At 59.8% G+C, this 114,703-nt stretch carries 104 protein-coding genes, 1 other RNA gene and 4 pseudogenes (2 of these 109 cut by a window edge); 48 read left to right on the top strand and 61 right to left on the bottom strand.

Translation table 11 applies throughout. The features are described from left to right. The 6 genes from KQ659_RS12810 to KQ659_RS12785 all read right to left on the bottom strand — a co-directional run. Positions 1-281 carry the 5' portion of a hypothetical protein gene (locus KQ659_RS12810; RefSeq protein WP_216688456.1) on the bottom strand. The gene continues 103 nt to the left of window position 1, outside the view, so only the first 281 of its 384 coding nucleotides appear in the window; it begins with the start codon at positions 279-281; its stop codon lies off the left edge, out of view. Between the two features lie 83 nt (positions 282-364). Next, positions 365-1,723 (bottom strand): M20/M25/M40 family metallo-hydrolase, encoded by a 1,359-nt coding sequence (locus KQ659_RS12805; RefSeq protein ID WP_216688457.1) that lies wholly within the window; start codon positions 1,721-1,723, stop codon positions 365-367. A 164-nt stretch (positions 1,724-1,887) separates the two neighbouring features. Beyond that, positions 1,888-2,820, bottom strand: coding sequence for an enhanced serine sensitivity protein SseB C-terminal domain-containing protein (locus KQ659_RS12800; protein WP_216688458.1), 933 nt, complete (start codon positions 2,818-2,820; stop codon positions 1,888-1,890). A gap of 233 nt (positions 2,821-3,053) precedes the next feature. Then, complete coding sequence (locus KQ659_RS12795; RefSeq protein WP_216688459.1) at positions 3,054-3,449, bottom strand: c-type cytochrome; 396 nt, start codon at positions 3,447-3,449, stop codon at positions 3,054-3,056. Positions 3,450-3,589: 140 nt separating this feature from the next. After that, positions 3,590-4,285 carry an SCO family protein gene (locus tag KQ659_RS12790; protein ID WP_216688460.1) on the bottom strand — a complete coding sequence of 232 codons (696 nt, stop codon included), beginning with the start codon at positions 4,283-4,285 and terminating at the stop codon, positions 3,590-3,592. A gap of 6 nt (positions 4,286-4,291) precedes the next feature. Beyond that, entirely contained in the window at positions 4,292-4,747 is a 456-nt protein-coding gene (locus tag KQ659_RS12785; RefSeq protein ID WP_216688461.1) for a hypothetical protein, read from the bottom strand. A gap of 236 nt (positions 4,748-4,983) precedes the next feature. Here KQ659_RS12785 and KQ659_RS12780 point away from each other — a divergent pair, with 236 nt between their 5' ends. After that, a complete protein-coding gene (locus tag KQ659_RS12780; protein WP_226915529.1) occupies positions 4,984-5,976 on the top strand; it encodes an aldo/keto reductase in 993 nt (330 codons plus the stop codon). A gap of 358 nt (positions 5,977-6,334) precedes the next feature. On the opposite strand, the gene KQ659_RS12775 is transcribed toward KQ659_RS12780, so the two are convergent. Next, positions 6,335-7,336 (bottom strand): IS701 family transposase, encoded by a 1,002-nt coding sequence (locus KQ659_RS12775; protein ID WP_226915530.1) that lies wholly within the window; start codon positions 7,334-7,336, stop codon positions 6,335-6,337. Positions 7,337-7,466: 130 nt separating this feature from the next. Continuing rightward, entirely contained in the window at positions 7,467-8,915 is a 1,449-nt protein-coding gene (locus KQ659_RS12770; RefSeq protein ID WP_216688462.1) for a diadenylate cyclase, read from the bottom strand. A 194-nt stretch (positions 8,916-9,109) separates the two neighbouring features. Here KQ659_RS12770 and KQ659_RS12765 point away from each other — a divergent pair, with 194 nt between their 5' ends. Next, positions 9,110-9,367, top strand: coding sequence for a hypothetical protein (locus tag KQ659_RS12765; RefSeq protein WP_216688463.1), 258 nt, complete (start codon positions 9,110-9,112; stop codon positions 9,365-9,367). Here KQ659_RS12765 and KQ659_RS12760 read toward each other — a convergent pair whose 3' ends face one another. From KQ659_RS12760 to KQ659_RS12750, 3 genes are all read right to left on the bottom strand, one after another. Further along, on the bottom strand, positions 9,368-10,669 hold the full coding sequence (locus KQ659_RS12760) for a BaiN/RdsA family NAD(P)/FAD-dependent oxidoreductase (RefSeq protein WP_216688464.1): 1,302 nt from the start codon (positions 10,667-10,669) through the stop codon (positions 9,368-9,370). A 127-nt stretch (positions 10,670-10,796) separates the two neighbouring features. Then, positions 10,797-12,584, bottom strand: coding sequence for a chloride channel protein (locus KQ659_RS12755; protein ID WP_216688465.1), 1,788 nt, complete (start codon positions 12,582-12,584; stop codon positions 10,797-10,799). Positions 12,585-12,771: 187 nt separating this feature from the next. Next, the gene (locus KQ659_RS12750) at positions 12,772-13,314 is read right to left on the bottom strand and encodes a TetR/AcrR family transcriptional regulator (protein WP_168673288.1); all 543 of its coding nucleotides are present in this window, start codon (positions 13,312-13,314) and stop codon (positions 12,772-12,774) included. Between the two features lie 689 nt (positions 13,315-14,003). Between KQ659_RS12750 and KQ659_RS12745 the strand changes: the two genes are divergently transcribed. The 11 genes from KQ659_RS12745 (at position 14,004) to KQ659_RS12695 (ending at position 24,760) form a co-directional block, all read left to right on the top strand. Beyond that, positions 14,004-14,582: a TetR/AcrR family transcriptional regulator gene (locus tag KQ659_RS12745; protein WP_168673287.1), complete on the top strand. Its 579-nt coding sequence runs from the start codon at positions 14,004-14,006 to the stop codon at positions 14,580-14,582. A gap of 2 nt (positions 14,583-14,584) precedes the next feature. Then, positions 14,585-15,664, top strand: a complete 1,080-nt coding sequence (locus KQ659_RS12740; protein WP_216688466.1) for a 2Fe-2S iron-sulfur cluster-binding protein — start codon at positions 14,585-14,587, stop codon at positions 15,662-15,664. Between the two features lie 54 nt (positions 15,665-15,718). Next, positions 15,719-16,759 (top strand): AI-2E family transporter, encoded by a 1,041-nt coding sequence (locus tag KQ659_RS12735; RefSeq protein ID WP_226929966.1) that lies wholly within the window; start codon positions 15,719-15,721, stop codon positions 16,757-16,759. Positions 16,760-16,828: 69 nt separating this feature from the next. After that, positions 16,829-17,785 (top strand): 1,2-phenylacetyl-CoA epoxidase subunit PaaA, encoded by a 957-nt coding sequence (paaA, locus tag KQ659_RS12730; RefSeq protein WP_216688468.1) that lies wholly within the window; start codon positions 16,829-16,831, stop codon positions 17,783-17,785. A gap of 146 nt (positions 17,786-17,931) precedes the next feature. After that, positions 17,932-18,219, top strand: a complete 288-nt coding sequence (gene paaB, locus KQ659_RS12725; RefSeq protein WP_168675518.1) for a 1,2-phenylacetyl-CoA epoxidase subunit PaaB — start codon at positions 17,932-17,934, stop codon at positions 18,217-18,219. An 11-nt stretch (positions 18,220-18,230) separates the two neighbouring features. Next, positions 18,231-19,034, top strand: coding sequence for a 1,2-phenylacetyl-CoA epoxidase subunit PaaC (paaC, locus tag KQ659_RS12720; protein ID WP_216688469.1), 804 nt, complete (start codon positions 18,231-18,233; stop codon positions 19,032-19,034). Continuing rightward, positions 19,028-19,537: a 1,2-phenylacetyl-CoA epoxidase subunit PaaD gene (paaD, locus tag KQ659_RS12715; protein ID WP_216688470.1), complete on the top strand. Its 510-nt coding sequence runs from the start codon at positions 19,028-19,030 to the stop codon at positions 19,535-19,537. Before paaC ends, paaD begins: the two co-directional genes overlap by 7 nt. Before the next feature lie 147 nt (positions 19,538-19,684). Then, positions 19,685-20,470 carry an enoyl-CoA hydratase-related protein gene (locus KQ659_RS12710; RefSeq protein WP_216688471.1) on the top strand — a complete coding sequence of 262 codons (786 nt, stop codon included), beginning with the start codon at positions 19,685-19,687 and terminating at the stop codon, positions 20,468-20,470. Then, on the top strand, positions 20,467-21,624 hold the full coding sequence (locus KQ659_RS12705) for a 3-hydroxyacyl-CoA dehydrogenase NAD-binding domain-containing protein (protein WP_216688472.1): 1,158 nt from the start codon (positions 20,467-20,469) through the stop codon (positions 21,622-21,624). Before KQ659_RS12710 ends, KQ659_RS12705 begins: the two co-directional genes overlap by 4 nt. A 74-nt stretch (positions 21,625-21,698) precedes the next feature. Then, positions 21,699-23,762 carry a phenylacetic acid degradation bifunctional protein PaaZ gene (gene paaZ / locus KQ659_RS12700; protein ID WP_216688473.1) on the top strand — a complete coding sequence of 688 codons (2,064 nt, stop codon included), beginning with the start codon at positions 21,699-21,701 and terminating at the stop codon, positions 23,760-23,762. 236 nt (positions 23,763-23,998) lie between these two features. Further along, positions 23,999-24,760, top strand: a complete 762-nt coding sequence (locus KQ659_RS12695) for an enoyl-CoA hydratase/isomerase family protein (protein ID WP_216688474.1) — start codon at positions 23,999-24,001, stop codon at positions 24,758-24,760. 74 nt (positions 24,761-24,834) lie between these two features. On the opposite strand, the gene KQ659_RS12690 is transcribed toward KQ659_RS12695, so the two are convergent. From KQ659_RS12690 to KQ659_RS22125, 5 genes and pseudogenes are all read right to left on the bottom strand, one after another. Further along, positions 24,835-25,296: a nucleoside deaminase gene (locus KQ659_RS12690; RefSeq protein WP_216688475.1), complete on the bottom strand. Its 462-nt coding sequence runs from the start codon at positions 25,294-25,296 to the stop codon at positions 24,835-24,837. A gap of 181 nt (positions 25,297-25,477) precedes the next feature. Then, on the bottom strand, positions 25,478-26,239 hold the full coding sequence (locus KQ659_RS12685) for a hypothetical protein (protein ID WP_216688476.1): 762 nt from the start codon (positions 26,237-26,239) through the stop codon (positions 25,478-25,480). Positions 26,240-26,601: 362 nt separating this feature from the next. Beyond that, positions 26,602-29,688, bottom strand: a complete 3,087-nt coding sequence (locus tag KQ659_RS12680) for a PD-(D/E)XK nuclease family protein (RefSeq protein ID WP_216688477.1) — start codon at positions 29,686-29,688, stop codon at positions 26,602-26,604. 57 nt (positions 29,689-29,745) lie between these two features. Continuing rightward, positions 29,746-29,964: a hypothetical protein gene (locus tag KQ659_RS12675; RefSeq protein ID WP_216690828.1), complete on the bottom strand. Its 219-nt coding sequence runs from the start codon at positions 29,962-29,964 to the stop codon at positions 29,746-29,748. Between the two features lie 43 nt (positions 29,965-30,007). Continuing rightward, a pseudogene (locus KQ659_RS22125) lies at positions 30,008-30,205 on the bottom strand (BLUF domain-containing protein); the annotation flags it as partial. A gap of 180 nt (positions 30,206-30,385) precedes the next feature. Between KQ659_RS22125 and KQ659_RS12665 the strand changes: the two are divergent. Further along, positions 30,386-31,330: a DUF3078 domain-containing protein gene (locus KQ659_RS12665; RefSeq protein ID WP_216688478.1), complete on the top strand. Its 945-nt coding sequence runs from the start codon at positions 30,386-30,388 to the stop codon at positions 31,328-31,330. Positions 31,331-31,452: 122 nt separating this feature from the next. Then, on the top strand, positions 31,453-31,650 hold the full coding sequence (locus KQ659_RS12660) for an AAA family ATPase (protein ID WP_216688479.1): 198 nt from the start codon (positions 31,453-31,455) through the stop codon (positions 31,648-31,650). A 133-nt stretch (positions 31,651-31,783) separates the two neighbouring features. Here the strand turns inward: KQ659_RS12660 and KQ659_RS12655 are convergent, their stop codons facing one another. After that, positions 31,784-32,812, bottom strand: coding sequence for a Gfo/Idh/MocA family protein (locus tag KQ659_RS12655; protein WP_216688480.1), 1,029 nt, complete (start codon positions 32,810-32,812; stop codon positions 31,784-31,786). Positions 32,813-32,926: 114 nt separating this feature from the next. Continuing rightward, the gene (locus tag KQ659_RS12650; RefSeq protein WP_226915532.1) at positions 32,927-34,078 is read right to left on the bottom strand and encodes a DegT/DnrJ/EryC1/StrS family aminotransferase; all 1,152 of its coding nucleotides are present in this window, start codon (positions 34,076-34,078) and stop codon (positions 32,927-32,929) included. Between the two features lie 364 nt (positions 34,079-34,442). Here KQ659_RS12650 and KQ659_RS12645 point away from each other — a divergent pair, with 364 nt between their 5' ends. Then, entirely contained in the window at positions 34,443-35,339 is an 897-nt protein-coding gene (locus KQ659_RS12645; RefSeq protein WP_216688481.1) for a DUF6565 domain-containing protein, read from the top strand. Positions 35,340-35,427: 88 nt separating this feature from the next. On the opposite strand, the gene KQ659_RS12640 is transcribed toward KQ659_RS12645, so the two are convergent. From KQ659_RS12640 to ffs, 5 genes are all read right to left on the bottom strand, one after another. Then, a complete protein-coding gene (locus KQ659_RS12640) occupies positions 35,428-36,324 on the bottom strand; it encodes a glycosyltransferase family 2 protein (RefSeq protein WP_216688482.1) in 897 nt (298 codons plus the stop codon). Between the two features lie 34 nt (positions 36,325-36,358). Beyond that, positions 36,359-37,042 (bottom strand): cell division ATP-binding protein FtsE, encoded by a 684-nt coding sequence (locus KQ659_RS12635; protein WP_216688483.1) that lies wholly within the window; start codon positions 37,040-37,042, stop codon positions 36,359-36,361. A 4-nt stretch (positions 37,043-37,046) separates the two neighbouring features. After that, positions 37,047-37,250, bottom strand: coding sequence for a fructose-6-phosphate aldolase (locus KQ659_RS12630; protein WP_168675501.1), 204 nt, complete (start codon positions 37,248-37,250; stop codon positions 37,047-37,049). A 112-nt stretch (positions 37,251-37,362) separates the two neighbouring features. Beyond that, positions 37,363-38,019: a fructose-6-phosphate aldolase gene (gene fsa / locus KQ659_RS12625; protein ID WP_168675500.1), complete on the bottom strand. Its 657-nt coding sequence runs from the start codon at positions 38,017-38,019 to the stop codon at positions 37,363-37,365. Positions 38,020-38,192: 173 nt separating this feature from the next. Continuing rightward, positions 38,193-38,290: signal recognition particle sRNA small type (gene ffs, locus KQ659_RS12620), an RNA gene on the bottom strand. Positions 38,291-38,504: 214 nt separating this feature from the next. Here ffs and guaA point away from each other — a divergent pair. The 3 genes from guaA (at position 38,505) to KQ659_RS12605 (ending at position 42,546) form a co-directional block, all read left to right on the top strand. Beyond that, a complete protein-coding gene (gene guaA / locus KQ659_RS12615; protein WP_168675496.1) occupies positions 38,505-40,040 on the top strand; it encodes a glutamine-hydrolyzing GMP synthase in 1,536 nt (511 codons plus the stop codon). 159 nt (positions 40,041-40,199) lie between these two features. Next, complete coding sequence (locus KQ659_RS12610; RefSeq protein WP_216688484.1) at positions 40,200-40,940, top strand: type 1 glutamine amidotransferase; 741 nt, start codon at positions 40,200-40,202, stop codon at positions 40,938-40,940. 493 nt (positions 40,941-41,433) lie between these two features. Continuing rightward, positions 41,434-42,546, top strand: a complete 1,113-nt coding sequence (locus KQ659_RS12605) for an IS4 family transposase (RefSeq protein WP_216688485.1) — start codon at positions 41,434-41,436, stop codon at positions 42,544-42,546. Here KQ659_RS12605 and KQ659_RS12600 read toward each other — a convergent pair. Continuing rightward, positions 42,515-43,750: a hypothetical protein gene (locus KQ659_RS12600; protein ID WP_216688486.1), complete on the bottom strand. Its 1,236-nt coding sequence runs from the start codon at positions 43,748-43,750 to the stop codon at positions 42,515-42,517. The two genes, KQ659_RS12605 and KQ659_RS12600, sit on opposite strands and share 32 nt — an antisense overlap. Before the next feature lie 35 nt (positions 43,751-43,785). Continuing rightward, complete coding sequence (locus KQ659_RS12595) at positions 43,786-46,800, bottom strand: M1 family metallopeptidase (RefSeq protein ID WP_216688487.1); 3,015 nt, start codon at positions 46,798-46,800, stop codon at positions 43,786-43,788. Between the two features lie 221 nt (positions 46,801-47,021). Here KQ659_RS12595 and KQ659_RS12590 point away from each other — a divergent pair, with 221 nt between their 5' ends. Further along, on the top strand, positions 47,022-47,471 hold the full coding sequence (locus KQ659_RS12590; protein WP_216688488.1) for a hypothetical protein: 450 nt from the start codon (positions 47,022-47,024) through the stop codon (positions 47,469-47,471). Positions 47,472-47,510: 39 nt separating this feature from the next. Then, complete coding sequence (locus tag KQ659_RS12585) at positions 47,511-47,933, top strand: DUF1810 domain-containing protein (protein ID WP_216688489.1); 423 nt, start codon at positions 47,511-47,513, stop codon at positions 47,931-47,933. A gap of 128 nt (positions 47,934-48,061) precedes the next feature. On the opposite strand, the gene KQ659_RS12580 is transcribed toward KQ659_RS12585, so the two are convergent. Then, positions 48,062-48,742, bottom strand: coding sequence for a DUF1361 domain-containing protein (locus tag KQ659_RS12580; RefSeq protein WP_216688490.1), 681 nt, complete (start codon positions 48,740-48,742; stop codon positions 48,062-48,064). A 162-nt stretch (positions 48,743-48,904) separates the two neighbouring features. Here KQ659_RS12580 and KQ659_RS12575 point away from each other — a divergent pair, with 162 nt between their 5' ends. The 5 genes from KQ659_RS12575 (at position 48,905) to KQ659_RS12555 (ending at position 54,469) form a co-directional block, all read left to right on the top strand. Further along, positions 48,905-50,722: an ABC transporter substrate-binding protein gene (locus KQ659_RS12575; RefSeq protein ID WP_216688491.1), complete on the top strand. Its 1,818-nt coding sequence runs from the start codon at positions 48,905-48,907 to the stop codon at positions 50,720-50,722. 147 nt (positions 50,723-50,869) lie between these two features. Then, positions 50,870-52,168: a glutamate-1-semialdehyde 2,1-aminomutase gene (hemL, locus tag KQ659_RS12570; protein WP_216688492.1), complete on the top strand. Its 1,299-nt coding sequence runs from the start codon at positions 50,870-50,872 to the stop codon at positions 52,166-52,168. A 28-nt stretch (positions 52,169-52,196) separates the two neighbouring features. Then, positions 52,197-53,099: a hypothetical protein gene (locus KQ659_RS12565; protein ID WP_216688493.1), complete on the top strand. Its 903-nt coding sequence runs from the start codon at positions 52,197-52,199 to the stop codon at positions 53,097-53,099. A gap of 152 nt (positions 53,100-53,251) precedes the next feature. Next, positions 53,252-53,791: a dCTP deaminase gene (gene dcd, locus KQ659_RS12560; protein WP_216688494.1), complete on the top strand. Its 540-nt coding sequence runs from the start codon at positions 53,252-53,254 to the stop codon at positions 53,789-53,791. A gap of 138 nt (positions 53,792-53,929) precedes the next feature. Next, complete coding sequence (locus KQ659_RS12555) at positions 53,930-54,469, top strand: hypothetical protein (protein ID WP_216688495.1); 540 nt, start codon at positions 53,930-53,932, stop codon at positions 54,467-54,469. 288 nt (positions 54,470-54,757) lie between these two features. On the opposite strand, the gene gldC is transcribed toward KQ659_RS12555, so the two are convergent. Together gldC and dnaN are read right to left on the bottom strand one after the other, a co-directional pair. Further along, on the bottom strand, positions 54,758-55,102 hold the full coding sequence (gene gldC / locus KQ659_RS12550) for a gliding motility protein GldC (RefSeq protein WP_168674320.1): 345 nt from the start codon (positions 55,100-55,102) through the stop codon (positions 54,758-54,760). Between the two features lie 137 nt (positions 55,103-55,239). Then, on the bottom strand, positions 55,240-56,364 hold the full coding sequence (gene dnaN / locus KQ659_RS12545) for a DNA polymerase III subunit beta (protein ID WP_216688496.1): 1,125 nt from the start codon (positions 56,362-56,364) through the stop codon (positions 55,240-55,242). A gap of 151 nt (positions 56,365-56,515) precedes the next feature. Here dnaN and KQ659_RS12540 point away from each other — a divergent pair, with 151 nt between their 5' ends. Together KQ659_RS12540 and KQ659_RS22120 are read left to right on the top strand one after the other, a co-directional pair. Further along, the gene (locus KQ659_RS12540) at positions 56,516-56,695 is read left to right on the top strand and encodes a hypothetical protein (RefSeq protein ID WP_201986949.1); all 180 of its coding nucleotides are present in this window, start codon (positions 56,516-56,518) and stop codon (positions 56,693-56,695) included. A 43-nt stretch (positions 56,696-56,738) separates the two neighbouring features. Then, entirely contained in the window at positions 56,739-56,972 is a 234-nt protein-coding gene (locus KQ659_RS22120) for a type II toxin-antitoxin system RelE/ParE family toxin (protein ID WP_408610794.1), read from the top strand. A gap of 94 nt (positions 56,973-57,066) precedes the next feature. Here the strand turns inward: KQ659_RS22120 and KQ659_RS12530 are convergent, their stop codons facing one another. The 11 genes and pseudogenes from KQ659_RS12530 to KQ659_RS12485 form a co-directional block, all read right to left on the bottom strand. Further along, positions 57,067-58,179: an IS4 family transposase gene (locus tag KQ659_RS12530; protein WP_216688119.1), complete on the bottom strand. Its 1,113-nt coding sequence runs from the start codon at positions 58,177-58,179 to the stop codon at positions 57,067-57,069. Between the two features lie 103 nt (positions 58,180-58,282). Beyond that, positions 58,283-59,395, bottom strand: a complete 1,113-nt coding sequence (locus tag KQ659_RS12525) for an IS4 family transposase (RefSeq protein ID WP_216688119.1) — start codon at positions 59,393-59,395, stop codon at positions 58,283-58,285. After that, positions 59,373-59,651 carry a hypothetical protein gene (locus tag KQ659_RS12520; RefSeq protein WP_216688498.1) on the bottom strand — a complete coding sequence of 93 codons (279 nt, stop codon included), beginning with the start codon at positions 59,649-59,651 and terminating at the stop codon, positions 59,373-59,375. The genes KQ659_RS12525 and KQ659_RS12520 overlap by 23 nt, the downstream gene beginning before the upstream one ends. A gap of 45 nt (positions 59,652-59,696) precedes the next feature. Further along, complete coding sequence (locus KQ659_RS12515) at positions 59,697-59,993, bottom strand: hypothetical protein (RefSeq protein WP_216688499.1); 297 nt, start codon at positions 59,991-59,993, stop codon at positions 59,697-59,699. A 147-nt stretch (positions 59,994-60,140) separates the two neighbouring features. Continuing rightward, on the bottom strand, positions 60,141-61,298 hold the full coding sequence (locus tag KQ659_RS12510; protein WP_216688500.1) for a glutathione-independent formaldehyde dehydrogenase: 1,158 nt from the start codon (positions 61,296-61,298) through the stop codon (positions 60,141-60,143). 88 nt (positions 61,299-61,386) lie between these two features. After that, positions 61,387-62,129: pseudogene (locus tag KQ659_RS22225) on the bottom strand (IS701 family transposase); the annotation flags it as partial. A 10-nt stretch (positions 62,130-62,139) separates the two neighbouring features. Next, positions 62,140-62,388: a hypothetical protein gene (locus KQ659_RS12505; RefSeq protein WP_216688501.1), complete on the bottom strand. Its 249-nt coding sequence runs from the start codon at positions 62,386-62,388 to the stop codon at positions 62,140-62,142. Between the two features lie 6 nt (positions 62,389-62,394). Beyond that, complete coding sequence (gene gldG, locus KQ659_RS12500; RefSeq protein ID WP_216688502.1) at positions 62,395-64,128, bottom strand: gliding motility-associated ABC transporter substrate-binding protein GldG; 1,734 nt, start codon at positions 64,126-64,128, stop codon at positions 62,395-62,397. Continuing rightward, positions 64,128-64,853, bottom strand: coding sequence for a gliding motility-associated ABC transporter permease subunit GldF (gene gldF, locus KQ659_RS12495; protein ID WP_216688503.1), 726 nt, complete (start codon positions 64,851-64,853; stop codon positions 64,128-64,130). The genes gldG and gldF overlap by 1 nt, the downstream gene beginning before the upstream one ends. Positions 64,854-64,984: 131 nt before the next feature. Next, entirely contained in the window at positions 64,985-65,926 is a 942-nt protein-coding gene (gldA, locus tag KQ659_RS12490) for a gliding motility-associated ABC transporter ATP-binding subunit GldA (RefSeq protein WP_226915533.1), read from the bottom strand. A 155-nt stretch (positions 65,927-66,081) separates the two neighbouring features. Beyond that, complete coding sequence (locus KQ659_RS12485) at positions 66,082-66,774, bottom strand: SDR family oxidoreductase (RefSeq protein WP_216688504.1); 693 nt, start codon at positions 66,772-66,774, stop codon at positions 66,082-66,084. Positions 66,775-66,893: 119 nt separating this feature from the next. On the opposite strand from KQ659_RS12485, the gene KQ659_RS12480 reads away from it, so the two are divergent. Beyond that, entirely contained in the window at positions 66,894-67,598 is a 705-nt protein-coding gene (locus KQ659_RS12480) for a GIN domain-containing protein (protein WP_226929965.1), read from the top strand. A gap of 75 nt (positions 67,599-67,673) precedes the next feature. Here the strand turns inward: KQ659_RS12480 and KQ659_RS12475 are convergent, their stop codons facing one another. Continuing rightward, positions 67,674-68,408, bottom strand: a complete 735-nt coding sequence (locus KQ659_RS12475) for an SDR family oxidoreductase (RefSeq protein WP_216688506.1) — start codon at positions 68,406-68,408, stop codon at positions 67,674-67,676. A 91-nt stretch (positions 68,409-68,499) separates the two neighbouring features. Here KQ659_RS12475 and KQ659_RS12470 point away from each other — a divergent pair, with 91 nt between their 5' ends. Together KQ659_RS12470 and KQ659_RS12465 are read left to right on the top strand one after the other, a co-directional pair. Then, on the top strand, positions 68,500-69,231 hold the full coding sequence (locus tag KQ659_RS12470) for an MlaE family ABC transporter permease (protein WP_168674183.1): 732 nt from the start codon (positions 68,500-68,502) through the stop codon (positions 69,229-69,231). 135 nt (positions 69,232-69,366) lie between these two features. Beyond that, on the top strand, positions 69,367-70,182 hold the full coding sequence (locus KQ659_RS12465; RefSeq protein WP_216688507.1) for an ABC transporter ATP-binding protein: 816 nt from the start codon (positions 69,367-69,369) through the stop codon (positions 70,180-70,182). 144 nt (positions 70,183-70,326) lie between these two features. Here the strand turns inward: KQ659_RS12465 and KQ659_RS12455 are convergent. From KQ659_RS12455 to KQ659_RS12440, 4 genes and pseudogenes are all read right to left on the bottom strand, one after another. Continuing rightward, positions 70,327-70,866 (bottom strand): annotated as a pseudogene (locus tag KQ659_RS12455) (YfiT family bacillithiol transferase). Positions 70,867-70,978: 112 nt separating this feature from the next. Continuing rightward, positions 70,979-71,611, bottom strand: coding sequence for a bifunctional nuclease family protein (locus KQ659_RS12450; protein WP_216688508.1), 633 nt, complete (start codon positions 71,609-71,611; stop codon positions 70,979-70,981). A gap of 214 nt (positions 71,612-71,825) precedes the next feature. Then, the gene (locus KQ659_RS12445; RefSeq protein ID WP_216688509.1) at positions 71,826-72,803 is read right to left on the bottom strand and encodes an electron transfer flavoprotein subunit alpha/FixB family protein; all 978 of its coding nucleotides are present in this window, start codon (positions 72,801-72,803) and stop codon (positions 71,826-71,828) included. Positions 72,804-72,908: 105 nt separating this feature from the next. Continuing rightward, entirely contained in the window at positions 72,909-73,649 is a 741-nt protein-coding gene (locus tag KQ659_RS12440; RefSeq protein ID WP_168674188.1) for an electron transfer flavoprotein subunit beta/FixA family protein, read from the bottom strand. Between the two features lie 154 nt (positions 73,650-73,803). Here KQ659_RS12440 and KQ659_RS12435 point away from each other — a divergent pair, with 154 nt between their 5' ends. The 7 genes and pseudogenes from KQ659_RS12435 (at position 73,804) to KQ659_RS12405 (ending at position 85,666) form a co-directional block, all read left to right on the top strand. Next, on the top strand, positions 73,804-74,142 hold the full coding sequence (locus KQ659_RS12435) for a tetratricopeptide repeat protein (protein WP_216688510.1): 339 nt from the start codon (positions 73,804-73,806) through the stop codon (positions 74,140-74,142). Between the two features lie 385 nt (positions 74,143-74,527). After that, positions 74,528-74,728, top strand: a complete 201-nt coding sequence (locus tag KQ659_RS12430; protein WP_216688511.1) for a hypothetical protein — start codon at positions 74,528-74,530, stop codon at positions 74,726-74,728. Positions 74,729-75,265: 537 nt separating this feature from the next. Next, complete coding sequence (locus tag KQ659_RS12425; protein ID WP_216688512.1) at positions 75,266-76,573, top strand: TolC family protein; 1,308 nt, start codon at positions 75,266-75,268, stop codon at positions 76,571-76,573. Positions 76,574-76,679: 106 nt separating this feature from the next. Beyond that, positions 76,680-77,759 (top strand): efflux RND transporter periplasmic adaptor subunit, encoded by a 1,080-nt coding sequence (locus KQ659_RS12420; RefSeq protein ID WP_216688513.1) that lies wholly within the window; start codon positions 76,680-76,682, stop codon positions 77,757-77,759. Positions 77,760-77,915: 156 nt separating this feature from the next. Continuing rightward, positions 77,916-81,074 (top strand): efflux RND transporter permease subunit, encoded by a 3,159-nt coding sequence (locus tag KQ659_RS12415; RefSeq protein ID WP_216688514.1) that lies wholly within the window; start codon positions 77,916-77,918, stop codon positions 81,072-81,074. A gap of 339 nt (positions 81,075-81,413) precedes the next feature. After that, positions 81,414-84,525, top strand: a pseudogene (locus tag KQ659_RS12410) (efflux RND transporter permease subunit). Positions 84,526-84,616: 91 nt separating this feature from the next. Further along, complete coding sequence (locus tag KQ659_RS12405; protein WP_216688515.1) at positions 84,617-85,666, top strand: methyltransferase domain-containing protein; 1,050 nt, start codon at positions 84,617-84,619, stop codon at positions 85,664-85,666. A 67-nt stretch (positions 85,667-85,733) separates the two neighbouring features. On the opposite strand, the gene KQ659_RS12400 is transcribed toward KQ659_RS12405, so the two are convergent. From KQ659_RS12400 to pseC, 12 genes are all read right to left on the bottom strand, one after another. Further along, positions 85,734-87,221: a lipopolysaccharide biosynthesis protein gene (locus KQ659_RS12400; protein ID WP_216688516.1), complete on the bottom strand. Its 1,488-nt coding sequence runs from the start codon at positions 87,219-87,221 to the stop codon at positions 85,734-85,736. A gap of 58 nt (positions 87,222-87,279) precedes the next feature. After that, positions 87,280-88,626, bottom strand: coding sequence for a DUF7033 domain-containing protein (locus KQ659_RS12395; protein WP_216688517.1), 1,347 nt, complete (start codon positions 88,624-88,626; stop codon positions 87,280-87,282). A 48-nt stretch (positions 88,627-88,674) separates the two neighbouring features. Next, positions 88,675-89,991 carry a glycosyltransferase family protein gene (locus KQ659_RS12390; protein WP_226929961.1) on the bottom strand — a complete coding sequence of 439 codons (1,317 nt, stop codon included), beginning with the start codon at positions 89,989-89,991 and terminating at the stop codon, positions 88,675-88,677. A 61-nt stretch (positions 89,992-90,052) separates the two neighbouring features. Next, positions 90,053-91,096, bottom strand: coding sequence for a pseudaminic acid synthase (gene pseI, locus KQ659_RS12385; RefSeq protein ID WP_216690671.1), 1,044 nt, complete (start codon positions 91,094-91,096; stop codon positions 90,053-90,055). 118 nt (positions 91,097-91,214) lie between these two features. Further along, a complete protein-coding gene (locus KQ659_RS12380) occupies positions 91,215-91,859 on the bottom strand; it encodes an HAD family hydrolase (protein ID WP_216688518.1) in 645 nt (214 codons plus the stop codon). 122 nt (positions 91,860-91,981) lie between these two features. Beyond that, positions 91,982-93,940 (bottom strand): NAD-dependent epimerase/dehydratase family protein, encoded by a 1,959-nt coding sequence (locus KQ659_RS12375; protein WP_216688519.1) that lies wholly within the window; start codon positions 93,938-93,940, stop codon positions 91,982-91,984. Continuing rightward, positions 93,924-94,517, bottom strand: coding sequence for a GNAT family N-acetyltransferase (locus KQ659_RS12370; RefSeq protein WP_216688520.1), 594 nt, complete (start codon positions 94,515-94,517; stop codon positions 93,924-93,926). The genes KQ659_RS12375 and KQ659_RS12370 overlap by 17 nt, the downstream gene beginning before the upstream one ends. Before the next feature lie 123 nt (positions 94,518-94,640). Continuing rightward, the gene (locus tag KQ659_RS12365) at positions 94,641-95,387 is read right to left on the bottom strand and encodes a class I SAM-dependent methyltransferase (RefSeq protein WP_216688521.1); all 747 of its coding nucleotides are present in this window, start codon (positions 95,385-95,387) and stop codon (positions 94,641-94,643) included. A gap of 153 nt (positions 95,388-95,540) precedes the next feature. Continuing rightward, the gene (locus tag KQ659_RS12360; RefSeq protein WP_216688522.1) at positions 95,541-96,434 is read right to left on the bottom strand and encodes a class I SAM-dependent methyltransferase; all 894 of its coding nucleotides are present in this window, start codon (positions 96,432-96,434) and stop codon (positions 95,541-95,543) included. Continuing rightward, positions 96,431-97,165, bottom strand: coding sequence for a cytidylyltransferase domain-containing protein (locus KQ659_RS12355; protein ID WP_216688523.1), 735 nt, complete (start codon positions 97,163-97,165; stop codon positions 96,431-96,433). Before KQ659_RS12355 ends, KQ659_RS12360 begins: the two co-directional genes overlap by 4 nt. Then, complete coding sequence (locus KQ659_RS12350) at positions 97,165-97,815, bottom strand: pseudaminic acid biosynthesis-associated methylase (RefSeq protein ID WP_216688524.1); 651 nt, start codon at positions 97,813-97,815, stop codon at positions 97,165-97,167. Before KQ659_RS12350 ends, KQ659_RS12355 begins: the two co-directional genes overlap by 1 nt. A 97-nt stretch (positions 97,816-97,912) precedes the next feature. Next, positions 97,913-99,097 (bottom strand): UDP-4-amino-4,6-dideoxy-N-acetyl-beta-L-altrosamine transaminase, encoded by a 1,185-nt coding sequence (gene pseC, locus KQ659_RS12345; protein ID WP_216688525.1) that lies wholly within the window; start codon positions 99,095-99,097, stop codon positions 97,913-97,915. A 229-nt stretch (positions 99,098-99,326) separates the two neighbouring features. On the opposite strand from pseC, the gene KQ659_RS12340 reads away from it, so the two are divergent. After that, positions 99,327-101,060, top strand: coding sequence for a T9SS type B sorting domain-containing protein (locus KQ659_RS12340; protein WP_216688526.1), 1,734 nt, complete (start codon positions 99,327-99,329; stop codon positions 101,058-101,060). Positions 101,061-101,063: 3 nt separating this feature from the next. Here the strand turns inward: KQ659_RS12340 and pseB are convergent, their stop codons facing one another. After that, positions 101,064-102,083, bottom strand: a complete 1,020-nt coding sequence (gene pseB, locus KQ659_RS12335; RefSeq protein WP_216688527.1) for a UDP-N-acetylglucosamine 4,6-dehydratase (inverting) — start codon at positions 102,081-102,083, stop codon at positions 101,064-101,066. A gap of 212 nt (positions 102,084-102,295) precedes the next feature. Here pseB and KQ659_RS12330 point away from each other — a divergent pair, with 212 nt between their 5' ends. Together KQ659_RS12330 and KQ659_RS12325 are read left to right on the top strand one after the other, a co-directional pair. Beyond that, positions 102,296-103,768: an MBOAT family O-acyltransferase gene (locus KQ659_RS12330; protein ID WP_216688528.1), complete on the top strand. Its 1,473-nt coding sequence runs from the start codon at positions 102,296-102,298 to the stop codon at positions 103,766-103,768. Between the two features lie 2 nt (positions 103,769-103,770). After that, the gene (locus tag KQ659_RS12325) at positions 103,771-104,685 is read left to right on the top strand and encodes a hypothetical protein (protein ID WP_216688529.1); all 915 of its coding nucleotides are present in this window, start codon (positions 103,771-103,773) and stop codon (positions 104,683-104,685) included. Here the strand turns inward: KQ659_RS12325 and KQ659_RS12320 are convergent. Then, positions 104,675-105,985 carry a glycosyltransferase family 4 protein gene (locus tag KQ659_RS12320; RefSeq protein WP_226929959.1) on the bottom strand — a complete coding sequence of 437 codons (1,311 nt, stop codon included), beginning with the start codon at positions 105,983-105,985 and terminating at the stop codon, positions 104,675-104,677. The genes KQ659_RS12325 and KQ659_RS12320 overlap by 11 nt on opposite strands. 157 nt (positions 105,986-106,142) lie before the next feature. Here KQ659_RS12320 and ffh point away from each other — a divergent pair, with 157 nt between their 5' ends. The 4 genes from ffh (at position 106,143) to KQ659_RS12300 (ending at position 111,634) form a co-directional block, all read left to right on the top strand. Continuing rightward, positions 106,143-107,507, top strand: coding sequence for a signal recognition particle protein (gene ffh / locus KQ659_RS12315; RefSeq protein WP_216688530.1), 1,365 nt, complete (start codon positions 106,143-106,145; stop codon positions 107,505-107,507). Between the two features lie 329 nt (positions 107,508-107,836). Next, positions 107,837-109,747, top strand: a complete 1,911-nt coding sequence (locus KQ659_RS12310) for a CHRD domain-containing protein (RefSeq protein WP_216688531.1) — start codon at positions 107,837-107,839, stop codon at positions 109,745-109,747. Positions 109,748-110,059: 312 nt separating this feature from the next. Continuing rightward, on the top strand, positions 110,060-110,785 hold the full coding sequence (locus tag KQ659_RS12305) for a cytochrome b/b6 domain-containing protein (RefSeq protein ID WP_216688532.1): 726 nt from the start codon (positions 110,060-110,062) through the stop codon (positions 110,783-110,785). A gap of 15 nt (positions 110,786-110,800) precedes the next feature. Continuing rightward, the gene (locus KQ659_RS12300; protein WP_216688533.1) at positions 110,801-111,634 is read left to right on the top strand and encodes a molybdopterin-dependent oxidoreductase; all 834 of its coding nucleotides are present in this window, start codon (positions 110,801-110,803) and stop codon (positions 111,632-111,634) included. Positions 111,635-111,707: 73 nt separating this feature from the next. On the opposite strand, the gene KQ659_RS12295 is transcribed toward KQ659_RS12300, so the two are convergent. Beyond that, a complete protein-coding gene (locus KQ659_RS12295; RefSeq protein ID WP_216688534.1) occupies positions 111,708-112,001 on the bottom strand; it encodes a hypothetical protein in 294 nt (97 codons plus the stop codon). 91 nt (positions 112,002-112,092) lie between these two features. Continuing rightward, positions 112,093-112,269, bottom strand: a complete 177-nt coding sequence (locus KQ659_RS12290; protein ID WP_216688535.1) for a DUF2256 domain-containing protein — start codon at positions 112,267-112,269, stop codon at positions 112,093-112,095. Between the two features lie 154 nt (positions 112,270-112,423). Here KQ659_RS12290 and KQ659_RS12285 point away from each other — a divergent pair, with 154 nt between their 5' ends. Continuing rightward, positions 112,424-113,161 carry a class I SAM-dependent methyltransferase gene (locus KQ659_RS12285; RefSeq protein ID WP_216688536.1) on the top strand — a complete coding sequence of 246 codons (738 nt, stop codon included), beginning with the start codon at positions 112,424-112,426 and terminating at the stop codon, positions 113,159-113,161. A gap of 218 nt (positions 113,162-113,379) precedes the next feature. Continuing rightward, on the top strand, positions 113,380-113,814 hold the full coding sequence (locus KQ659_RS12280; RefSeq protein ID WP_226929958.1) for an acyl-CoA thioesterase: 435 nt from the start codon (positions 113,380-113,382) through the stop codon (positions 113,812-113,814). 65 nt (positions 113,815-113,879) lie between these two features. Here KQ659_RS12280 and KQ659_RS12275 read toward each other — a convergent pair whose 3' ends face one another. After that, positions 113,880-114,452 carry a DinB family protein gene (locus tag KQ659_RS12275; protein ID WP_216688537.1) on the bottom strand — a complete coding sequence of 191 codons (573 nt, stop codon included), beginning with the start codon at positions 114,450-114,452 and terminating at the stop codon, positions 113,880-113,882. A 157-nt stretch (positions 114,453-114,609) separates the two neighbouring features. Here KQ659_RS12275 and KQ659_RS12270 point away from each other — a divergent pair, with 157 nt between their 5' ends. Next, on the top strand, positions 114,610-114,703 hold the 5' portion of the coding sequence (locus tag KQ659_RS12270) for a hypothetical protein (protein WP_216688538.1). Its footprint extends 1,307 nt past the window's final position; 94 of the gene's 1,401 nt are visible here — the first part of the coding sequence; the start codon lies at positions 114,610-114,612; its stop codon lies beyond the right edge, outside the window.

Raw genomic sequence — 114,703 nt, 5'->3', positions numbered from 1 at the left:
TCAGTAGTCCAGGCGCAAGCGTTGGCGAATGATATTTTATTTCCCGCACTAATTGTGTAAGTCCCCCTGCACAGTGCTGGGTATTTGGGATACTGACTGGAGCCGCTCCAATTATTGCCCGAAAAAGTAAGACTTACCTGTGAAATTAGTCCACCACTCCCTTGCTGGCGCTGAAAGGTGCCTGTATAGGTTCCGTCCAAGGTGGTGATTGTTGGATTCGTTTTTTTGCATGCAGTCGCAAGTAATACGAAACAAAGAATGGATGAGAATAAGTAACGCATGATGTTGACTTATTGTTTCTCACCTGACCTGTAGGCTCTAACTATCGTTGCATGTTAGGCGGCCTTTAATAAATACGTGTACCCTACCGCCCCACCACCGGCAGCACGGCCACACTCTCGTGACCGGCGGCATCCACGCTCACCACGCCGAAGATAAAATTGTCCTTGCTGATGGGGAAATCAGCCGTTAGGCCCGCAACGGAGAAACGCTGCTGCCACTGCGGGGCGCTGGTTTCGCGCACCAGCACCACGTAGCTGCTGGGCTTGGGGCCCGTGGCGGGCGCTTCCCAGCGCAGCTCGGTGCGGTTGGTGAGGTTGGCAGTGAGGACTTCAACCTTGGCCGGGGCGGCGGGGGCCAGTGCCAGCGATGCCATGGTGGCGAGGTTGATGCCGGCATTGCGGCGCAGGTAGGCGAAGTCCACGCCCTCGGTTACATCGCCGTAGGCGCGGCCTTTTTCGGTGCGCAGGTCCTGGTGCTGGTGGGTGTAGTCCTCATTCATCTCGGTGAAGCGGACGGCGGCGAAGCCCTGCTGGTTGAAGGGCGTGTGGTCGCCGCCGCGCAGGAAGCGGTCGGGGCGGTACTCCAGGGCCACTTTGTGGCCCCGGCCGTAGAGCTGGGCCGTGCGCTGAATGTAGCGGGCTACCTGGCGGCTGGGCGCATCGTTCTCGCTGCTGAGCTGGCGGCGCACTTTGGCTTGGTCGTTCGTCTCGTTGGCCGGCACGCCTTCGCTGAATACGCGCACCTGGGTACCATCGTTGATGATGGGGTCGAAGCCGTGCGAGTTGCCCACGATGTCGTTGTTGAGCATCGCAACCAGGTTCCAGCCTTCTTTTTTGGCCCGCTCGGCCAGGTGGCTGGAGCCGTAGAGGCCCTGCTCTTCGCCCTGCACGGCTACGAATTTGAGGGTGCAGGGGAATTTTTGACCGGCCAGCACGCGGGCCAGCTCCATCACCAGCACGGTGCCCGAGCCGTCGTCGTTGGCCCCGGGGGCATCGGCGGTGGCGTTCATCACGTCCGAAACGCGGGAGTCGATGTGGCCGCTCACCAGGATGATGCGGGTGTCGGTGGGGTCGGTGCCGGGCAGGGTGGCCAGCACGTTGGCCATCAGCACGGGCTTGTTGATGCGGCGGCCGTCGGGCTTGATGGTAAAGGTGTCCATCTCGACGGTCATTCTTCCGCCGCCGGCTTTGCTGTATTTTAAGAACTCATCGCGCACGTAGTTGCGGGCCGCGCCGATGCCGCGCGTGGGGCTCTGCGTGTCGCTCAGCGTATGCCGCGTGCCGAAGGAAACGAGCTTGCGGATATCGGCCTCGAGGTTTTTGGCCGAGATTTCATCCACCAGCTTTTGAATGGCCGGGTCGGCGGGGGGCAGGAGCGGGGCGGGCTTTTGGGCGAGAGCGGCGAAGGGCACGAGGGCCAGGAGGAGTGCGGCGAGTTTCATAAGGGAAAGGTAGGCCAGGAGTTGGGAAGAGAACGCAAAAAAAGAGCGTCATGCTGAGCTTGCCGAAGCATTTCGACCGCGAAGCGTAACTAATTACTGCTGCGGTCGAGATGCTTCGGCAAGCTCAGCATGACGCTCTGAGCATTCGGTGACCAGGTAACTGCTTAACCCGCTTTGTAAAACGGCTCAATGGTGCGGAAGTACGGGTTCACGCCCTCTTCCGAATTCATATCCAGCAGCATCAAATCCACAAACTGGAAGGCATCGGTCTGGCCCTGAAGCACGGGGCCGAGGTCCTGCATAAAGCTGGGGTCGGCGGCGGTGCTGGTAAAGGCGAGGAGCAGGCGGGGCACCTCGGGGTTGTTGGCCAGCTGCATCTGGGCCAGGAAGGCGGCTTCGATGTGGGGCTGGGTAACGGCCCAGGCGGCAATGGCGTCGGCCACGGCCTGTGGGTAGTCGGCGGGCTGGCTCAACATCACCTCGGCATCGCCGCCGGCCGGCGAGAGCGGGCCGGTGAGCTGGCCGTTGAGCAGGGCCGCCAATTCGTCCTTGGGCAGGAGCTTGCCGGCGGGCGAGAAGGGGTTCAGCACGCAGTCTTGGCCCTGCACCATGTTAAAGAACGCATGGCCGGGAATGCGGACGTAGCTCACCAGGCCATTATCCACGCCGCCATCGGTGAGGCGGGGGGGTGAGGAGAAGATGGGTAGCTTACCATCGTTGAGAATCTGCAGCTGGATTTCCTGGCCTTCGGCGAGCACGACCTCGCCGGTCCCGATGCCTTCCATGGGCGCCAGAATCATCAGGATTTCTTCCTGCAACAGCGCCTGATAAAAGGCGGGGCGGGCGTTTTCGTCCGTTGCGGCCAGCAGCAGCAGCTGCTCCAGCACGTTCTGGGGTTCGAAGGGGAAAGGCTCCGGCTCGGGCATCTGGAAGGTGGGCACGGCCGGCACGCCCTCTACCGGGGCCGTGAACTTGGCACCCTGGTAGCGGGGACCGCCGGCGGGCTTTTCGGCCGGGGCCGAAGATGTGGAGGGAGCAGCAGGAGTAGCTGGCGTTTCGTCGCCGGGTTTGTTTTTGAGGAAGTCGAAGAGGCCCATGGGGAATTCAGAGTTGCTGGTGGATTGGGGTGCAATCTACGGCGAAAAACGGGTTCGGGGAGGGGGAAATGAGGGTTGGGCGTGTGTTCGGATAAGGAAAACGGAACCAGTCGTTTGTCGTCCTGAGCGCGGCGAAGGACCTTATCCCGTTTGGATTATCGCAGCTGTCCAGATTTGATAAGGTCCTTCGCCGCGCTCAGATTGACAAATAACGATAAACGCCTGAATGCCCCTCAGTGGCACTTATCAATCTGAGCCTGCACGTCACTAATAGTGCGCGGAGCTCCTTCGTTGCCCCAGTGGCTCTCAATGTAGTTGAGCAAATTGGTGAGCTGGGCGGGGCTCAGGCCCTTGTTGCCGGGCATGATGTTGTGGTAGCCAACGCCGTTCACCACAATTACCTCGTTCTGCCCATTGCGGAGCAGGCAGGCCAGCTCGTCGCGGTGGTCCACCAGGTAGTCGGCCCCGGCCAGCGGCGGGATTAGGCGGGCCAGGCCCTGGCCCTGGTCGCCGTGGCAGCTGGCGCAGTGCTGGACATAGAGCTTTTCGCCCTGGTGGCGGTTGTTGCTGAAGCAGCCGGAGAGCAGCAGGAGCAAGGCTGGGAGCAGAAATTGGGGGCGAAAGGGCATTGAGTAGTAAAAAACTCGGGTTGGTGCGTAGTTACCGATGTAGGGGCGGGGCTTGTTCCCGCCCGGACGGTCGCATCGTTACAACGGTGCCGTTCAATGGCGGGCGGGGGCAAGCCCCGCCCCTACATCGTGCTTCGTGCTTACTTCCCGGTCACGCCCTTTTTGCGCCCGTCAATCTCGGTCAGCAGCACCGGGATTTCGGCCAGCAGGCGGGTCACTTCCTTGGGATTGAGGCTGTCGTAGAGGCCGCGAATACGGCCCTGGTCGTCCACGAGGGCGAAGGTACCGTTGTGGGCGAAGCCGCCGGGGGCCTGCTGGTCGGGCTGGGCGGCGGTGAAGTAGGCTTTAGCCAGCTGAAATACCGTGTCCTTGGCCGTGGGTTCGCCGTGGGCCCCGGTGGTGGCAAAGTGCCAGCGGCTGGCATCCGTGATGCCGAGGCGCTGGGCGTAGTCCTTGAGCACGGGGATAGTGTCGTGGGCCGGGTCGATGGTGTGCGACAGGATAGACAGGCGCGGGTCCTGGCCGAACTTGGCGTACACTTTCAGCAGCTCAGCCTGCATTTTGGGACAAATGCCCGGGCAGGTGGCGAAGAAGAAATCGGCCACGTAGGCCCGGCCGGCGAAGGTTTGGTTGGTAATGGTCTGGCCGGCCTGGTCCACGAGGCGGAACCGGGGCACGGTGGCAAACACGGTATCGGCGGGGCCGCCGTCGGCGCGGGGGCGCACGTCGCGCTCGCCCATAATGGGCAGTGTGGCGGCTTCTTTAGGCGGCTCGGTGCAGGCGGTGGTGAGCAGGGTGGCGGCCAGCGGGGCCAGCAGCAGGAGGCGTTTGAACATCGGGAGTTACTTGGAAGAAGGCCGGACATCGCCGGCGGCGGGGTGCTCGGTGGTGAAGCGGGTGGCCGAGTCGAGGGTCGATTTATACTGGCGCTGCACGGCATCGAGCACCTGCCGCTGCTGCTCGAAATAAGCCAGGCGGATGGCGGGTGCGGCCGTGGTATCGGGCGCTTTGTACTGGTGCATCCAGCCCATCATGGCGGCATCGGCAGCCAGCAGGCCGTGAATGTAGGGCGATACAGCCTCGGTGTGATAGCCGGAGAGCTTGGCTTTGAACTCGTAGAGCTTGCTGGTTTGGGCCATCAGGGAGTCGTGCTGGTCCATGAGGGCCATTTCGGCGGCGCTGGCGGGCGAGGCCGCCCCGTTTTCGCTGATGGGCTTATTGGGGGAGGAGCAGGCGGCCAAGACGGGCACGGAGGCCACGACGGCGGCGCGGAGCGCATTTTTAAGGAAGCTTTTCACGGGGCAAAGGTACGGCCGGTAGCCATGAGGGAAGGGTGAGGCGCGTGGGAGGCAAGGGATTGGAATAGGTGCGAAATCAAAAGTGGAAGTAACCAGTTTGTCATCCTGAGCGTAGCGAAGGACTTTATCACGGCTGAGGCCTTTTGTTATTAATGCAAACAGCTCAGCGGTGATAAGGTCCTTCGCTCTGCTCAGGATAACAGATTTAAATTCACCAATCCACCAAATCACCATTTATGAAAACCCGCCAACTGGGCCGCTCCGGCCTTACTGTATCGGCCCTAGGCCTGGGCTGCATGGGCATGTCCGACTTCTACGCCGGTCAGGACGATGCCGAAAGCACCCGCACCCTGCACCGCGCTCTGGAACTGGGCGTCACGTTCTTCGATACCGCCGATATGTACGGCCCCTTCAAAAACGAGGAGCTGGTGGGCCGCGCTTTCAAAGGCAAGCGTGACGGCATCATCCTGGCCACCAAATTCGGCATTCAGCGCGACCTCAATGACCCCACCCGGCGCGGCATCAACGGCCGGCCCGAATACGTGAAAGCAGCCTGCGAGGCCAGTCTCAAGCGCCTCGGCACCGACCACATCGACCTGTACTACCAGCATCGCGTGGATCCCAACACGCCCATCGAGGAAACTGTGGGGGCTATGAGCCGCTTGGTGGAGGAGGGCAAAGTGCGCTTTCTGGGCCTGAGTGAGGCCGCGCCGGCCACCGTGCGCCGGGCCGTAGCCGTGCACCCCATCGCGGCCCTACAAACTGAATATTCGCTTTGGAGCCGCGAGCCGGAAGATGAGATTCTGCCCACCATGCGCGAGCTGGGTGTGGGCTTCGTGCCGTATTCGCCGCTGGGCCGGGGCTTCCTCACGGGCCAGATTAAGCGCTTCGAAGACCTGGCCGAGGACGACTATCGCCGCCACACACCCCGCTTCCAGGGCGAAAACTTCCAGAAAAACCTCGATTTAGTGGCCCGAATCAATGACCTGGCCAAGCAGAAACATTGCACCGCTAGCCAGCTGGCCCTGGCCTGGGTGCTGGCCCAAGGCGAGGAAATTGTGCCCATCCCCGGCACCAAGCGCGTGAAATATTTGGAAGAGAACCTGGGCGCACTGGAAGTGGAACTGACCAAGGACGAGCTGGCCCAACTGGATGAAATCGCGCCGAAGGGCAAAGCCGCCGCCGGCCAGCGATACCCCGAGGCCATGATGGGCTCGGTGAACGGGTAATGCCTCACATTGCGAGGCCGCAGGTCGTGGCAACCGAAGGAAAGCGTAGCTAATCCGTTCTCTGAATGCGACCAACCCTGAGATGTGACAAAATCCCGGTACTGTGCAGTACCGGGGTTTTTGTTGCTGACAGAAGTTTAGCAAGGACTTTATAAGTAGTGTGAAATGCTGCGGCAAGTTCAGTTTTTGGCCTATCATTGCGAGCGCACAGGCCATGGTAACGAAGGAAAGTATAGCTAACCCGTTCTCTTAATGCAACCAATTCCGAGATGTGACAAAGCTTTTTTCAATAACAGAACGCCCCGGTACTGAGTAGTGCCGGGGCGTTCTGTTATTGAAATAGGACTTACGCACTCGACTATACAAGTGCTTGAATGATTGGCTTTTGGAGCAGCTGCCGCAGGTAGGGTGCCCATTGCTGTTGGTGCGCCTGATAAATAGTTTGCCCCATGCGGCGGGCGTGTTGACGCAGCGATACCCAGGCCAAGTAACAACAGGCCAAGTGGTTGCGTTGCGCCATCTCCTTTCGGCACTGGCACTTCTCTGACCCCGTCAACTGTTTGAAGCTGCGGTGAAACTCCTCGACCTGCCAACGCACCTGCACGGCTTCAATCACCATTTCGCGGGTCAGATGAGCAGCCAAGTGGTTGGTAATAACCCATTCAATGTCGCCGTTCGTGGCCACTAGCTTGAAGAGTTTTACGCCAAAGGGCACTTCTTTCAGGCGCACTTCCACGCCCTGACTCCAACCGCCGGGCGGCGGCTCCAGCGTAGTCAGGCCTTGGTAGCCGCTTTCTTTGGCCAGGCTCACCAACCGGTTGCTTTTCAGGGTCGTGAAAAACGTCCAACCGGCACGATGAATGCGTTTCAAATTCGTGCTGCCCGCATACCAGGAATCAAATAAAATGGTGCGTGCCAGTAGTTTGCCCTCCGCCACAACCTGGTCAAACATGGCCAGAAAATGGTCGTTTTTCGTCTGTTCGTCTTGGTCGGGCGCGTAGATGCGGTAATCCAGGGGGAGGAAATCCCCGGCTTCGCCGCTGCTATGCACCAAATTGACCAGCCCAATGCCGGTGACCATGCCGTGCACGTTGCCCGAATACTGCCGCTTGGCCAGGGCGATAAAGCGGCTGTAGCGTTTGTCTTGTACGCTGTCGTCGACGAGCAGAAAAGCCTCCGGCGAATCGTGGAGCAAGGGCTGAACTAATTCGCGCAACTGATTGACTGGCAGTGTGCTCATGCGCAAAAATCGATTCACCTGGTCGTGGCTTACATCGGGCAGATGGGCGGCCAAATGCGTGCAGGTGTAGTTCGTGGGCGTACTGAGCAGGTACTCGCTGTAAGCGGTTTGGGTCAGCATGAGCGGGCGGTTTTGCTTAAAGTACCCCCAAATGCGTAAGTCCTATGAAAAAAGCATCTGGTTTTGACAGGACGGATTGACGCCGCTTAATTCGCGGAATATCGTGCCCCCTCGCAATGACAGGCGATTCCTAGCTCGGTAGCAAATCAATCCAGCCATCCTCGCTCACCACCACGGCCAGCACGGGGTATTTGCTGCTGCTCACGTAGCGCAGGGCCCCGTTGTAGCGCGAGCCCCGGGAGGAGTCGCCTCTTTCGGTGGCCAGGCCGTCGAGGATGACGCCGATGGCGTGGCACATAGCGTTGGGCTCGATGAGCACGGCCCCGTCGATATTGGTGACGAGGCGCAGCACGGAGGGCGTCATGATGCGCGGCACCACGCGGAAGCTTTGGCGGGTGAGGCGTTTGGCCTCGTTGACCGCTCCGGTGGTGATAACCAGGATGGTACCGTTGGGCTGCTTGGTGGCCTGCTGGGCCAAATCCCAGAGGTAGCCAATGCTGTCGTGGTCGAGGCTGGGAAATACGATTCGCACGATGCGGGCGAAGTTTTCGGCCGCCACCTGGCCCTGGGGCAGGCGGGGCGTGTTGCTCACCACGCGCATGAGCACGTGGCCGGCGTGGCTCACCTCCCAGCTGTAGTGGTTGGTGAAATGCACCGTCACGAGCGGCTCAAACTGCGAGTCGGACTCGGGCACGAGCTGGCCCAGGCCAAAGACGTGCGAGGCATCCGAAATCAGGGCCGTATAGCCTTCGCTCAGTTCCAGCAGCTTGCGAATGGAGCGGTGGTCGCGCATGGGCACGGGCGTTTCCAGCGTGAGCACGGGCACCACGGCCGGGTGCTGGCGGCGGCTCACCAGCATGGTCCCGATGCCTTCGTCGCCCTCGTGGCGCAGGGCGGCCACGCCGTTGCAGGCGTCGTACAGGCCATGGGTGCCGGCGGGGGCCACGCGCAGCATCAGCCGGCGGCCGGCCGAGCGCAGCACTTCGTTGTAATCGCGGTCGAGGACGGGCTGGTCGTTGTCGGCGGTGTCGGCTTCGCGCAGGGCGCGGGTGCAGTCGTGCAGAAATTCCAGCACGGCCGCGTGGGGCAGGTTGGCGGGACGGCCCGCGCCGGGCTTGGGCAGCGCGTAGTAATTATCGTAGCAATCGGCCGACATCTGCAGCACCACCGTCACGAGGTAGCCCTGCAGGCTCACCGGCGTAGAGCAAAACGAGCGGCGGCTTTCGTGGCGGCTGGTATTAATGTTTTGCAGGATGCTTTCGGTGGCCTGGCACATCAGCTCGTACCAGTGCTGCTTCTCAAACCGGTCGTGGTCGTTGGGGTGCAGGTGGTACACCGAGCCCTGCGGGCCTTTATTGGCTTCGAGGGCCGTGGCATTGGATTTCACGTCCCGAAAATCGGCCGGCGAATAGCGCACGGAAACCGGCTCCAGCACTACGGAATCGGGCTCGTCGCCTTCCTTGGCCGAGGCAAATCCCAGCAAGAAAACCTCGGGCCGCAAATTGCGGTCGAGGAGATTAAAAACCCCCTCGGCAAAGAGTTGGGCAGAAACGCGAAACAGACTTTGGTGTTCCCACATGGGCAAATACAGAACGGCCGAACCCCGCTGCGGGCCCGACTTCAGCCCGAACTACGCAAAAAATGGCCGGATAGTGGTCTGCCGAAACAAATTTCCTGCCTGACTGCTTAAATCATTTATCCAAAAGCCGTATCTTCGGTACCACGCCGGCTATGGTAGCCGTCTCGCCCTCACCTCTCCAACTCCGCAAGCCTATGCCTTTCATCGACATGCTTTTTGTGGTGGTGGTGGCCATATCTTTTATTCCGATTTTGACCGGGTACTGCGCCGATAGCCGGGGCCGGTCGTTCTGGCTATGGTTTGCGCTGGGCTGGCTGCTGCCGCTGGTTTCTTTCTTTCTGCTGTTTGCCCTCATCGCCCGCGACGAACTAAATCCCGGCCGCCGCCTGCTTGGCGAAGCCCGCGAAATCCTCCGCGAAGCCGATAAAAAAGCTAAAAAGCTCCGTGTTTAATCAGGAATAAGGAAGGTTATCATCCTCATTCTTCATTAAGCGCAACGCCACTCCACGCGCCACCCACGCCCCGGTACTGAAGCAGCCCTGCAGCAGGTAGCCGCCAGTCGGTGCCTCCCAGTCCAGCATTTCGCCGGCCACGAAGGTGCCGGGCCGCAGCCGCAGCATCAGGTGCTCGTCTACGGCCGCGAAGGCGACGCCGCCTGCCGTAGAAATAGCCTCATCTAGGGGCCGCAGACCGGCAACGTGTAGCGGCACCGCCGTGAGCAAGGCCGCCAACGCTTCCGGATGCAAAGCCGCCGCCTCGGGGGCTACCTCGCGCAGCAGCGTGGGCACGGGTGGCCCCAGGTGCAGCGTTTTCTTCAAAAACTCCGGGAAGGAGGCTTTGCCGCGCGGCTGCCGCAGCTTTTGCAGGAGCGTGGCAGCGGGGAGGTCGGGTTTGAGGTTGAGGTGCAGCACGGCCGGCCCGCCCGCCGCCCGGGCGGCCCGCACCCCGGGAGTGAGGGCGTACACCGGCGTGCCTTCCAAGCCGTAGTCGGTGAGCATGAGCTCGCCGCGCACGGCCGGGCCGTCGTTCACACGCAGGGCAATGTTTTTGAGCGGTGCCCGGCCTACTTTTTCCTGGAAGAAGGACGACCAGCCTACTTCCGCGCCGCAGTTGGCCGGCGCGAAGGGCACTACCGGCACCCCAATTTCCTCCAGCAGCGGTACCCACGCGCCGTCGGAGCCAGTTTTGGCCCAGCTTGCGCCGCCCAGCGCCAATACCGTAGCCGTGGGCTCGATGATGAATTCGCGGCCGGCCCCGGCTCGGGTACTTTCATCGCGCAGGCGCAGGCCGGTAGCGCCCGCAAAGCCTAGCCAGCGGTGGCGGGTATTGATTTCAACGCCCAGCTCGCGCAGCTGCCCCAGCCAGGCCCGCAGCAAATCGGCGGGCTTGTGCGCCGCTACCGGAAAGATGCGCCCGCTGGTACCCACAAAGGTTTCAATGCCCAAGTCAGCGGCCCAGGCCCGCAAATCAGCCGCCGAGAAGTGCTCCAGCAGCGCCCCGAAGCGGGTGCTTGCGGCCCCGTAGCGCCCAGCAAAATGCGCGGCATCTTCCGAATTGCTTAGGTTGAAGCCGCCGTGCCCCGCCACCAGAAACTTGCGCCCCACGGTGCCCTGCGCTTCAAAAAGCTGCACTTTCCAGCCGCGCCCGGCCAGCCACTGAGCAGCCAGCAAGCCCGCCGGGCCGCCACCGATTATCGCGATGCTTGGTGAAGAATTAAGAATGAGGAGTTGAGAGTGAAAGGTGAAAATAAACAACCTCACAAAAGTAAATCCCTCATTCTTCATTCCTCATTAAGAACCTATCCAAATAGGGCGTCATGCAGAGCGGAGCGAAGCATAACGTGCTTTTCAGCGCCTATTTAGACAGACTTCAAGTGTAGCATCAAGCCTCACTTTCCTGAATCAGCTGCTTGCGGTAGCGCGCCAGAATAGCCGATTTCAGAATGAAGCCCAGGTAGCGGCCGTCCTCCTCACAAACCGGCAGGGCCCACGCCCCGTGGCGGTCGAGCAGGCTGAGGGTGTGTTCCAGGTCATCATTGGGGCCTACTACGGCCGGGGCGGGCTTCATCAGCTCGCGCACACTGGTGGTGCCGTAGTGGGCATCATCAAAGAGCGCATCGCGCACCGAATCGAGGCTGACCACGCCCAGCAGCCGCCCCCCGGCTGCCACCACCGGAAACAAATTGCGCGACGAATGGCGGAAAATATCCACCAGCTCGCCCAGCGTCGTTTTGGGCCGCACGGGCACAAAATCGGTTTCGAGCAGCTTGCGCGGGTCCAGCTGGGCCAGCAGGCCGCGGTCGCGGTTGGCATATACGTCCACGCCCTTCAGCGTGAGCTTGCGCGTATACACCGAATACGGCTCGAAGTATTTGGTAATCAGGTAGGAGCTGCTGGTAACCACCATCAGGGGCACAAACAGCGCGTAGCCGCCGGTAATCTCGGCAATGAGAAAAATGGCCGTGAGCGGCGCATGAATCACGCCCGCCAGCGTACCCGCCATGCCCAACACCACAAAATGCACCTCCGGAATGTGTACCAGCCCGCTCAAATTGATGAGCCGGGCAAAGAAAAACCCCGCCAGTGCCCCCGCAAACAGCGACGAGCCGAACATGCCGCCGTTGCCGCCGCCGCCCACCGTAATGCTCGTGGCTACCACCTTCAGCATCATGCTGAACAGCACCAGTACTAGCAGCAGCCAGGGGTTATTATCCTGATAAACAGAGAATATACTGCCATCCGTGATTTGGTCGGCGTGGCCGCGCAGCAGCAGCTCCACCGTGTTGTAACCCTCGCCATACAGCGTTGGAAACAGGAAAATAAGCCCGCCCAGCGCACTGCCCGCCACGAGTACCTTGCGCCAGTTCAGGCCCGGCCAACGCTCAAAAAAGCGGTCGAACCAGTGGTAGGTCCGAATCATATACACTGAAAAGAAGGCCGTGAACAGCCCCAGCAGCACGTAAAACGGCACCGCATCGACCGGCCAGCTGGTGGTGATGAGCACGAATGGCTGGCCTTCGTACAGGGCTTTCGAAATCACCGTGGCCGTGGCCGACGAAATCAGCAGCGGAATGAAATACTGCGCCGGCAGCTCCAGCAAAATGGTTTCGACCGCAAACAGCACCCCCGCGATGGGCGAGTTGAAGATGGCCGCCACGCCCGCCGCCGCCCCGCAGCCCGTGAGCAGCCGCCGCCGCCGCCGGTCCAGGTGCAGTATCCGCCCCGCGTTGGAGCCAATGGCCGCGCCCGTAACCGAAATTGGGGCCTCGGTGCCGGCCGAGCCCCCAAACGTGACCGTAAAAAAGGCCGTCACCAGCTGCGAATACAGCTTGGAGCGCGGGACCACGCTGCCTTCCCGGGCGGTGTTGTAGATGATGGGGGCAATGCCGCGCCCCAGCTGCCCGCCCAGAAACAGCTTGGTGAAAAGAACCGTGAGCGCAATGCCGATAACCGGGTACACCGAAAGCGCAAATACCCGGTTGGGCTCCGAAATACCCATGCGCAGCATCTCCTGGGCCCAGTGAACCGAGTTTTTCAGTACCACTGCCGCGAGGCCCGCCGCCGCACCCACCAACATGCTCAGAATGAGCATATACATCCGCTCACTGATGTGGCGTGCCCGCCAAAGCAATAGCGGGCGCAGCAAGCGGTGAACGGCGTGATGGGGCATGGGCAAGAAAAGTGAACGGCACTTTTACCAACGCAAAATTGGGAACCGTAGATGTAAACGTTGAGAAGCCGGCCTTTCACTACCCGGGTAGCAGCTTATTCAGTAAGGGGTTTTTATTATTTAATTATTTGACAATCAATTGGTTGTTTGCTGATAAAAGCACGCTGAATTTTTATCAAACCTTGCTTTATTTGGGTAGCGGCAGTCCCTGCACATACGTGTTTTTGAGGTGTTCACCCACGCGCAGCAGGCTTTCATCGTGCTCATACAGCAGGTTGCGCCACAGGCTCTGGATAAGCAGCAGCAGCCGCAGCGTCATCATTTCCGGGTCATCAGTACCCAGCTGTACAAAGGCCTGTTTCAGGAGGCTATCAATGGGGCTCATGAATCGCTGAAAGTACTTCTGTACCAGTGGCTTGCTAAACTCCTTGTCCTGCACTTTCCAGAAATCGGGCTCGTCGTGCACCAACTTGTAGGGCAGGTCGATGGTCTTCTCAATCAGCGCCCGGGGGTCTTTCTCGGCGAGAATGCCCCGGTTGGCTTCCACAATGCGCTGGAAGCCCTGTTTAATCAGGTACTCAAAAAGCTTCTCTTTGCTCAGGAAATACTTGAACAACAAGGCTTCGGAAACCCCGGCCGTCTTTGCGATGAGCAGGGTAGAGGTATTGTCGTACCCGCGCTCACCGAAGAGCTGCAGGGCCGTTTGTTCGATTTTAGAATGACTGGTCATTGGCCAGACCGGATGAAGAAGATGAATGCCCAAAATAACGGCTTCGGGCTGGGAAAATGCGAGTTTTAGGTAAGGTACTCTAAGCCATCCGGATTAAAAACCCCAATGGCTCAGATTACCCCCAAAAGGTACAGCCGGCTAAATCGAACGTATTCGATTTAGCCGGCTGTAATAGGCTGATAAACTGGTTGTTGGAACCCTCTAGCGCGAAGGCAACGTCATTTTCAGCAAATGTTTCCAGACGGGGTGGGAGTTCATCTGGTTAAACAGAACGTGGGAATTTGGCTGCCTGGCAAATGGGTGAGATGTTGCTCGGCAGCGAGACAAAGGTAGGGAAGCTTTTGTTTTCTAAAATGAGTGTTAGCTCACTATCTGTAAGTGAACACTCACTAGACTGATAATTAAGACGATAAAATTATTGAAAATATGATGTTACTTGCAAAGTAGTGGGAAACTGTGGTTGCATTGCCAAAATATGCCGAGATGATTGGCGCTTACCCAACCCTGCGGGTGGCCGGAATGAGCGCCAGGCAATAACAAACATTTGTTAGTTTAATAGGCGGCTGTACCTTTGAGCTACCCAATTCCCACCCTTCGCTTTCTCATTGTATGGTCCTCAATTCTGATATTGAGCAATTTGCGCTGTATTGCAGCCGGACTGCCACGCCCTGTCCTTGCCCGCTTAGCGCATGAGCAAGAAACTGAACAAGCGCCAGATTATTCTGGACGAGGCCGCTAAGCTATTCAAGCTGAAAGGCTTCGGCGGTACGTCGATGCGTGACCTAGCGGGCGAAGTGGGCATGGAGGCAGCCAGCATGTACAACCACATCAAGTCGAAGGATGAGATTCTGGAGCACCTCTGCTTTCACGTTTCCGATACCTACATCGCGCAGCTGGCTGATGTGGAGCAGATGTCCGGCTCGAACGGCGACAAGCTGAAGCAGCTGTTGCGCCTGCACATCAACCTGATGCTGGAGGACGGCGCGGCCGTGTCGGTGGCCAACAACGACTGGAAATACCTGACCAGCGGCAAGCTGGAGCAATTTAAAGACGCCCGCAAGCAGTACGAGAAGGGCTTCGCGGCGCTGATTGAAAGCGGTATCGCCGCCGGCGAGTTTCGGCCCGTGAACGCCTCGGTGGCGTTGTTCACCATTTTGTCGGCGGTGCGGTGGGTGGAGCTATGGTACCGGCCGGGCCGGGGCGTCACGGCGCAGGAGCTGGAAGATGATATCATGACCATTCTGTTGAATGGCCTGGCAAAAAATTAATAATGAGCCGCTTCCATAAAGTAAAAATCAAGCGCATTCAGCGGGAAACCCCGGACAGCGTAGTGGTATCGTTGGACATGCCGGCGGAACTGCGCGAGACGTTTGCGTTCACGCAGGGGCAGTACCTCACGTTTCGGCGCGAGCACAATGGCGAGGAGCTGCGGCGCTCGTATTCCATTTGCAGCAGCCCGCTGGAAGGCGAGTGGCAGGTGGCCATCAAGAAGGTGCCGCAGGGGCGGTTTTCGTCGTTGGCCGTGGATGTCTTGCGCGTGGGCGAGGAGCTGGACGTGATGCCGCCCGCCGGCCACTTTCACACTTCTTTACATCCGGAGCAGGTCAAAAACTACCTGTTTTTTGCGGCCGGCAGCGGCATTACGCCGGTGTTCAGCATCATCAAAACCGTGTTGCTCACTGAGTCGGGCAGCCAGGTTACGCTGGTGTACGGCAACCGGGGCCGCAATTCCATCATTTTTAAGGAAGGCATCGAAGGGCTGAAAAACCGGTTCCTGAACCGGCTCAGCGTGTACCATGTGCTGAGCCGTGAGCAGGGCGAATCGGACCTGTTGTTCGGCCGCATCGACCAGGCCAAGGCCGCGCAGTTTCTGGACAAGATTGTGCCCGCCAGCCAGGTTGACGAGTGCTTCATCTGCGGGCCGGAGGATATGATAAACGGCGTGCGTGCCGCCCTCACCGAGGCCGGCGTGACGCTGGATAAGATTCACTTCGAGATGTTTGGCTCGGCCAATGCCGGGGCCGCCGGGGCGCCCAAGCCCAAGCTGCCGCCCGTGGGCGAAGACGACAAGCATAGCCGCGTAACGGTGCAGCTCGACGGCAATACCCGCGTGCTGGAGATGTCGTACTACGGCAATACCATCCTCGATGCGCTGCTGGAAACCGGCGTGGATGCGCCGTATTCCTGCAAAAACGGCATGTGCAGCACCTGCCGCGCCCGCGTGACGGCCGGCAAGGTAGAAATGGACGTAAACTACTCCCTGTCGGATACAGAAATAGCCAAAGGCTACGTGCTGACCTGCCAGGCCCGCCCCACCACCGAAACGGTAGCGGTGGACTTCGACCAGTAGTTGCCAACGCTTTAACGCCGCCGGATGGACCAGTTTACGCCCGTTGCTAGCCGATTGTCGCAGCATGTTTTTGTGCGCCGCGTGGGCATTACGGTCGGCATTGCCCTGGCGGTGCTGCTGATAACGGGATTGCTGGGCACGGCCTTCGCCGTATTGCTGCGGGTGCTGGCGGCGCTGCTCATTGCGCTGCCGCTGCGGGCCGGCGCCGAGTGGCTGCACCGCCGCACCAAGCTACCAAATGGCCTGGCGCTGGCGGTGGTAGCATTGCTGGTGCTGGGCCTGCTGGGCACCATGGGCTGGCTGTTCTCAGCCCGGATTGGCGAGCAGGCCAGCCAGATGCGCGAGCAGCTGCCGGAGGCTTATCGCAGCTTTCAGGAGCGCATTGCGGGCACCCGCTGGGGCGAATGGCTGTCGCAGGAAAACCTGAGCTACAAGAAGATTCTGGGGGGTGGCTCGGAGTGGCTGGGCCGGGCCACGGGCATCTTTTCGACTACTATCGGTGTGCTGGCTGATGTGTATGTGGTGGTATTTCTGGCGCTGTTCATTGCCATTCAGCCCAAGCTGTACCGGGCCGGCATCGTGATGCTGGTGCCCAAAGCCGGCCGCGACCGGGCCAACGAAGTGCTGGATAAAGTGAGCTCAACGCTCATTAAATGGTTTCTGGGGCAGCTTTTTTCGATGACGATGGTGGGCGTGCTCACCGCCCTGGGGCTGTGGGCGCTGGGCATGCCGCTGGTGGGCGCGCTGGCGCTGTTTGCCGGCCTCGTCACCTTCATTCCCAACTTGGGGCCACTGGTGGCTATGGTTCCGGCTATTTTGCTGGCTTTCTTTAATGGCGGCCCGCAGGAAGCTCTTTATATTGTGCTGCTCTACCTGGGCGTGCAGGCTGTAGAGAGCAATATTCTCACGCCGCTGGCTCAGAAAAGCTTAATTTCGATGCCGCCCGCCCTCATCTTTATTGCGCAGTTGGTTATCGGCTCCTATGCGGGCATTTTTGGGCTGATTTTGGCCACGCCCATCATGGCCATCCTCATTGTACTCACTAAAATGATGTATGTGCAGGACATATTGGGTGATAACTCGGTTAAAGTATGAGCCGCGCATATTAACGGTTTCTTCGCTACTTTTGAGAAACTAACGCTTGTTAGTATTTGTTGACTTCCTATGGAAAATCCCACCCAGCACCTTACCCCCGAAGAACAGTTCCAGGCCCGCATTGATGCCGACGTGCGCATCGAGCCCAAGGACTGGATGCCCGATGCCTACCGCAAGACGCTGATTCGGCAGATTTCGCAACATGCTCATTCGGAGTTGGTTGGGATGCTGCCCGAGGGCAACTGGATTACGCGGGCCCCTTCGCTCAAGCGCAAGTCCATTCTGCTATCCAAGGTGCAGGATGAGGCGGGCCACGGCCTGTACCTCTACAGCGCGGCCGAAACGCTGGGCACCACCCGCGACCAGATGCTGGCCGACCTGCATTCGGGTAAAGCCAAGTATTCCAGCATTTTCAACTACCCAACGCTGAGCTGGGCCGACATGGGCTGCGTGGGCTGGCTGGTAGACGGTGCCGCCATTTTGAACCAGGTACCGCTGTGCCGCACATCCTACGGCCCCTATGCCCGGGCCATGGTGCGCGTGTGCAAGGAGGAAAGCTTCCACCAGCGCCAGGGCTTCGAGATAATGCAGACGCTGTGCGAAGGCGCACCCGAGCAGAAAGCCATGGCCCAGGAAGCCCTGAACCGTTGGTGGTGGCCCACGCTGATGATGTTCGGCCCCAAAGACGAGGACTCGCCCAACACGGCCCAGAGCATGAACTGGCGCATCAAGCGCTTCACCAACGACGAGCTGCGCCAGAAATTCGTGGATATGATGGTGCCCCAGGCCGAATTCCTGGGCCTGACTGTGCCCGACGAAAAAGTGCAGTGGAACGAAGTCCGCCAGGCCTATGACTACGGCGAGGTGAACTGGGACGAGTTCTGGGCGGTGGTGAAAGGCAACGGCCTGTGCAACCGCGACCGCCTCGGGGCCCGCGTGAAGGCCCACGAGGAAGGTGCCTGGGTGCGCGAGGCCGCCATGGCGCACGCGGCCAAGCGCGCTGAGCGAGAGTTGGTAGCGGCGTAGCATTACAAGCAATAATTTTCAGAGCGTCATGCAGAGCGCAGCGAAGCATCGTTACTGCACAACGCAATTAAACCGCTTGGATTAGTTGTGACGGGCAAGATGCTTCGCTGCGCTCTGCATGACGTTCTACTTCCTAAGTAATAAAGATGAATCAATCCGAATGGCCTCTGTGGGAGGTCTTTATCCGCAGCAAGCAGGGGCTTGACCACAAGCACGTTGGCAGCCTGCACGCGGCCGACGCCGCGATGGCCATCCAGAATGCCCGCGACGTGTACACGCGTCGGCAGGAAGGCATCAGTATTTGGGTGGTGGAGTCGAAGCACGTCCACGCCTCCAACCCGGATGATGCGGAAGCCTTCTTCGACCCGGCCAATGATAAAGTGTATCGACACCCCACTTTCTACCAGGTGCCGGATTCCATTAAACACATGTAATGCAGTACGATATGCAATTTGCTTCGACGGAAAACCCGGCCCTGGCTACGTACACGCCGGCGGTGCGGCAGCAGCTGTTTCAGTTCGTGTTGCAGCTCGCCGATACCAGCCTGATTCTGGGCCACCGGCTGAGCGAATGGTGCGGGCACGGGCCCATTCTGGAGCAGGATTTGGCCATGGCCAACATCGCGCTCGATTTGCTGGGCGAAACCCGCAGCCTCTACCAATACGCCGCCGAGCTGGAAGGGCAGGGGCGCACCGAAGACGACCTCGCCTACCTGCGCAGCGCCACTGAATACCGCAACCCGCTGCTGGTGGAGCAGCCCAACGGCGACTTTGCCGACACCGTGGTGCGGCAGTTTCTGTTCGATAACTTCCACTACCACTTTCTCAAGCAGCTGCTCACTAATGCCGATGAGCGGCTAGCTGCCATCGCCGAAAAGTCCTTGAAGGAAGCCACTTACCACCTCAAGTGGAGCTCAGAGTGGATAATCCGGCTGGGCGACGGCACGGCGGAAAGCCGCCGCCGCGTGGAGAAATCCATTACGGAGCTGTGGCGCTTCTCGGGCGAGCTGACGACGCCCACGGCGCTGGAAAAATCGCTGCAAGCCATGGGCCTGATTCCGGAATACGAGGATATTCAGGCCAGCATGACGGCCCACGCCGAGCGCGTGCTGACGGAAGCCACGCTTGCCATTCCGCAGCAGATTTTCATGCTGACTGGCGGCAAGGACGGCCGCCACACCGAGCATCTGGGCTATATTCTGACCGAGCTGCAATACATGCAGCGCACGTTTCCCGGTCTGACATGGTAGCGCCCGCGCCTCCCGCCGAAGCCCACATCTGGCAGCTGCTGGAAGAAGTGACCGACCCTGAAGTTCCCGTGCTCAGCATTCTGGACCTGGGCATTGTGCGGGCCGTGCGCGTGGAGGGCGAGCAGATTACGGTGAGCATTACGCCCACGTATTCGGGCTGCCCGGCCATGAATACCATTGCCACCGATATCCGGCTGCGGCTGATGGCGGAAGGTTATACCAAGCTGACTATCAACAATCAGCTAAGCCCGGCCTGGACTACTGATTGGATGACTAAAGCCGGCCGCGAGAAGCTGGAAGCCTACGGCATCGCCCCGCCGATTGACGGGACAGCCAGTGGCCACGTCCTCAATTTATTTGGGAAAGAAACGGCCGTACGCTGCCCGCTCTGCAAGTCGGAGCACACGCATCTGGTCAGCCAGTTTGGCTCCACGGCCTGCAAAGCGCTGTACCAGTGCGACGACTGCCGCGAGCCATTCGATTACTTCAAATGTCATAGTTGATTCAATGTTCAAATCTGTCATCCTGAGCTTGCGAAGGACCTTATTGCGGAAGAACAGTTTGCCGCAATCCCACTGATGCGAACGTGATAAGGCCTTTCGCAAGCTCGGGATGACAGGCATTTATTCCTGCTTTCCACTTCCTTAATTATGCCTGAAAACGACCCCCTGATTTTTTCGCTGGACAACGGCATCGCCACCATTCGCCTCAACCGGCCCGAGGTTTTTAATAGCGTGAATAAGCCGCTGGCGCTGGCGTTTCAGCAGCATTTGCGCGACTGCCAGGCCGATGCCTCGGTGCGGGCCGTGCTCATTACCGGTACCGGGCGGGCTTTTTGCGCGGGCCAGGATTTGGCCGAAATCACTGGGCCGGACAGTCCGGAAGTGGCCGACATTGTGGAGCAGCACTACAACCCCATCATCATGTTGATTCGGGAGCTCGACAAGCCCGTGATAGCGGCCGTGAACGGCGTGGCCGCCGGGGCGGGGGCCAACATTGCCCTGGCCTGCGATATCGTAGTGGCCAAGGAGTCAGCCTCTTTTATTCAGGCGTTCAGCAAGATTGGGCTGATTCCGGACAGCGGCGGGACATACTTTCTGCCGCGCCTTATCGGCATGCAGCGGGCCAGCGCCCTGATGATGACCGGCGACAAAGTGAGCGCCGCCGAAGCCGTGCAGATGGGCATGATTTACAAGGCATTTGCCGATGAAACCTTCGAGCAGGATGTGGCTGCGTTGGTGCGCAAGCTGGCCGCCATGCCCACCAAAGGCCTGGCCTACACCAAGCAGCTGCTGAACAGCACCTTCGCCAACGACGTGGCCCAGCAGCTGCGCGCCGAGGGCGACTACCAGCTTCGCGCCGGTAACACCACCGACTACCGCGAGGGCGTTGCCGCTTTCATCGAAAAACGCCAACCAACTTTCACCGGCCAATGAGAACCATCGGAATCATCGGTTGCGGGGCCATGGGCGCGGGCATTGCGCAGGTAGTGGCCACGGCCGGGCACACGGTGCGGCTGCTCGACCAGCACGCCGGTGCGCTGGAACGGGCCGTTTCCGGCATTCAGAATAGCCTGCGGAAGCTGGCCGCGAAAGGCAAGCTGACGAGCGAAGTGGCCGAAGCAGCGGGCAGCCGTCTGCACGCCACTGCCGACATGCAGGATTTTGCGGACTGCGAACTGGTCATTGAAGCCATTGTGGAGGACTTGGGGGTGAAGCAGCAGCTTTTTCGCAAGCTCGAAGGTGTGGTTTCGGCCGATTGCGTGCTGGCCAGCAATACGTCGTCGCTGTCGCTCACGTCGATTGCAGCGGCCTGTGAGCGGCCGGAGCGGTTTGTGGGCATCCACTTCTTCAATCCGGCCCCGATAATGCAGCTGGTGGAAGTGATACCGGCCCTGCAGACGCGGGCGGGCCTGGCCGAGGAAATGAAGGCCCTGGTGGCCAGCTGGAACAAGCTGCCGGTGCTCACGCAGGACACACCGGGCTTCATCGTGAACCGCGTGGCGCGGCCGTTCTACGGTGAGGCCATTCGCATCATGGAAGAAGGCATTGCCGACCTCGCGACCATCGACTGGGCCATGACCGAGCTGGGCGGTTTCCGCATGGGCCCGTTTGCCCTGATGGATTTTATCGGCCACGATGTGAACTACCGGGTGACGGAATCCGTCTTCGCTGCCTTTTTCTACGACCCACGCTTCAAGCCTTCTTTCTCGCAAAAGCGGTTGTTTGAGGCCGGCTACTACGGCCGGAAATCGGGTCGGGGCTTTTACAATTATGCCGCCGATGTGGTAGCTCCCGAGCCCACCCGCGACGAAATCCTGGGCCGCCGGATTGTAAGTCGTATCGTGGCCATGCTCATCAACGAAGCCGTGGATGCGCTGGCCCTGAACGTGGCCTCGGTCGCCGACCTGGAGCTGGCCATGACCCGTGGCGTGAACTACCCCAAAGGCCTGCTGGCCTGGGCCGACGAGCTGGGCCCCGCCACCGTGCTGGCCACGCTCGACGACCTCTACGCCGAGTACCACGAAGACCGGTATCGCGCCAGCCCACTGCTGCGCCGCAAGGTGCGCGAGGGCAAGTTATTCCTGTAGAACACGCTTTAGCTTGTTCATCTCAACCTCCCTTACCGGCGCAAGCTAAAGCATGCGCTACAAGTCAACCTGCTATGACTCCCACCCTCGAAAACTACACCCTCGGCCGCTGGACCACTGGCGGCAGCTCGCCCCAGGAGTTGCTCGATGCCAGCACCGGCGAAGTCATCGCCCTGGCTAATACCGAAGGCTTCGACTTTGCCCAGATTCTCGACTACGGCCGCCGCGTGGGCAACCCCAAGCTACGCAAAATGACCTTCCACGAGCGGGGCCGGATGCTGAAGGCGCTGGCCTTCCACCTGGATAGCAAGAAGGAGCAGTTCTACGAATTGAGCTACCGGAGCGGGGCCACGCGGGCCGATTCGTGGATTGACATTGAGGGCGGCATCGGTAACCTATTTGCCAATGCCTCGCTGCGCCGTAAGTTTCCGGACAAGCCGTTTTATGTGGAGGGCGAGCCGGTGAGCCTGAGCAAGGGCGGCACCTTCATGGCCCAGCACCTGATGGTGCCGCGTGAGGGCGTGGCCGTGCATATCAACGCCTACAACTTTCCCATCTGGGGCATGCTGGAGAAAATTGCGGTGAACCTGCTGGCCGGCATGCCCGCCGTGGTGAAGCCCGCCGTGCCCGCCGCCTACCTCACGGAGGCCGTGGTACGCGAAATCATTGCTTCCGGCATTTTGCCCGAGGGTGTGCTGCAGCTGGTGGTGGGCTCGGGCCAGGGCCTGCTCGACCACGTTACGTATCAGGATGTGGTGACCTTCACCGGCTCGGCCGCCACCGGCCGCAAGCTGCGTGCTCACCCGCGCATCATCGAAGAAGCTGTGCCGTTTACGATGGAGGCCGACTCGCTGAACGCCGCCGTGCTGGGGCCGGATGCGCGGCCCGGCACGCCGGAATTCGACCTGTTCGTGAAGGAAATCCGCAAGGAAATGACGGCCAAGTGCGGGCAGAAATGCACCGCTATCCGCCGTGCCATTGTGCCCGCAAATATGCTGGAAGACGTGCAGATTGCCCTCGGCAAGCTGCTGGCCCAAACCACGGTGGGCCACCCGCAGGCCGATGGCGTGCGCATGGGCGCGCTGGCTGGCCGCGAACAGGCTGAAACGTTTCGCGAGCGGGTGCGGCACCTGGCTCGGAACACGCCCATCGTGTACGGCAGCCTCGATGAGCTGGTATTGCTGGGCAAGGACCGGGGCGCCGACTTCGCCAAGGGCGCCTTCACCTCGCCCATCGTGCTGCTGAATGAGCAGCCCTTCAAGCACCTCGACAGCCACGAAATTGAAGCCTTCGGTCCGGTGGTGACGCTGATGCCTTACCACGACGTGGAGGAGGCCGTGACGCTGGCCAACATGGGCAAAGGCTCGCTGGTGTGCTCGCTGGCTACCAACGACCCGCAAGTGGCCCAGGATTTCGTGCTCGGCGCGGCCACGCACCACGGCCGTATTCTGGTCATCAACGGCGAGATGGCGAAGGAAAGCACGGGCCACGGCTCGCCGCTGCCGCAGCTCATCCACGGCGGGCCCGGCCGGGCCGGCGGCGGGCAGGAGATGGGCGGCATCCGGGGCGTGGAGCACTTCATGCAGCGCGTGGCTCTGCAAGGTTCGCCCAGCATGATTACGGCCATCACGCAGGTGTATCAGACCGGTGCGAAGCAGGTGGAGTACGACAAGCACCCGTTTCAGAAGTACTTCGAGGAGCTGGAAATCGGCGAAACCTACACCACCCACAACCATACCGTGACGGAGGCTGACATCAGCGCCTTTGCGGGAATTTCAGGCGATAATTTTTACGCCCACGTCGATGCTACTTCGCTGGAGGGCACGCTCTTCACCGGCCGCGTGGCCCACGGCTACTATGTGCTTTCGAAAGCGGCCGGTATGTTCGTGGACCCGCGCAAAGGCCCAGTGCTGCTGAACTACGGCCTGGACGAATGCCGCTTCACCAAGCCGGTGTACCCCGGCACCACCATCGGCGTGAAGTTGACGGTGAAGGAGAAAGTGGGCCAGGAAAAGCGCGACGAAGCCGACATCGCCAAAGGCATTGTGCGCTGGCTGGTGACGGTGACGGATGAAACCAGCGAAACCGTGGCCGTGGCTACCATTCTGACGATGGTGAAGAAAAAGAATCAGGAATAATTTGAACGTCAACAGTAAACGGTCATGCTGGAGTTGTTTAGAAAGTCACAAAAGGTACTCAACCGGTCATGCAGCGCGCAGCGAAGCATCTTGCTTGCATCGTTGAACGGGCCTGAGGATGCGACGGTCATGCTTCGCTGCGCGCTGCATGACCGTTCGGGGACTTTCTAAACAGCTTCGCTGAGCGCCGCCGAAGCATGACCGTTCTATTTTTCTAAAATAAGCCCCACCCACCCATGAGCAACACCCTCACTGCTGGCCACGTCGCGGCCGCAACCGATGCCGCCGGCATCACCACCATCACGTTTTTCCATCCTTCGCACAACTCCCTGCCCAGCCGCGTGCTCAATAATTTGGCCCAGGCCATCACCCACGCCGGGCAGGATGAAGCCACAAAGGTCATTGTCTTAAAAAGCGAAGGCGAGCGCACTTTCTGCGCCGGGGCCAGCTTTGATGAGCTGCTGACCATCGAAACCAAGGAGCAGGGCCTGGAATTTTTCTCCGGCTTTGCCCGGGTAATTAATGCTTGCCGCACTGCGCCTAAAATCATCATCGGCCGGGTGCAGGGCAAGGCCGTGGGTGGTGGTGTGGGCGTGGCCGCCGCTACCGATTATTGCTTCGCTACCCAGCACGCCGCCGTGAAGCTGAGTGAGTTGGCCGTGGGCATCGGCCCCTTCGTGGTGGGCCCGGCCGTGGAGCGCAAGATTGGCACCGCCGCCTTCCAGCAGCTGGCGCTGGATGCGGGCGAATTCCGTCCCGCCGCCTGGGCGAAGGAAAAGGGCCTATATGCCGAAGTGGTGGAAGATATCGCCGCGCTGGATGCTGCGGTAACTGCTTTTGCTGGTAAACTGGCGGCTTATGCGCCGGACGCTTTGCGGGCAATGAAGCAGGTATTCTGGCAGGGTACCGAGCATTGGGAAACCCTGCTCACGGAGCGGGCCGGCATCAGCGGCACGCTGGTACTGTCGGATTTTACGCGGCGGGTGCTGCGGAAGTAGGGGCATAGCAGATAAAAAAGCACGTCATGCCGAGCGTAGCCGAGGCATGACGTACCGGGTTAATGCATAGAGGTTTATTCTTCCATAATATCCTCGTTCCAGAGGGCGGGTTCGGCTTCGATGAACTCATTCATCATGTCCACGCACTCTTGCATGTCCATATCGACCACCTCCACGCCGTGGCTTTCGAGGAAGGCGCGGGACTCGCCGAAGGTGCGCGACTCGCCCACCATCACCTTGGGGATTTTGAACTGCACGATGGTGCCGGCGCACATATAGCAGGGCATCAGCGTGGTGTAGATAACGGTGTCGCGGTAGCTGCGCTGGCGGCCGGCGTTCGTCAGGCAATCCATCTCGCCGTGCTTGATGGCGGAGTCTTCCTGCACGCGCTTGTTGTGGCCCTGGCCGATGATTTTGCCATCACGCACGAGTACCGAGCCGATGGGAATACCGCCCTGCGAGCGGCCCAGGCGGGCTTCGTCGATGGCGGCTTGCATGAATTCGTCTTTGGCGGGGGGAATGTTGGTGGTTGACATTGGATGAGTAGTTGTCTGGTACGGGTGGGAAAAACTGCGCTGATGGGGAATTACGGCCCTTTTGGATAGCGCGTCGCGCAAGATACCCATTCTGCTGAGAGGATGGATTGACGGGGTTGCCCAGCGGAAAGAAGGCTTTATCGGCTGTTGTTGGTCAGCTTCGTAGCCAATTAAATGGGAATCAGCGGGTGGCTTGTATATACAGGAGCGTGGTGCGGTACGGGCGGCTCGGCGTGTATTTGTCGTTGATGATGAAATAGCCGTTGTTGTAGGCCGCGATGCCTTCCCAGTTGTAGCCCCAGTATTGCTCCGGCAACTCCCACAGCAGCTGCCAGGTGAAGCGGTTGTCTTTGAAAACGACATCGACCAGCCGGCAGTAGCTTTCGAATCCGTTGCGGTCGGTGATGAGTTTCGTGTTGGTGGTATCGCTGGCGGGGGTGCGGTAAACGGCATCGCCGCCGCCCCCTTTGAAGAAGTAGTTGATTGCAGTGAAGTGGTTGCTGCCCGTAGGCGTCATGTCCGTGATGCGGAATGGCAGCGGGGCGAAGGGTAGCGTGGGCGGGCTACCCAAGGCAGGGGCAGGGCGCTTGGAAAGTGCGTAGGCGTAGTTCTGGCCGGGAAAGGAGTTGAATTCGAAGAACGCAACCAGCTGCTTTTTTGCCTGCGCCATCGCCTCAAATCCGGCGTTGTAAATATGCTGGCCATCGGCGGTCAATGGCTTGGCCAGCGGGGTGAGGAAGGTGGTATCCATCACCACGGCGCTCGCAGTCAGGCTCCCTTTTAGCAGATAGCAATTGGTGGAAGGGGTGGCGGTTTCGACTGAAAAATAGATGTCATTTCCGTCGATGAGCATGGCTTCCAGTCCTTCGTACTGCTGCCCTGCGACCAGTATTTTGGTGCGCAGCGCCGGGAGCTGGTTAAGCGGGAGCTTCTGGTAAGGCAAAACGTACGCGGTATCGAGCAGCTTGCGGTCCAGGTCTGCCAGCTTCAGGGTATAGAGCTTGGCCTCCGCACGGTCCTGCAGCCGGCTTTCCGAGAGTAGAAACAGCTTACTGGAGCTGACTGCCAGCCCGGAAAACTGATTATCATAAAATTCCAGCTCTTTAGGCAGCGAAATGGAATGAACGGTGAACGGTGAACGGGGGCCGCTGCGCCGAAGCAGATAGGCAAAAAAAGAAGCAAATTAACCCCAACAGGTACTTCATATAAGGAAGCTGAACTGGTATTTCTTGTGATAATCAGACTGCCCCAAACCTGCTTCGGTAAAATGGTGAACCTTGAGAAAGTATCTGCGCTGTGCCACAATCACCTCGCACAGATGCCTTTATAGGGGCAGTATTCGCACTTTGTGAAGTCGTCGGTTTTGCGGATGGGTTCGGTGGGGTCGAGGATGCGGAGGACGATTTTGCGCACCAAGTCTTCGGAAACGGCTACGAAGTCTTCGCCGCCTTCGGTGAGGAAGCTGAGGTCGGCGGAGAGCAGGCCTTCGTCGATGTTCCGGAGCGAGAGAATAGCCGTTTCGGCCGTTTCGCGTTTCACGGTGTGGGCCAGCATGAGGCGGTAGAGCCAGAGCTGGCGCACCTTGTCGGCGCTAGTGCTGGGCTCGTGCAGGAGGCGGTCGGTGGCTTCGGCGGCGGTGAGCTTGTCGCGGTAGCCGCGCAGCTGCAGGTCGCTCTTTTTCACGAGCCCCGACTTGTAGTCCACTACCCGCAGGCGGCCGTCGGGTAGCTCATCCACGCGGTCGGCGTAACCGAACAGGCGCACCGCCAGCGGCTCGGCCTGGCCCGGCACATCGACAAAAATGGTGGCGGCCAGTTCCTTTTCAAGCCCAAAAAGGCGCAACGGCAGCATACCGGGCTGCTCGGTGAGGCTTTCCAGCAGGCGCACCACCAGGCGGGTGGCTACCTGGCCGTACACGTGGTTGAGGCCTTCGTCGGCGCGGGCGTGCTTCTCGCTTTCTTCCTGGCGCAGGGCGCGTTGCACCTCGGCCGGGGCCTGCTTGATAAGCGCGGGAATATCCTCGGCCGTAATCGAACGGGCATCTTGCTCGAAGGGTCGCATCAGATTTTCCAGCGCCTCGTGCATCATGGTGCCGAAGCTGCTGGCTTCGAGGGTTTCTTCCACGGCATCGTTTTCGTGGAAGCGGGCCACTTTCGAGAAGTAGAAGCGGAGCGAGCAGGCCAGGAAATCGTTGAGGCGGGAGGGCGAGATGTTGCGTTCGAGCACGCCACGCAGGGCGGCCAGCATCTCGGGGTCTTTTTCGAGGACGAGGTCGCCTTGGAGTGAGCTAAGAGTTAGGAGTGAAGAGTTAGGAGTTGAATCAATAGCTGCTGCTGCTTTAACTCCTAACTTTTCACTCCTAACTCTTAACTCCGTTGAGGGAACCGAAACGGTTAAATCTTCCAGCACCAGCTGCGGGTTTTGGGGCAGTAAGTCATTCTGCAGCTGCAGTAAGAACCGGCTGCGCTCGCCGCTTTTCATGCCTTCGGCCCCGGGCAGCACGTGTACTAAATCGACCCGTTGGGCGCGTTGCAGCAGGCGCCAGAAATTGTAGGCCGTGATGGCCTCCGCATCGGCATAAGTGGGGAGGTCGGCGGCCGTGAGAACGTCGTAGGGAAACAGCGACTGCTGGCGCTTGGGGGCCGGCAGCACGCCCTCGTTGCAGCTGAGGATGATGAGGTGGTCGAAATCGAGGGCGCGGGTTTCGAGCAGGCCCATCACCTGCACGTCGGCCAGCGGCTCGCCGGAGAAGGGCAGGCGGGTGCGGCCCATCTGCTCATACAGGAAGCGGCGGAACGAGCGCACCGACAGGCGCTGCTCGCGGCAGTCGAAGGCCGAATCGAGCTGCTTGACGAGGGTGTAGAACAGGTACAGGTATTCGGCCCCGAGTCCGGTTTCGCGGTCCGTATCCGCTATTTCGGCCGAGTACACCTGGCGCAGCAGGTCGATAACGGCGTAGCAGGCCGCGATAATGTCGTCGCAGTTGTCCCAGGTTTTGAACAGGGCCTCGATGAGCGGATGGTGCGCGCCGAGCTTCAGCAGCTCTTCGGCGGGCAACAAAACCGCGTTCAGGCGCACAATTTCGCGGCACACTTGGTCGAGAATACCGTGGTACTGGGGCTGGTCGGCCTGCTGGTCCTGCCAGTGCTGGTAGCGGCGCAGGAAGGGATGGCTCAGTAGCTTGCTGACGGCCAGATGGTGGTAGCGCGGTACGCCATAGCCGGTTTCCTGGCTGCCCTCGCGGATGCCAGTGAGGTGGACTTCAAACAGCAAATCGACCAGGTTGAACAGCGGCGTGGCCTGGAAGCTCAGGCCCATGGTCACGTTGTAGTCGGGCACCTCGTTGGGCGGCAGGCCGTGGAGCACGGGCAGGAGCAGGGTTTCGTCGGGCAGCACCACGGCCACGGTGGCGTCGGGGTAGCGCTGGCGGGCTTCGGCCAGGAGCTGGCCGGCCAGCTTGCCCTGCATGCTGGGGTTGGCCACGCCCAGGTAGCGAATGTGGTGGGGCTGGCCGCGCAGCCACTCCACGCCGCCGCCAAAATTATCGAGCGGCAGTTTCCACTGCTCGAAGTAGCGGCGCAGGTGCTGGCCGGCGCGGTTGGGCGAGCCAGCTTCGAGGTAAAACGGGTCGGCGTCGAAGTGCACTTCGGCCCGGCCGGCGTTCAGCAGCAGGCGAATCAGCTTTTCCTCGGACCTCGACAAATTCCCCAGCCCCACAAAAACGTGGCGGGCCGGCGCAGCCTGCGCCGGGTCTTTCAGCATCTTTTCCAGCTTTTCCACGGCCAGGCGGTAGGCCAGGCCGGGGTAGGCGAGGTGGTTGGCCTTCATGCGGCGCTGCAGCTCGTGATACACCCGCTCCAGCTGGTCCCAGAAGCTAAAGGAGTGCGCGGCGGCCTGGCTTTTGGGCGGCAGCGCGGTCAGGTCCCAGCGCTCCAGGGCCTTGGCTTCGCTCAGGTATTCGAACACCTTGTGGGTGTCTGCCAGGTTTTGGTCGAGGTTGGAAAAGTCGCTGAGCAGCATACTCGCCCAGCCCACAAATTTGTCGAAATCAAGACCGGTGTCGATGCCCTTCAGAATGTCGTAGAGCAGTAATTGCAGGGCAATGGGCTCTTCTACCTGTATGCCGGCCAGCTCCACCATGTAGTCTTCCATGGCGGCCACGCGCGGTGCCCACAGCGGCGCGCCGCCGGGCAGCGCCAGCGCCAGCTCGTTCTTCAAATACACCACGGCGCGGCGCGTAGGCACTATCACCACAATATCGGACAGCTCATCGAGCGGGCCGGAGCCGTAGCGGTCCAGCAGCTCGCGGGCGGTGTTGGCCAGGAAGGAAATCGGGGCTGCGCCCGGCGTGGCGGGGGCAGCAGTGGGGTAGGGGGCGGGCAGGGCAGGCATTGGGGTAAAGATACCAGCCCGGCGAGTAGCACAAACGCCGGCCGGTAGCCGGCCGGGCTATATGAGGGGGTGTTCCTGCCAGGGTGCTGCCTGGCACTGCGCCACAAAATCGTGCAGCAGGGCCAGCATCTCGGGGCGGGTGTGTGGCCGGGGTCCCAACAGGGCGGGCGAGTCGGGGGCTACGTAGCCCAGCAGCGTGCGCAAGTGCTGTGGCTGCGCCACGCGGAAGCCCATGCGCCACTCGCCAAAGTCGCGGTGCTGGCAGGGGGCCTTCACTCAGCACGCGGCAGCTGAAATGGCGTGGGTCGACCGCAATGCACTGGTAGTAGAGTTGCCGCACGGCTGCGGGCGTGCCCTCCAGCACTTGCAGAAACCGCCCATCGGGCGTGTACAGCAGGAGTCCGGTGATGCCTTCGCGCTGGTTTTTGAGGCGGCACTGGGTGAGCAGCGCGGTAAGCTCCGGGGTTTCAAAGGGCACCAGTGACTGGCTCTGATAAACAAGTTGGTACAAACTCATGCGCTTCAGCTAAAGGGTGAAACATTGAATCTCCGATATACATGGTACGATGGCTGCTTGATTTCATATCAGGAAGATAGACAAATAGCGGATTTTGAGTAATGTTGAGCTTGCGGTTTGCTCGCGCGTGAGCCTGCCGTAGCGCCGTTATTTGCCGTCTCAAACCATCGTTGCCTTGTCATGAAACAACGTTTCTACCTCGTATTAGCTGCCCTGGCCCTGGCCGCCGCTCCCGCTCTGGCGCAGACCACGCCCGCCGTTATCCCCGACCCCGCCCCGCCGGCCACACCCGACCCGCTCTGGCACAAATCCATCAAAACCGGGCTTGGCCTCAACGAAGCTCTGCTTAGCACCAACTGGCGCGGCGGCGGCGTCAATACCATTGGCTTCAACGCTTCCTTCAATGCCAGGGCCAACCGCAAAAGCGGCCTGCACAGCTTTGATAACGAAGCCGATTTCCTCTTCGCTTTTTCCCAAACCCGGGGCCTGGGCTACCGCAAGGGCCAGGACCGCCTCTACCTCGATACCAAATACGGCCGTGCCCTTACCGAGCGCTGGGATATGTTCCTATCGCTGAACCTGCTCTCGCAATTTGCCCCCGGCTATAAATACGATACCGATGCCGCCGGCAACGACCGCGCCCAGCTCACCTCCGATTCCTTTGCGCCAGCCTTCATTACGGCCGCCTATGGGTTTGAATACCACCCCGCTACTTATTTCCACCTGCGCCTCTCGCCCTTCGCCCCGCGCCTCACGGTGGTAAACCGGGTCGAGCGCTTCACGGCGGCCCTCGGCGATAAGCCCTATGGCGTCAATCCCGGCCACAGCACCCGCTTCGAGGTACTAGCCGCGCAGGTGCTGGCCGAATTCGACAAGAACATCAGCCCCAACGTCAACCTAAAGGCCCGCTACGTCCTCTTCGCCAACTACGAACACCTCAACTTTCAGGAAATCGACCACCGTCTCGACGTCAGCCTCACCGCCAAAGTGGGCAAGTACGTAAACGTCGCCCTCAACGGCATCGCCCTCTACGACTACGACCAGGACCACGGCGTGCAGTATTCGCAGGGCCTCACCATCGGAGTCGCCTACGCCATCAAGAACTACGCGGATGCGAAGAAGTAGCTGAGTTGAAACTTTTGCTACCTAAGTAGCGCCGGGGCCGGGAGGTGCCGGCGCTTTTTGGCGGGGCCATGCCCGCCCCGGCGGTCCCTATATTTGTTTCCTCTCCGAATTCCCTTACTCCTATGGCGAAGAAAACCAAAGCTCCCACCCCCGAAGTCCCTGCCGTTTCGGAGCAGCCCTATTATTTGCAGCGCGCCCACATCAAGGATTTTCGCTCTGTTCGGGATGCAAAGTTGGAATTCAAGCCGGGACTGAATATTATTATCGGGGCAAATGGGTCGGGGAAGACGAATTTTGTGCAGCGAGTGAATGGGGTGTAATTCAAAACTACGCGCTGCCCTTTTCATGAGTCATCGGCCCTTGCCTCTGGGCTCCACTAAGGGCCGATGACACCAGTCCGAACTTCTGCTTGGCGGTGGCAGCGCGTAGTTTTGAATTACACCCGGTTAGCTACTACCGCAACGCGTAAATCCGCTCAATTATCTCCACCACTTTCAGCCCTTCCAGCGCATTGGTCGTGGCGAAGCTGCGGCGCTGCACGGTATCCACCACGTTTTCGATGACCTGCACATGGTTGGCGGCCGAGCCCTGGAAGGGGCCGTAGTCGTTGGCGGCGTTGGTGGGGGGCAGCGGGGGCATCTCGTATTTTTCGAGGTGGCAGTACTCCACCTTGTCCATGTACTGGCCCGCGATGCGCAGGCTGCCGCGCTCGGCCACCACGGTGAGGGAGCTTTCGAGGTTGCGGTCCCACACGGCGGTGCTATAGCTGAGGGTGCCGCTTCCGCCGCGCAACAGGTCGAAGGTCACGAGGCCGCTGTCCTCAAATTCCGTAAGACCGGCGTGGGTGAAATCCCGGAATCGGGCCGAAATATTGGTGATGTCGCCAAACACCCAATACAGCAAATCGACAAAATGACTGAACTGGGTGAATAATGTGCCGCCGTCGAGCGCCTGGGTGCCCTTCCAGCCGTCGGCCTTATAGTAACGGGCATCGCGGTTCCAGAAGCAGTTCAGCTGCACCAGAAACACCTGGCCCAGCCGGCCCTCGTCGTACACCTGTTTCAGCCAGGCGGCCGGGGGCGAGTAGCGGTTCTGCATCACCCCAAATACCAGTCGCCCGGTTTGCAGCGCCGTGTGCACGATGGTTTCGGCATCGGCCTTATGCAGCGCAATGGGCTTTTCGATGACGACGTGCAGGCCGTGGCGCAGGCCGGCCACCGCCTGCGGGGCGTGCAGGCCGTTGGGCGTGGCTACGGTGAGGACGTCGGCCGCCGGCCCGGTTTGCAGGTATGCTTCGAGCGATGCGAAGAACGGTACGCCCGGAAACTCAGCTGCGAGGCCGGGTTGGAGGTCGGCGCGTGTGTCAATCAGGGCCGCCAGCACGGCACCCTCGTGGCGCGAAACCAGCGCGGCATGGCGGCGACCAATGTGGCCCACGCCGCAGATGGCGAAACGAACGGAAGGCGACGTAGAAATTTGCATGGTAGAAAATGCTCGCACAGCGGTTTGAAAGAGGGAAAGGAGGTCAGCAAAGCAAGAGGGAAAACACTCGGTGGACCTTCTTTCCCTCTTTCAAGCCGCTGTGCGAAATAATTATTACTTGAAGAACTCGCCGACATATTGCACCACATAATCCACCTGTTCCGCCGTCAGCAGCGGATGAATGGGCAGCGACAACACTGCCCCGCACAGCCGTTCGGCCACCGGAAACTGCCCCGCCTGGTAGCCCAGGTAGGCATAGGCCGGCTGCGCGTGCACCGGCAGCGGGTAGTAAATCATGGTGGGCACGCCGCAGCGGTGCAGGTGGTTTTGCAGCTCATCGCGCCGGCCGGTTTCCGCTACCTGAATGGTGTACTGATGAAAAACGTGGCTGCTGCGCGCATCGCGGGCCGGAATGTTTATGCCGGGCACAGTGGCCAGCGCGGCATCGTAGCGGGCGGCCACGGTTTGGCGGGCTGCCGTGTTGGCGGGCAGTTGCCGCAGCTTCACCCGCAGCAGGGCGGCTTGCAGGGTATCGAGGCGGGAGTTGAGGCCGATGTGCTGGTGGTGGTATTTGCGGCTCTGGCCGTGGTTGGCCAGCTGGTGGAGCAGGGCTGCACGGGCCGCGTCGTGCGTTATCAGCGCGCCGCCATCGCCGAGGCAGCCGAGGTTTTTGGAGGGAAAAAACGACGTGGTGCCCACTTCGCCTACGGTGCCGGCGTAGGCTGTTTCGCCATTTGCAAAGGTGAATGAGGCGCCCAGCGCCTGGGCGTTATCCTCAATTAGCGGAATGCCGTGGCGGGTAGAAATTGCCCGTAGTGCTTCCAAATCGGCACATTGCCCAAACAAATGCACGGCTACGATGGCGCCGGTACGCGGCGTAAGGGCTGCATCCACGGCGGCCGGGTCGATGTTGAACGTGTCGGGGAGTGCATCAACCAGCACTGGCTTCAGGCCCAGCAGGGCGGCGGCTTCCAGCGTGGCCACGTAGGTGAAGGCGGGGATGATGATTTCGGCTCCGGCCGGCAGGCGCAGGCTCATGAGGGCCAGGGTGAGGGCGTCGGTGCCGTTGGCGCAGGGGGTGATGTGCGCGCCGCCCAGGTATTCGCCCAGCTCGGCTGCGAACTGCCCCACGGCCGGCCCCTGAATGAAGGCCGCCGAAGTCATTACCTCCGCAACTGCCTCGCTGAGTGATGGTTGCAGCGCCGCGTGCTCAGCAGCCAAATCGAGCAATTGAATGGGGGAGGGCGGGGCCGGGAGTATGGACACGGATAATAAGGAGCAGGAGCGGCCCCAAAGATAGAAGCCGGTTCGGGGCGGCCGGGTTCAGCAAACCGGCGACGACTTCCGGGCAGCATAATTTACAGGCAAGCCGATGAAAACCGATGAGCCGACGACCACCGGGCGAGAGCAAATAAAGGACAATTATAAAATGAATTTCAGGTGAGGGTAAAATCGGTTTTGTGCCGTCTTTGCCAGGGTTTTGCGGCATTTAGCATATGCTGAAAATCGGTAATGAATTGCTGGACAATACTATTCAGGGATAACCTGTGGCCGGATGCTTGCGTTAAGCTACCCCAGGCGGCAGCCAGTTGAATGCCGTCGCGCTGATTCTTCACCAACGCAATTTGCTATGAACAACAACCAATCTTTCCTCCGTACCCTGGGCTTTGTCTTGCTGATGGGTGGCGTGGCGGTAGCCAATACCGGCTGTTCGCAAGCCGATAAGCAAGAAGTTTCGGCCGAAAGCGACCAGGCCTACAACGACATGGCCACCTTCGTAGATAATACGGAGGCCAAAGCAGATGCTGTGGGCGACGAAATGCAGGCCGACTACGACCGGGAAACCACCGAGATGAAGGCCGATTACGACACCAAAAAAGCTGCTACCGACAAAAATGTCGACAAATACGACGACAACCGCCGGCAGGAAATTGATAAGCTCAACACCCGCTACACCACGGCCCTGGACCAGCGCACCAGCGCCTGGGACAATCGTATGAAGGTGGGCGACATGGGCCAGTACTACAAGCCCACCAGCCCCGCCGCCCAGCTAACGGCTGCCAACGCTCGCACTACTTATGAAAAATTCGTGCAGAACGTGAAGAGCAACCAGGAGAAATACGACATCAACGACTGGCGCAACATCAACGCCGAATGGCGGGCAATGGATGAGGCCTACGACAAGGTGAAAGGCAACATTTCTGTGAATGACCTGGCCGAGATTCAAAAGGAAAAGCTGAAATATTCTGCCTTCAAATCCTGGGATAAAACGAAAATTCGCGCTAACCAGGGGGCTGATGCCGTAGCCGGCAAAGCCGACGAAGTGAGCGACGAAACTGCCGATGAGCGTAGCCGCGCCGGCCAGGCCATCAGCAATACCGCTTCTGATGTGAAGCAAGCCGGTAAGGACGTGGGCCACGGGGCAGCCGAAGTAGGCAAAGACATCGGCCAGGGTGCTGCCAAAGCCGGTAAAAAAGTAGGCGGCGCCGTGAAAGACGTATTTGACGGCAAAGACGATAAGAAGTAATCCGTTATCCGTAACGAATAGCAAAACCGGTTTTTGGCCTCGTGCCGAAAGCCGGTTTTTTTGTGCCACTGCCGGCCACTGCTTGGCGTTACGCCAGCTGCTGCAATAGCCAGTGCAGCTTCAGTAAATCGAAATGCCGCAGGCCGGGCGTGGCGGAGAGGAGCTGCCGCCGCAAGGCGGGTGCCACTGCCCGCAGTGCCACGCGCGCCGCCGGCGCCAGCCCCAGCCGGCGCAGCCGCAGCGCCGTTTGCAGCAGCCGCGAATCAGTTCCCAGGCCGTCTTCGCGGTACACCCGCGCCAGGTTGCACACTGCCTGCTCGCTTTTTTGCAGGAAAATGGCCGCTGGCTCCAGCCCGGCATGAATCACCGGATTATCGAGATGCAGCACGGGCACTTGCGTTGCGGCCAGCACTTCGCCGAATTTGGTGTCCTCGTGGCCATAGCCGGTCAGGCGCTCATCGAGCGGAAACCGATGGAAAATATCCGCTCGAATCAGCATATTATTGATGGTTAACTGCCCGTAAGGGGCCGCTTGGCGCACGGCGGCCGGCCGAGCTTCGCGGGCCTGGCCATAAAGCCAGCGCAAGTACAAGGCGGCCTCGGCGGGCGGAGCAGCCTCATAGCAGGTGCCGCCAATGAGCACCGCCGCCTGGTGCCGGGCGGCGGCGTAGCGGGCTAGAAATTTCGGGTCGGGTAGCAGGCTGTCGTTGTCCAGCAGCAGCAGCCACTCGTGTTGCGCGGCGGTTGCCAGCTGATTTCGGATTTTGGCGCGGCCCACGTTGCGCGGCAATTCGCGGTAGTGTACGCCGGGCAAATCGTTCAACGGCCGGTTCGACTGGCGGTAGGCATCAGTGGAGAAATCGTCCAGCAGCCGGATTTCCACCGCGCCGGGCCAGTCGGAAACCTGCGCGAGCAACGAATGAATTAACTCCCCAACGGCGCAATTATAAACCGGAATTAAAACGGATAAACCGGCTACTGCCATTTCGGAAATATTGCGGCCTGATATATGAAGTTTATCAGCTAAAACGGCGGGCTGAATCCAGTAATTCGCCGTCCTTACACGTCAGTACGCGGTGCGGATATTGCTCAATTAACTGAAAATTGTGCGTCGCCATCAAAATAGATGTGCCCGCGTTATTTATTTCGCCAAACAGCTGCATGATGCTGGCCGAAACGTCTGGGTCGAGGTTGCCGGTGGGCTCATCGGCCAGCAGTAAAACCGGCTCGTTGAGCATGGCGCGGGCAATAACCACGCGCTGCTGCTCGCCACCCGAAAGGCGGTGCGGCATGCGGTTGGCCGCGCTGCTCAGGCCCACGCGCACCAGCACGTCGGAAATGCGCTGTTGCTTCTGCGACTTGCCTTTCCAGCCCGTCGCGTTGAGCACGAACATCAGGTTTTCGGCCACCGTGCGGTCGCTCAGCAGTTGGAAATCCTGAAATACGATGCCCAGCTTGCGGCGCAGATAAGGCACCTTGCTGGCCGGCAGCCTGGGCAGCGAAAACCCCGCCACGGTGCCCATGCCGCTTTGCAGCGGCAGGTCGGCATACAGGGTTTTCAGCAGCGACGATTTGCCCGCGCCGGTGCGGCCCACGAGGTAGGCAAATGCGCCTTTCTCCAGCGCAAAGCTCACGCCCTGCAACACGGCCTGCTGCTCCTGCATTATCGTGGCATCGTGCAGCTCAATAACGTTTTCGGTCATACCGTTACAAATTCAATGGCCGCAATTTGCCGAATTCCAGTCCTGAAATCACCGCCGCCAGCTCTGTTTCCTTGCCTTCGAGGCCGTAACGGTGCAGGTCTTTCAGCGGCCGGTCGGCTCGGAAATAGGCAATGAGCACAAAGGCCTCATCCCGCAGCTGGATATAGTCGGGAATTTTAGCCTTGCCTTTTACTTTGATGATGTACATTCTTCGAGTTATGAGTTATGAGTTAAAAGTTAGGAGTTATGAGTTGGGATTATGAGCGCATTAGCAAGCTGACAACGAACTCATAACTCCTGACATTCAACTCATAACTCAATTACGAATTAACGCGTTTGTGGTCGGCCAGGAACGTGGCCAGGCCCTTGTCGGTAAGGGGGTGGTTTAGCAGCGCCATAATAACGTTGAGCGGGCAGGTCACCACATCAGCCCCAATTTCGGCACACTGAATGAGGTGCGGTACGTGGCGCACCGAGGCGGCCAGCACTTCCGTAGGGTAGCCATAGTTGCTGAAAATCTGCACAATCTGCTCTACCAGCTGCAAGCCGTCGTGGCCGATATCATCCAGGCGGCCCACGAAAGGGGAGACGTAGGTGGCGCCCGCTTTAGCGGCCAGCAGGGCCTGGCCGGCGGTGAAAATAAGGGTGCAGTTGGTTTTGATGCCTTTGTCGGCGAAGTATTTGATGGCTTTCACACCGTCCTTAATCATCGGCACTTTCACCACAATATTGGGGTGGAGCTCGGCCAGCTCCTCGCCCTCGCGCACCATGCCGTCGAAGTCGGTGGAAATGACTTCGGCCGACACGTCGCCGTCTACCAGCTCGCAAATCTGGCGGTAGTGGGCCATCACGTTGTCGATGCCGCGGATGCCTTCCTTGGCCATTAGCGAAGGATTGGTGGTCACGCCGTCGAGGACGCCCAGCTCCACGGCTTCGCGGATTTCGGCCAGATTGGCGGTGTCGATGAAGAATTTCATTTGTTAGCTATTAGCAGTTAGCTATTAGCTGTTAGCCGAAAAGGCCACCAGAAAAGTAACTGACAGCTAACGGCTATCAGCTAACAGCTAATAAAAAAGAATCGGCCCCAAAGCTACTCATTTACACGCTAAAAGCGGAATGAAGCAGCATCGGGGCCGACCGGAAAGGGCAAAAAAAAGCAAGCCAAAATCGCACCGCTACAACCACTTACCCTTGCTACCTTCCGGTCCTGGGGGAGTTCAGCGGGAGCTGGTCGTTCTGACTTGCCGATGCAAAGGTAATGCACAGACCACGGATTAGCACGGATTTAAGCGGATTTCACGCATTTTGTGGGTAGGCCATTGTTAATTGGAGGATAGGTGGTTGATTATGATTGCACTGAGCAGCCAGCAAATTTTCACGGACAAGTCCCTTCTGCCCATGCCGTCCCTGAAATCCGTGGAATCCGCTTAAATCCGTGCTAATCCGTGGTTAGCTTTGCACCATGGAACGACTTATCATCCTTGATTTCGGCTCGCAGTACACGCAATTGATAGCCCGGCGCATTCGCGAATTACACGTTTTCTGCGAAATTCACCCTTATACCCACGCCTCGAAACTCGTTCTCAGCGACGATATTCGGGGCGTTATTCTTTCCGGCTCGCCCTGCTCGGTGCGCGACGCGGATGCTCCCAACCCCGACCTGACCCACCTGCTGGGCCGGGTGCCGGTGCTGGGCGTGTGCTACGGCGCGCAGCTGCTGGCCCAGCAGGGGGGGGGCGAGGTTACGCCGGCCACCATCCGCGAATACGGCCGTGCCCGGCTATCCTCGCTGAACCTGGCTTCGCCGCTGCTGGCTGAGATGCATCTTGAGTCGCAGGTCTGGATGTCGCACGGCGACACCATTCAGCGCCTGCCGATGGGCTACGACATCATTGCCAGCACGCCGGAAGTGGCGGTGGCCGCCTTCAAAATTGAAGGCCAGGAAACCTATGGCATCCAGTTTCACCCCGAGGTGACGCACTCTACCGAGGGCAAGCAGTTGCTGCACAACTTCGTGGTGAACATCTGCCAGTGCGCCCAGAGCTGGACGCCCGACCACTTCGTGGACTCGGCTGTGGAGGCCCTGCGCAACACCATTGGCCCCGACGACCAGGTGATTCTCGGCCTCTCCGGCGGCGTGGACAGTAGCGTGGCGGCCCTGCTGCTGCACCGCGCCATCGGCCCGCGCCTGCACGGCATTTTCGTGGATAATGGCCTGCTGCGGCAGGACGAGTTTGCCACGGTGCTCAAAGCTTACGAAGGCCTCGGCCTGAACGTGACCGGCGTGAACGCCGCCCCCGAATTCTACGCCGCCCTGGCCGGCATCAGCGACCCCGAGGGCAAGCGCAAGGCCATTGGCCGCACCTTCATTGAGGTATTCGACCGCGAGGCGCAGAAGGTGGAAGGGGCCCGCTGGCTGGCCCAGGGTACTATTTATCCCGATGTAATTGAGTCGGTGTCGGTGCACGGTTCGTCTGTTACCATCAAGAGCCACCACAACGTGGGCGGCCTGCCGGAGAAGATGAACCTCAAAATTGTGGAGCCGCTGCGCATGCTCTTCAAGGATGAGGTGCGCGAAGTAGGCGCTGCCCTGGAACTGCCCGCCGATATTCTCAACCGCCACCCCTTCCCCGGTCCCGGCCTGGGCATCCGCATTCTCGGCGATGTTACGCCCGAGAAAGTGGACCTGCTCCAACGCGCCGACGGCGTGTTCATCAACCTCCTGAAACAGCACGGCCTCTACGAGCACGTGTGGCAGGCGGGCGCGATGCTGCTGCCCGTGCAAAGCGTGGGCGTGATGGGCGACGAGCGCACCTACGAGCGGGTGGTAGCCCTGCGCGCCGTAACCAGTGTGGACGGCATGACCGCCGACTGGGCACATTTGCCCTATGATTTCCTGGCGGAGGTGAGCAACAAGATTATCAATCAGGTGCGGGGGATTAACCGCGTGGTTTATGATATTTCGAGCAAGCCACCGGCTACTATCGAGTGGGAGTAGAGCATAATTGCTCGATGAATAATAAAACGTCATGCTGAGCGTAGCCGAAGCATCTCGCGTGCCATGGTAATCCAATCGAAAGGGTTTACTACCACACGCGAGATGCTTCGGCTACGCTCAGCATGACGTTCTTTTTTACATTTCTAATTTACCGTAACCATGCGCTTCCACTGCCTGCAACACCTGCCCGATGAAGGCCCCGGCCACGCGGCCGACTGGCTGGCGGCGCACGGCCATACGCTTACCTACACCAAGCTATTCGAGCCAAATCCGGAATTTCCGGCCTTGGCTGACTTCGATGGCCTGCTGATTCTGGGTGGAGCCATGAGCGTGCACGACGAGGAAAACCTGCCTTGGATGCGGGCGGAAAAGGCCTTTATCCGCGAAGCGCTGCGGGCGGGTAAGATTACACTTGCCATTTGCCTGGGCGCGCAGCTAGTAGCCGAGGCGCTGGGCGGGGAGGTGCGGCCCAACCATGCACCGGAAGTCGGTTTCTGGGCGGTGCGGTTTTCGGCGAAATCCTTGGAGCACCCGTTGCTGCGCGGCTGGCCCGAGAAAGCGGCCGTGCTGCACTGGCATGTCGATACGTTTACGGTGCCGCCGGGGGCTATTCGGGTAGGCATGTCGGCGGCGACGGCTACGCAGGGCTTTGTGTGGGGCGATGGCGTCATTGGCCTACAGTTTCACCCCGAAATGACGGTGCCGATGGTGGAGAAACTGATGGCGTTTGAAGGCCACGAGCACGCCGAGGAACAGGAGTTCGTGCAGACGGCAGCGCAGATTCGCGCCAAAATGAAATCGGTGTGGAAGGGGCGTAAGCTACTGGAGACGCTGCTGGAGAATCTGGTGGCGCTGCATGAAAGTGAAATAGCTTCGTTCAACGGCAACCTCACCCCCTGACCCCCTCTCCAAAAAAGAGGGGGCACCGGTTCGGGGAGGGTACTGTTTTCAATCGAATTTCAGAAAATGAGAATGTTAAACGGGTTAGATAATAAAGCTTGTGCGGAATAATGCGTTAGATTGATGCGCGAGATTCAGCAGTGGCCGAAAAGCATCCCAAGACGCATTGTTGCAAATCGTCTGTTTGTGCATATGAGCATTTTTCCCGCATTAACATTAATAACAAATATAGGACTTACGCAGTTGAAACACTAACCAACTGAAAAACAGCAATATAACAAATATACGTCTTGAATGCAAGTCGTTGATTTTCAGGTTACATAGCTTTTGAAGTGCGTAAGTCCTAAAATAGAGAAACGAGCATAACCGGTGCCCCCTCTTTTTTGGAGAGGGGGTTAGGGGGTGAGGTACTCTACCCTACTATTTTTCAGGTACAAAAACGGGGCAGCCCGACCTTTGGGGTTACGACACCACCAAAAACCCGTTCTGCCCCGTGAAGCAACACTTCGCTGCTAAAATTACGACGCTTTTGCAACAGGCCCCGTTTGTGGGCCACTTGTCCCGCCAAAAGTTTGTGGGCCAGTTCATTCTTGGCCTGATAAAGAGCCGCAACGTGCAATTCGGCGAGGTGGCCCAGCACCTCAATGACGCGGCCAAGCCCGCCTCGAACGAAACGCGCATTCAGGACTTTTTCCGCGAAGTAGACCTCAATTACGTACTGGTGGCCAAGCTTTTACTGAGTTTGTTGCCTGCGCAAGGCAAGCTGCGCTTATGCCTCGACCGCACGGAGTGGGACTTCGGCCAGTGCCAGGTGAACATCCTGCTCGTCACCGTCGGCACGGGCGAGGTCCACGTGCCCCTTTATTGGCACCTGCTCGACAACCGCAGCGGCAACTCCAACGCCGCCGACCGCATCGCCGTGCTCGAAAAATGCGTGGCCTTGCTGGGCAAAGACCGCATCGGCCTGGTCGTGGGCGACCGGGAATTTGTCGGCCATGCGTGGTTCAAGTGGCTCAAAGACAACGGGCTTAATTTTGTCATGCGCCTGCCCAAGCACCACTGCCTGACCCACGCCGACGGCCGGCGGCAGGCCGTGGCCGACCTGGGCCTGGTGCCGGGGCAGGTGCGCCGCTTCGCTCACGTGCAGGTCGACGGGGTTTGGGGGCAGGTCTGGGTCGAGGCCGTGGCGGCGGACGCGTTTGTCTTCCTGTTTGCCACGGCCGGCCTGAACCACCTCGAGCAACTCTATGCCAAGCGCTGGACGATTGAGCAATGCTTTCAAAATCTGAAAGGGCGGGGCTTTAACCTGGAAGCCACCCACTTGCGCTGTTTCCAAAAGCTGCGCAAGCTCGTGGCCCTGGTCAGCCTGGCCTACGCGTTTTGTCTGGGCGTGGGCGCGGCCGCCCACGGCGGCCGCCAGCCCATTGCCCGCAAAAACCACGGCTACCGGGCCGCCAGCCTGAGCCGCCACGGCCTCAATCTGCTCCGCCAACTCGCCCGCCCGCTGACCCTGCCCGAGGACCCATTGGCCCGCTTGGTTGAAACGCTACTGAACTGGATTACGAGGCAACTTGCTAAAAATCAATTACTAAAAATAGTAGGGTAGGGTACAGCCAGCCATCTTCCAGGCCATGGCCGGGGGCCGTTTTGTCGCCGCCCGTACCCGAGATAGCGCCACCAGCCAGAATGTACCCGCCGTCGATGGTTTGCTTGGCATCGGCCAGGTATTCGCCACTGGAGGTGCCAAAGGTGCGGTCCCATTGCTGGACTCCGGCGGCATCGAGCTTCACCACCCAATAGTCGAAACCGGTGTAGCCCGTGGGGTTTAGCGGCCCGCGATTAGGTTCGGTCTTATTGCCGGAGATGCCCGACGCCGACGACCCCGCCAGCAAATACCCGCCATCGGCGGTCTGGCTAACGGTGGCAAGGCGTTCGGATAAGGTGCCGCCCACCGTGCGGTCCCACTGTTGGGTGCCCAGCGAGTCGAGCTTGAGTACCCAATAATCGCCATCCGACCCGCCCCAGCACGGCTGCGTCTTTTCGCCCGAAACCCCCGAGTCGCTGAAGCCACCAATCAGGAAGCCGCCATCTTGGGTCAGCGACATATTTTTAAAGCCGTTGTAATCACTGCCGCTGCCGCCGTAGGTTTTGTCCCATACCTTTTGCCCCTGCGCATTGAGCTTTACTACCCAAAAATCGCCCCCTCCACGGCTGGGCCCGGTTTTATCGGCTCCCACGCCCGAGTAGGAGTTGCCGCCCAGCAGGTAGCCGCCATCGGCAGTTTGGAGTACGTTGTATAAATAATCGGTGGTAACACCCCCAATGGTACGGTCCCACTGCTTGGTGCCCAGTGCATCAATTTTTATCACCCAATAGTCGTCATAGCCTTTGCTGGGCTCAGACTTATCGCCCGAAATCCCCGAGGAGGAGGAGCCGCCCAGCAGATAGCCGCCGTCGCGGGTGGGCACGATGTCATACAGCTCATCATAGGAGCTGCCGCCGAACGTTTTGTCCCATTGCTTTGTGCCCTGAGCGTCGATTTTTACCACCCAGTAATCCCGTAGGCCCCGGCTGGGCTCGGTTTTATCGCCAGAGAGCCCCGACGTGGTGATGCCCCCCATAATATAGCCGCCATCAGGCGTGGGCCGCAGGATGAAAAGGTGGTCGTCGCCGGTTCCGCCGAGGGTAACATCCCACTGCTTGACGGGCACATTTTGAGCCCGGGCAGGAGTAGCCTGGAGCGCGGCGCATAGCAGTAGCAGGCACCAGTGCAGGTGCCTGGCTAGCCGAAAGGTAGAAGAAAGCAGCATGTAGTAGAAAGGGGAATCAGTTTGGGCAAGGGTTGCTACCGCGCCAGCTGCTCATCAAGCTGTCGGAAGGGATTCAGCGTGTTCAGGTTCAGCACGAAGCGGATGCGGTCGGTAAAATCCTGGCGGCTGGCGGGCAGGCCGTTAGCGTATTGTGAGCCGGCCACGGGCAGGTAGAAGCTGAGGATATCGCGCAGCACGGGCACTACCAGGCCGGCATCGTAATAGAGGCGCTGGGCGGGGCGGGAGGTCGATTCGCTGGTGAAGAACCGGTCATGGCTGGCCCCGAAATCGGCAAAAACGGCCAGGTTGGTCACCGGCAAATCTGCCTGAATATTGAGGGTGCTGAGCCATTTGGTATCGGCCACCGGGAGGAATCCTTTGAAGGCACCGTCGCGGTCATCGGTCTGGTGGAGCTGGGCCGTGACGCTGTGCGAAATCTGCTGGCGGTCGAGGAAGGCGGTTTGGCGGCGGTAGTCGGGGCTGCCGCTCAGGCCGAGCACGAACTCGGGGTTGTTGGGCTGCTGCAAAAAGCGGCCGCCGAACAGGCGCATCTGCACCTTCTTTTTGGGCGAGTAAAAGTGGAAGTAGCTGGCGCTGGCGCGGAGCAGCACGGCCTGGCGGTTGTTGGCATCGTCGGCGTTGCTGGCAATCATGCGGTTGAGGTCTACGGCGGCGCTCCAGCCTTGCAGGGCGTTGGCCTGGGCTATGTGGTAGTCTATGGCTTGGAACACGCCGGTGCGGTTGCGGTCTTCATCGGCCACGATGGTGTTGGCCAGCGTGAGGCGCTGTTGCGGGCCAACGCCCGGCGCGTGGGGCCAAACGAGGCTCACGCTGGGCTCATACTTAACGTAGCGCTCGAAGCGCTGCACGCCGAAGGCAATGGTGGCCTGCCGCGAGAAGTGCTGGGGCAGCACATTCAGCTGGATGCGGCCGATGCCGTTCAGCTCGTTTCGGCTGAAGCTGTACATGGGCATGGCCAGGTATTGCAGGCGCTTGGTTACCAGCGGGCTGTTGTAGAACGCCGCGCCGAGCATGAATTTATCGGAAGTATTGGCCCCCAGTACCGGCAGCCAGCTGATGGTGGCCTTGTCCCAGCGCTCCACGCTGGCCAGCGGGCGCAGGCGGATGGGTGTGAAGCCGGAAGGATGGTCGGCCACGGTGAGGCGGTCGTTGCGGCGGTTGAGCTCGGGCGTGACGTAGTTGGCATCGACCACGAGGGCGGCCACGTTGGGGCGTTTGAAATTGAGCTGGCTGGTAGCTTCCTCGTCGGCGGTGGGGTCGGTGTTGCCGAAGGGCGGCGTCCAGAGGGTTTCGAGCATCCGGCCGCTGGCATCGACCGACGATACCGGCACGGCCCAGGGCGTGGGCGAATCGGTGCGCACCAGCACCTTCACCACATCGTTGAAGCTGGCCAGGGTCTGCAAATCGGCGTCGTAATGCTGCGTATTGGTCATCATACCCTGGAAAAACCAGCCCAGCTTCTGGCCCGTGCTTTCCTCAAACACGGCCTGCATATCCTCGGGGTAGGGGTGTTTGAACTGCCACCGCTCGTAGTAGAGGTGCATGGCCGCGTCGAACCTGGCCTGGCCCAGGTAGCCGGCCAGGTATTTCAGCAGCGAGCCCATTTTCTGATACACGATGATGCCGTAGTTCAGCATCGTGTAATCGGCCGAAGTGGGGCCCTGCACCGGCTGGTCGAGTCCCCGGCTGGCCATGGCCTGGTAGGGCACCTGGTCGAAGGCGGAGGCCGGCAGGTTCTCCAGGCCAAAGGTGCGCTTCAGGCCCTGCGGCAGCTTATCGAATCCGTGAAACCCTTTGGCCGGCACGGTGTCGAGCGCACTCACACGCTGCTCCACGTAGGTGTTCACGCCTTCGTCCATCCACGGGAAATCCCGCTCGTTCGAGCCCAGGATGCCGTAGAACCAGTTGTGGCCCACCTCGTGCACGATGGCCTCGGGCTGGGTCACGGTCACCATCGGGTATTCCATGCCGGAGCCCGCGCTCAGCGCGCCATCCACGGCGGTAGCGGCCGAGTAGGGGTACTCGCCCACCCAGCGCGAGTAGTAGGTGAGGGCGTCGTTCACGTCCTGCAGGCCCTTTATCCACTTCGGAGCCTCTTTATTGGTGAAGAGTACCCACGACGTAACCATGCGGCCCGAGGGCAGGGTCACGCCGCTTTTCAGCACGTTGAAGCGCTTATCGGCAAACCAGGCGAAGTCGTGCACCCGGTCCTGCTTGTAGCGCAGGGTTTTGGTGGTGGCATCGGAGGCCGGGAATTTCAGGTCGGTGCCGAAATCCTCGGCGGTTTTCTTGCCGGCGGCGGTGGCGGCCAGGGCATCCATGCGGGCGCGTTCGTCGGGGTTTTGCAGCTCGCCGGTGGCGCCCACGGTGTAGTTGGTGGGCAGGGTAATGGTGACGTCGAACGAGCCGAATTCGGAGTAGAACTCGCCTTGGTCGAGGTAGGGGATGGGGTGCCATCCGCGCCGGTCCAGCACGGCCGGCTTGGGGTACCACTGCGTAATCTGGTAGCTCTGCCCCACGTGCCCAAACCGCGAAAAAGACGCCGGAATCTTCACCCGAAATGGCGTACTGATGCTGGCCGTGGCCCCCGCCGCCAGCGGCTGCGGCAGCACCAGCTTGGCAATATCCGCGTTTTTGGGGTCGAATTCCAGCTTCGCCGGCTGGCCGTTTACCTTGAAGTTGAGGCCATCGATGAATCCCCGGCCGGTCGGTTTGGCAAACTGAAACCGGCGCTTGCCGCTGCGCAATTGCTGCTTCGCAAAAGCCGTCGAATTGTCCTTATAAGCGTTGGGCCACAGGTGAAACCAGATGAAGGTGAGGGCCTGCGGCGAATGGTTGGTGTAAGCCAGGTCCTCGCGCCCGGTGAGGAAGTTGGTCTTGTCATCGAGCACCACGTCGATGGAGTAGTTAACCTCCTGCTGGAAGTAGGGGCCGGCTGCTTTGGCGGGCGTAGGCTTGGGCTTGTGGCGTTGGGCCAAGGCTAGGCCGGGTAGTAGGGCCAGGAGGCCAAAAAGGAAACGTGTTTTCATGCGGGGTTCCGTGGGGCGGAAGTAGCGCCGCGCCCTTGGGACGAAGCTACGGCGCGGCGAGGGACTGCGGGATATTGAGAAGCCGATGAATTGCCAGCGTTTGAGTTTAAGCTCAAGTATTATTGGACCTGTTACGAAATCCAGTTCGCTGCTCAAGTACCTTGCAAATACAATCGCATGTTAAAATTTAAGGGATGAATAAGATAATAGGTCTCTGCACGATGTTTCTACTATTCTCCTGCGAGCCGGTTCGTGAAAATCCTTCATTTATGAACTCAGCATTAATGGCCCGCAACCTGATTCGAATTTGCGTCGATTCCACGTTGCGTCTAGATAGTGGGCTTAACTCAGGAAATTATTTAGTCGATTTCAAACTAGTGAAAAACCTGAATAGGGAAGGGGTAAAACAGTTTATGCTAACAAGAAGTGAAGCCAGCGAAACCAATCTGGATTCGTTGCTGATAATAGCGCGTAGGTTCAGTAAATACAGTTTTGGGCTTCCCGAAGCTGTTATTAGATTTGAGAAAATAACTGTTCGAGCTGACGGAATGCTCCTTGTTGAAATATCCAAGATTCGGGCGGCGGATGGTTTCATCGATGCTGAATTACTATTAAAACCAAATGGATTGAGCTTTAAGTGCATTCGTAGTGGAATAACCCGTATTGGTTGAAACCGCAAAAGCATCCAGCCATATTGATGCCCAAATTCCATGAAAAACGAGCTTAATAGATTCGAGGAAGCACAAGTCGGGGAATACCAAACCGCATTATCCGAAATCAAAAACGGCCGCAAGCGCAGCCATTGGATGTGGTTCATCTTCCCCCAAATCCAGGGCCTGGGCCTCAGTGAAACAGCCAGGTTCTACGCGTTAGCCGATGCGCAGGCGGCAAAATATTACCTGGCTCATCCCGTTTTGGGTGCCCGGCTGCGGGAAATCTGCCAGGCACTGCTCAGGCTGGCTTCCAGTGATGCCCACGACATTTTCGGCAGTCCCGATGACCTGAAGCTGAAGTCTTCGATGACACTGTTTGCGTCGGTGAGCAGTAGTTCGGTTTCTCAGCAGGTGCTGGATAAGTTTTATGGCGGGAATCAGGACGATAAAACCTTGCGCATCCTGGGCTCGAAAGAATAAATTCAAAAGGTATTTCGCGACTGGTTGCAGTAGGGGCGGGGCTTGCCCCCGCCCGGTCGTTGAACGGAAGCGTTGCTGTGCCCCCCCAATGACAGGCGACGACAGGCCCCGCCCCTACACCGCTCAGTTTACTGCTCATGCGTCCTCCCCAGCAACCGCACCGTGCCGTAGCCCATCAGCAAAAACACCCCAAAAACCAGCGTCACGCCCCACGTTCCGGGAAAGGAGAACGGGTGCAAAATCCGGTTCACAATATCGAAAAACAGCGTGAGCGGGTTGGTGAGAATATCCCAGGAATTGAAGCGCAGGTAGCGGCCCAGGTAGATGCCGAAGCTGCTGAGCAGCAGCGCCACCGTGGCAAACGCCCAGCCTACCCCAAAGCCCAGGCGTTGCTGCACCAGCCGCTGCATGTCGGAGAGGGAGGCGTAGGCCAGCATCAGGCCGTTCCAGGCGCAGCTTAGAATGAGGGCGAGGTCGTACCAGAGCGGCACGCCGGGGCGGGTGTCGAGGTGGAATAAATCGGTGAGAATATAGGGCGCGTTGGGAAAAAACAGCAGCCACGCCGCGCCCACCGGGAGCAGAATGCGGGCTTTTAGCGGCCCCTTGGCCGTGCTAAGCATGGTGCTGATTGCGAAGGGAATGACGGCCAGAAATAGATTCCAGATGAGGAACAGGAAGGTGAGCCGGCCCGTCATCAGCACGCGGCCGGCCACCAGCAGAATGCTCAGGGTCACGGAAGCGGCCAGCACAAATACCAGCGTGAGCCGGGCGCGGGTGAAGGGCTGGCTGGAGAGGGTGGTTGCTTGCATAAGGTTAAAGTTACGGCCGAAGCGCCGTGCAGCATAGCCCCAATGTTACGCTAGTTCCGGCCCGAACGACAACGCATGGCCCGGCGGGCTGCGTGCCCGCCCCCGGCATTTATGGCTAATTTTGCACGGCTTACCACAGGGGCAAGCGTGTTTTCTGGTTCAATGAAGTTCATTCCTTTGCTGCGGCGGCCGCTCCGGTGGCTGGCAGCCGGCCTGCTGCTCACCAGCCCCGCGCTGGCCCAAACGCCGGCCCGGCCCCAACCCGCCGCCAGCCCGCCGCCCGCTAAGCCGCAGCCTGTCAAGCCGCAGCCCGCTAAGCCGCAGGCCGCCAAACCCAAGCCCACCGCCGTGCCCCCGGCCGAAGCCAACGTGCGCTACCGCAGCGGCAAAATCCAGCTCGACCAGGGCAACTACGCTGCCGCCCTCACGCAGCTGGAACCGCTGGCCCAGCCCACCGCCCGCTTCGCCCGCGCCGCCGATGCGGCTTACCTGGCCGCCGTGGCCAACGCCCGCCTCAAGCAGTGGCCCGAGGCCGAGCAGCTCCTCAACCTGCTCCGCACCGAGTACCCAACCTACCCCAACCTGCCCGATGCGCTGTTTTTGCAAGGCCAGGTTTCGTTTGAGCAGGAGGATTTCGACACTGCCCTTAAAGCCCTGGCCCAGCTCCCGGCCGATAAGCTGGGCCCCGAGCGCGAGGCCATGAAGGGCACCTACCTGCCCCGCATCAAGGAGCGCAACACCTGGCAGCGCAACCTGCGCCGCTACCCCGACGATGCCACCCTGGCCCGCGCCTACGCCGACCACCTCATCGCCGGCGGGGCCTACACCGATGCCGACCGCCCGCAGCTCGACGAGCTGATTGCCAAATTCAGCCTCGATCGCACCCGCTACACGCCGCGCCCCCGGCCGGTTTCGGTGAAGAAAACCAGCTACAACGTGGCCGTGCTGCTGCCCTTCGAGCTGAGTGACCCCAGCTGGCAGACCGTGCGCAAAAACCAGTTTGTAATCGACCTCTACGCCGGCCTGCGCCTGGCCCAGGACAGCCTCCAGCGGGCCGGCCGCCCCATCCAGCTCTTCGCCTACGACACCGGGGCCGACACCCTCACCCTGAAGCAAACCCTGGCCCTGCCCGAGCTGGCCGGTATGGACATGCTCATCGGCCCGGTGTACAAGTCGGGTGCCAAGCTGCTGAGTCGCTACGCCCAGGAGCACCAGATTATCTGTGTAAACCCGCTGTCGCAGGACGGTGATTTGGTGCTCGATAATCCCTGGCACTACCTGTTTTCGCCCAGCTCGGCCACGCAGGGACGGGTGGCGGCCCAGTTCGCCCTCAACGCTTTCGGGGCCGGCAAGCCCGGGCTGGTGCTGTACGAAGACAGCAAGGACGACGCCGACTTTGCCACCGCCTACAAGGCTACGTTTGAGGCGCAGGGCGGCAAAATCAGCGCCCTGCGCCGCTTCAATCCCGATATGGACGAGAGCCTCGCGGCCGCCTTTGCCGGGCCGGAGCTGGCCGCCGCCAGCCACGTTGTGGTCGTGTCCGACAACCGCCGCATCGGGCCCTACGCCCTGCGGCTTGTGCAGCAACAGCCCGCCGCCACGCGCCCCGGCCTGCTGGCCCCCGGTTCCTGGCTCGATAATCCGCGCCTCGACGTGAGCCAGCTCAATGGCCCCACCACCTACTTCATTCAGCCCAAATACTACGATGAGCAGGGGCTGGGCTACCGCCGGTTCCGGCAGCTGTACTTGCAGCGCCAGCACCTGCCACCGTCGGTTTTCGCCAACCAGGGCTTTCAGTTGTTAATGTATTTTGGCAACGTCCTGTCTCAGTATGGGTCCGACTTTCAAACCAGTCTATCAACTGCTCCGCCCGCTACGGGTGCCATTTTCGAGGGCGAAAGCTACTCCGGCGGTGCCCACGACAACCAGGTGGTGCCCATCGTCAAGCTCACCGGCCTGGAGTACCAGGTGATGCGCTAAACCAATTTGTAATTGATAAAAAGTTATGCTGAGCGCAGTCGAAGCATCTCGCGTGCAGTAGTAAATAAATCGTGACAACGATGCGAGCGAGATGCTTCGACTGCGCTCAGCATGACGTTCTGAACCGACTCAACCAAATTACATTACATGCTCAATCTCACCACTTCCGCTACCCTTTTCGAACGGGCCAAAACCCTTATTCCCGGCGGCGTAAACTCGCCGGTGCGCGCTTTCCGCTCGGTGGGCGGCTCGCCCGTGTTCATGCAGAGTGCCCACGGGGCCTGGCTCACCGACGTGGACGGTAACCGCTACGTCGATTTCATTAACTCCTGGGGGCCCATGATTCTTGGCCACGCGCCCGATGTGGTGCTCGATGCCGTGCGCGCCGCCCTGCCCAACTCGCTCAGCTTCGGCGCACCCACGCACCGCGAAGTGGAAATGGCCGAATTGATTCGGGAAATGGTGCCCGGCGTTGAGAAGGTGCGTTTGGTAAACTCCGGCACTGAGGCCTGCATGTCGGCCATCCGCGCCGCCCGGGGTTATACCGGCCGCGACAAAATCATCAAGTTTGAAGGCTGCTACCACGGCCACGGCGATGCTTTTCTGATTGCCGCCGGCAGCGGCGCCCTCACCGCCGGCGAGCCCGACTCGGCCGGCGTGACCCGGGGCGTGGCCCAGGATACCCTCACCGCGCCCTACAACGACCTGCCCGCCGTGGCGGCCCTCATTGCTGCCAACCCCAACCAGGTGGCAGCCCTCATCCTGGAGCCCGTGGTGGGCAATATGGGCCTGGTAATTCCCGCCCAAGGCTTCCTGGCCGGCCTGCGTGCGTTGTGCAACCATCACGACATCGTGCTCATTTTTGATGAGGTGATGACCGGTTTCCGCCTTGCGCCGGGCGGTGCGCAGCAGCTCTACGGCATCACGGCCGACATGGTGACGCTGGGTAAAATCATCGGCGGCGGCCTGCCCGTGGGCGCTTACGGCGGCCGCGAAGACATTATGAACTGCGTGGCTCCGGCCGGCAAAGTGTACCAGGCCGGCACGCTTTCGGGCAACCCCATGGCCACCGCCGCCGGCATGGCCCAGTTGCGCTACCTGCACGAGCACCCCGAGCTCTACACGGCGCTCGAATCCAGCAGTACCCGCCTCGCCGACGGCACCCGCCAAATTGCCGCCGACCTTGGCCTGAACTACACCGTGAACCGCGTGGGCTCCATGTTCAGCCTGTTTTTCACTTCGGAACCGGTCAACAACCTCGACGATGCCAAAAAGTGCGATACCGCCGCTTTCGGCCGCTATTTCCACGCCATGCTGAACCGGGGCATCTACCTCGCGCCCTCGCAGTTCGAGGCCTTGTTCGTGTCTACGGCCATCACCGACGAGCTGGTGGAGAAATACCTGGCTGCCTGCCGCGAGTCGTTGATAGAGGCGCATAGCTTGTAACGCACGTTAAATCTGCGACCTTTGCCCGATGCTAAAATTCCGTCTGCTAAGCCTGTTTTTGTTTTTTGCGGCATTTGCCCATGCCGAAACGCCCGCCCAGGCCAACAAGCGCCTCTTCGATAAAACCATCGACGAGCTGAATTTCCGCACCATGGAAACGGTGTATGATAAGTCGTTCACCCGGGGCAAGTTTCCGCTCACGCTGCGCAACGCTGCCGCCCGTCGCGCCTTCGATGGCTTTGGCAGTAATTCGGGGCTTAAGCAGCTGTTTTTGAACTATAACGGCATTGCTGAGCGGTATAAAAACCGTTTCGGCAACGGCCCGCTCACGCTGGCGGAGTTCGATAAGCAGCTGAAATCGGTATTGCTGGACAAGAACTTCGAGTTCTTCATCCACAACCTGCCGCGCGATGAGCGGGTGTCGCTCATCCGTGCCGAGCAGCGCCTCATTCAGCAGGCCAGTGCCCAGTTCAACGACTCCGGCGCGGCTGCCGGCCCCGCCGTGCCCACCGCCGACAGCTACGCCCAGCCCGAAGCGCCCGTAACGGCCCCTCTCACCACCAACGACGCCGACGGCGCGGGGCCGGAAACCGCCCCCGCCACCGTGTCCGACGAGGCCCCGCTCACCAGCGCCTCCGTGGTGCCGGCCGGCCCGGCTCCGCACCACGACTGGCTCGACTACTTCACCCTGTTGCTGAGCCTGGCCAGTGCCGGCATGCTCTTCCACCTCATTGCCAATGTGTTGCCCACCCTGAGCCGGCGCATCAATAACCTCTCAGCCGACCCGGAGCCCGAACCCGAGCCCCGCAGTCTGGCCAGTCGCCTGCGGCCCACCCGCCGCCCCGGCCTGCGCGAAGACCGGTACGAAGACGATGACGACGAGGAAGCCGAGGGCCAGCCCGCCGAACCTTACCGGCACGACGACGACTAATTAAATAAACTGGCCGTCATGCAGCGCGCAGCGAAGCATCTTTACCTCTGTAGTAAACCATTTGATTGAATTGCGTTGCGCGGTAAAGATGCTTCGCTACGCGCTACATGACGGCCTTATGACGTTATGCATTCCTAAAAATACCCCATTCAATGATTCTTACCGACCAGCAAATTCTCGCGGAAATCGAAAAAGGCACCATCGTCATCCAGCCCTACGACCGCAGCTGCCTGGGCACCAACTCCTACGATGTGCACCTGGGCAAGTACCTCGCCACCTACCGCGATGAGGTGCTCGACGCCCGCAAGCACAACGAAATCGACACCTTTGAAATCCCCGAAGCTGAAGGCTACGTGCTCCAGCCCGGCCGCCTCTACCTGGGCGTGACGCAGGAATACACCGAAACCCACGCCACCGTGCCCTTTCTCGAAGGCAAGAGCAGCGTGGGCCGCCTCGGTATTGATATCCACGCCACCGCCGGCAAGGGCGACGTGGGCTTCTGCAATCATTGGACGCTGGAAATCAGCGTGTCGATGCCCGTGCGGGTGTACCGGAACATGCCCATCGGCCAGCTGATTTACTTCACCGTGCAGGGCAACGTCGATACCCTCTACAACCACAAGCAGAGCGCCAAATACAACAATAAAACCGACAAGCCGGTGGAGTCGATGATGTGGAAAAATAAGTGGTAAGACATAGCATTAAGGTAATGTAGGGACGGTAAATCCGAACCGTGCTGCGCCTTTTTGCGTTGAATTCGGTGACCGCGCTGTCCATGGCTGGCCCGGTCCTTGCGTAAGTGTGCAACTGAAACCCCTACGACGATGACAATGAAAACTGCTTTTGCCTCTCTCTTTCTGGCGCTCCTGGTCGGTTCTGCTACCGCCCAGCAGGGACCGAACAGCACCGTTGCCGTGCAGGACAAAACCCAGCCCAGCCCCCGCCTCAACTCCGTGCAGGCCCGTGCCGACCGCCTGAGTGAGCAGATGGTGCGCGACCTGCACCTGAATAACTATCAGGCCACCAAGCTCCGGGCCGTGAATGCCGACAAAGTCTCCAAAATGGCGGTCATCGAGCGCCGAAACGCCGGCAATCAGAAGCTGATTGACGAGCAGTGCAATGGCGTGTGTAAAGAGCGGGACAAGGAGTTCCAGGCTTTCCTCAGCAACGACCAGTACAGCAGCTACTTCGGTACCCGTGGCGTGTATAATAAGACTGACCGCGATTTCGCCAGTCAGTCGTCCACCATCCTCCTCACCAATTCGGTGCAGAACCCGTTGCCGGCCCGCGCCAATGACGCTTCTATCGCCCCAACCAGCACCAAGCCCACCAACCGCCCCGCCGGTAACCTGGGCCGCAACGCCCGGTAACTTGTAGCGCATACTTTCGCTTGCGCCCTGAATGTAAAAAGCCCCGTCGGATATTTCCGGCTTGTCCTTACCCAAAACTCAAACGCCCTTCCGGCCATGTGGCTGGAAGGGCGTTTTTGCGCGGTTGCCTATCAGGTTTGCCGCTTTTCAAGCGGATTCAGCCAGCAAAAAGGGGCCTTGGCGTTACCTCGGAGAAGTCGGGAAAAGATTTGGGTAAGGACAAGTCGGATATTTCCGGCGGGGCTTTTTGATGGTTCAATCCAACGAGTGCACAAGCTAAAGCATGTGCTACAGGCGCTCCTGGGTTTGTTCCTGCTTGTCGAGGTATTCGGACAGCTCCTTGCAGAGTGCACGCATTTTGTTGGCCATTTCCTTGTCATCGGTAGCCGTCACAATGTTTTCGGCCATTGAGCCGATGTTATCGACCACGAAGCGCTTCATCTCGTCCACGGGCATGTCCTTGGTCCAGAGGTCGATTTTCATGGTGCCGGCCTGCTCCCGGTCCCACAGCGCAATGTTGATGGCTTTGGCGAAGTGGATATCCGGCCCCGCATCGGTAGCCGTCCAGCTAATCGCCTCGGGAACCTTGTTGTCGTCGAGGGCGATGCTAAAGCGGATTTCTGATTTTTTCATCACTGATTTTTAAATTGATTAACCGTGATTTCGCTGATTTATCTTTTGTGAATCGGGCCTTATGCAAAAAGAGCAATGGGCTGAACCGCGCCAACCTCAATTAGCGAAATCACAGCTAATCAGCGAAAATCAGCGATTTAGACGTAGTTATTAAGCATCACCGGCATCACCAGCATCAGGATGCTTTCGTTGTCGTCGGGGGTGGTGGGCATGAGGAGGCCGGCGCGGTTGGGCGTGCTCAGCTCCAGGGTGATTTCCTCGGAGTCGATGTTCGAGAGCATTTCCTTTAAGAAACGGGCGTTGAAGCCAATTTCCATGTCCTCGCCGTCGTACTGGCAAGCCAGTGTTTCCTTGGCTTCGTTGCTGAAATCGAGGTCTTCGGCCGAAACTACCAGCTCGGAGCCAGCCAGTCGCAGGCGCACTTGGTGGGTAGTCTTATTGGAATAGATGCTGATGCGACTCACCGAACTTAGCAACTCGGCGCGGTTGATGATGAGTTTGTTGGGGTTGCTCACCGGAATCACGTTTTCGTAGTCCGGGTACCGTTCGTCAATCAGGCGGCACACGAGGCGCATCTGGTTGAAGGAGAAGAAGGCGTTGCTCTGATTGAACTCCATCTTCACCGGCGTGGCCTCCGAGGGCAGCGTGCCTTTCAGCAGGTTGAAGGCTTTGCGCGGGATGATGAGGTTGGCGGTCTGGCCGGCACCCACGTCCTGGCGGCGGTAGCGCAGCAGGCGGTGCCCGTCGGTGGCCACGAAGGTCACCTGCGAGTCGGCCAGCTGCACTAGAATACCGGTCATGGCCGGGCGCAGCTCGTCGGTGCTCACCGCGAAGATAGTTTTGTTGATGGCCCGGGCCAGCGACGACGACGGCATCTCAATCGGCGAAGAGCCTTTCACCACCGGCACGCGGGGGAAATCGGCGGCATTCTCGCCGGCTAACTTGTAGCGGCCATTGGCCGAGCTGATTTCGATGGTGTAGGTTTCCTCGTCCAGCGTGAAGGTGACGGGCTGGTCGGGCAGGTTCTTGAGGGTGTCGAGCAGGATGCGGGCGGGCGCGGCGATGCGGCCGGTGTCGCGGGCCTCCACGGGCAGCTCGGTAATCATGCTCGTCTCCAGGTCGGAAGCCGTGATGGTGAGCTTGCCGGCCTCAATCTCAAAGAGAAAATTCTCCAGGATGGGCACCACGGGGTTGTTCGTAACCACGCCGTTTATGCTTTGCAGCTGCTTGAGCAGCGCGGAGGAGGATACAATGAATTTCATGGTGCGAGGCTAGGGCTAGGAATAAGGGAGGGCAAAGATACGGGGTGGGGTTGGGCTTTGGAAGGGCGGCCGGTATTTGTGAACGGCTATTCCGGCAATGCCGTTTCTTTGAGGACAGGCCGTATATTTAACAGCCTTAACGTAATCTGCTATGACCCGCGAAACCGTAAACCAAGCCATTAGCTCGTTGCCTCAAAACTTTGATTTGGATGCGTTAGTCGAGCGGCTGATTTTTATTGAAAAGGTCGAAGAAGGCTTGGCGCAGCTTGACCGGGGCGAATCGAAAACGCAGGAAGAGGTAGAGCAGCTGGTGAAATCATGGCGCAAGTAGTCTGGGCTAACGCGGCCATTGACGATTTGCAGCGGCTGCGGGAATACTTCACCCCAGCCTCTCCAAGATTCGCGGAGAAGCTGATGGACCAGTTATTGCCCGTACCCGAATGCTGGCTGATTTCCCCCAAAGCGGCAGGATGGTGCCTGAATTTGAAAACACGCAATTGCGGGAAGTACGGTCAGGTAATTATCGGATTATTTATCGACTGGAGCGAATCGATAAAGTGGAGATTGCGCGGATATTCCACAGTGCCCAGCTATTAGAGGAGCTTTAGCTTTTCAGCCACTCTCGTATCTGCACCACGATTGCGAGAATTACCAAACTGCCTACTGCCAAAGCTAGTAGTGCGGCTATGGTGTTGAGTTACTCTACCCTACTATTTTTAGTAATTGATTTTTAGCAAGTTGCCTCGTAATCCAGTTCAGTAGCGTTTCAACCAAGCGGGCCAATGGGTCCTCGGGCAGGGTCAGCGGGCGGGCGAGTTGGCGGAGCAGATTGAGGCCGTGGCGGCTCAGGCTGGCGGCCCGGTAGCCGTGGTTTTTGCGGGCAATGGGCTGGCGGCCGCCGTGGGCGGCCGCGCCCACGCCCAGACAAAACGCGTAGGCCAGGCTGACCAGGGCCACGAGCTTGCGCAGCTTTTGGAAACAGCGCAAGTGGGTGGCTTCCAGGTTAAAGCCCCGCCCTTTCAGATTTTGAAAGCATTGCTCAATCGTCCAGCGCTTGGCATAGAGTTGCTCGAGGTGGTTCAGACCGGCCGTGGCAAACAGGAAGACAAACGCGTCCGCCGCCACGGCCTTGACCCAGACCTGCCCCCAGACTCCGTCGACCTGCACGTGGGCGAAGCGGCGCACCTGCCCCGGCACCAGGCCCAGGTCGGCCACGGCCTGCCGCCGGCCGTCGGCGTGGGTCAGGCAGTGGTGCTTGGGCAGGCGCATGACAAAATTAAGCCCATTGTCTTTGAGCCACTTGAACCACGCATGGCCGACAAATTCCCGGTCGCCCACGACCAGGCCGATGCGGTCTTTGCCCAGCAAGGCCAGGCACTTTTCGAGCACCGCGATGCGGTCGGCGGCGTTGGAGTTGCCGCTGCGGTTGTCGAGCAGGTGCCAATAAAGGGGCACGTGGACCTCGCCCGTGCCGACGGTGACGAGCAGGATGTTCACTTGGCACTGGCCGAAGTCCCACTCCGTGCGGTCGAGGCATAAGCGCAGCTTGCCCTGCGCAGGCAACAAACTCAGTAAAATCCTGGCCACCAGTACGTAATTGAGGTCTACTTCGCGGAAAAAGTCCTGAATGCGCGTTTCGTTCGAGGCGGGCTTGGCCGCGTCATTGAGGTGCTGGGCCACCTCGCCGAATTGCACGTTGCGGCTCTTTATCAGGCCAAGAATAAACTGGCCCACAAACTTTTGGCGGGACAAGTGGCCCACAAACGGGGCCTGCTGCAAAAGCGTCGTAATTTTAGCGGCGAAGTGTTGCTTCACGGGGCAGAACGGGTTTTTGGTGGTGTCGTAACCCCAAAGGTCGGGCTGCCCCGTTTTTGTACCTGAAAAATAGTAGGGTAGAGTAGTGTTGAGTAATACTACTCTACCCTACTATTTTTAGTAATTGATTTTTAGCAAGTTGCCTCGTAATCCAGTTCAGTAGCGTTTCAACCAAGCGGGCCAATGGGTCCTCGGGCAGGGTCAGCGGGCGGGCGAGTTGGCGGAGCAGATTGAGGCCGTGGCGGCTCAGGCTGGCGGCCCGGTAGCCGTGGTTTTTGCGGGCAATGGGCTGGCGGCCGCCGTGGGCGGCCGCGCCCACGCCCAGACAAAACGCGTAGGCCAGGCTGACCAGGGCCACGAGCTTGCGCAGCTTTTGGAAACAGCGCAAGTGGGTGGCTTCCAGGTTAAAGCCCCGCCCTTTCAGATTTTGAAAGCATTGCTCAATCGTCCAGCGCTTGGCATAGAGTTGCTCGAGGTGGTTCAGACCGGCCGTGGCAAACAGGAAGACAAACGCGTCCGCCGCCACGGCCTTGACCCAGACCTGCCCCCAGACTCCGTCGACCTGCACGTGGGCGAAGCGGCGCACCTGCCCCGGCACCAGGCCCAGGTCGGCCACGGCCTGCCGCCGGCCGTCGGCGTGGGTCAGGCAGTGGTGCTTGGGCAGGCGCATGACAAAATTAAGCCCATTGTCTTTGAGCCACTTGAACCACGCATGGCCGACAAATTCCCGGTCGCCCACGACCAGGCCGATGCGGTCTTTGCCCAGCAAGGCCAGGCACTTTTCGAGCACCGCGATGCGGTCGGCGGCGTTGGAGTTGCCGCTGCGGTTGTCGAGCAGGTGCCAATAAAGGGGCACGTGGACCTCGCCCGTGCCGACGGTGACGAGCAGGATGTTCACTTGGCACTGGCCGAAGTCCCACTCCGTGCGGTCGAGGCATAAGCGCAGCTTGCCCTGCGCAGGCAACAAACTCAGTAAAATCCTGGCCACCAGTACGTAATTGAGGTCTACTTCGCGGAAAAAGTCCTGAATGCGCGTTTCGTTCGAGGCGGGCTTGGCCGCGTCATTGAGGTGCTGGGCCACCTCGCCGAATTGCACGTTGCGGCTCTTTATCAGGCCAAGAATAAACTGGCCCACAAACTTTTGGCGGGACAAGTGGCCCACAAACGGGGCCTGCTGCAAAAGCGTCGTAATTTTAGCGGCGAAGTGTTGCTTCACGGGGCAGAACGGGTTTTTGGTGGTGTCGTAACCCCAAAGGTCGGGCTGCCCCGTTTTTGTACCTGAAAAATAGTAGGGTAGAGTAGAGTAATACAACACTGCCCGCATTGGCGTAGCTGTTCTCATATTCTTTGGCAAGCGTCTCTTTCACGCGCAATTTATTGCGGTACCGCAGCCACAAATACCCAAAGCCAACCGGAAGCAGCAGCAAATAGGTAAACATTTGCTCAAAGATGCCAGCAAATAAGTCTTCCAATAGCTTTTACTTGGTTTTGCGAAGAGATAAACCAAAGATATTTAATCAACTCGCAAACCCCGCATAGCGCCGCTTGCGCCGCCAGGCCCGCACGGCCCCGAATAGCCCCAGCAGCACCAGCGGCGCGCCTAGGTCCAGTAGCTGCCAGCGGCGGCGCTGCTCGGCCAGCTTCACTTTGTCCAGCGGGCGTAGGGTGATTTGCTTGCCGCGCACGGAGATGAGGCCGGTGTCGTCGAGCAGGTAGTCGGTGGCGTTCAGGACCAGCTCGCGGTTGGCGGATTCAGTGTTGGCGAGGTGGTCGAAGTCCAGGCGGTAGGGGTCGAAACGTGGCCCATCGGGCAAGAACTGGTGCGGTTGCGGTATTAAGGTCAACACGTTACTGGTTCGTGTTGGGCCAAGCCTTAATTAAAATAACGGCCAGTGGAAGGAGCTATCCTTCCACTGGCCGTTATTTTAATTAAGGCTTGGCTTTTGTTTCCTGCCTTGTGCTTAATTCTTTTTGCGGCTCGTTTTGCCGGGTTTCAGTACCACTTTGGTCCATCCGTCATCGCGGGTATTAAAGTGCTTGTACGCATCGGGGGCCTCATCCAGGGAGAGCTCGTGGGAAACGATGGCGGCAGGCTTGGCTTTACCGGAAGAAATCAGCGCGCAAAGCTCCCGGTTGTATGATTTTACATTGGCTTGGCCCGTTGCGATGCTTTGCCCCTTCATCCAGAAGCTGCCGAAGTCGAAGTCCATGTGGCCTTTTTTCTGCAGTTCCTCTTTGGACTTCGGGTCTTCCGTCACAAAAACCCCCACTACGCCAATCGAGCCGGTCGCTTTCACTGCCTGGACCAGCTCGTTCATCGTTACGTTCGATTGTTCTTTGCCGTGTTTGTTGCAACATTGGTAGCCCACGCATTCGCAGCCCCGGTCAGCACCCTGCCCGTCTGTTAAGTCCAGTACTTGGTCAACAGCGGAGCCCTTCGTAAAATCAATGGGTATGCCGCCCAATTCCTTGGCCAGTTTTAATCGGTCGGGGTGGCTGTCCACGACCATAATTTTGTCGGCTCCTTTTATGCGGGCAGACAGCGTGGCCATGAGTCCGACCGGCCCAGCGCCGTAAATAACCACCGATTCGCCCGGTTTCACCCCCGCCAGTTCCGTGGCGTGGTAGCCCGTCGGGAAGATGTCGGAAAGCATGGCGTAATCGTTTTCCTTCTCGCTGGCATCCTCCGGTAATATCTGGCAATTAAAATCACCGTACGGAACGCGCAGGTATTCTGCCTGCCCGCCTTCATACGGCCCCATGCCGGCAAAGCCATAGGCCGCACCGGCAAAACCGGGGTTCATCGTCAGGCAAAAAGCGGTGAGTTTGCGCTCGCAATTTTTGCAATGGCCACAGCCAATATTAAAAGGCATACACACCATATCACCCACTTTAACATGTACTACCGACTTACCGACCTCAATGACCCGTCCCAGGTTCTCGTGGCCAAAAATTCGGCCGGTTTCCATGTTGGTACGGCCTTCGTACATGTGCAGGTCGGAGCCGCAAATATTGGTGGTGGTAACCTGGACTAATACGTCGGTGGGTTGCTCAATTTTAGGGTCGGGCTTGTCGGATACTCTCACATCCAAGGGGCCGTAATAGACAATAGCTTTCATGATTCCGGGATTAAAGTGGACTTAATCTCCATGGTAACGTCCATGTTGAACAAAGAGTTATCTTTTTTTGGCGTACTAGTAGCTTATGTCACGCAGTGAGTTGGCGGAATTGATGGTATATGGTTTCTAAGCCGACAGCGGTCAGTTGAGCTTTGAGACGAAAATGCCTGATACCACACATTTGAGTTTGAATACTTCGAGTTTCGTGTGGGGGCCAGCACAGCGGCATAGGAATGAGTAGCCTGCGTTGTCAGAATTTCAATGGGCGATTTGCCCATCGAGGCGTTCTGTTTGAGTGACTTGTGGTATTCCTTTGCTTTCCACCATTTTTGGTTAATCGTGGTGAGTTAAGTGTGGGCTAAGTCGGTTTCGCTGCTGACCAGATATAGGATACCCCGGCTGCCGTCTTGGTTTGTAAAGACTTGCCTGGTTTCGTAGACCGCCTCTTAATCGGCGCAAATAGACGCGGCCGTATCAGGGTCATATTCTCTACCACGGCGCACCAACTCGACGGCGATGGGCGTGGCTTACGCCCCCGCCTGGTAGAGTAGGCTGACGAAGCGCAGTTCCTTGATATAGTACTGCTGTCAGTGGTGCAAGTGCTAACAAATCAGCTTGTTGAAATTCGTATGCACCTTTCCCAATACCGAATTATCGATGATGAGGACTGCGCAGTCCTCGGTCCCGCGTCGGGCCTCGGACTGGCGAATCAACGATTTGATAAGCCGCCAGACCTGCGCCAACCCGCACGGCGTGCTATTCACCTAGCGCATGATGTGATTGTGGGTGGTTCAGTGCCCCGTCCAGTAGCCGTTCAGCCAATGGAGCAGTGGCATAATCATCAAAAAAACACTAGCGCTATTCCAATGATTGCTACACTGTTGAGCGCAACAGCCATACCAGCATTTGCATAGCTGTTTTCATGCTTCTTTGCCAGCACATCTTTCACTCTTACCCGGTTACGGAAGCGCAAGTACAAATACCCGAATCCGACGGCAACAAAAAACAGGGCTATAAATGCTTGGCCCAGAATCTCTCCAAATAACGCTTCCGTACTTTTCGGTAACTGAGTTGGGATTTGGGTGCTCAACTAATGTCATAAATTTGTAAACCCCGCATAGCGCCGCTTGCGTCGCCACGCCCGTACGGCCCCAAACAACCCCAATAGCACCAGCGGCGCGCCGAGGTTCAGCAGCTGCCAGCGGCGGCGTTGCTCGGCCAGCTTCACTTTGTCGAGGGGGCGGAGGGTGATTTGCTTGCCGCGTACGGCGATGAGGCCGGTGTCGTCGAGCAGGTAATCGGTAGCGTTCAGGACCAGCTCGCGGTTGGCGAATTCGGTGTTGGCGAGGCGGTCGAAGCCCAGGCGGTAGGGGTTGCCGGTTTTGGGGTCGATGTCGGAGCGGATGATGTCGCCATCGGAGATAACCAGGACTTTGCTGGACCGGGCGTTGGCCGGTTTTTCGGGCTGGAACTGGAGGGTGCCGGGCCGGGCGCGGTTGGCGAAGAGCGAGGTGAACTGGCCTTCGAGCAGGTAGGCCACCGGCTGGAAACCCTTCTGGTAGAGCTTGGGATTGGGTTCGAGGCGGGCGTCGTTGAAGTTGATGGGCACCGGGGCGGGCAGCACGCGGGTGTAGCGCGAGGTGCTCATCAGGGCGGTTTTGCGGATGCCACGGGCCTGCACCGTGTCGAGGTTACCCACGAATTTCAGGTACACCGCGTCGAGGTTGCGGGTGATGGGGTGGGGGCTGAACTTGTTGATGAGCGGGTAGAGCTGCCAGGGCATGGGCTCGATTTTGGGCTTATTGCCGTCCATGCCGGTCACGAGTGGAATCTGGCCGCTGTTCAGGTCGAGGAGCAGGTTCTGGTTGAGGCGCAGGCCATATTTAAAAAACAGGTCGTCGAGATTGAGGTCGTAGGGGGTAGCTAATGCGACACCGTTGCGGGCCACGCTGTCGAGGTCCACACGCAGGGCATCGACGAAGAACATGGCCCGGCCGCCCTGGGTGATGAACTGGTCGAGCTTGAATTTATCGTCCTCGGAATAAGGCGTTTTGGGCTGGGCCACCACGATGGCATCGAGCGCGCTCAGGTCCTTCACCTTGCTCAGCGTGACGCGGAACACGTCGTACTGCTGCTGCCAGGTGCCGAGGATGTCGCCGGCCTGCACGTTGGTGAGCTCGCCGTGGCCTTCCACCACGCCGATGCGCTTGCGCAGCGCCGGTACCAGCGTGCGGATGGTGCTGGCCAGCTCGTATTCCAGCCCTTCAATGCTTTGGTTGAGGCGCACCTCGGCCGGGGCGGCCTGGTTGCCGCGCAGCAGCAGCACGCTTTTATCGTGCCCGCCCACACTCACCACGGCGTAGGGAAAAATGATTTTCTCGACCCGCTTGCCGTTTTCGGTGGCCCCGAGGTTGGTGGGTTTCAGGCCCTTTTTGAAAAGGGTTTGGTAGAAGGCGTTGCGGGCGGCTTCGGTGCTACCGGCGCTGGGGTCGATGAAAATGTAGTTCAGGTTGGCCCCGCCGTAGACCTGGAATTCGGTCAGGGTTTCGCGCACGCCCTGCTCCAGGCGGCGGAAAGCGGGCGGGAAATCGCCGGTGAGGTACACCGTGACGGTGACCGGCTGCTTGAGGTCGCGCAGCAGCGTTTTGGTGGCCGGCGACATAGTGTAGCGTTTTTCTTCCGTCAAATCGAGCCGAAAAAAGAAGCGCTGGGCCACGAAATTAAAAAGCAAGAGCCCGCCAATGATGGCGGCAAAAGTGAGCAAATCGCGCTGCTTGCGGGAGGACGGGGTAGGAACCGGAGTCGGGGAAGTAGTCAACGTATTTTCCATTACCAGTTACGACTCCGTAAAGCCAGTCGTGTCGCCTGTAAAGCCACCGCAACTACGCTGAAAAAATAGACCAAATCCCGCGAGTCAATCAGCCCTTTGCTGAGGTCGCGGTAGTGCGCCGCAATTCCCAGCTGACTCACGTAATAGGCCGCGCTGCCCTGCAGCACCGAGGCCAAAGAATCGAACCCCGAATAAATCAGAAAACAGCCTACTACAGCCACTAAAAAAGCAATAATCTGGTCACGCGTGAGCGCCGAGGCCAGAATGCCAATGGCTGCGAATACCGCCGCCAGCAACGCCAAGCCTAAATAGGAACCGACCGTGGCCGCCGAATCAATATTGCCCTCAGGGCTGCCCAGCTTGTACACCGAGTAGTAGTAGAGCAGCGTGGGCACCAGCGCCAGCAGCGCCAGCAGCAGGCAGGCCAAATACTTGCCTCCGATTATCTGCCCGTCCGTGAGCGGGCGGGTCAGCAGCAGCTCAATGGTACCGGCCTTTTTCTCTTCCGCAAACGTGCGCATGGTGATGGCCGGAATCAGGAACAGGAATATCCACGGGGCCAGATTGAAGAGCGTTTGCAGGTCGGCGTAGCCGTAGTCGAGGACGCTGCTATCGGGGAAAACCCAGACGAACAGGCCTGTCGCAATCAGGAAAACCCCCAGCACCACGTAGGCCACGGGGGAGTTCAGGAAGGCGTTGAATTCTTTTTGGAGGATGGTGAGCATTCTGGTATTCTGAACGTCATGCTGAGCGCAGCCGAAGCATCTCTACAGCGAGAGTAATTAATTAGTATTGAGGTAGAGATGCTTCGAGAAGCTCAGCATGACTTTCCTGGTAGCCGTTCTGTTTCTCGTTCTTACTTCGTCAATTCTCCAAACACCTCCTCCAGGCTCTGCTGCTCCTGCCGCAGCCCCAGCAGAATCCAGCCTTCCTGCCCGGCCAGGCGTGACACGGCGGCGCGTACGTCCACGCCCGGTGCGGTGCGGAGCAGGACGGCGCCATCGGGCGCGGCCTCTACGTGGCGCACGCCGGGGAGCTGGGCCAGCTTAGTAGTATCAACCAGGCCTTCGAACTCGGCACGCACCACGGTTTCGCCAGCGGCACGGGCGGCTAGCTCAGCTACCGGGCTGTCGGCCACCAGCTTGCCCCGACTGATGATGAGCACGCGGGAGCACAGGGCTGTGACTTCGGGCAGAATGTGGGTGCTGAAAATGACGGTTTTATCCTCGCCCACTTCGCGGATGAGCTGGCGGATTTCCAGAATCTGGTTAGGGTCGAGGCCGGTGGTGGGCTCGTCGAGAATGAGCACGTCGGGGTTGTGAATGAGGGCCTGGGCGAGGCCCACCCGCTGCCGGTAGCCCTTGCTGAGCGCGCCGATTTGCTTGTTCTGTTCGCGGCTCAGGCCCACGCGGCGAACTAGCTCGGCCACGCGGGTGCGCAGGCCAGAACCGCGCAGGCCGTGCACCGAGCCAATGAATTCGAGGTACTCGTGGACGTACATATCCAGGTAGAGCGGGTTGTGCTCGGGCAGGTAGCCCACGTGCCGGCGCACTTCCAGGCTGTCAACCAGCACATCGTAGCCAGCCACCCGCACCGTGCCGGCGGTGGGCGGGAGGTAGCCGGTGGCAATTTTCATGGTGGTGCTTTTGCCCGCGCCATTCGGCCCGAGGAAGCCCACAATTTCACCCTTGCCCGCCGTGAAGCTGATGTTGTCCACGGCGTTTTGGGTGCCGTAGGTTTTGGTCAGGTGCTCGATTTCTACCATGTGATAGTGCTTGGTTGGGGGAGAGAACGTCATGCAGAGCGCAGCGAAGCATCTTTACCGCACAAGTAATTAATTAGTATTGAGGTAAAGATGCTTCGCTGCGCTCTGCATGACGTTCAACTTACTTCACGTTAGCCTCGCACTTGTGGCAGGCAAACAGGTGCTGAGGGATGGGCATGACGTTCAACTTACTTCACGTTAGCCGGCCGCAGCTGAATCTCCGAAATCATCGTCGTGTCCGGCGCTTCAACCGCGTGCACAATGGCGGCGGCAATATCCTCCGGTTGCATCTTGTGCGGGTCGGGCGTGAGGCCGGGCTCTTTGCCGTTGAAGTTAGTTTCTACCGAGCCGGGCATTACGCAGGTCACGCGGATACCATCCGGCCGCACTTCCTTGAACAGCGAATCGGAAAAGCCCCGAACCGCAAACTTCGTGGCGCAGTAGCCCGACATGCCGGCCGAGCCCGCCGTACCGGCCAGCGAGGCCACATTCACAACGTGGCCCTGTTGCTGCTGCTTCATTTGGGGCAGCACGGCGCGGGTGCACAGGAAAGTGCCCAGCACGTTAGTATCGAACATCGTTTTCCAGTCTTCGGTCCGGAAACCGTCCACGTCGCCCATGATGCCCAGGCCGGCATTATTTACCAGAACATGAATTTCCGGCCCCAGCTCGCGCTGGGTGTTGGTGAAGGCTTCGGTGATGGAGTGCTCGTCCTGCACATCACACTCGAAAAACTGGAATCGGTCGTGCGTGAAATGGTCGGGAGCCGAGCGGGCCCAGCCGGCCACGGCCGCGCCGCGGGCCAACAGGGCTTGCACGGTGGCGAGGCCGATTCCTTTGCTTGCGCCGGTCACGATGGCAACTTTACCGCTGAGGTCCATTTATCTTTGGGAAAAGTAAGGGGATTATGCGCAAAACGAGTTTGCGGCCGCAAGTTAGCGGCCTGGGAGGGTTTGGGATACTGCGCCGGCTGGGCCGCCTCGGATTCGGCGTCGCGCTAATGGCTGGTTTGAGCACCTGTGGCCCGGGCCACGGCACCGATTGCCTGAAAAGTACGGGCACCATCGTCACCCAGCGCCGCGAGGTAGATGCCGGCCTGGTCACCGTCACGGCCTTCGACAACGTGGACCTGCGCATCGTGCAGGATACCCAGACCTACGCCGAGGTGCGCGCCGGCGAAAACCTCATCAGCGACATCGTGCTCACCCGCAAAGGCAACGCGCTGGAAATCAATAATACCAGCACCTGCAACTGGGCGCGCAGCTACGATACGCCCCGCGAAGTAACGCTGCACCTGCCGCGCATTCTTAACGTGTTTTTGCGTGGCCAGGGCAATGCCAGCACCGTGGGCCAGTTCGCGCAGGACACCATTTTTTTTCACTTAGTGGGCGCCGGAGATTACGACCTCAACGTGAAAGCCAAAATGCTGTTCCTCGATTTGTATGAGCTGGGCGATATCAAGGTGCAGGGCGCTGCCGATGAGATGAACTTTACCCTGGGGGGCTTGGGCCGACTATTTGCCCAAAGCCTAAGCCTGAAACGGTGCTATTTCAATATGACCCGCGACAGCGACGCCGATGCTCATGTGCGAGTCAGCGACGCCCTGGGCGGCACCGTGGCCGGCAATGGCACCCTTTTCTACGGCGGAGCCCCCACGTTCACGGATATTAAAATAACCGGCAAAGGCAGCAAGAAAGCCGAGTAGGCCCGTGGCGCAGCGCCTATCGGATGGGCGGGCTGCCGGATTTTCGCCGGTAGCCCACCAATATAGGATGGCCTCTTAGCCCAAATCGCCCAGCTGCGGCCGAATCAGCAGCTCTTCCACCACGGCGTGGAGCGACAGGGAGTAGGCCGAAAACAGCGCCTCGGCTACATCATCGGCCTGCACAAACCGCTCGGCGGGCAGCTCTACGCCGGCCCAGCTGGCCGTGAGCGTGGGGCCGGGCAGCACGGCCGTGACGCGCACACCGCTGGTTTTTAGCTCCTCGCGCAGGTTTTTGGTGAAGCCCAGCAGCGCGTGCTTGGCAATGCCGTAGGAGCCGCCATTGGGGTAAGCCGTGATGCTGGCCGTGGAGCAGATGGTGAAAATGTGCCCCTGGCCCCGCGCAATAAGGCCCGGTAGCAGCGGCAGCGTCACGTCGTAGGCGCTCAATAAATTCACGGCCAGCATCTGGCGCAGCTGCGAGCCATCGGCGGGCTCGTCCTGGAGGCGGCCGGGAATAAAGGCGCCGGCGTTGTTCACCAGCACGTCAACGGGCAGGCCCAGCGCCAGCACAAATTCCGCGAAGTGGGCGCAGTCGGCCTGCTGGCTGAGGTCGGCGGGCAGGGTGTGGAGCACGGCCCCGGGAACATCGGCATGCAGCTCGGTTGTAAGCGCGGCCAGGTCGGTGGCCGAGCGGGCGCAGGTAGCCACCGGAAAGCCCGCTTTTAGAAAGCGCGCCACGACGGCGCGACCAATACCTTTGCTGCCGCCGGTGACGACAATTAATTTTTCGCTCGTTTGGGCTTTGTTCATCTGATTTTACGTAAGGTGGCGAAGCCTCTGAAGTTTCGTCTGCGGCAACAGCCGCACCCAAACTTCGGTTTTTATTCCTCAACAAATTCTCATGCTTAAAACTTTCGGCTCGTTTGTCCTTTTCCTGCGAGGCATGGTCACGCGCACGGAGCGGTTCAGCGTCCTCTGGAATCGCACCATCGACGAAGCCATCCTCATCGGGGTCGACTCCATTGTGATTGTGTCCATCGTGTCGGCCTTTATCGGGGCCGTTACCTGCGTCCAGATTGCCTACAACCTTACCAATCCGCTCATTCCGCAGTCCACCATCGGCTATATGGTGCGCGAAATGACTATTCTGGAGCTGGCCCCCACCATCACCAGCATCGTGCTGGCGGGCAAAGTGGGCAGCAGCATTGCCGGCGGCCTGGGCACCATGCGCATCACCGAACAGGTGTCGGCGCTGGAGGTAATGGGCATCAATTCTACTTCCTACCTTGTGCTGCCGCGTATTCTGGCGGCGCTTCTTATGTTCCCGCTGCTGGTTATTCTGGCCATGCTGCTGTCCATTTTGGGCGGCTACCTGGCCGGTACCCTCACCGGCGTGATGACGGCCCAGGATTATATCGAAGGCATTCGGACCGATTTTATTCCCTACAACATCGTCTTCGCCCTCATCAAGGCGGTGGTGTTTGCCTTCTTGGTATCGGGCATTTCGGCCTTCAAGGGCTACTACACCACCGGCGGTGCCCTCGAAGTAGGCGCGGCCAGCACCGGTGCCGTTACCAATTCCATTATCGCCATCCTCATTGCCGATTTCGCCCTGGCAGCGTTGCTGCTCTAAAATAGGGTCTTAAGGGATTGGTTTTAAAGTAATTGGCTGGAATTTAATCCAGCCGATGATGCCAACGTATCAAATGCCTTGGAGTCCTGTGACCTGCCTGAAATTCTAAGTCCCCAAGACCCCAAGTCCCTCAAAATGATTGAAGTATCCAACATCGAAAAATCCTTCGACGGCACGCCCGTGCTGAAAGGCATTTCGTGCGTGTTTGAAACCGGCAAGTGCAACATGCTGCTGGGCGGCTCGGGCACGGGCAAAAGCGTGCTGCTGCAGTGCATTGTGGGGCTGATGAAGCCCGATATCGGCTCCATCACCTTCGATGGCACGGTGTACACCAACAGTAAAATCGATATCCGCCAGGAAATACGGCGCAAAATCGGGATGCTGTTCCAGGGTTCGGCGCTTTTCGACTCGATGACGGTGGCCCAGAACGTAGAGTTTCCGCTGCAGATGCTGACGCCCGAAATGACGCCCGAAGAGCGGCGCGAGCGGGTCGAGTTTTGTCTAAAGCGCGTGGGCCTGGAAAATGCCGGCAACAAGATGCCCGCCGAAATTTCGGGCGGCATGAAGAAGCGCGTGGGCATTGCCCGCGCCATTGCACCGCAGTGTACCTACCTGTTTTGCGACGAGCCTAACTCCGGCCTCGACCCCGCCACCAGCACCAAAATCGACAATCTCATCTACGAAATCACCCACGAATATGACATCACCACCGTCATCGTAACCCACGATATGAACTCGGTGATTGAGATTGGTGAGCACATCATTTTCCTGCACCAGGGCAAAAAACTTTGGGACGGTACCAAGGAAGAAATTCTGAACGCCAAAGTCCCCGAGCTGCGCGAATTTATCTTCAGCAGTAGCCTCGTACGCGCCGCCAAGCGCGTCGACGACGAAACCGAAGGCGGCATGGCCGCTTTCGCCGAAGAAAGTGAGTCCGGCGGCGGTATCTGAAATCACTGATTGCCGCTGATTAACCGTGATTCCGCTGATTACTATGCAAAAAGGCCGCTCAATGAGCGGCCTTTTTGCATAGTAATCAGCGGAATCTTCAGCGCAAACCAAACCGTAGCTGAAAAATAATCAGCGAAATCACGGTTAATCAGCGGCAATCAGTGATTCCAAGTGCGCCAGATGGTGCTGGCCGTGCCAGGCATACAGGGCCAGGGCCTGGTCGAGGGTCGATTCGCGCTGGTTGCCGGGGTGGTAGAAGGTGCGCTGCCATTGCACTTCCGTGAGGTGCTGCAAGAGCGTAACTCAGCGCGAATGCAGGGCCTCCAGCAGCGTGAGCGACACGGTAATGGGCGTGGCGGCCACATCGGGCAGCCTGGCCCAGGCCGCTTCGTCGTAGGGCCGGATGGTGGGGTTGTCCTCCGTCAGGGCCAGGCGGTAGCGGAAGTAGCAGTTCATGTGCGAGTCGGCCACGTGGTGAATTACCTGGCGGCCGGTCCAGCCACCGGGGCGGTAGGGGCGTTGCAGGCCTTCGCCGCCCACCCGGCGCGCCATGGCCGTGAGCCGGCCCGGAAGCTCGGCCAGCTGCTGAATCAGGGCCGTACGCTCGGTAGGGGCGAGGGGGCCGGCAGGCAGCTGCGGCCGGCCAATGGGGTAGCGCAGCAGGTCATCGGAAGTAGGGCTCATAACTGCGAAGTAAGCAAAAACACCACCCCAAAATGGGGTGGCGCTTGCACTGATAAGGAACGGACCTGCAACGAACCCGTTCAACTCACTAAAATCGGTTCAATCGGCAGTATTAGCCGTTGCGCTTGTTCAGCTCGTCGCGGATTTTGGCGGCCTTTTCGTAGTCCTCGCGGTTGAGGGCTTCAGACAGCATTTTTGATAACTCTTCCATCGAAACCTGGCCACTGGGGTCGCGGGGCTCGGGCTGGGCGCGACTGGCGCGGGGCGAGTTCGTATCGGTGTCGTCGTCCTCGTCATCCTCATCTTCTTCGGCTTCGCTTTCGGCTTCGTCGAGGTCAGAAAGGATGATGCCGGCTTCGCTCAGCACGCTTTCCACGGTATAAATAGGCACGCCGAAGCGCAGGCCAATGGCAATGGCATCGGAAGGCCGGGCGTCGATATCGAACGTCGTGGCCCCGTCGGAGCACACAATGCGCGAATAGAAAACGCCTTCTTTGAGGTCGGAAATCACCACCTCCAGAATCACCACGTGCACATGCTCGGCAAAGGATTTGAACAGGTCGTGGGTAAGAGGGCGATTGGGGCTAATCTTTTCTATCTGAATAGCAATGCTTTGCGCTTCAAACATGCCAATGATAATGGGCAAGCGGCGGTTGCCGCCCTTCTCGCCCAGAATCAGCGCGAAGGAGCCAGATTGCGACTGGCTGGACGAAAGCCCCAGGATTTCAAGCTGGATTTTTTTCAAGGGAATAAGGAACTGGGTGTCTTGGAAGCGGAAAGGAGGGAAGGGCCGGGCCGAAGCCGGTAGAGAGGATGTACGTGCAAATAAAGAAAAGTCCGGGTATCTGCGGCCAAAATCTGCCGTAGAAACCAGAAATGCTAAAAAAAGATTGGGGACCCGGGCCGCGGCCTTCTTGCGAAAACCACCGGACCGGGTCCCCAATGCCTGCACGTAGACCTTAGTTGAGGGCCTTCACAGCCGCGGTTAGCTTGGGCAATATGTCAAAAACGTCGCCCACGATGCCATAATCGGCCGCCTTAAAGAAAGGAGCTTCCGGGTCTTTGTTGATGACCACAATCACCTTCGAGCTATTCACGCCGGCCAGGTGCTGGATGGCCCCCGAAATGCCGCAGGCAATGTACAGGTTCGGCGAGATGGTGATGCCGGTCTGGCCCACGTGCTCGTGGTGAGGGCGCCAGTCTACGTCCGACACGGGCTTGGAGCAGGCCGTGCCCGCGCCCAGTGCCTTGGCCAGGTCCTCAATGAGGCCCCAGTTCTCCGGGCCTTTCATGCCCCGGCCGCCCGATACTACGAGCGCGGCTTCGGGCAGGAGCACGCCACCGGCCTGGTCCTGCATGATAACCTGCGTGGGCGCATCAGCAAAGTCAGCGTCCGACAGCTGGGCTGCGAAGCTCACAACTTCGGCCGTTTTGCCGGCATCGTGCTTGGCCTCGGTCGAGTTCTTTTTCACGGCGATGATTTTGCGGTCGCCGCTCAGCACCACGTCCGAAAACGCCTTGCCCGAGAATGCGCCGCGCTTCACCGTGAATTGGTCGCCGGCGATTTTTGGCAGCTCTACCACGTTGGTGGCCAGGCTGGCCTTCAGCCGCACCGACAGGCGCGAGCCCACCGCCGCGCCAATGTTGGAATTGGCCAGCACGATGATTTTGGCCTGCTCCTGCTCGGCTGCCGTGGCAATGAGCTTGGTGTAGGCGTTGTTCACGAAGTCCTTGAGGCGGGGCTCGGCGTCGAACAGCACTTTCGTGATGCCCTGCTCGCCCAGCTTGGCCAGGTTGGCTTCATTGGCGTGGCCTACGGCAATGGCCGTGGCCGTGGTGCCCAGCTGGGCAGCCACCTGCGCCCCGTAAGAGGCTACTTCGAGCGACGACTTTTTTACTTCGCCGTCGGCGCATTCAACTACAACTAATACTGACATGTCTTTGAGTTAAGAGTTAAAAGTTATGAGTTAAGAGTTGCCAGTCGGAGCTCGAATTGACTCATAGCCAACTCTTAACTCATAACTTTTAACTCTTAACTCCCTTTAAATGACTTTCGCTTCGTTGCGCAGCAGCTTGATGAGCTCGCCGGCATTCTCAGCATCGATGAGCTTCACGCCCTGCTTTTTGGGCGGCAAGGCAAACTCGGCTACGGTGGTGCGGGCGGGCTCGCCAATGGCGGGCACTACTTTCAGGGGCTTGGTGCGGGCCGTCATGATGCCGCGCATGTTGGGGATGCGGGGCTCGCACATGGGCTGCTGGCACGAGGCCACGAAAGGCGTGTTCACGGTCACGATTTCCTTGCCGCCTTCAATTTCGCGCTCCAGCGTGGCGGTGTTGCCGCTCATGTCCAGCTTCATGGCCGGGGCCACGGTCGGAATGCCGAGCATCTCGCCCACCATGCCGTGCACCTGGAAGCCGTTGTAGTCGATGCTTTCCTTGCCCATCAAAATCACGTCGTAGGCACCTTCTTTGGCGATGGCGGCAATTTGCTCGGCCACGAAGTAGGCATCCTGCGGCGCGGCGTTCACCCGGATGGCATCATCAGCCCCAATGGCCAGGGCCTTGCGGATGTTGGGCTCGGTGTCGGCTTCGCCCACGTTGAGGACGGTGACAGTGCCACTACCGGCGGCTTCCTTCAGCTCGATGGCGCGGGTGAGGGCGTACTCATCCCAGGGGTTGATTACGAACTGCACCCCGGCCTTGTTGAACTCCTTGTTATCAGGGGTGAAGGCGATTTTGGTGGTCGTGTCGGGCACGTTGGAAATACAAACCAGAAACTTCATCTAAGCGGGATTAGGGTGGCGAAATCGAATTTAAAAGGCTGCATGCATAACAACCAACACTGGCTTGCCGGTTTCCGGCAGCCAATCTTTATCAGGGGATATGCGGCAGAAAAGCCGCAATTTTGCCCCAAAGGTAAACAAAACTCCTGCCCTAATGAATACTCCCGCCACGCGTTTGCAACAGTTATTGGCTTTCCATGCCGATGACCCCACCGATGCCTTCACTATATATGCCCTGGCAACCGAATACCGTGCCCAGGAGCCGGAGCGGGCCTGGGAATTTTACAACAAATTATTAACCGAGCATTCCGACTACGTGGGGACTTACTACCACGCCGGCAAGTTGTTGGAACAGTTTGGTAAAAAAGATGAGGCCGAGAAAGTGTACCGCACCGGCCTGAAAGTGGCCCGCGCCGCCGGCCAGCAGCACGCCGCCAGCGAGCTGCTTCAGGCGCTAAACAGCTGCCTCGGTCTTGACTATGAGGATGACTAACCAATCGAAAATGGCCCGGCAAGTGGCCGGGCCATTTTCCGGAAGTTGGTAGGGGGATGAATGGCCCCACGGCGGTGTATTTGCGGTTTACTGGAAGGGAAAGCAACAGGTTGATTTCTTTCGGCAGGCGGTAATTGATATTGGTCGGTTAAAAGGGTAGCTCCGTCGCATATGTAGGAGTTGTTTAGAAAGTCACAAAAAGTACTCAAACGGTCATTCAGAGCGCAGCATCTTGCTCGCATCGTTGAACGGGCCTGAGGATGCGAGCAAGATGCTTCGTTGCGCTCTGCATGACCGTTCGGGGACTTTCTAAACAGCTTCAATGCTAAGGGTGAGGGCGAGAAGGGGATGATGGGTGGTATGGCCCGACAGGCCCAAACCTGCGATGCCCAGCTGCATTTTTGAATGCAATAACCGGGCGTATCAAACAACGCTGTACGGGTTGGGCAGCGTGCCCGGGATGCTGGGCATCCTGGGCAGTGGCACTGCCGCCAACAGCGCCCTTATGCAGGGTGAAACGCTGCTGCTGGTGTTATTCGGCAATTCCTGGCAAACCATTGCAGTTTCGGTGAGCCACTACGCCTAGGTGAAGCGTACCACGGCCAGCACGCTGCTAATGCTGGTGGGAGCGGTGCTGCCCGGCCTGCTGGGCCAGTACGCCGAGCACAACTGATTGTCGGCTGCCACCCTGACGGCAAATTTAATCGGCATTAAAAGCCAGCTGAATACCCTGTTGCCCTTCGACTTGCGAGCGGTGGCTAACACGCTGGGCCTGAACGGCGAAATCCGCGCGGCCAAGGCTGGAAACCGACAGGGGCGGATTATTTCCTGGATGTTGCTGCTTACAGCCGCACTGGGCCTGGCCAACCCGCGGCCCGAAGCTGCTGGCCCCGGTGCTGTCAGCGACTTCCCTACCGCTGGTGAAGGGCTATTGGCTGGCGGCGCAGGTGGCCGGCGAGGGGCCGGGCCGCCGCTAATCGTAGCTGCGCTATCGTACGCAGAGAATTGACCCCCTTAAAAATGGGCGTTCACCGAGGTTTTGAGGTCGTTCAGGGGGTAAATGAAACATTCATTTTATCCTCATATATGCATCGGCACCTTTGTCAGGAAATCAACGCCAATTATGTCCCGTTTCCCTTTCTTGGTTCTTTTTGGGGCGTGGTGCCTGGGCCCTCAGCCCGCCGCCGCCCAAAGTGCTACGGCTATTTACGCTTCACCAACCGATACCATTCGCCTGGCACTGCCGCAGGCCGAACAGCAATTTTCTCAGAATAACCTGGCCGTACTGGCCCAGCAATACAATGTGACGGTGGCCCAGGCCCAGGCCGTGCAGGCCCGCCTGATTGATAACCCGTCGCTATACGTGGAGCAGGACGTGCTGCGCCGCAAGATTGGCCGCCCCACGGTGCCCGAAGGCACGGTAGGCAGCGAGGCCATTGTGACGGTGCAGCAGCTGTTTTCGCTGGCCGGGCGGCGCAAAGCCGCCGGCCAGGTAGCTCAGCAAAACGCAGTAGTGGAGCAGTACAACCTGCAGGATTTGCTGCGTAACCTGCGCTACCAGCTGCGCAGCACGTTCTACGACGTATACTTTAAGCAGCAGACCCTGAGGACCTACGCCACGGAAATAACCTCGCTCACGCGTACCGTATCCCTGTACCAGACGCAGTTTGAGAAGGGCAACATTGCGCTGAAAGAGGTGATTCGTCTGCGGGCCTTCCTGTTTACGCTGCAAAGTGAACGCCAGAGCCTGCTGAATGACGTGGCTTCGGACCAAACCGATTTGCACGTATTGCTGCGCGACGCGACCGGCAGCCAGTTTGTACCCCTGGTAGACCTGCGCCGGACCCGCGAGCTGAACCTGGCCAGCCACCCGGAGCAGGAGTTGATTGATACCGCCCTGGTGCGCCGCACCGATTTGAACGCCCGCCGCGCCAGCCTGCAACAGCAAAATCTGAACCTGAAGCTGCAACAGAAACTGGCCACTCCCGACCTGGCCGTGGGCTACACCTACGACAAAGCCGGCTCCTACATCAACAACTACAGTGCGTTGACGCTGGGCATCGCGGTGCCCATCTTCAACCGTAACCAAGGCAACATTCAGGCGGCCAAAGCGCAGATTGCCGGCAGCCAGCTACTGGTAGACCAGCAGCAGCTGGTGGTGCAGAGCGAGGTGCACCAGGCCTACCAGCTGGCAGCCCGCAATGACGAGCTGTTTCAGAACACCGACCGTGACACCGCTCCCTTTGCGCGCCTGATGGTGGGCATCGAGCAGAGCTACGCCAAGCGTATCCTGAGCGTGGTGGAATATCTGGACTTTTTCGAGTCCTATAAAAACAACCTGGTGCAGCTGAATACCTTGCGGGCCAATCGCGTGCGGGCTTTCGAGCAGTTGAATTTTGCCGTGGGCAAGCCGGTGTTCCGCGCCGAGTAGCCTAATTGAGCTGTTAGCTGGTAGCTTTTAGCTTCCGACGCCAATACAAACCCTGTCATTCATCAAAAGCTAACAGCTAAAAGCTGACGGCTAATAGCTAACTATAATGAACCGCTCCTTTCTGGCATTGCTGACCGCCGTAACCCTGGTTGGCTGCTCCAAACCCGAAGTTAAAGAAGAGAAGAAGGAGGGCTTCCGCCTGTCCGACACCATGATGCAGCAGATTGTGCTCGACACGGTGCGCCTGCGCCCGGTGCAGGACGAGCTGGTGCTGACCGGCGAAATCGCCACCGATGGCGACAAAACCGTGAAAGTTTACCCCCTGGTGGGCGGCGTGGTAGAGCAGCTGAAAGTGCAGCTCGGCGATAAGGTGACCAAAGGCCAGGTGCTGGCCGTCATCAAGTCGGGCGAGATTGCCGATGTGCAAAACCAGACCACCGCTGCCAGCTCCGACCTCGACATCGCCCGCAAAAACCTGGCTGTGGCCGATGACATGTTTAAAGCCGGTCTGAACTCGGAGCGCGATGTGGTGCTGGCCCGGGCTGAGGTAACCAAAGCTCGGGGCACAGTGGGTAAAAACGTGAAGCAGCTCAGCGTGTATGGCATCGGCAAGAACGGCATGTACGAGCTGCGGGCCCCGATATCGGGCTTCATTACCGAGAAGAATGCCACCGACCACGAGCAATTTAACAACGATAACGTGGGCAACCTATTCACGGTGAGCGACCTGGATGATGTCTGGATTATGGCCAACGTGTTTGAGTCGGATATCTCGAAGGTGAAGGAAGGCTACTCGGCTGACGTGACCACGCTGAGCTACCCGGATAAGCATTTCCGGGGCAAGATTGACAAGGTATTCAACGTGCTCGACCCCGACAGCAAGGTGATGAAGGTGCGCGTGCGCCTCGACAACCCCGGCTACCTGCTCAAGCCCGAAATGTATGCCCAGGTGCGGGTGGTAAATACGGAAGGGGCGAAGGCCCTGGCCGTGCCCGCTAAGTCTGTCGTTTTCGATAAGGACCGCAACTTCGTGATGGTGTTCAAGGACCGCACCCACGTGGAAACCCGTCCCGTGACCATCAGCAAAACGGTGGGCGACTACAGCTACATCACCAGCGGCCTCAAAGCGGGCGATGTGGTGATTGCGAAGGACCAGCTGTTGGTGTACGACGAGCTGAATGACTAGGTCATTTAACAATTAACATTTATCATTTAACATTTTTCAATCAGCCTTTATGAGGCTGGGCTGGCTGCGTCTTGTGCTTCCAGTAGATGAGAAAAGTTAGTGGTAGAGGTTGATTATGAGTTGTTAAATGATAAATGTTAATTGTTAAATGACACCATGAATAAGTTCATCCAAGGCATTATCGCCTTTTCGCTTAAAAACAAGGGCTTCATCTTCCTCATGACGCTGGTGGTGGTGGTGATGGGCGTAGTGAGCTATCGGAACACGCCCATTGAGGCGTTTCCGGACGTGACCAACACCGAAATCACCATCATCACGCAGTGGCCCGGCCGCTCGGCCGAGGAGATGGAAAAGTTCGTAACCGTGCCCATCGAAATCGCCCTGAACCCGGTGCAGAAAAAGGCCTCGGTACGCAGCACCACGCTCTTTGGCCTGTCGGTGGTGAAGGTGATTTTTGACGATGGCGTGGACGACGCCTTTGCCCGCCCGCAGGTGAACAACCTGCTGCGCGAGGTGGACCTGCCCGACGGCATCACGCCCGACGTGCAGCCGCCCTACGGCCCCACCGGCGAAATCTACCGCTACACGCTGGAGAGTAAGAATAAAACCGTGCGCGAGCTCAAAACTCTGCAGGACTGGGTGATTGAGCGCAACCTGAAAGCCGTGCCCGGCGTGGCCGACGTGAACAGCTTCGGCGGCGAGGTGAAGGCCTACGAAATTTCGGTGAACCCCGGTAAATTGCAGGATTTCGGCCTCACGCCGCTCGACCTGTACAACGCCGTGCAGCGCTCCAACATCAACGTGGGCGGCGACGTGATAAACCAGGGCCAGCAGAACTACGTGGTGCGCGGTATTGGCCTGCTGAACAACATCTCGGATATCACCAACACGGTAATTAAGAACGTGAACGGCGTGCCCATTCTGGTGCGCGATGTGGCCCGCGTGAGCGAAAGCGCCCTGCCGCGCCTGGGTCAGGTAGGCCGGGGCTTCGAGGACGACAAGCTGGAAGGAATCGTGGTGATGCGCAAGGGCGAAAACCCCTCGGAAGTCATTGCCCGTCTGCACGCTAAGGTGGATGAGCTGAACTCGAAAATCCTGCCGCCCGATGTGAAGATGAAAACCTTCTACGACCGGCAGCAGCTGATTGACTTCTCCACGGAAACGGTGATTCACAACCTGTTGGAAGGCATTGTGCTGGTGACGCTTATCGTGTTCCTGTTCATGGCCGACTGGCGCACCACGGTGATTGTGTCGGTGATTATTCCGTTGGCGCTGCTGTTTGCCTTCATCTGTCTGCGGCTGCGCGGCATGAGCGCCAACTTGCTGAGTATGGGGGCCATCGACTTCGGCATCATCATCGACGGCGCGGTGGTGATGGTGGAGGGCTTGTTTGTGGCCCTCGACCACAAGGCGCACGAGCTGGGCATGGAGCGCTTCAATAAGCTCTCCAAGCTGGGGCTGATTAAGAAGTCGGGCCGCGAGATGGGCAAGTCGATTTTCTTCGCCAAGGCCATTATTATCACGGCGCTGCTGCCGATTTTCTCTTTCGAGAAAGTGGAGGGTAAGGTGTTCTCACCGCTGGCCTGGACGCTGGGCTTCGCCCTGCTGGGCGCGCTGATTTTCACCCTCACGCTGGTGCCGGTGCTGGTGAGTATCCTGCTGAAAAAGAACGTGAAGGAGAAGGACAACTTCTTCGTGCGCGGCGTAAACAACGGGGCCAACCGCTTCTTCCGCTTCACCTACGCCCGTAAAACCGCCACGCTCATTATTGCCTTCGTGGTGACGGCCGTGGGTCTGTATTCGTTCTCCTTCCTCGGCTCAGAATTTCTGCCGGAGCTGAACGAAGGCTCGATTTACGTGCGGGCTCAACTGCCGTTGAGCATCAGCCTGGAGTCGAGCAATGAGCTGTGTAACAAGATGCGGCGCGATTTTCTGAGTTTCTCCGAGGTGAGTGATGTGGTGAGCCAGACCGGCCGCCCCAACGACGGTACCGACCCCACGGGCTTCTACAACAACGAATTTCTGGTGCAGCTGAAGCACACGCCGGAGGTCGAGAAGAAGATGAAATCCAAGGTATACCGCGAGGACTTGGTGGCGCGGATGAAGGCCAAGCTCGACAAGTTTGCGGGCGTCGATTTCAACTTCTCGCAGCCCATCACCGACAACGTGGAGGAAGCCGCCTCGGGCGTGAAAGGCTCGATTGCGGTGAAGATTTACGGCTCCGATTTAGCCACGCTCGAATCCAAGGCCCGCGAGGTGTACGAAATACTGAAAACCGTGAAAGGCATTGACGACCTGGGGGTGCTGCGCAACATCGGCCAGCCCGAGTTTCACGTCGACCTCGACGAGCGCCGCATGGCCAGCTACGGCGTGAGCAAGACCGACGCAGCTTCGGTGCTGGAAATGGCAGTGGGCGGCAAGGAAGCCACTCAGCTGTACGAAGGCGAGCGCAAATTCCCCATCCGGGTGCGCTACGAGCCCCAGTTTCGCCAGACGCCTACCGAAATTTCGGCCCTGATGGTGCCCACGCAGTCGGGCAAAACCATCCCGCTCACCGAAATTGCTACTATTGGCTCTGTCACCGGCCCCAGCCTGATTTACCGCGACGACAACCGCCGCTTCGCTGCCGTGAAGTTCTCCATCCGGGGCCGCGACATGGGCTCTACCATTAAGGAAGCCCAGGAAAAAGTGAACCGCCACGTCGTGCTGCCCAAAGGCTATGAGCAGAAATGGACCGGCGATTTCGAGAACCAGCGCCGCGCCCAGCAGCGGCTCTCGCAGGTGGTGCCCATTTCCCTGGGCCTCATCTTCTTCATCCTGTTCATTCTCTTCGGCAACCTGAAAGATGCCGGGCTGGTGCTGCTCAACGTGCCGTTTGCCATCATCGGCGGCATTGCGGCGCTGTTGCTCACGCACACCAACTTCTCGATTTCGGCCGGTATCGGCTTCATCGCCCTGTTCGGTATTTGTATTCAGAACGGGGTGATTTTGATATCCGTTTTCAAGCAGAACCTGGTGAAGAAGTACACGCTTGACCACAGCATCAACGAAGGCGTGATTTCGCGGGTGCGCCCCGTGGTGATGACGGCCCTTATGGCCACCATCGGCCTGATGCCGGCCGCCATCTCAACGGGCATCGGCTCGGAGACGTCCAAGCCACTGGCTATTGTGGTAATTGGCGGCCTCATTACGGGGACTATCCTCACGCTCTTCGTGTTCCCGCTGGTATTTGAGCGGTTTTATCGGAGCGAGCACACCAAGTATGTGCCGCTGCCCGGCGAGAAAGGTTCTGTTGAGCCGTTGGCAGTACATTGATGCCAAATAAAACGCGCTCCAACTCGACGTAGCCTTACAGCGTTTACACTACAGTGGAGTTGTTTAGAAAGTCACAAAAGGTCCCCGAACGGTCATGCTTCGCTGCGCTCTGCATGACCGTTCGGGGACTTTCTAAACAGCCTCATAAAAAAATCCCGCTGCCTGACAAGGCAGCGGGATTTTTTTATGCTTTTCATCTTCATTTCCGCTTCATGACTTCATTCAACCTTCATTATTTACTCATCAACTTTTCACTAAAATTTCATTTCTCAGTCGGTTTAAATTCAAACCGAATGCTACCGCAGTCCACTACGCCGCCGCTTCCCACCCCGCACTGCTATGAACAAGTTTATTTCCGGCATCGTCGCCTTCTCGCTGAAGAACCGCTTCTTCATCTTTTTCATGACGGCGCTGCTCGTAGCCGGCGGCACCTACAGCTACGTCCACACGCCCATCGAGGCGTTTCCGGACGTGACGAATATCCAAATGATTATCGTGAGTCTCTGGCCCGGCCGCTCGGCCGGGGAGGTGGAGCGCTTCGTGAGTACGCCCATCGAGGTGGCCATGAACTCGGTGCAGATGAAGAGTAAAATGCGCTCCATCAGCATGTTTGGCCTGTCGGTGCTCAAGATAAACTTCGAGGGCAACGTGGAGGACTTCTTCACCCCACTCAGCAGGTGAACAACCTACTGAGTGGGGTGAATCTACCCGCCGGCTGCGACTTACATGTGCAGCCGCCCGACGGCCCGACGGGCGAGATTTTCCGCTACACGGTGCAGAGCCGCACCGGCCGCAGCACTAACGAGTTACTCGCCATTCAGGACTGGACGGTGGAGCGGCAGCTAAAATCGGTGCCCGGCGTGGCCGATATCGCGGCTTTCGGCGGCACGCGTAAGGTGTACGAAATCAGCGTGAACCCCGCCATGCTGGCCAAGTACGACATGACGCCGCTGGAGGTGTTCGAAGCCGTGCAGAAGTCGAACATGAACGTTGGGCGGCGACGTGATTGAGAAGAACTCGCAGAGCTACGTGGTGCGCGGTATCGGCCTGCTCACCAAGCCCGAGGACATCGGCAACATCATCGTCAAGGACATTAATAACGTGCCGGTGCTGGTGCGCAACGTGGCTCAGGTGAAGGAAAGCAACGCCCCCCGCGTGGGCCAGGCCGGGCTGGACGACCAGAGCGACGTCGTGGAAGGCATCGTGGTAATGCGCAAGGGCGAAACCCCCGCCGAGGTGCTGAGCTCAACGAAAAGGTGCTACCCAATAACTTGTATATCAAAGTGTTATACGACCTAGACGTGCTGATGGACCACTGCACGCACACCGTGATTCACAACCTGATGGAGGGCATTGTACTCGTCACGCTCATCTTCATGGCCGACTGGCGCACCACGCTCACAGTGGGCATTGTGGTGCCGCTGGCGCTGCTGTTTACCTTCGTGTGTTTGCGGCTGGAAGGCATGAGCGCCAACTTGTTGAGCATGGGCGCGATTGATTTCGGCATCATCATCGACGGGGCGGTGGTGATGGTGATGGTGGAGGGTGTTTTCGTGGTGCTCGACCACAAGGCCCAGCAGGTGGGCATGGAGAAGTTCAACAAGCTGGCCAAGATGGGCATGATTAAGAAGACTGGTGGCGAGCTGGGCAAGGCCGTGTTCTTCTCGAAGCTGATTATTCTGACCTGCCTGCTGCCCATTTTTGCCTTCGAGAAAGTGGAGGGCAAGATGTTCAGCCTGCTGGCCTACACGCTGGGCTCTGCCCTGATCTGACGCTGACGCTGGTGCCCGTGCTGTGCTCGCTGCTGCTGAACAAGAACGTGAAGGAGAAGCACAACCCCATCGTAACCTTCTTCGACACCATTGTAACCAATGCTTTTGGCTTCACTTACCGCCACAAGATGCTGAGCTTCGGCGTGACGATGGTGGTGGTAGTGGCCGGCCTGTATTCGTTTAAATTGCTGGGCTCGGAGTTTCTGCCCAAACTGAACGAGGGCGCGCTGTGGGTAGAAACCAAGCTGCCGATGTCGTCTTCCCTGACGGAAACCAACAAGATGGCGGCCAACTACCGCCGCATCCTGCGCTCGTTTCCGGAAGTGACGTCGGTGCTTTCGCAAATGGGCCGCTCCAACGACGGCACCGACCCTTTGGGTACTTACTACGTGCAGGCCCAGGTGAACCTCAAACCCAAGGACGAGTGGAAGCGCGACATCACTAAGGAGCAGCTGATTGAGGAGATGGACAAAAAGCTGAAGGAGTACCCCGGCATTATTTTCAATTACTCACAGCCGATTATCGACAACGTGGCGGAAGCCGTGGCGGGCATCAACGCGGCGCTGGCCGTGAAGATTTTTGGCAATGACCTCAAGGAGCTCGACGGCAAGTCCAATGAGGTGATGAAGGACCTGGGCACCGTGCGCGGCGTGAAGGACCTGGGCATTCTGCGCAACCTGGGCCAGCCCGAAATGAGCGTGCGCCTCGACCAGACCCGCATGGCTGTATAGGGCGTGCAAACCACTGATGATCAGACCGTGGTAGAAATTGCGGTAGGCGGCAAGGCCGCTACCCAGATTTACGAGGGCGAGCGCAAATTCGACGTGACGGTGCGCTACCCCAAGCAGAACCTTGACACCGAGCAGAAAATCGGCGGGTTGCGCGTGCCCACCATCCGGGGCAGCAAGGTGGCGCTGAAGGAGATTGCCGAAATTGGCACCAGCAATGGCTCGGCCTTCGTGTACCACGATAACGGCCAGCGCTTTATCGCGGTGAAGTTCTCCATTCGGGACCGTGACATGAGCTCGACCATCGCCGAGGCTCAGAAGAAGATGGACCAAAGCATCAAGCTCGACAAGGGCTACCGCATTGAGTGGGCCGGCGAGTTTGAGAACCAGGTGCGGGCCACCAAACACCTGGGGCAAGTGGTGCCGGTGTCGCTGGTCATCGTCTTTATCCTGCTGTTTATCACCTTCGGAAATGGCAAGGATGCCGCGCTGGTACTGGCCAACGTGCCGTTTGCCCTCATCGGCGGCATCGCGGCGCTACACCTCACGGGCGTCAACTTCTCGATTTCGGCCGGCATCGGCTTCATTGCGCTGCTGGGGATATGTATTCAGAACGGCATCGTGCTCATCATCGTGTTCAAGGAAAGCCTGCGCAAGAAGCTGAGCCTGAGCGAAATCCTGCGCCTGGGCGTGGCCTCGCGCGTGCGCCCCGTGGTGATGACGGCCCTCATGGCCATGATTGGCCTGTTTCCGGCGGCCCTCAGCACCGGCATCGGCTCCGAAACGCAGAAGCCGCTGGCCATTGTGGTGATTAGTGGGCTGGTGACGGCCACGGTACTTCCCCTGCTGATTTTCCCGCTCATCTTCGCCTTCTTCTACTGTGAGATGAACCAGAATGGCCCGGCTCCCAAGCGCCAGCGGAAGGAGCGGCCGGTGTTGGTGGGGGCATAGGCCGTAATTTGCAGCGAAAGAACTTTAGCTGGGCAAACCAGTTATTCCCGGCGCAACGTATTTTTTGCCTCCATCATCGAATTTCATAATTATGGCCTCTTCCGAAACCCGCGCTCAGGTGCAGGACTACTACGGCACCCAATTGCAAACCAGTCAGGACCTGCTCACCAATGCCTGCTGCACCGATGATATTCCGCTTGCGCACCGGCGTATTCTGGCCCAAATGGAGTCAGAGGTACTGGAGAAATATTATGGCTGCGGCGTGTGCATTCCCGATGCCATTGAAGGCATCACGGTACTTGACCTGGGCTCCGGTTCGGGCCGCGACGCTTATTTGCTTTCCAAGCTGGTGGGCGAGCATGGCCACGTTATCGGCGTGGACATGACCGAGGAGCAGCTCGATGTGGCCCGCCGTCACATTGATGCCCATACCGTCACCTTTGGCTACTCGAAGCCTAACGTGGAGTTCCGCCACGGCTACATCGAAGACCTGAAATCGGCCAACATCCCCGACAACAGCGTGGACTTGGTGGTGAGCAACTGCGTGCTCAACCTGAGCACCGACAAAGAGGCCACCTACCGCGAAATTTTCCGGGTGCTGAAGCCCGGCGGTGAGCTGTTCATCGCCGACGTGTTTGCCGACCGCCGCGTGCCCGAAATCCTGCGCCAGGACCCCATTCTCTACGGCGAATGCCTGAGCGGCGCCATGTACACCGAGGATTTCCGCCGCCTGTTGCTCCGCTTGGGCATCAACGACTACCGCGTGCTCAGCAGCCGCCGCCTCACCATCAACAATGCTGAAATCGAGGAAAAAGTAGGCAATATCGGCTTCTACTCGCTCACCGTGCGGGCCTTCAAGCTCGACATCGAAGACAAGTGCGAAGACCACGGCCAGGTGGCTACTTACCTGGGCACCATTCCCGGCCAGCCCAACAAGTTCGTGCTCGACGACCATCACACCTTCGAAACCGGCCGTCCCATGCTGGTGTGTGGCAACACTGCCGCCATGGTGGCTGATACCCGCTACGGCTCCCACTTCAAGGTAATGGGCGATACCAGCCAGCACTTCGGCCTGTTCGACTGCGGTCCGTCGCCGTTAGCAGTGGCCTCCGGCGAGGCCGTGAGCGGCAGCTGCTGCTAGGGAGTTTCGGTTTTTTTGCTAAAAAGGAAAGGGTGGGCCGTATGGCTCACCCTTTCCTTTTTGGTTGTTAGCGAGTCAGCCGGGCCCGAAGGCCAGCTAGCAAGCCGGCGGCCTCCGGGGCAGTGCCCGTCAGCAGCACCCCCGCGCCATACAGCACCGTGAGCACGCTGCCGCGCATCAGCAGCGTGAGGAAAGCATTGCCGGTATCAGGCAGTACCCAGGCTGCAAAACCGGCCCCGGCCGCCACCACCAGGATGCGCCCAATCTTGCCATCGAAGGGCTGCATGCCATAGTTGCGCCACACAAACCACGTCCGCACGGTGTTGATGCTGACCAGCGCGATGCAGTACGCCAGGGCCGCGCCGGCCAGCGCCAGGCGCGGGATGAGTATCCAGTTGAGCACGACCACGGCGGCGGCCAGCGAGACGTTGAACACCAAATCGAACCGGTAGCGCGGCGACGTGGCCACGATGATGCCATTGACGCCGGTGATGCCATCGAACAGCCGGCCGCCCAACAGCAGGAGCACCGCTGTGGTGCCCACCGCGTACTCGGGCCGGTGAATGAGGCCATAGATAAAGTCAAGATTCAGGCCGATGCCTAAAGCTAAATAGCAGCCCAGTAGCGTGTTAATACGGGTGCTGCGGCGGTAAAAGTCGGCCATCTTGGCCATATTGCCTTCCTTCCAGTATTCGGCGATGAGCGAAAAGGCCGTTTTGTAGAGCGCCCGAAAGGGCAGGACCAGGGCCGTGCTTACATTGGTGGCAATGAGATAGATACCGGCGGCTGCCAGACTGACTTTGGTGCCCACCATCAGGCTGTCGATGTTGAGCAGCACCGTGCCCGAGATGTTGCTCAGCAGCACAAATGCCCCGAAGCCCAGCATCTCGCGCAAGGGCTTGATGCGCAGCGCCTCACGCGTGGGCCGCAGGTGTAGCTCGCCAATGGCCGCCAAATACACGGCCAGCAGTACCGCCACCACCGCATACGCCCCCACGTAGGCCAGCACGAAGCCGTGAAAGCTGATAACACCTTGGCTGTAAGCAATGGCGGCTCCCATCAGCATCAGCCGTAATAGGATTTCCTGGCAAAACGAGGAAAAAGACGTGTGATAGAGCGAGCGCAGGTAAGCGTCCTGCAAGGAGCCCAGCATGATGCAGCCTGCCAGCGCAATGGCCGCCAGGTAGTGCGGCGAAAGCAATGCCGCATCGCCCTTGGCGTACCACTGCAGCAGCAATGGCTTGCCCACCAGCATGGCCAGTGCCACCACCACAAAGCCGAGTAGCGGTGGCCCCAGCAGCAGCGGAAAGAAGCCCGCGTGGTTGCGCCCCTGGTTCCGGAAAAACGGGAAATACCGAATGCCCATATTGGCAAATCCGAAGGAAGCTACCTGCGCCCCGATGGTAGCCAGTGGTAGCAATACGCTGGCTGTGAGGCCAATCTGGGACGGCGAAAGCAGGCGCGGCAGCACCAGAATTGTGTTGGCAAAGCCAATGGCGAGGCCCACGTAGGAAATCAGGGTGTTGCGAATGCCCTGGCGCTGAACGATGCCCAAACGGTAAATGAGTAAATGAGTAAATGGGTAATTCCGACTTCGGCGGGGGCTGGCGGGCTCAAAGTTCGGCCACAATCTCGCTTCCGGTGAGAAAAGCTGTGCCGCGCTGCTGTAAATAGCCCATGATTTCGTCAAACTGGTGCGGGCCGGTTACTTGGTTGGCCGGGTCGAAATGGTCGTTGTGCCAGAGCAAGGTGGCCACGCCGCCAAACCGCTCAATTTCGGCCAGCATGGGGCGGAGTGCGGGCAATATTTCCTCCGCCCGCAGCTGTAAGTAATTGGGATGGTGCAGTGTGGCATCCATCACGTTGAGCGGAATTTCCAGAAAGGCGTGTTCGGAGCCCGTCGCAAAATTGAACGGGTAAAATGGGTGGCAGTAGGAATTGCGAAACCCAAAATGCTCGGCAAAACCCAGGGTGGAGTCGTATGGAAACCAGTTGGCCGCGTCTACAAGGGCCGGGGTCTGGCGCGGCTCCCATCGCAGGTAGTGAAAGCGTAGCCCCGCGGCGCCATGCTGCAGGCGCTCCACCTCCCGCACCAGGTGCGGCGCATCAGTAGCCGTTCCGATACTGCCGTGCAGACTGATTTCGCAGCCTTGCGCCTTTAGTGCCTCCAGGCGCTGGAGCAGCGCCGGGGAAACCGCGTAGTCTGCATTGGGGGTGCCATTGGCTCCTGGCCGGGACTCGGGCAAAATGAAAAAGCTGGACTTCGCCCCGTGCGCTGCCGTGGCGGCGGCCACGGCTTCCAGGTTGTCCCAGGCATCGGGTTGGGTGAAGTGCTGCCACGCCAGTTGCCCAAAATTCAGAAGTTGGCCGTGTTGTAGTGCCGCTTTAGCCGGCGCTTTCCAACTGCTGCGCAGATTGTCGATGTCGTGGGTGATGAAGGCGGCGAACGGCGCGCCACCGGCCCAGCGGCGGGGCCGCAGCGGCTGGCTAGTGACATGCTCCACGGCCGTTTTCAGTACGTCGAAGTAGTAGTTTGCCACCGGCAAATCCACGAAACCGTACTGCTTTTGCACGCTGGCCGCGTAGGGAAAACGCCCGTGCCGGTCGCGGGCATCGGAGAAATATTCCTGCCACCCGCTGAGCAGATAGAAGGCGGCTGAAATGATATCGGCTCCAATCTCGGCCCGGCCCGGGCTCAGGCTCAGCAACGGGACTTCGGGCTGACTATCGAAGAAAAAAGGGATGCGCTGCCCGGCCCAGTCACGGTAGTTGGGCGCAGCAGGGTAGGGCGTATTTTGCTGGAAAAAATTGCCCGTACCAGCTATAATGGTGATGGCCGGGTGGCTGGCCGCGTAGCCGATATCCACGTTCGGCGCATCAGGATATGCCAGCCGGAAATGCTGCAACACATAGGCCAGCCGCATCCCGGCCGTGACTGGGGCGGCGTTGAGCGGGGGCAAGGCAGGTGCGGTTGTAATAGCTGGCATTGATTCAAAAGTAATCGAATATCAGCTGGTTGCGGCGGATTTGTTCAGCCACTTATTTAGTAATGCCGCCGTGCGAATCTGGCTGCGGCCTTCATCGGCGGTGCCGAGCGTCGCGTTGTAATAAGTAGCCCGCAGGTAGAGGTCGGCGGGCTTGTGCTGGGCGTAGCGGCGCAGGGCGGCGGCCAGCTCGGCGGTTGTATCGGCGCGCTCCACTAGGCCCCGCGCGGCGTAGCCGTAGTAGTCGTTGGTGAGGGCAAAGGTGCCGAAACGGAAGTAGATGCTGGCCACATTCAGCAGCGTGGCTTCGAGGTGGGTGGAGGTGTCGGCGGCCACCAAGGCGTCCTGGCGCAGCAGGAAATCAAACACGTTTTCCTCTTGGGCGCTCGACCATTGCAGGGCGGGCAGCAGCTTGCGCAGCGGCTCAAAATCGCGGCTGTCGCTGGGGTGAGGGCGCAGGGTGAAGGTGAGGTTCGGCAGCTCGCGCAACAGGTACACCAGCGTATCGACCAGGGCCGGCATGGGGTCGTGGATGTTGCAGGCAATGCCCACCCGCTTCACCTGCGGCGCGGCGTTTTTCTGGTTGAGGTAGGCGTCGGCTTTGGGCATGCCCACCAGGGCCACCTCGCCCTGCACGGGGCCGCAAAGGCGGTACTTGTCCAGCGCATCCTGGCCTTCGAGCAGGCTGAGGTCGAAGCCTAGGGGCGGGAAGTTGGCGCTCACGCTGGCGTGCTGCACATAAGCGGTGGGCACGCCCTCGGCCCGGCAGGCCAGGAGCAGGGAGCGGGTGTCGTCGTTGTGGTCGTTGGAGAAAACCACGGCGCGGGGCCGGTGCTGGCGCAGCGCTCGCCGGTACACCTCGTAGTAGCCGATGGCGTAGAAAATGAAGTCGAAAAATCGCCAGGCCCGGCCGCCGTCCGTTTTCAAAAGGCCAAAAAATGCCAACGGAAACTGCCAGTAGTAAAGCAGCTTGCGCCGCAGCGACAGCCGGTTCACCGCCGCGTTGTAGCGCCCGATATTCTTGGCCTGCCCTGCCACCAGCACCGCGTCGGGCCGGGCTTTCTGGATGAATTCCAGTGCGTCGTAGTTGTTGGCGCTCACCACGTAAAGCCAGACCTTGCCGTGCAGGGCGTCACGGTTTTTGATGGGCTGGAAAATGTTGCCTGCCAGCCGCAGGCCCGCGTAGCCCAGTACCCGCGCCAGCCGCTTTATTGGGTTGGCTGGGGAAATATCAGCCAGCACCGCTGGCGGCAGGGCCGCGAATATGGCGGTGAAGCGCAACTGCAGGATGTCGCGCAGGCGCGGGATTAGCGGTTGTAGCACATGCTTTAGCTTGTGCATGGTTTGGGCTTTAATTAGGAAACAATTTGGCCGTGCAACAATGCACAAGCTAAAGCATGTGCTACAAGGCCTCCCAACTAAGTGGGGTGCCGGGCTTTAGGTCTTTCACGGCTTTGCGGCCCAGCACCACGTCCCAGTGGCGCGGCCACAGGCCATCGCCGGGGCGGATGATTTTTAGGTTATCCGCGGTGAATTCTTCGCCGGCCGCAATGGGCTTCGAAACGTAGATGCTGCGTTTGTAAAGCCGGCTTTTTTCCTCGCCGGTTTGAATGCAGAGCTGCACCGTGCCCAGGGCCTGGTGGGCGCGCTCGGTTTCCTCCACCAGCATCTTCAGCTCGTGCGGCTCCAGCGAGAAGGCGGAGTCTACGCCGCCCTCGGCGCGGCTCAGGGTGAAGTGCTTTTCGATGACGCAGGCGCCCAGGGCCACGGCGGCCACGCTGGCGCCCACGCCCATGGTGTGGTCGCTCAGGCCGATGGGGCAGCCGAAGGTTTCGGCCAGCACCGGGATGGTGCGCAGGTTGGTGTTGGCCGGCGAGGCGGGGTAGGTGCTGGTGCATTTCAGCAGCACCAGTTCGCGGCAGCCGGCTTCGCGCAGCACTCGTACGGCATCGTCAATCTCGGCCAGGGTGGCCGCGCCGGTGCTCACAATCACAGGTTTGCCAGTGGCGGCTACCTTGCGCAGCAGCGGCCAGTGGGCGTTTTCGAAGGAAGCAATTTTGTAGGCCGGCACGTCCAGAGACTCGAGAAAATCCACTGCGGTCTCGTCAAACGGCGAGCTGAAGGCCAGCATGCCGTGCTGCCGGGCGCGGGCGAACAGCTCGGCGTGCCACTCCCAGGGCGTATGCGCCTCCTCGTAGAGCTTATACAGATTCTTGCCCTCCCACAGCGACTGACCTTCCTCATCAATGGCAAAACCGGTGTCCATCGTAATGGTGTCGGCGGTATAGGTCTGCAGCTTAAGGGCATCCACGCCGGCGGCGGCGGCGGCATCCACCAGGGCCAGGGCCCGGTCGAGGCTCTGGTTGTGGTTGCCCGACATTTCGGCGATGATAAACGGCTTGTGCGCGGGGCCAACCGGGCGGCCACCGATGGTGATTTCGGTCATGATTTTATTGGGGCGAATCGGAAGCACAAAGGTACCGCGAAGTAGTGCGGACTTTCAGTCCGCGAGTACGTGGATTGCGTAGTTCAAAACCGGGGTGCTCGCGGACTGAAAGTCCGCGCTACAGCTCATCCAGCGTATGAATGCTGTGGTCCGCTTCGTGCGCCGCATCGGCCTCGTAATGCGCATAGTTTCCCCGCAGAATTCGCACCGTTTTAAACCCCAGCGGCTTAATGCCCACGAAGTCCTTCTTCACATTGTCGCCCACGTAGGTTACATCCGCTGGCGTCACGCCCTCGCGCTGGCAAATCAGCTGGAAAACGTGCGGGTTGGGCTTGGCGCGGTGGCGGCCGTAGCGGTTGGTGAGGTAGGCGTGGCGCACCCGGCCCGTGAGGCCCAGGGCGGCCACTTTGCGGGCCTGCACTTCCTTGTGGCCATCGGTTACGATGTAGAGCGGCCAGTCGGCGAAGCGTGTGAGGCAGTGCTCGGCATCGGGAAATAAGGTTAGCTCGGGCTTGTGCTGGCGGTAGGTGCGCAGGCAGGCAGCTACCAGCGCCCTGCTCCAGCGGCCATGTAGTTTGAGGACGTTATCAAAAACCTGCCCTCGGCCCTGCACGGCTTCCTCAGCAATCATACCGGCCGCCAGCGTTTCGGCTGGCACGCCCAGCAATGGACCCAGCATTGCCGCCACGGCCCGAAAACCGCTGTGCACGTAGCTGAGCTCGGGGTAGAGCGTGTCATCAAGGTCGAAAACGAGGACGGACATAGTGGGGGCAGGGCCTGCCCCCGCCCGCCGTTGAACGGCCGGCACAAAGGCAAATAGTGAGATAGAAGGGCGTGATGGCCAGCAAAATTCGTTCAACGGCGGGCGGGGGCAGGCCCCGCACCCTACACCGGCATCACCACATCGGCCGCGGCCCGTATCTGGCGTAACGGCCGGGCCGCCGGCCGGAACGGAGACTGACTCAAATCAGCCCCCGTCGCTTCCTGCAAAAACCAGAAAAACGAATCGACGCCCGCCGCGATGCCCAGCGTGGAGGCTCCGCCAAAGCGGCAGTTGCATTCGATGATGTGCAGGCCGTCATCGTCGGTGAGCATGGCTTGCAGCACGAAGGGGCCGTAGAGGCCGAGCTTTTCGATGGTGGGCGTGAGGCGGGCCAGCAGCTCAGGCACTTCAATGGTGGTCGTTATCTGCGACTCGCCGCGCACCACCAGGTCGCGCGTGCGGGCGATGAGGCCGTGTACGTGGCCGGTGCGGTCCACGTAACCATCTACGCTTATTTCCTGGCCTTGAATAAATGGCTGAAAAACAGGTTCCTGGAGCTCGTAGGAGTGGGTGAGGGCGGCGGCTTCGGGCAGGTTGAGGCCCAGGCTGAGCGAGCCGGCCCCGTAGCGCTCTTTCACCACAAACGCTGTGTTGGCGGCCAGCGGCTCGCGGTCGGTGGCCAGGGCGTCGAGGCGCAGGCTGGTGGGTATTACCGGCAGGCCGCTCAGGCGGCCGAAGGTGGCAAACTCTATCTTGTCGAGGCAGCGCTGCACGGCGGCGGGCTCGCTCACCAGCACCGCGATGCCAGCGGCGGCGAGCGTGGCGCGGTGCCGGGCCCAGAAAGCCAGCTCCCCATCGCGCGTGGGGATGATGTACGCGATGCCCATCTCCTGACACTGCCGAATAATGGCCGGCAGATTATCGTCGCTGGCAAGCGGCATTACCCACTGCCCATCGGTGTAGTGGAATGCCAGAGCCTGCGGGTTGAGGTCGCCGCCGATAACCTTAATGCTGGGATTGAAGCGCTTAGCCGCATTCTTCACGGCTTCCGTGAGCGGGACTTTGGCCGATATGCTGGTGATGAGGAGGTGGCCGAGGCCTTTCGCAGCGGCCGTTTCGGCGGCGGCCAACGTGTCTTGCCGGGCCCGCTCGAAGGCAATGATTTCGGGAATGGCTACCTCCAGGGTGGTCGGTGGCAGCCAGTCTATCTGGCTGTTCCAACGGGTCATGTCGGCCTGGGAGGCTTCAAACGGAATATCGGAAGCCACGTAGTTGGCCCGCATTTTCGGAAAGTTCTGCCGGAGTACATCCACCACGTCGGATACGCGGCGGGCGCGGCCGGTGCCCAGATTGATGATGCCGGTGATGCTTTCGGCCGCGGCCAACCGGAGCAGGCCCTCGGCCGTATCGGCGGCGTAGAGGTAGTCGAAAAATGACTCAGCCCCATACACCGTGATTTCCTCGCCGGCCAGCAGCATCCGTACCCAGCGCGAGGTGATGTCGCGCCCGTTGCGCCCGTAGCCCCGGTAGATGCGCGGCGTAACGGTGCTGAACTGCTGCGCCCGAAACGTATCGAGAAAGCGCAGCTCGATTTCGTGGGCCAGCTTGGCCATGCCCGTCAGGTTGCGGGGGAGGATGGGGTCGGTTTCGCGCAGGCTGGTGGCCTGAGTGGGCACCTCGGCAAAGTTGTAGAGCGCGGGGTCGTAAATGAGGTAGCTGGAGGCGAACACCACGCGGCGCAGCGAAGGCAGGTCCTTCTGCACCGTCATGAGGTGGTGGCTGAGCTGCACGTTGTGCCGGAAATTCTCTTCCCAGAAGCCGTAGGTTTCGGTCGAGCGCTCGAACGTAGCGGCGAGGTGAATGAACAAATCGGGCGCAAAAATCCCGATTTCCTGCTCGGTGAGGGCGTTCAAATCGCCCTGACGGTACTGGAACCGGGCCGGAAAATCGGCCGGACGCGGCTTCAAATCGCCAGCTAGCAACTGAATATCAGAATCGAGCGCCGCCAGGCGGCGCACCATCTCCTGGCCGATTACGCCGGCTGCGCCGCTGATGAATATTCGTTTAAAGGGCAGTTCCAAAGGCTGTGGCATAGTCGGCGGCCAGCTGGCCGTGCATCAGTGAGTCGGTAAAAGTACCGGGCTGGAGCTGGATATGCTGCCGCAGCCGCCCTTCCAGCCAAAACCCTGCCTCTTCCAGAATGGCGACGTGGGCCGGGCGAATGTCGTAGGTTTCGGTGAACAAGCGGTTGAATTTCAAGTCTTCAAATGCTACCTGGCCCAGCAGCCGTAGGTGCGCCCGGAAATCCTGGCGGTAGGTGGCCGGCTCGGCCGCCCGCGTGGGCTCAACCAGGAAAGAAACTTCGGCCCGCAAATCGGCCCAGGAAATGTGCACAAGGCCGCCGTAGGCAATCAGCTCCTCATTGTGCAGGAGTGAGAACAGCAGCTGCCCCGGTTTTTCCTGCTCGAATAACGGCAGTACAACACGCTGGAAATAAGCCTCCTGCTGGTATGCCGTGAGTGGCGCGGCCTGCCGCAATACGTCGAGCTGGGCGTTGCGCCAGGCGCGGATAGGTTCCCGGTCCTCGTAGCGAATGGGGACGAGGCGGTAGGCGTCGTGGCGGAATTCGGATTGGCGGAGGGGGCGGTAGGTGGTCACGGTTGGGAGCGTTTTTAGAACGTCATGCCGAGCGTAGCCGAGGCATCTCGCCCGCTTCGTTGCGACATTTATTAATTACTACTGCACGCGAGATGCCTCGGCTACGCTCGGCATGACGTTCAATTACACCACCAGATAAGAAATCAGCGGGTTGAGCGGGCTGCGGCGCAAAGCGTAGTTGGCCACGCCAAACACCTCGTCAAACGCCAGCGTCTCGCCGGGAAACTCGGGGCAGTTCAGCTCGTCAAAAGCCACGATGGCACCTTTGGTGAGGCGGGGCCGGATGGCTTCGAGGCAGGCCTTGGTGGGGGCGTAAATGTCGAAGTCGAAGTAGGCGAAGGCGATGACGGTTTCGGGGTGGTCGCGCAGGTAGCGGGGCACGGTTTCGGAGGCGTCGCCGGCCACCAGCTCAAACTTGCGCTTGTGCGGGATGGGGCTGTCGGCTTCGTGCAGCGCCAGAATTTCGGTGAGGTAGGCCTGGTACTCGGGCGTTACGCCATAGTCGCCGGCCTTCACCCGGTCGCCATCCTTCGCATCTACCGACGGGAAGCCGCCGAAAGTGTCGAAGCCGATGATTTTGCGGTTGTAGTTGAAGGGCTCGTAGATGCCGCGCAGGGCGTGCATCAGCGCCAGATTCTGTCCCCAGCGCACGCCGAATTCCATGGCCACGCCGTGCACCGGGATGATTTGTTGGTAGAGCTCGGTGAAGAACAGCAGGCGCGAAAACGTCTGCCGGTTCAAATACAGGCCCAGGTTGTTGAGCAGCTCGGTGTTCGGAATCGGCGACTCGCGCAGGGTTTGGGCGAAGCCTTCGCGGCGCAGCTGCTCGGACGCGGAGGCCCCGCTGAGCACGGAAATGGGGGAAGACATAGGGGAGGGGAATCGTTTTAGAGCAGCGAGCTACGGAATAACCAGAACGTCATGCTGAGCGCAGCCGAAGCATCTCGACCGCAATGGTAATCCAGTCGTAAGGATTTACGCTCTCGGTAGAGATGCTTCGGCAAGCTCAGCATGACGTTCTGGTTATCCCATAGCCGGCTGCAAAAATGCAACAATACTGCGGCCCAGCCCAACGCCGGCCAGGGCTTCGTAATAAGCGGCCACGGCAGAAAGGGGAGCCGTGCGCAACAGGAAATTGTCCTGCGCCAGTCGGGTTTTGTGGGCGCCTTTGCCGGTGGTACGGTCCATTACGTAGTTGGTGGCGGGGTTCAGCAGGTTGAGGTCAATGGGTTGGTCGCCAATGACTTTTGCAACGTGCCAGCCGGTGGCATCGGCCAGGTTTCGCAGGCCGGACTGGTTGAAATAGGAGAGGTGGTCGGGCAGCACCACCCAGAAGGGTCGGTCGATTTGGCCGCTGGCCAGCAGGTGTTGTTGCAGGGCCGAAAAATCGTTGGGCACGTCCACCACGAGCACGCCACCGGGCTTGATGAGGCGGCGGCAAAGGCGCAGCAAATTGGCGGGTTCGAGGACGTGTTCGAGCACGTTGTCCAGCCAGAGCACGTCGAACTGCCGGCCGTCGGCCACCAGCTGCTGCACGCCTTCGTACAGGTCGCCGGTGCGCAGGTGCTCTCGCAGCCCCGGGTGAAACTTTTCGAGGCTGAAGCTGCTAAAATCCAGCCCCAGCACGTCCCAGCCCTGGCGGTGGAAGTAGTCGAGGGCCCAACCCTCGCCGCTGCCGATGTCGAGGAAGGAACCGGTGCCGCTGGCCTTCCGCAACTGCTCCAGCACCCAGTGCCGCAGCCGTAACTTGCCCTCGATGTGCTCCCGCTCCTCGGCCGGGTACTCGGACTGGTAGGTGGTCAGGTTTTCCTGGTAGTAGCGCTTGGCGTAGTAGTCGCTCAGCTCGGCCGTCGTTGGCTTGTCCTTTATTTCGTAGAAGCCGAACTCGTTCAGGCGCAGGGTATCGGGCAGGGTCATATGGTTTTTTGCTCGATATGCGCGTTCAGGGCCATGATTTCGGGGTGGGCTTCGAGCAGGGCCAGCAAGTCGGCCACGTCCAAATTCTGGGCGTGGTGCTGCTCAATCAGGGCCTTCAGCACGGCGTAGTCCTCGGCCGTATCCAGCGTGATTCGGAAGCGGCTGAAGTCGCCGCCGGGCCACACTTCATCGCGGTAGATGACGCGGCCGGCCGTGGCCGGGTTAGCCTTGAGGTAGGGCGTGACGTGCTCCCGCTCGTAGGGCAGCGTGGCGTGGGCATAGGCTTCGGCCAGCATTTCCATTGAAAAAATTTCGAAATCCAGCCCGCGCGGGAAGGTGCGGACGATGGAATTGGAGCGGTACACCAGCGGGTTGCCCTCTGCCAGGTAGCGCGCCACGGCGGCACCAATCAGCGGGCCGTCCACCAGTGGGCAGTCGGAAGTGACACGCACGATGACGTCGAGGCCGAACTTTTGGGCCGTTTCGTAGTAGCGCGCCAGCACGTCGGCCTCGCTGCCGCGATGGTAGGGAATGCCGTTGGTTTCGGCATAGGCGGCCAGCACGTCATCGGCTGGTTCGGTGGTAGTGGCCAGGTAGATGGGCAGGCCGCTTTGCCGGGCGCGGGCTACGTGGTAGTCCAGCAGCGGGCGGCGGGCGGCGGGCAGCAGCACCTTGCTCGGCAGCCGGGTGCTGCCCATCCGCACCTGCGAAATGATGCCGGCGTGCTGCATTAGGAGACTTTTTCGAGTAAATAAATCACGTCCTGGTTTCCGCGCTCGGCATCGTTGACGTACGGGTAGAGGTGCTGCTTCACGAGGCGCAGGTTCGGGAAATTATCCAGAAAGACCTGCGCGAAGTCGGTTTTCCAGAGGAAGCCCTCGTTGCCCCGGTACTTGATGGGCGTGGTTTCGGGGGCGTAATACTCGTAGCCCATTATGTAGCGGCGCGAGGTGCGCACTATCTCGCTCATTATGCGCGGCAGGTCGTCGGGGGCAATGTGGATGAGCACGCCGTTGGTGCAGGTCACGTCGAAGTAGTTGTCCTTGAAGGGCAAGTCGAAGCCGCTGCCTTGCAGGATGTTCACACCGCGCACGAAATCGCGGGCTTTTTCCACGGCGTAGCTTTGCAGCTCCACGCCATAGAGGTTGGTGAAGCCGGCCGCCTGCAGGCCCACTAGCTGCATGCCAGTGTTGCAGCCTACTTCCAGAATACGCGCTTCGCGGGGCAGTTCGCCGAGAAATTCGGCGTTCATTTCCAGCTTGGTGTGGCCGTAGAGGTCGCGGTAAAACGCGTTCCACTCATCGAGCGGGCGGGAGTTGCGGTCGGTGTATTCGCGGCCAAAATCGCCGGACCAGAAATCTTCTTGTTGGGTGTGCTGCAAGGGAAGTTAAGAGTTAAAATTTAGAGGTTAAGAGTTATCGGTAAAGAGTATGGTTGGTGAAGCCGTGGTCTGATTGGACTAGTTGGCTTCTTAACTCCTAACTCTTAACTAAAAACGCAGTGATACACGCCACCACATAGGCCTGTTCCTCGTCGGTCAAGGTCGGGAACATGGGGATGCTGAGGCAGTGCGCGTAGTAGTTTTCCGCCAGCGGGAAGTCGCCTTCGCGCCAACCCAAGCCTTCATAATACGGCATGCGGTGCACCGGGATGTAGTGCACCTGAGTAAATATCTGCTTGGTTTTCAGGAAGTCGTATAGCTCCAGCCGATTAGCTACTTGAATGACGTAGAGGTGGTAGGCGTGGCCGGGCTGGCCGGGGGCCAGCACCGTGAGGCCGGGCATGTGGGCGAAGGCGGCATCGTACTGCGCGGCCAGCTGGCGGCGGCGGGCGAGGCCCTCATCGGCGCGGGCGAGCTGGCTGAGGCCGAGGGCACAGTTGAAATCGGGTAGGCGGTAGTTGTAGCCCAGCTCCTGCATTTCCATGTACCAGCCGCCGTCGGGCTCGCGGATAAGGTCGGCCGGGTCGCGGGTGATGCCGTGGGTGCGCAGGTGCAGCAGGTGGTGGAACAGGGCCTCTGAGTTGGTGGTAATCATGCCTCCCTCGCCGGTGGCAATGTGCTTCACGGGGTGGAAGCTGAAGATGGCGAGGTCGGCGAAATTGCCATTGCCGCAGCGCTGCTCCCGGCCCTGCGAGTCGATGAAGAAGCCGCCGGGCGAATGGCAGGAATCCTCAATAATCCAGAGACCAAACTCATCGGCCAGCTGGCGGGCTTTCTCCAAATCAACGGCCAGCCCGGCGAAATCGACGGGAATGAGGCCGGCGAAATAGCCTCTCGGGTGCGCTTCCAGCAAGGCCCGAACCTTCACCAAATCAATCAGGCCCGTGGCCGGGTCAATGTCGGCAAACTGCACTTCGCCGCCGCAGTAGCGCACGCAGTTGGCCGAGGCCGAGAAGGTGAGGGGCGTGGTGATGACGCGCTGACCGGGCTGCACGTTCAGGGCCAGGGCGCAGAGATGCAGCGCGGCCGTGCCGTTGCTCACGGCCACGGCGTATTTGGCGCCGATGTAGGCGGCAAACTGCTTTTCAAACTCGGCTACGGTGGGGCCCTGCGTCAGGTAGTCGGCCTGTAGGGCAGCCGTGACGGCGGCGATGTCGGCCGCAGTGATGTTCTGGCGGCCATAGGGCAGGGGGCGGGTGGGGTGGAAGGCGGGGTTAGGCATGGGTGGGCAAAGGTAAAAGCTTTCGCCGCTGGGCTACTAACTTGAATTGGTGCTATTTTCGCAAATGACCCTACGCTACTCTACCACTCTGCGGAAAACAGTGTGTTTCTGCTGGGGGCTGTTACTTCTTGTAGGCTGGCCGGCCCAGGCACAACACGAATTCGATGCTTGGCGTTTTGGCATCAGGGCTGGACTGCAGTTTGGGCAAGTGCCCACGTCGGCCCCACCAATGCCCGTAGCTGGGAGTGCCCTCAATAGCTTCGAAGCCTGCGCTTCGGCGGCGGATTCTACTGGTCAATTGACCTGCTATACCGACGGCCAACGGGTATGGAACCGCTTGAATCAACTCATGCCCAATGGACAGCTCCAGGGCGGCGACCTATCGGCGGCGCAGGGGACGTTGTTGGTGCCCGACCCGGGCTCGGCCGCCCGGTACTACCTGTTCAGTGTCGATGCCGTCGAGAATAATTTGGCTGCAGGCTTCCGCTATTCCGTAGTCGACATGAGGCTTAACAATGGTTTGGGCGACGTATTGCTGCCTCACTCGCAACGGCTGACGCCGATTCCAAACTTTCAGTGCACCGAGGGCCTGACGGCAGTCTGTGACCGCAGCCAGACCGGTTACTGGATAGTAGTGCACAGGGTCAATACATCCGATTTTTATGCCTACCACCTGCAAGCCAGCGGCTTTGCGGCGGTGCCAACGCTAAGCACCACGGGAAGCATCCACAGTAACAACTTTACCACCAGGCAGCCGGCCGCCAATGTTTTGTTGCGGGCCTCCCCCAATGGCCGAATCTTGGCTGCGGGGGTTCCGGGGGAGGGCTTTGAACTGTTCGATTTCGATAACGCCACCAGCCAGGTCTCAAATCCGCGACGTCTGCCATTAGCATTAATCGTTCCATATGGAGTGGAGTTTTCGGATGACAACACCAAGATTTATCTGTCGGATATTTCTCGGGGGACGTTGTACCAGTATGACCTGGCCGCTCCTGCCGCTCTACCAATGCTCATTGCTGACCAAGGAAGTGGTAACATAGGAGGCTTGCAGCGCGGTACGGATGGCCGCATTTACGTGGCTCGGGCTAATGCAATGGCATTGGGTGTCATCATAAATCCCAACCTCCCCGGCACAGCCTGCAATTACCAGCCCGCAGCGGTGTCGCTGGGCGCGGTCCGGGGCTACCTCGGGTTGCCAAACTTTCCCAATGCTTGGCTCCGAAGCCGTCGCGGGCCACAACTGCTCAGTCCCGCCGCCGTCTGTGCGGGCGGGTTGGTCACGTTCGGGGTCAGCCCAATGGCAGTGGGAACTGCGGCAACGTGGAATTTTGGCGAGCCTGCGTCTGGGCCGGCCAATGTGGCTCAGGGCTCTCCGGTGCAGCACCGGTACGCGGGCCCTGGTACTTATCGGGTTCAACTCATCTTACGCACTGACTCGAGCACGGTAGGCTTGGTGCGAACCGTGACGGTAGAGCCTCCCGTTGCCTTGCGCCTGTTGCCGTTAGATACGGTGCTCTGCAGCGGTTCGTCGCTGACCTTGCGTCTTTCAGGCTACCTGCCGGGTTCTACTTTCGCATGGAGTGATGGTGGCCCTGCGCTGCCAGAACGTTTGATTCGCACCGGCGCGGGCCGCTACACGGTGCGCGTAATCAGCCCTGCGGGCTGCGAGACCACGGCTAGCGCTACCGTTGCCATCCGCACCTGTGCTCCAACTACTGTCAACATTCCCAACATCATCACCCCCAACGGCGACAACCAGAATCAAACATTTATCCTCAAAGGTTTGAATCCCTCAGACTGGCAACTACACGTCTACAACCGCTGGGGGCGTGAAATTTATCAACAGGAAAAATATGACAATACTTGGTCAGCCCAAGGTCAGCCCGATGGCGCGTATTACTATCTGCTCACCAACGCCACAACCAACCAAAAACTCAAAGGCTGGCTGGAAGTGCGTCGTTAGCCGCTAGACCTCAAACGCAGCATCGACGTGCAGGCGGATTTCGTCCCGAATCTGCTCCGCGTCCAGCCATTCCTCGTTGTTGGCCGAGTCGTACTGAAAGCCCAACGGCACGCGCTTGCCGTTGAATTTCTCGATGAACTTGTCCACATTCCAGGTCGGCATCGAGGGCAGGATGACGTAGTAGCGGTCCAGCTCGATGGTACTCAGGGCGTCGGTTTCGGTAATCATTGCCTCGTGCAGCTTCTCGCCGGGGCGGATGCCTACGATTTTTTGCTCGCACTCCGGGCCGATGGCGCGGGCCACTTCCGTTATTTTGTAAGAAGGAATTTTCGGTACGAAAATCTCGCCGCCCCAGGCATGCTCCAGTGCATAGAGCACCAAATCCACGCCTTCCTCCAGCGAGATGTTGAAGCGCGTCATGTCGGGGTGGGTGATAGGCAGCACGCCGGTGTGGCGCTGCTGCAAAAAGAATGGCACCACCGAGCCCCGCGAGCCAATTACGTTGCCGTAGCGCACCACTGAAAAGCGCAGGTCGCGCTTGCCCTTCATGTTATTGGCCGCCACAAAGAGCTTATCCGAGCACAGTTTGGTGGCGCCGTAGAGGTTGATGGGAGCGGCCGCCTTGTCGGTGCTCAGGGCCACCACGTCCTTCACGCCGCAGTCGAGGGCGGCGTTGATTACGTTTTCGGCCCCAAAAATATTGGTCTTGATGCACTCCATCGGGTTGTACTCGGCGGCGGGCACCTGCTTGAGGGCGGCGGCGTGAATCACGATGTCGATGCCCTCGCAGGCGCGGTGCAGGCGCTCGCCATCGCGCACATCGCCAATGAAATAGCGAATTGCCGGGTACTTGGCCGGGCTGAATTCCTGGCTCATCTCATACTGCTTCAGCTCATCGCGGGAGAATACTACGAGGCGCTTCACCAGCGGAAATTGTTCGAAAACGGTGCGGACGAATTGCTTGCCGAAGGAGCCGGTGCCCCCCGTAACGAGGATGGATTTGTGGTTGAGGTCGAGAGCCATGAAATAGAATAAGCCAAAACAGGACTGCAAAAGTAGGGTATTCGGGGTTGGCGCTTGCACACCGGTCATCCTGAGCAGCGCGAAGGGCCTTAGCACGCCTGAAGTGCTTGCCGTATTCGCAACGGCCCAGGCCTGCTAAGGTCCTTCGCGCTGCTCAGGATGACCGAAACGTTCACGCTACAAGCCCTGCCGGCGCTACTTTCGCGTCACGAATGCTATTCAATTCCCTTCATTTCCTCGTCTTTTTCCCGATTATCGTCGGGCTCTACTATGGCCTGCCGCCGCGCTGGCGGGGCCCCCTGTTGCTGCTGGCCAGCTACTACTTCTACATGAGCTGGCGGGCCGTGTATGCCCTGCTGCTGCTGGCCACCACGCTGCTCGACTACTTCAGCGGCTACCGCATGAGCCTGCTGCCCACCCGGCGGGCACGGCGGCCGTGGCTCTACCTCAGCCTGGCCAGCAACCTGGGCACGCTGTTCGTTTTCAAGTACTTTAATTTTTTTCGCGATGGCCTGGGGCAGCTTGCCGAGGCCCTGCATCTGCCGTTTGCGGTGGGCCCCACGCTGGGGCTGCTGCTGCCGGTGGGGGTGTCGTTCTACACGTTCCAGTCGGTGGGCTATATCATTGATGTGTACCAGGGCCGGCTGGAGGCGGAGCGGAATTTCGGGCGGTTTGCGCTGTTCGTGGCGTTTTTTCCGCAGCTGGTGGCCGGGCCTATTGAGCGGGGCGGGCACATGCTGCCGCAGTTCCGGCGCGAGCATTCGTTCGATTATGCCCGCATTGTGAGTGGGCTGCGGCTCATGGCCTGGGGCCTGTTCAAGAAAGTGGTAGTGGCCGACCGGTTGGCCCTGCTCGTCAACCCCGTCTTCAACAACCCTCGGCAGCACCCCGAAGGCCCCCTGCTGGTGCTGGCCACGCTGGCCTTCACCTTCCAGATTTACGGCGACTTCTCGGGCTATACCGATATGGCTCGGGGCGCGGCCCGTGTGCTGGGGTTCGATTTTAACCTGAATTTCCGGCAGCCCTACCAGTCAGCCTCCGTGCCGGATTTCTGGCGGCGCTGGCACATTTCACTGTCGAGCTGGTTCCGGGATTATCTGTATATCCCACTGGGTGGCAGCCGGGTAGGCCAGCTTCGGGCATACATCAACCTGCTGATTGTCTTTCTCGTGAGCGGCCTCTGGCACGGGGCCAACTGGACGTTTCTGGTCTGGGGCGGCTTGCACGGCGTGTACCTGGTGCTCAGCACTTTGGCCCGGTCGTTGCGCGAGCGGCTGGCGCAGCGCACGGGGCTGGCCGCGCACCCGGGCCTGCGGCGGGGGCTGGGCGTGGGTATCACCTTCGGGCTGGTGGCCTACGCCTGGATATTCTTCCGGGCCAATACGCTGGGCGATGCGCTCTTTATCAGCCGCCACTTATTCAGCGGCTGGGGCAACCTGGGCGGGCGGGGGCTGGCTACCTTATTGCTCGATTTCTCGCAGCACTACCGCCCCGAGCTGGCCGTGGCCGCCCTCGGCGTGGGCCTGATGCTACTGGTAGAATATTTCGGCAGCCGGCGCAGTCCGCAGGCCTGGGTGGCCGCGCAGCCCTTCGCCACGCGCTGGGTGGGCTACGCGGGGCTGGTCCTGCTCATCTTCTACCTGGGGGTTTTCAATAGTACCTCGTTCATTTATTTCCAGTTTTGAAAATGCCCGTGCGCGCTATTGTTTCCAGGTTGCTGCTGCGCCTGTTGCTCCTGCTGGTAGCGGGCCTGCTGGGGGCGGTGCTGTTGGCCCCCGTGGTGCTGCGGGGTGGCGTCGATGCGTTCTATGGCCGCTTCACCAGCCCGCCGGCCGGCTCGCTTGTTCTGGGCACGTCGCGGGCGGCGCAGGGCATTCGGCCGGCGGTGCTCAGCGCCGGGCTGGCCGGGCAGTTCGATGGTCCGCTGCTGAACTATGCGTTCACGCTCACGCACTCGCCTTATGGCCCGGCCTACCTGGCCAGCATCCGCCGCAAGCTGCGGCCCGAGGTGCGCAACGGCCTGTTCATCATTGCCGTCGACCCGTGGTCGCTGTCGCTCACCGGCCCGGAGGGTACGTTTCCCGAAGCTCAGTCCTTCATCGGCCAACTGCATCAGGTCAGTCAGAATCCCAATCTGCCCTACCTCACCCGCTACCAGACCAAGCCGCTCTACCGCCTGCCTCTCGACTACGCCACCGCCACCGAGCGCCTGCACCCCGACGGCTGGCTCGAAGTCAATATCGGCACCGACAGCGCCCAGGTGCGCGCCCGTACCGCCCGCAAGCTCCAGGATTACCGCCGGCTGGCTGCCAGCCAGCATTTATCCGAAGGCCGCCTGCTGGCCCTGCGACAGACCATTGCCTTCCTCAAGCCGCACGGCCGCGTGGTGCTGGTGCGCCTGCCTGTGGGGCGGTCATTGTTGCAGTTGGAAAATGCCTATCAGCCCGGTTTCGACCAGCAAATGCGCTGGCTCGCGGCCGCCTTCTCCCTGCCTTACCTGGACTACAGTAACCAGCCCTACGCCACCACTGACGGCAACCATCTGCAACGGGCGGCCAGCGCAGCATTCAGCCAAAAGCTGGCCGCTGACCTTATTCGTTGACCAGTTTTGCCAGCTGCCCCGCCAGCGCCCGGCGCGAGTAGCGGGTGTGGCTCACCGCCGGTAAATCAAGATTGGGATTGATATGCCACCGGGCCACCATTGCTTCCAGCGTATCGCGCATCAGCGCGGTGTTCTCGTAGGGCAGGGCCTGGCCCGCGCCGCATTCCTGCAGCAGGTGGTCGGCGTCGGAGCCGGCGGGGCCTATGCAGAGGATGGGCTTATTGGCCGCGAGGTACTCGAACACCTTGCCCGGCAGAATGCCGAAATTGCGCGGCACGTCCGGAATGGCCATGAGCAGGGCCGAGGCTTCGAGCAAGTATTCTACCGACTTGTCGTGCGGCACAAAGGCGATGAACTCGGTTATCGGCAGCAGGCCGGCTCGCGCTATCTGGCTCCGCAGCTCATTCGAAACCTGACCCACGAAGCGCAGGCGCAGGGGCACGTCGGGGTGGGCGGCGGCGCAGGCGGCCACGGCTTCCAGCAGGCGGTTGATGTGGTAAAGCTCCGTGATGGTGCCGGTGTGGGTGATGCGCAGGCAGTCGCGGGGGGGCTGCGAGGACTGGCGAAAGTCCGACTCGTCGTAGCCGTTAGGCAACACGTGGAATTTGGCGGCCGGCAGTTCCGGCAGCTTGGCCAGAAACAGCCGCTTGGTTTCGGGCGAAGTCACCAGCACAGCATCGGCCTGGCTTAGCACGCGGCGCTCGTAGCGCGCATCGAGCCAGGCGGCCAGCGGTGTGTGGTGCAGGTCTTTGTAATAATAAATGTCCGTCCAGGGGTCGCGCAGGTCGGCCAGCCAGCGCAGGCCGTGGCGGCGCTGCAGCTCCTGGCCGATGAGCTGCGTGGAATGCGGCGGCGACGACGTGAGTACGGCATCGAACTGCTCGCCGGTGGCCAGCAGTTTCTCCACGGCGGCCAGGGCGTGGCGGTTCCAGCCCCGGCGCGGGTCCGGGACAAACAGGTTGCCGCGTACGAAGCGCAGCGCCTGCTGCAGCAGCCCGGGCTTGCCTTCGTTGGCGAAGCCGCCGTAGGGTACGGCGCGGCCCGTCAGCTTCTTATAGCTCTCAAACGGCTCGGTGGTGCCCGTGCGGATAACGCGCACGCCGGGTGGCACTTCGGCCAGCAGGCTTTCGTCGCGTACGGGGTAGCTGGCCTGGGTCGGGTCTACCGTAATTACCGTGGCCTCCACGTTGAAATGCCCCAGGTGCTTCACAAACTTGAGGCAGCGCTGCACGCCGGCCCCGCCCGAGGGCGGCCAGTAATACGTGATAACGAGCAGGCGCAGAGGGTGGGGGAGTGACACGGTGACCGGAAACATAAAGCGGGCCACGAAGGTACGCCCGCTGCCGGTTTTCGGCCTTTTATGGTTACTTTTGGGGTTCAGTTTCAGCTTGATTCCGAGGGGGCGCCCCGCACCAAATCAGCATAACCAGTTCAACCAGCGCTAAATCAGCGATTCAATGTTCGATAATCTCTCCACCAAGCTCGACCGGGCCATTAAAACCCTTAAGGGCCAGGGCAGCATCTCCGAAATCAACGTCGCGGCCACCATCAAGGAAATCCGCCGGGCGCTGGTCGATGCCGATGTTAACTACAAGGTTGCCAAGGATGTAACCGACAAGATTAAGGAAGCTGCCATGGGCCGCGATGTGCTCACGGCCGTGTCGCCGGGCCAGCTCATGGTCAAAATCGTGTACGACGAGCTCACCGAGCTCATGGGCGGCGAGAAGAAGGACATCACCATCAAGGGCGACCCGGCCGTGATTCTGCTATCGGGCCTGCAGGGCTCGGGCAAAACCACCTTCGCCGGCAAGCTGGCCAGCTACGTTAAGAAGCAGGGCCGCAATACGTTGCTGGTGGCCTGCGACGTGTACCGTCCGGCCGCTATTGAGCAGCTCAAGGTGCTCGGCGAGCAGATTGGCGTGGAAGTGTACTCGGAAATCGAGAACAAGAACCCCGTTGAAATCTCGCGCAACGCCGTTGAGTACGCCCGCAAAAACGGCAAGAAAGTAGTCATCATCGACACCGCCGGCCGCCTGGCCGTGGACGAGCAGATGATGCGCGAGATTGAGCAGGTGAAGGCCGCAATCAACCCCAGCGAAACGCTGTTCGTGGTGGATTCCATGACCGGCCAGGACGCCGTGAACACCGCCAAAACCTTCAACGACCGCCTGAATTTCGACGGCGTGGTGCTCACCAAGCTCGACGGCGACTCGCGCGGTGGCGCGGCCCTCAGCATCCGGGCCGTGGTGGAAAAACCCATCAAGTTCATCTCGACGGGCGAGAAGATGGACGCGCTGGACTTGTTCTACCCCGACCGCATGGCCCAGCGCATCCTGGGCATGGGCGACGTTATTTCGCTGGTAGAACGCGCTCAGCAGCAGTTCGATGAGGACGAGGCCAAGCGCATCAACGCCAAAATCCGAAAGAATCAGTTCAACTTCGACGACTTCCTCTCGCAGCTGGAGCAAATCAAGAAGATGGGCAACATCAAGGACTTGATGGGCATGATTCCGGGCATGAGCAAGGCCATGAAGGACGTCGAAATCGACGACGATGCCTTCAAGCCTGTTGAGGCCATCATCAAGAGCATGACCAAGCAGGAGCGGGCCAATCCCGACCTCATCAACGGCTCGCGCAAGAAGCGTCTGGCCAAGGGGTCCGGAACCGATATTCAGCAGGTGAACGCGCTGATGAAGCAGTTCGACGACATGCGCAAAATGATGCGTACCATGAACAAAATGAGCCAGACCAAGGGCGGTATGGCCCAAATGGCCAAAATGATGGGTGGCATGAAAGGTGGCCCCGGCGGCATGATGCGCTAAGCCCACGCCCGCGCAAGCCCGCCGCACAATTAGCTACTAAAACAAGCCCTGGCGATTCGTCAGGGCTTTTTTCGTGTGTCCGCCCGCCAATAAAGCTCATTTGAAAGCGAGCCGGGGAGTTGCGTGGCGCGGTAGTACTGCATTGCCCGTTAGTAGATTATTGCCAAAAAATATTGAAACATTATGGCGAAGTCTGGGCTTACCCCGTAATACGGGAAAAACAACTTGCATCAGGCAATCCTGTGGCTATCTGCTCCGGTTTTTGGGAGTAGGCCGGGTTGCCGGCGCTCTCCTTCCTTCACCAACCCAACCATTTTACCACCAATCTCATGTTTGCAAAAATACTTCGTTCGCTGGCTGCCGCTGCTTTGCTGGCTGCCCCGTTGGTGGCTTCGGCCGACCACCTGCGCCCCCATCTGTTACTTACGGCCCGGCTTAGCGGGGCTCAGGAAGTGCCCGCCGTGGCTACCAGCGCGCAGGGCGTAGCGGCCATCACCGTGAATTCCACGCGCGATACCATTTTTATTCAGGCTGCTTTCAGCGGGCTGAGTGGGCCTGTTACTGGGGTGCATTTTCACGATGCTCCGGCGGGCGTGAATGCCCCGGTTAGTGTGAACCTGCTAAGCAAGCTGCGCGGTAACCGGGTTTCGGGCTTTCTGGCCGGTGCTGACGTTACGCCCCTGCGCATTGCGCGGCTGCTGCGCGGGCTGGTGTACCTGAACGTGCACACCATGGCCAACCCCGGCGGCGAAATTCGCGGCCAGGTCACGGTAGAGTCAGATGATGCGCTGGCGGGCGTGCTGAGCGGTGCCCAGGAAGTGCCGGCGGTGGCTACCACGGCCTCTGGCCTGGGCGTATTCACGCTGAGCCAGGACCAGGAGCGCCTGAAGTTTCGGGTGGTGGTGAACGGGCTGAGCGGTGCCATCACGGGCGCGCATTTCCACATTGCCGGCCCCGGGGCCAACGCTCCGGTAGCCCTCAGTCTCTTGCCATTTCTCACCGGCAATGTACTGGAAGGCGAAATTTCGTCGCAGGGCACCAACCCGCTGCTCACGCCCGCACTACTGGCCGCGCTGGTGCAGGGCGGGGTATATATCAACTTCCACACGGCTACTAACCCCGGGGGCGAAATCCGGGCGCAAGTACTGCCCGAGCGGCGCGTGCTGCCTTTGGATACCCGCTTCGACGGTGCGCAAATGGTGCCTGCCGTCATCACTTCTGCCTCGGCCGTATCTGTGGGCCGGCTCGTTGGCACGCTCGATACCGTGCGGGTGCAGGTGGCCTACACCGGCCTGAGCGGCCCGCCCGTGGAGCTGCGGTTTTACGCCGCCAATGCCGGCGTGGCCAACACCCCCGCCAACCTGGTGGGCACTGTGCCCGTGATACCCGGGGCCGGGGGCAACGCGGTGGGCAATGTCATCACCTTCGAGATTACCGCCCCGACCCTGACGCCCGCCCTGGCAAACCTGCTGCTGAACACTGGCATAAACACTGTGCTGACTACGGCCGCCAACCCGAACGGTGAAATTCGTGGGCAGGTAATCCGGCTGGCCCGCGAAGGCTACAGCATTGTACTGAACGGCGCCCAGGAACGGCCCAACCCGGTGGTTAGCAACGGGTACGGCGTGGGGTTTGTGAGCATCGACCGGGACCAGACCAACGCCCGTTTCGCCGCCGTGTGGGGCGGCCTGAGCGGCCCGGCCACCATGGGCCACTTCCACACCGGCACGGCTTCGCAGTCGGGCGGGGTGGTATTTAGCCTGTCTCCTTACTTCGACAATGCCACCAACCCCACGTCGCTGGCCGGCTACTGGAAAAGCGACAACGCCGCACCCTTCACCACGGCCCGGTCATTGGACTTTCGCAACGAGAACATCTACCTGAACCTGCACACGGCTGCCAACCCCGGGGGCGAAATCCGGGGGCAGGTGTACCGGGGCGCGCGCAACTTGCAGGTAGTGCTGGCCACCCAGCCCGCCGCCGTGCTATCCGAAACGTTTAGCGCCGCTCCCAGCCCCTTCAGCTCCGCGCTCACGCTCTCCTTCGACGCCCGCTTTAGTGCTGCCGGCCAGCTGCGCATCACCGACCTGCTGGGCCGCACCGTTGCTACCCAGGCGGTGGCCGTGCGCTCCGGGGCCAATTCCCTGCCCATTGCCTTGCCCACTGTCGCCCCCGGCATGTACCTGCTCACGCTGGAAGTTGGCGAAACCCGCTTGACTACCAGAATTGCCAAGGAGTAGGGACCGGCGAAATGCCGCTTGCTGGATAATTTTAAGGTTGCATTAGCTATAACGTATTTGCACTGAAACACTTTAGAAAAAAGGGAGGGCTGCGGAATTTTTTGGTGCAGTTCTTGTTGGTATCTCTGTGAAAGAATAGTTTTTTAAGGTGTTTTGGTATGGATAGGCTGGCCTCAATGGGACCAGCCTATTTTTTTGCCTTGGCAGCTAGATTTGCTGTAAGGATGTCCCGGCTCGCGCGTCAGGCTAGGTAAGATGCAGGCCCGGAGCCCGGTGTACCTTGCAGAGGTTTCCGTTTCGAATTGTGGTTTTATGAAGCAGCTTGTTGAAAAGCATCCGTTGGCTATTCGGTGGTTTCACTGGGTCAATTTCCCCGTTCTCAGCCTCATGATTTGGAGCGGGATGTGGATATACTGGGCCAACGACGTGTACCGCCTGGGCTGGGGTAAAACTACGCTGGTCAAGTTCTTTCCGCAGTCTTTCTACGCAGCCTTCCACGTCGACCACAAGCTGGCGCAGGGTATGAGCTGGCACTTCGTGCTGATGTGGGTGTTTTTCCTCAATGGCCTGCTGTACGTGGGCTACACCGCTTTTTCGGGCGAGTGGCGCTACCTGCTGCCCACCCGGCACTCCTTCAAAGAAGCCGTGCTGGTAACACTGCACGACCTCGGCCTGTATAAAAAGCCGCTGCCGGTGCGCAAATTCAACGGCGCGCAGCAGATTGCCTACACTTCGGTCGTTATCATGGGGCTGGGCTCGGTGCTTACGGGGTTGGCCATTTACAAGCCTACGCAGTTTGGCTGGCTCACGCAGCTGCTGGGCGGGTATGAGTTTGCTCGCATCATTCACTTTGCGCTCACCATCGGCTACGTGCTGTTTTTCGTGGTACACATTACCCAGGTGGTGCGGGCCGGCTGGAATAATTTCCGGGCCATGGTGGCGGGATTTGAGATTGTGGAGATTGAACCCGCGACGCATAAGCTGGAAGCCGGCCCCACGTCGCTGCCCGCCGCCGATGAATCCCTTTCGTCTCAATAATTGCCGCTTTTCGGTATGACTGACCCTTCCCTCGCGTCCGCGCCGCTCGACGGCCCCGGCGCTTTGCCCCAATCTGAAGCCGCGCTGCTGGCCGAGGCCCGCCGCCGCTCGCGCCGTTCCTTCATCGGGCTGGGGCTGGCTGGCCTCGCGGGCATTGGCGGCTGGCGCTGGCTGGTGTCGCAGCCCACTGATCAAGGCATTCCGTACCCGCTGCGCAATGCGCTCGATGCCAATAGTCGCCTCAGCCACGCTTATTTCAAGCATCTGCGCTTGGCCCCCGAGTTTGCCCGCAGCCGCGCCAAAATGCCCCGCGTAAACGGCCGGGTAGGCCTCGCCGGTGACGTGGACTCCGCCACCTGGCGAATGCGCGTGCAGGCCTACGGTTCCGGCAAAACCCAGGAGTTCTCCCTGGCCGATATCCAGGCCCTGCCCAAAGTGGAGATGACCACTGAGCTCAAATGCATCGAAGGCTGGAGCATCGTGGTGCATTGGGCTGGTGCCCGGCTATCCGATTTTTTGGCCCGCTACCCGCTGGCCACCCGCAGCGGCCTGCCTGCCGACCCGCTGAGCCCGCCCGCCGACCTCGCGCCTTACGTGGGTATGCGCACGCCCGACGAGCTATACTATGTGGGCATCGACATGGCCAGCGCCCTGCACCCACAAACATTGCTGTGCTACGAAATGAACGGAGAGCCGCTCACGGCCGCCCATGGCGCGCCGCTTCGCCTCGTCACGCCCCTCAAATACGGCATCAAGCACCTCAAGCGCATCGGCACCATCGCCTTCGCCGATACCCGCCCCAAAGACTACTGGGCCGAGCTGGGCTACGACTGGGACGCGGGGCATTAGGTTTGAGGGTAGGAGGGTAGAACGTAACGGCTCTGGGGTAGGAGGTAAAGAACTTCATACCCCCATAGCCTCTTTAATGTACCACGCGCAGCTCGTAGCGCTCGGGCTGGCCATTGAGGGCGGGTATGTACCATGCACCCACGCGGCTGGGGCCGTAGCCCAGGTTTACTTTTACCCATTCATCGCGGGTAGGGAGCAGGGCGATGATTTCCTGCTCCAGGCGGGACAAATCGGTGGGCGAGTGTTGGGTACCGCTGTTCTGGTCGTGAGCGGCGCGGCGCAGCTCTTTTTCCATTTCCAGGTAGGTATTGACCTTTTCTTCGAGCGGAATAAGATTGGGGTTGAGGTAGTCGAGGTTGGAGGCCATAAAAAAGCGGCTGGAAAACCAGCAGATTGGTAAGGGGTAAGGAGCTTCTCAACGCCGCCCCGGCCCCAAAAGATACGGCCGCGCCGGGCGGTTACGCCGGAGTGGGGCTGGTAGTGCCGGCGGCGGGCCGGTTGCGCTGGCACTTTTCGCCGCAGTATTTCACGTCGTCCCAGTTGGCGCGCCACTTTTTGCGGTACTCGAACGGCCGGCCGCAGGTGACGCAGATTTTGGTGGGTAGCTGGCCTTTACGCAGTTTGGCGGGAAGCATAATGAGGGGTTGAGCAGTAGGGTAGCATGCAAACGCCTGGCCCCGGCGCGAAGTTTTGGGTAATTTTGGCTATCGATGGGTTATTGAAGCGTTGTTGCCGCCAACCCCGGCCGTGGCGCGCCTCAACGGCCCAAAATGCGCTTTTAATTTCTCTATGACCACAACCACCGCCCCCGATGTGCTGGGCCAGGCCCTGCTGGACTACCACCACGGCACTATTGCCGCCACCGTCACCGTGCATTGCAGCGCCGCCGATGATGAGCCGCTGCCGGCCGCCTACTTCTTCCGCACCCTGCTCCAGATGCCGGAGCTGGAGCGCCTGGCCCTCGACGAAAGCCGGGGCCGCGTGCTCGACCTTGGGGCCGGGGCCGGCTGCCACAGCCTGGAGCTGCAGAGCCGGGGCTTCCAGCACGTAAAGGCCGTGGACGTATCGGCCGGCTCGGTGCAGGTGATGACCGAGCGCGGCGTGCATACCGTGGCCCGCCACGACTTATTTGCCCCGCTGCCGCCTACCGAGCTGCCCTACGACACCATCCTGCTGCTAATGAACGGCCTCGGCCTGACCGGCACCCTCGACGGCCTCGATAAATTTCTGGCCCACGCCCGCACCCTGCTGGCCCCCGATGGGCAGATTCTGGCCACGTCCTCCGACGTGCGCTACCTCTATGAGGACGAGGAAGGGGCGCTGCTCATCAACCTCAACGGCCCGTACTACGGCGAAGTTGAATACACGCTCAGTTACAAGGGCCGCACCGGCGAGCCCTTCCCCTGGCTGTTCGTCGATGCCGCCCTGCTCAACGACGCGGCCCAAACTGCCGGCTACACCGCCGAATTCCTCAGCGAAGACGAGAACGACCAGTACCTGGTGCGCCTAATGCCTGTTGGCAATTAACAATTGGAGTTGTTTAGAAAGTCACAAAAGGTACTCAAACGGTCATGCAGAGCGCAGCATCTTGCTCGCATCGTTGAACGGGCCTGAGGATGCGAGCAAGATGCTGCGCTGCGCGCTGCATGACCGTTCGGGGACTTTCTAAACAGCTTCATTATGAATTAAGAATAAACAATTCATCAGCAACCTTTTCAATTCTATTTCACTAACCTAATTCTTAATTGATTTTGACCAACGCCATCATCTACCGCACCCGCTGGGCCGATATGGACCCGAACGGCCACATGCGCCATTCCGCCTACGCCGACTATGCCGCCGACCAGCGCCTCGTTTTATTGGCCGAGTGGGGCTACGATATCAAGGAATTTGCGCGCCTGCGCCTGGGTCCCATCCTGTTCCGCGAAGAAACGACTTTCCTCAAGGAAATACACATTGGCGAAGAAATTCGGGTGGATAGCCGTCTGCGCAGCGTGAACGACGACGGCACCCGCTGGAGCATCACCCACACCATTTACAAGGCCGATGGCCGCGTGGCCGCCATCGTAGCCGTCGACGGGGCCTGGCTCGACCTCGACCGCCGCAAGCTCACCACCCCGCCCGCCGAACTCGCCACGGCTTTCCGCGAGCTGCCTGCCTATGAGGTGCCGGTGAAGTAGAAAGGTATAAAGAAGCAGCCCCCGAATTGATAAATTCGGGGGCTGCTTCTTTTATGTGGCTGGCGCTAGGCATGGGCATCGGCCCGCACCCCGGCCGTGGGCCGCAGGACCTTGGTGATGCGGTCCAGCTGCTGCTGATGATGCAACAGGTGGTCGACCAGGTGCTCTATTACCTGATAGATGGTGATGCGGCCCGAGCGCGGATGAGGGAATACGGCCCGGTTCTGCTGCCGGCTCGGAAACTCGTTGAGCAGCCGCTCCATCTGGCGGCGGGAGGCTTCCCAGGACTTGCGCATCTCGTGCAGCGTGGGCAGCTCGCCGGCATCGGTGAGGGTAGCCACACCGCGCGGTGCTTTGAACTTGAGGCCGGGCAGGCGCAGCATCAGGCGCACAAACTGCACCTGCAGCTTTGTAAAAAAGCCAACCTTCGGCAAAAGCTCCTCCGCCTGGAGCTTCTTCTGGACATACTTGAGGATGTTCTCTTCAACAAAAAGCAGGTGATGCACTACCTGCACCGCCGACCATTTGCCCGGCGCGGGAGCCTTGTTCTGATCCGGCCCCAGCGCCTCGGCCGACGCCAAAAGTCGTTCAGTAGACCGTTCGAGCTGTTCAAATTTGAGGTGAAGGCGGTGATTCATGCGGGTGGGGAGGATGAAAAATAGCCTTACGGCAGAGCTAGCGCAAAAGATACGGCGACAATTTGATTGGCTTCGCGGCCCGATTCGGACCGTGTGACTGGGCAAGGCCCGCGCCGCGCCGCATAAGCTGCGGCCGGTGCCTAGTTTTGCGGTACTCATGGCTACTCGTTCCACATTTTTTTCGGCTCCGTGGCCTGCCCGCTGGCGGGTGCTCGCCGTGCTGGTCCTCTACGCCGCCTACCTGCCCCTGA

The organism is Hymenobacter siberiensis (assembly GCF_018967865.2).
In the GTDB taxonomy this organism is placed as follows: Bacteria; Bacteroidota; Bacteroidia; order Cytophagales; family Hymenobacteraceae; genus Hymenobacter; species Hymenobacter siberiensis.
Note: the sequence above shows the minus strand (reverse complement) of the source record. Positions and strands in the feature narration are given on the sequence as shown.

Coding starts and splice junctions, on each gene's coding strand:
- KQ659_RS12355 (WP_216688523.1), bottom strand. CDS start 97,165: ATGCAGCACGCCGGCATCATTTCGCAGGTGCGGATGGGCAGCACCCGG.
- KQ659_RS12765 (WP_216688463.1), top strand. CDS start 9,110: ATGCCTTTCATCGACATGCTTTTTGTGGTGGTGGTGGCCATATCTTTT.
- KQ659_RS12595 (WP_216688487.1), bottom strand. CDS start 46,800: ATGAAAACACGTTTCCTTTTTGGCCTCCTGGCCCTACTACCCGGCCTA.
- KQ659_RS12310 (WP_216688531.1), top strand. CDS start 107,837: ATGTTTGCAAAAATACTTCGTTCGCTGGCTGCCGCTGCTTTGCTGGCT.
- KQ659_RS12365 (WP_216688521.1), bottom strand. CDS start 95,387: ATGTCTTCCCCCATTTCCGTGCTCAGCGGGGCCTCCGCGTCCGAGCAG.
- KQ659_RS12420 (WP_216688513.1), top strand. CDS start 76,680: ATGAACCGCTCCTTTCTGGCATTGCTGACCGCCGTAACCCTGGTTGGC.
- KQ659_RS12445 (WP_216688509.1), bottom strand. CDS start 72,803: ATGTCAGTATTAGTTGTAGTTGAATGCGCCGACGGCGAAGTAAAAAAG.
- KQ659_RS12390 (WP_226929961.1), bottom strand. CDS start 89,991: ATGCACAAGCTAAAGCATGTGCTACAACCGCTAATCCCGCGCCTGCGC.
- KQ659_RS12755 (WP_216688465.1), bottom strand. CDS start 12,584: ATGCCCCATCACGCCGTTCACCGCTTGCTGCGCCCGCTATTGCTTTGG.
- KQ659_RS12600 (WP_216688486.1), bottom strand. CDS start 43,750: ATGCTGCTTTCTTCTACCTTTCGGCTAGCCAGGCACCTGCACTGGTGC.
- KQ659_RS12645 (WP_216688481.1), top strand. CDS start 34,443: ATGAACAACAACCAATCTTTCCTCCGTACCCTGGGCTTTGTCTTGCTG.
- pseI (WP_216690671.1), bottom strand. CDS start 91,096: ATGACCGAAATCACCATCGGTGGCCGCCCGGTTGGCCCCGCGCACAAG.
- KQ659_RS12480 (WP_226929965.1), top strand. CDS start 66,894: ATGGCTGGTTTGAGCACCTGTGGCCCGGGCCACGGCACCGATTGCCTG.
- KQ659_RS12485 (WP_216688504.1), bottom strand. CDS start 66,774: ATGGACCTCAGCGGTAAAGTTGCCATCGTGACCGGCGCAAGCAAAGGA.
- gldA (WP_226915533.1), bottom strand. CDS start 65,926: ATGACGTTCTCTCCCCCAACCAAGCACTATCACATGGTAGAAATCGAG.
- KQ659_RS12745 (WP_168673287.1), top strand. CDS start 14,004: ATGAGCAAGAAACTGAACAAGCGCCAGATTATTCTGGACGAGGCCGCT.
- fsa (WP_168675500.1), bottom strand. CDS start 38,019: ATGAAATTCTTCATCGACACCGCCAATCTGGCCGAAATCCGCGAAGCC.
- KQ659_RS12430 (WP_216688511.1), top strand. CDS start 74,528: ATGCCCAGCTGCATTTTTGAATGCAATAACCGGGCGTATCAAACAACG.
- KQ659_RS12690 (WP_216688475.1), bottom strand. CDS start 25,296: ATGTCAACCACCAACATTCCCCCCGCCAAAGACGAATTCATGCAAGCC.
- paaC (WP_216688469.1), top strand. CDS start 18,231: ATGCAATTTGCTTCGACGGAAAACCCGGCCCTGGCTACGTACACGCCG.
- KQ659_RS12565 (WP_216688493.1), top strand. CDS start 52,197: ATGCTAAAATTCCGTCTGCTAAGCCTGTTTTTGTTTTTTGCGGCATTT.
- paaA (WP_216688468.1), top strand. CDS start 16,829: ATGGAAAATCCCACCCAGCACCTTACCCCCGAAGAACAGTTCCAGGCC.
- KQ659_RS12780 (WP_226915529.1), top strand. CDS start 4,984: ATGAAAACCCGCCAACTGGGCCGCTCCGGCCTTACTGTATCGGCCCTA.
- dnaN (WP_216688496.1), bottom strand. CDS start 56,364: ATGAAATTCATTGTATCCTCCTCCGCGCTGCTCAAGCAGCTGCAAAGC.
- KQ659_RS12770 (WP_216688462.1), bottom strand. CDS start 8,915: ATGTGGGAACACCAAAGTCTGTTTCGCGTTTCTGCCCAACTCTTTGCC.
- KQ659_RS12465 (WP_216688507.1), top strand. CDS start 69,367: ATGATTGAAGTATCCAACATCGAAAAATCCTTCGACGGCACGCCCGTG.
- paaZ (WP_216688473.1), top strand. CDS start 21,699: ATGACTCCCACCCTCGAAAACTACACCCTCGGCCGCTGGACCACTGGC.
- KQ659_RS12555 (WP_216688495.1), top strand. CDS start 53,930: ATGAAAACTGCTTTTGCCTCTCTCTTTCTGGCGCTCCTGGTCGGTTCT.
- dcd (WP_216688494.1), top strand. CDS start 53,252: ATGATTCTTACCGACCAGCAAATTCTCGCGGAAATCGAAAAAGGCACC.
- KQ659_RS12360 (WP_216688522.1), bottom strand. CDS start 96,434: ATGACCCTGCCCGATACCCTGCGCCTGAACGAGTTCGGCTTCTACGAA.
- KQ659_RS12775 (WP_226915530.1), bottom strand. CDS start 7,336: ATGCTGACCCAAACCGCTTACAGCGAGTACCTGCTCAGTACGCCCACG.
- KQ659_RS12590 (WP_216688488.1), top strand. CDS start 47,022: ATGTTTCTACTATTCTCCTGCGAGCCGGTTCGTGAAAATCCTTCATTT.
- KQ659_RS12575 (WP_216688491.1), top strand. CDS start 48,905: ATGAAGTTCATTCCTTTGCTGCGGCGGCCGCTCCGGTGGCTGGCAGCC.
- KQ659_RS12585 (WP_216688489.1), top strand. CDS start 47,511: ATGAAAAACGAGCTTAATAGATTCGAGGAAGCACAAGTCGGGGAATAC.
- KQ659_RS12330 (WP_216688528.1), top strand. CDS start 102,296: ATGCTATTCAATTCCCTTCATTTCCTCGTCTTTTTCCCGATTATCGTC.
- KQ659_RS12805 (WP_216688457.1), bottom strand. CDS start 1,723: ATGAAACTCGCCGCACTCCTCCTGGCCCTCGTGCCCTTCGCCGCTCTC.
- KQ659_RS12740 (WP_216688466.1), top strand. CDS start 14,585: ATGAGCCGCTTCCATAAAGTAAAAATCAAGCGCATTCAGCGGGAAACC.
- gldF (WP_216688503.1), bottom strand. CDS start 64,853: ATGCTCACCATCCTCCAAAAAGAATTCAACGCCTTCCTGAACTCCCCC.
- KQ659_RS12630 (WP_168675501.1), bottom strand. CDS start 37,250: ATGTACATCATCAAAGTAAAAGGCAAGGCTAAAATTCCCGACTATATC.
- KQ659_RS12610 (WP_216688484.1), top strand. CDS start 40,200: ATGCGCTTCCACTGCCTGCAACACCTGCCCGATGAAGGCCCCGGCCAC.
- KQ659_RS12325 (WP_216688529.1), top strand. CDS start 103,771: ATGCCCGTGCGCGCTATTGTTTCCAGGTTGCTGCTGCGCCTGTTGCTC.
- pseB (WP_216688527.1), bottom strand. CDS start 102,083: ATGGCTCTCGACCTCAACCACAAATCCATCCTCGTTACGGGGGGCACC.
- KQ659_RS12795 (WP_216688459.1), bottom strand. CDS start 3,449: ATGCCCTTTCGCCCCCAATTTCTGCTCCCAGCCTTGCTCCTGCTGCTC.
- KQ659_RS12475 (WP_216688506.1), bottom strand. CDS start 68,408: ATGAACAAAGCCCAAACGAGCGAAAAATTAATTGTCGTCACCGGCGGC.
- KQ659_RS12540 (WP_201986949.1), top strand. CDS start 56,516: ATGACCCGCGAAACCGTAAACCAAGCCATTAGCTCGTTGCCTCAAAAC.
- KQ659_RS12640 (WP_216688482.1), bottom strand. CDS start 36,324: ATGGCAGTAGCCGGTTTATCCGTTTTAATTCCGGTTTATAATTGCGCC.
- KQ659_RS12710 (WP_216688471.1), top strand. CDS start 19,685: ATGCCTGAAAACGACCCCCTGATTTTTTCGCTGGACAACGGCATCGCC.
- guaA (WP_168675496.1), top strand. CDS start 38,505: ATGGAACGACTTATCATCCTTGATTTCGGCTCGCAGTACACGCAATTG.
- KQ659_RS12705 (WP_216688472.1), top strand. CDS start 20,467: ATGAGAACCATCGGAATCATCGGTTGCGGGGCCATGGGCGCGGGCATT.
- ffh (WP_216688530.1), top strand. CDS start 106,143: ATGTTCGATAATCTCTCCACCAAGCTCGACCGGGCCATTAAAACCCTT.
- KQ659_RS12800 (WP_216688458.1), bottom strand. CDS start 2,820: ATGGGCCTCTTCGACTTCCTCAAAAACAAACCCGGCGACGAAACGCCA.
- paaD (WP_216688470.1), top strand. CDS start 19,028: ATGGTAGCGCCCGCGCCTCCCGCCGAAGCCCACATCTGGCAGCTGCTG.
- KQ659_RS12290 (WP_216688535.1), bottom strand. CDS start 112,269: ATGCTTCCCGCCAAACTGCGTAAAGGCCAGCTACCCACCAAAATCTGC.
- KQ659_RS12790 (WP_216688460.1), bottom strand. CDS start 4,285: ATGTTCAAACGCCTCCTGCTGCTGGCCCCGCTGGCCGCCACCCTGCTC.
- pseC (WP_216688525.1), bottom strand. CDS start 99,097: ATGCCTAACCCCGCCTTCCACCCCACCCGCCCCCTGCCCTATGGCCGC.
- paaB (WP_168675518.1), top strand. CDS start 17,932: ATGAATCAATCCGAATGGCCTCTGTGGGAGGTCTTTATCCGCAGCAAG.
- KQ659_RS12285 (WP_216688536.1), top strand. CDS start 112,424: ATGACCACAACCACCGCCCCCGATGTGCTGGGCCAGGCCCTGCTGGAC.
- KQ659_RS12340 (WP_216688526.1), top strand. CDS start 99,327: ATGCCCGTAGCTGGGAGTGCCCTCAATAGCTTCGAAGCCTGCGCTTCG.
- KQ659_RS12635 (WP_216688483.1), bottom strand. CDS start 37,042: ATGACCGAAAACGTTATTGAGCTGCACGATGCCACGATAATGCAGGAG.
- KQ659_RS12435 (WP_216688510.1), top strand. CDS start 73,804: ATGAATACTCCCGCCACGCGTTTGCAACAGTTATTGGCTTTCCATGCC.
- KQ659_RS12580 (WP_216688490.1), bottom strand. CDS start 48,742: ATGCAAGCAACCACCCTCTCCAGCCAGCCCTTCACCCGCGCCCGGCTC.
- gldC (WP_168674320.1), bottom strand. CDS start 55,102: ATGAAAAAATCAGAAATCCGCTTTAGCATCGCCCTCGACGACAACAAG.
- KQ659_RS12440 (WP_168674188.1), bottom strand. CDS start 73,649: ATGAAGTTTCTGGTTTGTATTTCCAACGTGCCCGACACGACCACCAAA.
- KQ659_RS12405 (WP_216688515.1), top strand. CDS start 84,617: ATGGCCTCTTCCGAAACCCGCGCTCAGGTGCAGGACTACTACGGCACC.
- KQ659_RS12665 (WP_216688478.1), top strand. CDS start 30,386: ATGAAACAACGTTTCTACCTCGTATTAGCTGCCCTGGCCCTGGCCGCC.
- KQ659_RS12275 (WP_216688537.1), bottom strand. CDS start 114,452: ATGAATCACCGCCTTCACCTCAAATTTGAACAGCTCGAACGGTCTACT.
- gldG (WP_216688502.1), bottom strand. CDS start 64,128: ATGGAAAATACGTTGACTACTTCCCCGACTCCGGTTCCTACCCCGTCC.
- hemL (WP_216688492.1), top strand. CDS start 50,870: ATGCTCAATCTCACCACTTCCGCTACCCTTTTCGAACGGGCCAAAACC.
- KQ659_RS12425 (WP_216688512.1), top strand. CDS start 75,266: ATGTCCCGTTTCCCTTTCTTGGTTCTTTTTGGGGCGTGGTGCCTGGGC.
- KQ659_RS12655 (WP_216688480.1), bottom strand. CDS start 32,812: ATGCAAATTTCTACGTCGCCTTCCGTTCGTTTCGCCATCTGCGGCGTG.
- KQ659_RS12695 (WP_216688474.1), top strand. CDS start 23,999: ATGAGCAACACCCTCACTGCTGGCCACGTCGCGGCCGCAACCGATGCC.
- KQ659_RS12680 (WP_216688477.1), bottom strand. CDS start 29,688: ATGCCTGCCCTGCCCGCCCCCTACCCCACTGCTGCCCCCGCCACGCCG.
- KQ659_RS12660 (WP_216688479.1), top strand. CDS start 31,453: ATGGCGAAGAAAACCAAAGCTCCCACCCCCGAAGTCCCTGCCGTTTCG.
- KQ659_RS12510 (WP_216688500.1), bottom strand. CDS start 61,298: ATGAAAGCTATTGTCTATTACGGCCCCTTGGATGTGAGAGTATCCGAC.
- KQ659_RS12295 (WP_216688534.1), bottom strand. CDS start 112,001: ATGGCCTCCAACCTCGACTACCTCAACCCCAATCTTATTCCGCTCGAA.
- KQ659_RS12305 (WP_216688532.1), top strand. CDS start 110,060: ATGAAGCAGCTTGTTGAAAAGCATCCGTTGGCTATTCGGTGGTTTCAC.
- KQ659_RS12415 (WP_216688514.1), top strand. CDS start 77,916: ATGAATAAGTTCATCCAAGGCATTATCGCCTTTTCGCTTAAAAACAAG.
- KQ659_RS12470 (WP_168674183.1), top strand. CDS start 68,500: ATGCTTAAAACTTTCGGCTCGTTTGTCCTTTTCCTGCGAGGCATGGTC.
- KQ659_RS12380 (WP_216688518.1), bottom strand. CDS start 91,859: ATGTCCGTCCTCGTTTTCGACCTTGATGACACGCTCTACCCCGAGCTC.
- KQ659_RS12750 (WP_168673288.1), bottom strand. CDS start 13,314: ATGACCAGTCATTCTAAAATCGAACAAACGGCCCTGCAGCTCTTCGGT.
- KQ659_RS12300 (WP_216688533.1), top strand. CDS start 110,801: ATGACTGACCCTTCCCTCGCGTCCGCGCCGCTCGACGGCCCCGGCGCT.